Source organism: Novacetimonas hansenii (assembly GCF_014843995.1).
GTDB classification, from domain to species: Bacteria; Pseudomonadota; Alphaproteobacteria; order Acetobacterales; family Acetobacteraceae; genus Novacetimonas; species Novacetimonas hansenii.
In genome coordinates this window covers 777,758-893,100 of the sequence record NZ_CP062147.1, presented here as the reverse complement: position 1 = coordinate 893,100, position 115,343 = coordinate 777,758, and the positions used below count along the sequence as shown (strand labels likewise).

Here is a 115,343-nt window from a genome sequence, read left to right as displayed (position 1 = left end):
TTTATCAATGATTTGTTTTCAAACACTCTCTTAACAAAAACTACCCTGAACTACCGATCTTCGGGTGGGCGGGCATTCGCGTTTGCGACGCGGCGTCCCCATGAAATCAGGTCGCTGGTGCAGTCATCACGATCAATGGTGCATTCAATCAGGGTCGGACCTTCACGATTGGCCAGCCCCTTTTCGATCGCCTGCGCAAGTTCGGCGCCTGTCGTCGCCTTCAGGCCAAGGCCCTTGCCGTCCTCGGCGTTAAAGACCTTCATCAGGCCCGCATAATCCCAGTTCTTGACGTTGTTATACGGACCATCATGGATCTGCACCTCGATGGTATAGCCACGATTATTGACCAAGAAAATCAGAACCGGCAGCTTCAGGCGCACCATCTGCGCCACTTCCTGCGCCGTGAGCTGGAACGACCCGTCACCAACCATCAGCACGATGCGGCGTTCGGGCTCCGCCACGGCATAGCCGAACGTGGCGGGCACAGACCAGCCGATATGGCCCCACTGCATCTCCAGTTCCACACGCGCACCATGCGGCAGCTTCATCTGAATGGCGTTGAACCAGGAATCCCCCGTCTCCGCGATCAGGCTGGTTTGCGGTGTCAGGACGCCGCTGATCTGGCGCGCCATTTCCGCGCGCACCAGCGGGGCGGCAGGATCGGCCGCCACAACCGGGGCTGCGGGCCTGTGGATGCGGCGGAATTCCGTGATCGTCGCATCCTTTTTCGGGCGCGTTCCCCACGCTTTCGTCACACCATCCAGCACATCGCGCAGGTGGATGTCGTCATAGGCCACGCCTTCGACACTTACATGCCGCCCATCCGCCACCACGACATTTTCGCCACGCGGCCATGCGGTCCATCCCACGGTAGAATAATCATTAAAGACCGGGGCCAGCGCGATGATACCATCCGACCAGTCAAAGATCTGCCGCACGCCGGGGCTGCTGACATCGCCCCAGAACGTGCCGACATAGCCGGGATGATCTTCGGGGAAGAAGCTCTTGGCCGCAGCCATCGTCGCCACGGCACAGCCCAGCGCATCGGCAAGGCGGATGGCCGCGGCCTCTGCGCCAGCGGCACGCACGCGACTGCCGATCAGCAGCACGGGCTTCTTGCGGCTGTCGATGAAGCGGGTCAGTGCGTCCACCGCCTGCGCCACGCTGGTGGCGTCGGACGGTACCTCGGCCAGTACCGCACTGGCCGGACCGGGCCGGGCGCAGGGCTGGGCGGCGACATTGCATGCGATTTCGATATAGGCGGGCTTCTTCTCCCGCAGGGCCGTGCGGATCGCATGGTCGATCAGGGCCGGCGCCTCCGTCGCGGAGGTGATGGACACCGCAGCACAGGTCAGGCGTTTTGCAATTTCGATCTGATAGGAATAATCCGGCGTGCCGATCGTATGGTGCAGGATATGCCCGCTGCCATGATCGTTCGAATTGGGTGCCCCCGAAATCAGGATGACCGGCAGGTTTTCGGCATATGCCCCGCCAATCGCATTCAGCGCCGACAATGCACCGACGCTGAAGGTCACGACGGCGGCACCCGCGCCATTCGCACGGGCATAGCCTTCGGCGCTGAACCCGCAATTGAGTTCATTGCAGCAATAAACCTGCCGCAGACCGTCAATTTCCAGAAGCTGGTCAAGCAGGACAAGGTTGTAATCCCCCGCGACCGCGAAATGATCCTTCAACCCGATCTGGGCAAGGCGCTCGCCAAGGTAATGTCCGACAGTATAGGCCATGTTCGTATCCCTCCGTATTTTTATTGCGGATGGCCCCATGATAGGTCATGCGGCCATGAGGAAGAATGTTCCAGGACAAACATTTACCAGAAAACCATAGGATTTTCTGGTGAAGGCTTTTTAAAAATCCACAAAGGACATCATTTTTTTAAAAATGCAATGCCCGGAAACACGCCCCCGACATACCGCTGTGAACGAACCTCTGGCCCGGCGGGGCGCTAGGGCGGATCCTGTTTGAATGCGTGCCTTCAAACAGGTGAAAATGCCCGTAAAAACAGTAAACCGGAGCATTTTCACCGAACCGGTTTTCGGGGGAAATGCTCTAGACGCTTTCGGCGACCCAGTTCCTGCGCTTGGTCGCCTGTCCGATGCCGGGGTTGAAACAGTTGCACGGGTCAAGCTGCTGGTAATGGGCGCGCACGTCGTCGGGTGCGGCATACAGATGACCGAAATTATGTTCCGCCGGGTAACGCGCCCCACGACGGTCCAGCAACGGCAGCATGCGGTGTTCAAGGTCCATGCAGTCATTGCCTTTGCGCACCACGTAATCCTGATGCATCACGTGGCACAGGAAATGCCCGTAATACAGCTTTACGATGATTTCGCGGTCGATCTCCTCAGGCAGGACCTCGAACCATTCGCGGTCGTTACGGCGCAATGCGACGTCAAGGGCGACGATATCCTCTGTCGTGCGGGGATGGACCGCACGATACCGCACGGCCGCACCTGCCGCGGCAAAGCGGTGCAGGAACGCCTTTGCCCCTTCATCAGGGGTGCATTCGAAAAATTCGCCCTCATGCTGCGCGAAATGACTGTTCAGGAAGTCACGGGCCTCCTGCGCGCCGGATGCACTGACCTTGAGCATCAGGTGATGGGCAAAGCGGTCGCGGTAGTCACGCATCCGACGGGGCAGATGGTTGGGGAAAAAATGGCTCATGAACTGCATGAACCGGTCGGTAAAGTGCGACGGCATGAACCCCATGCGGTCAAACAGGCGATCGAACCTGGCCTTCATCGCAAACAGTGCGGGCAGCCGCCGCGTGCCCAGCATGCGAATGACAAGGAACGTGTCCTTGCCGTATTTTTCCGCGATGTTGAACGCATCACGATGCAGGTATTCCCCCGCGATCGGCAGTTCGGAAAACGCACCCAGCACATGGCGGCGCACATCCTCAAGCACGTCGGTCTGGTTCGTGCCGATATAGAAGACGACGGGATTCTTTTCCGCCTCGAACGTATCAAGGCGCACGGCGAACAGGCCCAGATGCCCGGCACAGCCCGACCCTTCGTGCAGGCGACGCAGGTCGGCATTATAACGCGCGGGGGTATCGGCATCGATATCGCGCACATGGCGCGCATAATCATCGTCATGCCCACGCCCGGCGTTCCAGTTGATGCTGGCGTCGGGGAATGCGCCCTGTTCGGCGCGGGCCAGTATGTCTTCCGCATCGGTGCCAAGGTCGATGCCAAGATGGTTGACCAGGTGCAGGTCCCCCGCGGCATCGACCTGCGCATACAGCGCCATGTCGGTATAGGCGGGGCCACGGCGCACCAGCGCGCCACCGGAATTGTTGCTGACCCCGCCAAAGACGGAGGCGCCGATGCATGACGAACCGATCACCGAATGCGGCTCCCGCCCCAATGGCTGGAGCATACCTTCGAGTTGATCGAGGGTCGCACCCGGCAGGCAGACGACCTGCTTTCCCCCACCAATCAGGTGGATGGTGCGCATGCGCATGCTGTTGACGATGACGACGTCACGGTCATATTTGTCGCCATCCGGGGTCGATCCCCCCGTCAGGCCGGTATTGGCGGCCTGCATGATGACGATCACGCCCGCCTTTACACAGGCCTGCAGCACGCGCCATTGTTCCACCAGCGTGCCGGGACGCACCACGGCAAGGGCGCGCCCCTGCCCAAAGCGGAACCCCCGGCGAAAGGCCAGCGTGGCGCCGGGATCGGTCAGGACATGCGCGTCGCCCACAATCGTGCGGAACGTGTCGATCAACTGCCCTGTGGGTGCGGATGTATCATGCGCCATTGTCAGCATTCTTCTTGAAATCTCCCATCCTGTACATGCGCCACGCACACGCCCCCCCCGATATCGAAAGGCCGGTGCGCGAACGCAGGCACATCATGCAGTGTGCCACGTCCGGCACATGCGCGGACAGGTATAAAACACCGGTTTTCCATGTCCATGGAAACCGGCATCAGGCGGCGGCCGATGTTTCGCCCAGGCGCGCCAATGGCTGCATCAGCAGGTGGTTGTGCGAATAATCAACCGGAATGGAAATGACGACCGGCCCTTCGGCCTCCATCGCCGTGCGCAGCGCACCTGCGATTTCATCGGCACTGCGGATCGTAATGCCCCGCGCGCCGCATGAACGCGCGAACATCGCGAAATCGACCGGCCCGAAATCCACGCCCGACCCACGGCCATATTTCTTGCGTTCCTGCATTTCGACCATATTGTACTGCTGATCGACCCAGACCAGATGGACAAGGTTGCATTTCAGCCGCACCGCCGTTTCCAGTTCCATGCACGACATCATGAACCCGCCATCACCGGATACGGAAATGACCTTCTGCGCCGGGTTAAGCAGGCTTGCCGCGATCGCCCATGGCAGGCCGACGCCCATCGTCTGCTGCCCATTGCTGATCAGCATCTGACGCGCACGGAACGACAGCAGGTAACGCGCCAGCCAGATGTGGAACGTCCCCATGTCAAGGCACATCGTCACATCCGGCGTCACGACTTTTTCAAGTTCACGCACGATCTGCAACGGATGGACCGCCGTGTTGCTGGTGCTGCGGGCTTCCAGCAGGTCGCCACGACGCTTGGCATGGTAATCGCCCAGGATTTCCTCAAGCGTGGTCGCGCGCGCCAGCCTGCCCACCTTTGCCGTCAGCGCCGCCACACTGGCTGCGACATTACCGATCAGTTCAACAGCAGGCACGTAATGGGTGTCGAGTTCGGCCGCCACCACATCGACATGGACGATACGGCGCGCGTCATCGACATTCCACAACCATGGGTCATATTCGATCGGGTTGTAACCAATGGAGATGACGACATCGGCCTCATGCAGCAACCGATCGCCCGGCTGGTTGCGAAACAGGCCGACGCGACCGCCGAAACGGTCGGCAAGATCGTGCGAGACCGCGCCCGCCGCCTGATAGGTGCCGATGACCGGCACACCCGCCCGTGCGATCAGGCCCCGCACGGCCTGCGCCACATCGGGACGGCTGGCAAGCAGGCCAAGCAGGATGACCGGGCGCTGGGCCTTTTCAATCAGGGCGGCGGCCTCTGTCACGGCATCGTCGGCGGCGGCCCCCGCATCGGGCAGTGGACGCCCCGCCAGCACCGGGCCGGAAGCCGGCATCGACAGGATGTCCATGGGCGTGCTGACGAACGAGGCCCCGGGGCGCCCCTGCTCTGCAAAGCGCAGGGCGTTGGCCACCACTTCGGACACCGCGTTGGGCGATGTGATTTCCGCGCTGTATTTCGTGATCGGCTGGAACAGGGCGACGGTGTCCATGCTCTGGTGCGTCAGCTTCAGCCGATCCGCCAGCTTTACCGCGCCACCGATCGCCAGCACCGGGTCGCCTTCGGAATTGGCGGTGGCAAGGCCGGTCACGAAATTCGACGCCCCCGGCCCCGATGTCGCGATGGCGACACCCGCACGGCCCGTAATGCGCCCGATGCCCCCCGCGATGAAGGCCGCGTTCTGTTCATGGCGGGTTACAACCGTCTCGATCGGGGAATCCACCAGCGCATCAAACAGGCGGTCAACCTTTGCCCCGGGGATGCCGAATACATGGGTCACGCCATGTTCAACCAGGTTGCGCACAATCATGTCGGCCCCACACTGCGTGGTGGCCGATCCTGCCTTGTCTGTCATATGACCGTTATTCCTGTAACGGGTGCGCCCGGCCCAAACATGGTGGGGCGCAATTTACGGGTAATACAGTAAAAGGTGGGGTAAAACCCTGCCTTAACCGCCTTCTGCCACGCGAATGGCCTCATGGATATTTTCAGGCGTCAGGTTCGCCTTTGCGAACTGTTCGGTACGCGGAAGCTGGATTTCAACGTCGGAAATGATCCCGACCTCCAGCCGCCCCTGACGGACACGGTAATCGGTCACATGGCCACCACGCTTTCCGTCCTCGGTCAGGAAATGCAGGTGATAACCCGCGACATTGACCCCCTGCATATAGGGCGGCGTGCGAAAGCCGAGCATCGTGCCGGATGATGCGCCAAGCTGCATCGTGGGCTGGCGGCTGACCACATCCAGCATCGGGGGATAGGGATGGCACTGGCAGAAGACGGTGCGTGTCTCCACCTTTTCAAACAGGCCGGTAAAGCGCACGGCGGCGAACAGGTTGGGATTGTCCACCAGGCGGTTGACGATCTCCTCGAACGCGTCCTTGTCGCACGGCGTGTCGATCACATATTCCTTTTCCGGTTGGAAAAAGGTGACGCAGGCGAACGGTGTCTTGAGCGAACCCGGCACGCGCCCGGCCTGCCCGTCGGCACGGAACTGGTGGACGACGCTGTCATTGACGATCATCTCGCCATCAAGGGCGTTGAAGGTGCCAAGGCCGAAATTGCCATGCACCAGAAGTTCATCAAGCGTGGTTTCACCGTCATAGACCGCATCAAGCAGCGCCGCCATGGTGGACGTCTGGTACAGCCTGTTGCGACGGGGGCCGAGACCGGCGCCACCACCCAGCGCGCCGGACCGGGACTCGATCTCACCGACCGATTGGCATCTGAATTTCAAACCATGTCTCCCGCATCAGATCACGGCGGCCGCCTGCGGGCCGGACACCGGATAATTCCTTATGTGCGCAGATGGTGAGGCAGCCCGACCCAATCGTCCAATATATATTTATGCCATTTTCCATATATGAAACATATGGCACATCGCCCCCTATCTTTGCCGTCCCGGCATCGGGATATGCACGACGCGCAGGCATAACCCATGTAAAAACAAAATATTCGCGATATTTTTCCCATCATGAATGACGGCATGCGAAATATTCACGCCATGGGCCGTGCGGCCATTCCCGCCGGGGCGGACATCCCGCCTTGCCCGATGGCCGCGCGCCCGCCATTGTTGGGGCATAACGTTATTGGAAACTGGATACCTGATGACAAAGCCACTTCGCATTGCCGCCTCCGCCCTCGTGCTTTCGGGCCTGCTGGCGACCGGGACGCAGGCCCTCGCTGCCCCCGCCGCCGCCACTGCCCCCGCGCCGGAGGCCACGCAGGCGGCCCATCCCGTGGCCGACTTTCTTGGGCCATGGTCATCCCTGGGGCTTGCGCCGCTGACGATCACGGCGGGCAAGGCATCCGGGGGCGTCACGCCGCTGGAACTGAAACTGCCCGCGCCGCTGGAGAAACTGACAGGCCTTGTCGGGCGCACATTCATCCTGCGCCAGGTTGATGGCACGACACTGCATTCCGTCAATGACGACCCGGAAGTCAGCTTCACCCTGACCTCCCAGAACAGCGCGCTCCTCAAGATGAAGGGCAAGAAAGCTGGACAGGTCATGAACCTGCCACTCAGCCGCGCGGACTGAACATCGCGGACATTTCCGCAACCGGGCGGGGGGCGCATATGGGAATGCCCCATGCCACACAGCCCGGCCCCACCATGAAAAAACCCCGGCCATGCATCGCACGGCCGGGGTTTTTCATATATCCGCGCGGCAATATATCCACGCGACCGGGCTTTCGCCTTCAGTCCGGCATCTTCAGCCGGACATCCTCAGTCTGGCATCTTCAGTCTGGCATCATGCCCATAAGGCCACGCAACTTGCTGCGCAGTTCATTTTCACGCGGGATGCTCAATGCCTCACGCAGGCGCAGCATCTGGCGGCGCGAAGCATAAAGCTGATCGAGCAGCGACAGCACGATGGGCACCCCTTCCTCGTTCACGCCAAGGTCATGGCGCAGTTCGCGGATCAGGATGGCCCGGGCCTCGTCAATCTCACGGAACAGGTAATGGCCGGGCGCACCTTCGGGACGCAGCCATTCACTGTCGATCCAGTGCTGGATCTCGTCCGCGGGAACGCCACCCACCCTGATGCACAGGGTTTCAAAATTAATCATGACGCACCATCCCCCTTCCTGTCATCCTGCCCCCCTTCGGGGTTCCATGATTTCAAGAAGGTCTCGAACGCCGTATCGACCTTGCCGATCATGACCTGCAATTTGACATACAGGTTTCCCGCTTCCTGCCCGCCATGCGCCTTTACCCCACGCCCACGCAGGCGCAGCACGCTGCCGGTATCGGAATGGGGGGGGACGTTCATCTTGACCGGGCCTGCGGGGGTGGGCACCGTGATGCTGCCGCCAAGGACGGCGGTTTTCACGTCGATCGGCAAGGTGGAACGGACATCGTTGCCATCGCGGGTATATACGGCATCGGGCATCACCGAAATGGTGATCAGCGCATCGCCCGCAGGACCGCCCTGGAACCCTTCGTCGCCCTTGCCACGCAGGCGCAGGACCTGCCCGTCATTGATACCCGGCGGGATCTTTACATCCAGCGTCGCGCCACCGGGCAACGTCACGCGCGATGTGCCGCCATTGACGGAATCAATAAAACTGACGGTCAGGGCATATTGCCGGTCCTCGCCCTTCATCGGACCTTGCGGGCGACGGCGGAAGCCACCGCGCTGACCGAACATGCCGCCGAATATGTCGCCAAGGTCGTCTTCGGAAAACTGCCCGCCGCCATAGAAATGGCCCTGCCCGCCTTCGGCATGGTTGCGGTATCCACCGCCGCCGAAACCGCGTTCCTGTCCTTCCGCGTCGATTTCACCACGGTCAAAGCGCGCACGCTTTTCCTCGTCAGACAGCAGGTCATTGGCCGCCCCGACCGCCTTGAACTGCTCTTCCGCGGCCTTGTCGCCGGGGTTGAGGTCAGGGTGGTGCTTTCTGGCCAGCTTGCGATAGGCCTTGCGGATTTCGTCCTGGCTGGCGGTACGCGCCACGCCAAGTACCTCGTATGGATCTTTACTCACGGTTGGGTGTCATTCCTCCGGGTCGGGCCGAACATGTCCATTGCGGGCCACATGGCAGGCCGACCCGCGCTGCCTGCCTGATGACCGCTTGTATCATGATAATGGGAAGCCCGCGCGCCATGGTCAATGAAGGGCACAGGCAAAAGCGCATGTCGATGGTGCAGAATATTGCGGGCTGCATATCAGGTAGATCAAAATAACACCTCAGGTCGGGTGGAAAATAAATCTTTTGTTGTTTTACTCCACACAGGTATTATTTTATTGTATCAATAAAAATATCAATACAGAAGATATCCCCCCAATATGCATGTTGTCTTCCTCACGCTGGCATTACTGACGGTCAGTGGCATCAGCAGCCTGATTTCACGCATCGGGCGCATTCCTGTCCCGCTTCCACTGATCCAGATCGCGATCGGGGCGGTTGCGGCCCTTGCAGGACTGAAGATCGGGTTCGATCCCGACATGTTCCTGCTGCTGTTCATCCCGCCGCTGCTCTATGCCGATGCCTATCGCATGCCGATGCGTGAATTCGGGGAACTGCGGAATGTCATCATCATGCTTGCACTCGGGCTGGTGGTGTTCACGACGCTGGGATGTGGGTATTTCATCCACTGGATGATCCCCCCCATCGCCCTGCCCGCCGCCTTTGCGCTGGCGGCGGTGATGTCACCCACCGACGCGGTGTCGGTCGGCAGCATGATCGAGGGCGGGCGCGCCCCGGCGCGCGTGGTCCATATCCTGCATGGTGAGGCGCTGCTTAACGATGCCTCGGGACTTGTATGCTTCAAATTCGCGGTGGCGGCGGCGATGACGGGCATCTTCTCGTTCCAGCAGGCACTGGGCAGTTTCATGTTCATGTCGGCGGGGGGCATCATCATGGGGGTGCTGATCGCATGGGCGGCGTGTCGGGCGGAACATGTGCTGCTGGTGCGCGGATATGACGACCCGCCGACGCACATCACGCTTGCGATGATGCTGCCGTTTGCGATCTATCTGATGGCGGACGCGATGGACTGTTCAGGCATCCTCGCCGCCGTGGCGGGGGGCATGACGGTCAAGTTCACCGGCGTGATGAACGAGGCACGGACCGAAACCCGCCTGAAGGCCACGACCGTGTGGGACATGGTCAACTTCACCTTCAACGCGGTGATTTTCCTGCTGCTGGGGCTACAGCTTCCCGACCTTGTGACCGAGGGCGCGCGCATCGCACGCCAGGGCGGGGTGTCGCCATGGTTCCTGATCCTTGCCATCATTGCGATCCAGCTTTCGATGAGCATGATGCGCTTTGTATGGATCTGGGTTTCCATCACCGCGCGCCGCCTGTTCGCGCATGTGCGCCACCGCCAGACGGTCATTCCCTCTGCCCGCACGGTGTTGATCATGACGGTGGCGGGCACGCGCGGGGCGATCACGCTGGCGGCGATCCTGTCGCTGCCGATCGCGACCGCGACGTCCGCGGGCTTTCCGGGGCGCGACCTGCTTGTGACACTGGCGGCGGGGGTCATCATCTGCTCGCTTGTGCTGGCAAGTGTGACGATGCCACCGCTGATGGCGGGAATGCAGACGGACGAGGACGACCCCGCCCTGCGTGAACTGGACGCCATGCGCATCGAACTGGCGCAGACGGCGGTGCAGACGCTGCATGCCGAACAGGCGGCGCTGGCGCATCATGAAATCGACCATGACGCGGACGAGGAAACGGTGGACCTGAAGCAGGAGGCGATTTCACGCCTGCTGCATGAATATCAGGACAGCCTGAAACGGCTGGACAATACCGCCGCCGCGCAAAGCGGCATCCGCGCGACGGCCATCCGTGAAAAGCGCGCAGAACTTGCCCTGCGCTTCCATGTCATCCGTCACATGCGTGAGCGCCTGCACCTGCGTGTGATGCAACGTCGCATCAATGACGAAACGGAGGCGACCATCAACCAGGAACTTGATTTTATCGAACAGGAACTCCAAATCGAGGCACACTCCCTTCCCCGGCAGGCCGCCGGGGATCATGCGGATACCGCCGCGCACTGACGCGCCCCGATACCAAGGAGACCCGTGGATGACGACCGCCCTGTGCCTGCCCTTCCGCCACCGCGCGCGTGCGCTGGCCGCCGCCATGGCGGTGCTGGTGATGTTCCCCCTGCTTGCCGGTGCGGCGGATGCGCGCGACCACAGTTTCCATATCCCCCACCGTTCGCACGCGCCCTCCCCCTATGGCAACGTGACGGGGTATGAACCCGCGCTGGACAAGAAAAGCCCCGAATATATCAAGACCGCGCAGGTGTGCGAAACCACGTCCGCCATGGGGATGTATGCCACCACCACGGCCAAGCAGATGTCCATGAACCGCACCGATCACCGGCGTTTTTATGCACAATGCATGGTATCGCACGGGGCGTGGCATTCACTTGCGCAATCGGCCGGGGGCGACATGGGCGGGGATGACAGCATCCGGTAGGGCCGCGCCCATCAGGTGGGGAACACCCCAAGGACACCCAAAAATCCCCACCCCAGCAATAACAATCCCAGCCGATAACGCATGAAGGTTTTTGGTGAAGCTTTTTCTAAAAAGCTTCAGAAGACGGCGCCTTTTTGAAAAAAGGCGGCACCCGGAAACCCTTCACGACCCTGAAAGGGGGCGCATTCTGGAAACAGGACGCCCCCCGTGACACTTTTACTTTTTATCAGTGGGTTGGGCTCGGCCCTTGCTCCCGGCTCACCGCCCCGGCGGGGCCATGAATTCCGGCCCCACCGGATCGCGCACCGTGCGCACCAGGATCGCGTCGATATCCTTGCGGTCCTGTTCCGACAGGCTCCAGCCCAGCGCATCGCGGACACCTGCGATCTGTTCCGGCTTGCGCGCGCCCCACAGGGCGATGGTCGGTCCCTGGTCCAGCACCCAGCGGATCGCCAGTGCCAGCAGCGATTTGCCATGGCGTTCGCGCGCGAAATCACGCAACGCCGCCACCGCCGCCAGATATTGCGCAAAACGCGGGGGCTGGAATTTGGGATCGCTGCCACGCAGGTCATCACTGCCGAACTTTGTCTCTGGCGTCATGCGCCCCGACAGCAATCCCCGGCACAGCGGGCCATAGGCCAGCACTGCAAGGCGGTTTTCGATGGCATAGGGCAGGATGTCGCGTTCGATTTCACGTTCGAACAGGTTATAGGGCGGCTGAATGGCCGACAGGGGGGCGAATTTGCGGAATTCCTCGATCTGCGGGATGGAGAAATTGCTGACCCCCAACGCCAGCACCTTGCCCTGCGTCACCAGTTTTTCCAGCGCGCGTGCCGTCTCCTCCATCGGTACGGCGGTATCGGGCCAGTGGACCTGATACAGGTCGATATGGTCCGTGCGCAGCCGGCGCAGGGACTCTTCTATTTCCTTGTTGATGCGGGTGGCCGACGTATTGCGGAACGGTTTGTGATCGTCATGCCAGTCAAGGCCAACCTTGGTCGCGATCGCAACCTTGTCACGCCGACCGCCCGACAGGGCCTCGCCCACCACTTCCTCCGAATGACCAAAGCCATAGACGGGGGCGGTGTCGATAAGGTCGATCCCCACGTCGAGTGCTTCGTGGATTGTGGCGATGGCCTGACGGTCATCAGGGCCACCCCACATCCATCCGCCAATCGCCCATGTGCCCAGCGCGATGCGCGCCACGGGCCGTTTCAGGCCGGGAACGATAAGGGTATCCGCCGTTGTCGATGCCCCTGCTGTTGCGCCTGTCATGCGGTTTTCCTTTGCCATGTGAATGGAATGGGCTGAATGTTCCAAAATAACCCATTGATAAAGATAACAATGGACGGATCACACCAACACCCCCTGATACAGGATTGGGCCTTTTGGGCATGATCGCAAGGCAGGGGGAATGCCACCGGCCGGGGCGCTTTCCCCTTTTCGCATCGGGCGCCGCACCGTATGGATGGAATGGGACTGACGACGCCATCGCGCCGTAACCTGATGGAGGAGACCCCCCGCGTGCTGCGCAAGATTGCCTTTCTGCTGCCCCTCGCGACCCTTGGGGCGTGTGCCCACGGCACGCTGCACCATCCCGCGCGCACGCCGGTGGCGCAATATCCGGCCGGGGCGGGACCGCTGGCGGTGGATACGCATGTCCCCGATTTCGCCACACGGAATTTTGAACCCTTCACACGGCAGAACACGATCGCCATTGCCCTGCGCGAATGGCGCATGTTCGGACAGCCCGTCAGCGATGACGACCCGGAACAGCGTCCCGAACCCACCATCGCCGCCGTCAAGCCCGAACGCACCGCCGGGATGTGGCAACGCGTGGGGGAATATTGGTGGATCGGCCAGGACCCGGGGGAGAAGGAAAGCGCATGGACCGGCAAGCATGATGAAAATGGGCGGGTCACGGACTTTGTCCATGACGGGACATATGCGTGGTCGGCGGCGTTCATTTCCTATGTGATGCGGGTTGCGGGGGCGAATGACCGCTTTGCCTATTCCCCCAACCACGCCACCTATATCAATGCCGCCGCCGCACATACGGAAAAAGGCGTACGGGCCCGCAACCCCGACACCTATGCCCCGCGCCTGGGCGACCTGATCTGTGTCGGGCGCGGGGCCAGCCGGGCCGTGCGCTTTGCCAACCTGCCCACGGCCCAGCCCTTTCCCGCGCATTGCGGGCTTGTGGTGGCGATGGACGACAATGCCCCGCCCTTTGGCCATCAGATCAGCATCATCGGCGGCAATGTGGATGACGCGGTCTCCATGACCCATGTGCCAGTGGACCGGCACGGGCGACTGTCCAGCCATCGCGGCGGCAGTGTTGACCCACGTTATCCATGGTGCGTCGTGCTACAGGTCCTTTATGATGCGGACGCAGCCGCACCCGATACGCAGTGACGCACGCCGCCACCCCCGCGCACATGGCGGGGGGCGGCGGTTTCAGGCCGGAAGATACGCAGGGGCGGCGCGGGCAGGACCCAGCACTGGCTCGCGGCGGGATCATATTCAACGCACACCACGATATCGTGCCCGCGCGTATCCCGCCGCTTTTCCCCTGTCGTGGTGGCGGTATCCTGCATGGGGATGTCGCGCCACAGGTCGCATGGCAGGGACAGCACGCCCTTTGTCCATCGCCATGAGACGCCTTCCCCCCCGGCACCTTCGCCATGCACATCAGGCAGGGGCGGGACGTGAAAGCCTGCGGCGATACGCGGGTCCGAAAGGTCCACCGCCGTCATACGCACACCATCGCCAAGCGTGATGCGCTGCACCGCAAGGCCCAGCGCACGCCGGTCATCGCAGGTGGCCCAATCCGCCGGGACAAAAGTGCGCGACACCATGCGCACATGCCGCGCGGTGGGTGCAAAAGTGAAACGCGCCACACCATCCCTGACCGCCACCCTGTGGCGGCGGCCGTCAATCATCGCATGCACGTCCATGCAGGTGGTGACACGCCACCCCATGTCCTGCGCCCGCCCCACCAGCCCCGCGCGCCGCGCCGCGACAAGCGGGCCGCGCGTCGTCAGGACCGGCGGCAGCCCCTCCGTGGGGGCCTGCGTCATGCCCACACCCACCGGTAACCCGTTGGCAAGCACCACGTCAGCATGATCCAGCACGATCCCCCAACATTCCATCACACCACCGGGAACGGTGGCGATGGTCGCACCATTGGTCAGTTCGCACGCGGGGACCAGTACCTCGTCATGCATGCAGTATCCCACTGCCATATCCGGCAGCACGATCAGGTCGCGTGTGGGCCGTCCGCGCGCGCAGGCATGGGCGGCGATATGGACAAGGTACGCCCCCTCCCGCCCGGCAGGGGGACGATGCGCCGCGATCAGGCCAATCCAGCAGATGCGTCGCACCTGCCCTGACGCCGCCAGTACGCAATCCCCCGGACCAAGGCTTTCCACCGGCACATCGCCCGATGGCGTGCGCAGCAGCGTGCCGGGAATGAACCCGCAGGCCCGCGACGCCATGCGCGCCGCGCCACGCGGCCACGTGGCGGGGGATGGGGAGGGTACGTCCATGCCGCCGGGGATGCCACCGGGGATACCTCTGGACACGTCATCAGGCCCACCCTCGGGCCGGTCGCGGTCCCGACATGGCATGCCGCCGGTGGCCATCTGCACGGACTGGCCCATTGCCGGAACGAAAAGCGTCATGAATTCCCCACATGCCTGCATGCCATCACGGTGGCGGAAATGGCGGCAGGCATGGCGCCCCGACCGTAACATGGCCATGACGCCCCGTACCGCAATGTGACACCGCCCGGATCGGCGCGCAGGATGCAGCCCGCCCGCCGCACAGAATAGTCCATGGATGTGGCTGGACATGAAAATCAAAAGCTGTATTACATATACGTTTATCTTTTTCGTATAAGATCACCCTGCGAAGGTTTCGCCAATGCTGTCCGATGCCGTCAACACGGTCATAGGAGACATCTACCGCTGCGCACTGGATGACAGCCTGTGGCAGCCCACCCTGCTTGCCCTGTCACGCGTGACGGGGGGCGTGGGGGCGGCAATCATGCCGCAGGAAATCCAATCCCCCCTGCGGTTCGGTTCCTCGCGCATTCCCGAGGCGGATCACATATATTACAGCCATATGTGGCAGCATGATCCCTATCGCATCCACCTGTCACGACAACCCTCACCACAGGGGGAGCTTTCGGACACGTCCTTCGTCAGTGACGCGGACATGGCCCACAGCCCGTATTATCAGGACTTCCTGAGGAAATTCGACGCCAGCCGGACCAACCGGTTCTATTTCGACACGCCCGGCCTTCCACGGTTCGCCCTGTCGATTCAACGTCCCCTTGGCCATCCGCATGAAACGCCCGACGAACGCAGGCTGCGCCTGATGCTGGGGCAACATGTCTGCCGTGCCCTTGCGATGTCCGTGGCACAGGGCCGCACCCGTGCCTTCGCCCACGGCTTTCGCGAAATCTGTCATCGCATGCCAACGGCCGCCGCCGTACTCGACCATGACGGGCGCGTCCTATTCATGAACGACGCCATGGAACGCGTGCTGGGCGACGGGGTGTCATATATCGACGGGCACATCATCTGTTCGCATCGCGCAAGCCAGCGCCAGCTTGACAGGTTGCTGCATGACACGCTGCATGCCGCCACCGGCCCCGAACATATCGCTGAACACATCACCGGACATACTGCCGGGCATGCATCTGAATATTTCGTGTCCGTACACTGCCCCTCCGGCCGGCCACTCCTTGCACGGGCAATCCCGCTCATGCCGGAAAATACGGGCCAGCCTGCATACCCGATGGCCCTGCTGGCGTTCCACAGGCCGGGCGCTGACATCGCCGACATGACGCAGGCCCTGCGGCTGCTGGGCCTCAACAGCAGCGAGGCACGACTGGTGCAGCAGATGTCCAACGGCCTTTCGATCAAGGAAGCGGCACGCGCACTGGGCATTTCAGACCATTATGCCCGGTCCATGCTGCGCCATGTCTATGAAAAGCTGGAGGTGAACAGTCAGGGCAAGCTCGCGGCTTTTGTGCGCGACCTGCCCACACAGTAATCCCACACAGTAATATCCACGATAAATACCCTGCCCCGGCATGCCGCGCGCGCCTGACGCCCATGGCGGCACACAGCGTCAGGCGGAGGAGGCCGGAAAAAACCGGGCATCTTGGTTTCAGGCGTGCATTGGGGCACATTGGGGCACTGCACGCGCGCCCCATCCCATGACAGATGGAGATGGCGGGGCGCGCACCCTGTCGCACCCAACAGATCCGAAGGTTCAGTCCCGATGGCCGAAAGTCCCGCCCCCATCCACCCCACCACCAGCGCGGGCATGACCGACGCGATCGGTCACACGCCGCTGATCCGCCTGCATCGCGCGTCCGAGGCCACAGGATGCGAAATCTTTGGCAAGGCGGAGTTCATGAATCCCGGCGGATCGGTCAAGGACCGCGCGGCCCTTGCCATCATCAACGACGCGGAACGGCGCGGTGTCCTGAAACCTGGCGGCACGGTGGTCGAAGGCACGGCGGGCAATACCGGCATCGGCCTGACGCTGGTGGCGAATGCGCGCGGCTACCGCTCCATCATCGTCATGCCAGAGACGCAGAGCCAGGAGAAAATCGACTTCCTGCGCATGATCGGCGCGGACCTGCGCCTTGTCCCGGCCAAGCCGTTTCGTGATCCCGGCAACTATGTCCATGTCTCGCGTCGTCTGGCGGAAGAAACGGGTGCGGTCTGGGCCAACCAGTTCGACAACCTTGCCAACCGCGACGGCCACCGCCACACCACCGGCCCCGAAATCTGGGACCAGATGGGCGGGCATATTAACGCCTTCACCTGTTCATGCGGGACGGGCGGCACGCTGGCGGGCGTCACGCTGGGGCTGGAGGACCGGGCCCGTGCGGCGGGTGTCGCGCGCCCGCGCATCGTGCTGGCTGATCCCGAAGGTTCCGGCCTGTATGGGTGGGTCAAATCGGGGGACCTTTCGATCTCCGGCTCGTCCATCACCGAAGGGATCGGGCAGTCACGCGTGACGGGCAATCTGGAGGGGCTGCATTTCGACGACGCCGAACGCATTCCCGATGCCGAAGCCCTGACGCAGATCTATGAACTGCTGATCCATGAGGGGCTGTCGGTTGGCGGGTCCGCGGGCATCAATGTCGCCGCCGCCATCCGCGTCGCGCGCGCCATGGGGCCGGGCCATCGCATCGCCACCATCCTGTGCGATGGGGGCGCGCGATATCAGTCCAAGCTGTTCAACCCGGAATTCCTGCGCACCAAGCAATTGCCGGTGCCGTCATGGCTTGACAAATAAAAGGCAGGACGAAAACAACATACTGATATATAACAATAAAAATACCATCCCGCCGCATTTTCGGGCTTGTCTGCAAAAACATCGGCAGACATTTCCATGGTTTCAGGCAGCCCCCGCCGGGGCTGCCTTTCTTTATTGCAACGGAGTGAAACAGCAGGTGTGAAAAGGGTCGGTTTCGTCTAGGATACGGTCCCATGGACCTATTGCCGCATATCCTGATTGTCGATGATGATCGCGAGATAAGGGAACTGCTCGCCCGTTTCCTCGAACGCAATGAACTGCGTGTCACCACTGCGCGCGACGGGCAGGAAACGCGCCGCAAATGGACCGGCGGGCATTACCAGCTCGTGATCCTTGATCTTATGCTGCCGGGGGAAAGCGGGCTGGACGTCGCACGCTGGCTGCGTACGCAGGCAGATGTGCCGATCATCATGCTGACCGCGATGAGTGATGATACCGACCGGATCATCGGGCTGGAACTGGGCGCGGATGATTACGTGCCCAAACCCTTCAACCCGCGTGAACTGCTGGCGCGCGTCCGCGCGGTGTTGCGCCGGGTGAACGACAACCCAGACCCACGCAGCGTGCCCGCACGCAGGCTCATGCGCTTTGCGGGATGGGAACTCGACACCGTGCGCCGCCGCCTGCTGAACCCGACAGGGACGGAGGTGCCGTTGACGGGCGGGGAATATGACCTGCTGCTGGCCCTGCTTGAACGCGCCAACCGGGTGCTGACGCGCGACATGCTGTTCGACATGTTGCGTGGGCGGCAGGCGGGGCCGTTCGACCGCGCCATCGACGTGGCCATCAGTCGCCTGCGGCGCAAGCTGGAGGATAACGGCCGTAATGCGCAACTGATCAAGACGGTACGGGGCGGCGGCTATGTCCTGGCGGCGGAAATCGAACGGACCTGACCTGTTGCATGGCGCTGCCCCACCGCCCCTGATCCATCCTGATGACATCGTGCCCGTGCCCGAAACACCACCGGGGCGCATGGGGCGTCTGCGCGCGCTGCTGGGCCGGTTGCGCCCTCCCTCCCTCGCCGCACGAACCAGCCTGCTGCTGATCTGCGGGCTGGGCGTGATCCAGGCGGGTGGCCTTGCGATCCATGCGCTGGACCGGCTGGATTTCGACCGCCGCATGCTGGAGGAGCAATACCATACCGAAGTGATCACCCTGTATCGCGGGATTGTGGAAACCGCGATAGACCATCGTGATGCGGAACTGGCGTCGCTGCACATGCCGCCCAGTTTCCATGCCGAACTGACACCGGGGCCGGAACCGGACATGATCGACGGCCTGATGCTGTCACAACATGGCGAACGCCGCATGGCCCGGATGGACAGCCCATGGGGTGGCGGCCCCCCTGAACAGGCCCCCGGCGGCGGTCCGGCACCGCCGCCGGGCGGCGCGATGGAGGAAGGGGACGACCGCCATGGGGGCGCACCCGCATCGCGATGGCGCGGACACGGTGGCGAAGGGGGGGGCGGTGGCCCACAGGCCTTTGGTGGCGGCCGCAGCCCATGGGGTGGACCGCCATGGGGGATGGGGCCGCAATGGGGCGGGGGACCACCGCTGCCACCGAACCTGCGCCCGCAACAGGTCATGGTCTCCCCCTCCAACCGGGAGGGACGGCAACGCGCGATCGCCTTTCTGCTGCCGGATGAACATCGCTGGCTGACGATCCATTACACCCTGCGCCGGCCCAGCATATTCCGCTCCCCCACATTTCCGATCGCCTTCATCCTGATGACGGTGACGGGTGACATCCTGATCCTGTGGGGGGTGCGCCGCCTGATCGCACCGGTCGGCACGCTGGCGGCGGCGGCAGAGGCGCTGGGCCGTGACGTCAATGCCCCCCCCATGGCAGAAGACGGCCCGCAGGAGGTCGCGCGCGCGGCGATGGCGTTCAACACCATGGCCCGGCGCATCCGCCGGTTCCTGTCGGATCGCACGCTGATGCTGACGGCCATCGGCCATGACCTGCGCACCCCGATCACGCGCCTGAAACTGCGCGCGGAGTTCATCGAGGACGAGGACATGCAGCACCGTTTCCTGGCCGACCTTGACGAGCTGGAAGCCATGGTGTCGGCCACCCTGTCCTTTGGCCGTGATGCGGAACAGCGCGAACCGATGCATGCGCTGAACCTGACGATCCTGTTGCAGACCATCCTTGACGAAGCGGCGGAAACCCATCCCGACCTGGCCGACGGGATCGGTTTCAGCGCCGACCCGCCCGACGTGACGATCCATGCCCGCCCCGTTGCGCTGAAACGTGCGCTCAACAACCTTGTGATAAATGCCATCAAATATGGCGGCAACGTGCGCGTGACCCTGTTCCCGCCCGAACCCGGCGACCGCCATGACCCGGACGAAATGGTGACGCGCCTGTGGATCGAAGATGATGGGCCCGGCCTGCCGCCAGAGGATCTTGAGCGCATGTTCGACCCCTTTGTCCGCGCAGAAGACAGCCGTAACCGCGAAACCGGCGGGACCGGACTGGGCCTGTCGATTTCACGCAACATCATCTGGGGGCTGGGCGGTGACATACGCCTTGGCAACTGCATCCCGCATGGATTGCGTGTGACCGTCACACTTGTCTGCTAGGGTGGTCGGCCACGGCGCGCCATCCCCACTCCCGTCCCGGCGGCCATAAGTTGCGGGCACCTGATCCATGCTTGACCGGCTTTACGCACGCACGCTCCACCTGTCCGCCAGCCGGTATGCGCCGCTGTGGCTGGCGCTTATCGCCTTTGCCGAGGCCAGCGTCTTTCCCCTGCCGCCGGACCTGCTGCTGATCCCCATGGTTCTGGCACGACGCGATCAGGCATGGCGGCTGGCGGCGTTGTGTACCGCCGCCAGCATCTGTGGCGCGGTGGCGGGATGGTATATCGGGGCCTTCCTGCTGGATTATATCGCGATGCCGGTCGTGCGCTTCTATCACGCGCAGGCGACACTTGCGGGGTTGCAGGCGCGGTTTCGCGAATGGGGGGTATGGATCATCCTCATCAAGGGCCTGACCCCGATTCCCTTTAAATTCGTGACCATCGCCAGCGGTGCCTCCCACCTGGCACTTGGGCCGTTCCTTGTGGCGTGTGCAATCACGCGCGGGGTGCGGTTTTTCGCGGTTGCCGCCCTGCTGCGGCGGTTCGGCGCACCGGTGCAGGCCTTTATCGAACACCGCCTGCCGCTGGTGGCCGGTGCGTTCGCGGTGCTGGTCGTGGGGGGATTCATTGCGTTGAAATATGTATGATGCCCCCCACCGTCACGATATCGCAGCCGCCATGCCATCCGCCGGATATGCTTTGGGCGCGCACGCATGATACCATGCCCGCAACGGATACCATCAACCGGACCATCCCGCGCCGCCGCCCCGCCTGATACGGGTCCGGCCACCGGGGGCCATCCACCATCATTACCATTACGGAGCCATTTTTCATGCCGCAACAGGTTGCTGTCATTACCGGAGCCGGGGCCGGCATCGGTCGCGCCACCGCACGCACCCTTGCACGCGCCGGATGCGATATCGCCCTGATCGGGCGCAACCGGGACCGGCTGAGTGATGCGGCGGCGGAATTGCAGGCACTGAACGTGCGCACCCACATCGCCTGTGCCGACGTATCGGACGCAGCCGCACTCGACACCGCGGCGGAGGAGATCGAAAATGCCCTTGGCCCCATCACCATATGGGTCAACTGCGCCGGGGCGGGTGTGCGCGGGCAACTTGCCGAGATCACACCCGATGAAATCCGCCGCGCGACCGAGGTGACATATCTTGGCACCGTCAATGGCACACGTTCGGCCCTGCTGCGGATGCGCAGGCGTTCTTATGGCACGATCGTCAACCTTGTGGCGCTGGCGGGCCTGCGGCCGCCGCCGCTGCAATCCATCGAAAATGGCGCACGCGCCGCGATCCGCACATTTTCCGAAAGCCTGCGCCCCGAACTTCTGCATGATGGGGACCGCATCCACATCGCGCTGGTGCATCTGCCGTCGATCAACACGCCGCATTTTTCATGGACGCGCAACCATACCGGCAAACGGCTGAAACCGATGGGCCCGGTATATGAACCCGAAATCGCGGCAGAGGCGATCTGCCGCGCCGCGTTCGGAAAATATCGCGATATCTGGGTTGGCACATCAGGCGTCAAATCGTGGGTGATTTCCACCTTCCTGCCCGGCCTGTCGGACCGGTGGCTGTCCAAGGGCGGATATGCGAAACAGATGGAAAAGGTCGCGGTGGAAGGCAACGAACCCGATGACCTGTTTGGCACCGTCGCCGGGGCCTATGCCGCGCATGGCCGGTTCGACATGATAACGCGCAAGGGCGTGCCGCCACTGCTGACATCACGCCATGCACAGGTGGGCACGGCCATTGCCGCCGCAGGCTTCGCGCTGATGCTGGCGGTGCGCTGCCGTCGCCGGGGATAAACCCGCAACAACGCCATGGGCCCCTGATAACATGGCCCATAAAATGGCCCCCTGATAAACCGGATCTGGGGCAGGGATCCCCCCCAGCCAGATCCGCCCCCCCCCCGAGCGGTACCAAGGGCCACAGCCGCGTGCATGCAGGCACCTACAGGCCCCATCGCGCGTGTCCCCTGTGGTGGGGGCCGTGACCTTCTGTCAGTGCCTGATTACATCCGGCCACGCGCCCTCATGTACTCATCAAATAAGGTCTGGTGAAGCGGTTTTGGGGAACACGGCGATGGCGCAAGGGAGTGTTGGGCAACACTCCCCTTGGTAAACATGACACGATTCCGGGTGCTACCCTTTTTCAAAAAGGCAGCCCTGCCATGAAGATTGTTGAAAAAAGCCTCACCCAAACACGTTTGTTATTTGGGTTGGGCCATTTCCCCCTGTTCTTTTCAGAGCCTGTTTGAAAAGTCAGGATCGATAACATCATGAAATTATAAAGGTTTTTTGGTGAAGCTTTTTCCAAAAAGCTTCACAAGACGCCGCCTTTTTCGATCAAAAGGCGGCATCCAAAAACTTTTATTTTTATCAATGAGTTATTTCCAAATACTCTTTTAGGGACTGCTTGAAAACAAACCGTTGATGAATAATAGAAAAATATTTTCGGTGTTGCCTTTCGATTAAAAAAGGCGACATCTTTCGAAGCTTTTTGGAAAAAAGCTTCACCAAAAACTTTTATTATTTCACGCTTTTATCGGACCTGGCTTTTCAAACAGTCTTTTAAATACTCCTATTGGATCGGCCTGATTTTCAGGCGGCGCGCCCGCCACGATACAGATCCCCCGCCCAGACCCACCATCCCGGGCGTTCCACCACATCGCGCGCATGTTCGGCGGCCTGTGGCGTATCGAACAGGGCAAAGCAGGTGGCGCCAGATCCGCTCATCCGGGCAAAGCGGCAACCGGGGGCGGCGCGCATGGCCGACAGGACCTCGCGAATCGTGGGACAGACCGCACACGCCGCATCCTCCAGATCATTGCTCAGTTCCGACAATGTCCCCACCATCTGCGACAATGTCTCCCACCGTGCGGGCAGGTCCGGGGCGGGACGGAATCCCCCCTGCCGCGCACGGAACACGGCCGGGGTGGAAACGCTCATCCCGCAATTGACCAGCATCATCCCGCATTGCGGCAATGCAGGCGCGGGACGCAGGATTTCACCAATCCCACTCATACGCGTGGGCACCTGGTCAAGGCAGACCGGAACATCCGCGCCCAGGGCGGTTGCGATCCGCACCAGTTCATCGCGCGGCACCGTCATCCCCCATGCCCGCATCACAGTGCGCAGCGCGGCTGCGGCATCAGCCGACCCACCACCGATTCCCGACGCCACCGGCAGATCCTTGTGCAGCACGGCGTCAAGCGATGGCAGGCCATCCGCCGCAGCCCCTGCGCGCGTGCGCAGCGCGTCGGCGGCGCGGATGACAAGGTTGGTGGCGTCATCGCCGCACAATCCCGCACCGAACATCCCGTCGATCCGCAGCCCGAGCGCACCGCCACGTGCCTGCGCGACCTCCACATCCAGCACATCCGCCGCCCCGGCAAAGACCGCCACACTGTCAAGCAGGTGATATCCGTCCGCGCGGCGTCCGGTCACATGCAGGTAGAGGTTGATTTTCGCATGCGCCGATTCGCTCTGGGTTGCCGTCACTTGTGTGCTCCGTCCTTCTTGTCACCTGCTGGCCCGCTGCCATCAGGGGCCGTGGCCTTGGTATCTGGATTTGGTTGGGGATTGGGGGATGCCGCCTCTCCCACCGCCGGAACAGACCGGGAAGCCGGAGGGGACGCAACGCGCGATGTCGTGGCACTGACACCGGCACTGGCGGCGGGCGATGGCGATGGCGTGATACGCAGGTCCGCTGGCGCCACCGCATGGGCAGGCGGGTGCGCCGCCGCCTGTGACGTGGCATAGGCAAGGGCGGCCGCAATCTTGCGCTGGTCTGGCGGGTCAGGATGGAACTGCGCCGCGTCCTGCCACGCATTCACCGCCTCCAGCCTGCGGCCCGACACCCAGTAGGCCACGCCAAGATGGTAATTGATCGCCGGGTCCTGGGGTAACTGCTCCGCCGCGCGCTCCAGCAACACCAGCCCCTCGCCCACATGGCCAAGGCGCAGTTCGACCCAGCCCACGCTGTCGCGGATCTGCCCGTCATCGGGCGACAGGGCAAGCGCGCGGCGCAGGTAATCTTGCGCCGTCGCCGGGTCGTCGCCATGTTCCACCATGGAATAGCCAAGGTCGTTGAGGAGTTCCGCCTCATTCGGGGCCATGCGCAGCGCCTGCATCAGCCCGGCCTTTGCATGTTTCCAGTCCCCAACGCGGTCATAGGCAATCGACTGTCCGAACAGGACACGCCAGTCATCCCCCTCCAGCGTGCCGGACAGCGCCAGCGCACGGGTATAGGCCGACAGGGCCTCGCGCCATTTACCCTGCCCCAGCAGGATATCCCCCATGTCGCACCACAGGGTCCGGTCAGCAGGCGCATCACGCAGCAGGCCGCGAATGATCCGTTCCGCCTCCGCCCGGTGGCCAAGCGCCATGTCGAGTTCGCCTTCCTCCGCACGGATGACAACGGCCATCGGGTCATTGGGCGAAACCTCCGCCAGGACGTCGATCGCCTGCTGGTTCTCGTCCTCCGCATGGAACAGGGCGGACAGGAGTATCCGCGCCTCCGTATTCGCGGGGTCCAGCATCAGCGACAGGCGCAGCATCATCTGCTCCGTACTGCGCAGGGTGGTGATATCATGGTCATGGGCGGGATGGTCCTCGCCCGGTTTGGGCGGCGGGGTCTCCGCATTGTTCTGCTGGTCCATCAGCAACGCGAGGAGGCCATACGCCTGCGCCATCCCCTGCTGCGGGCTGGTAACGACCGGCCGGCCCAGTGCGGCAACCAGCGCGGGCCGCGCGGGTTCCAGCGCCGCCATGGCCGCGATCTTCGCCGCGATCATGTCACGCGCCTGCGCCGCCTTCCCCTGCCGGTAAAGCCAGTGGGTCAGTACCCGCGTGGTGAACAGATCCCCACCCGACATGTCCAGCGCGCGGCGATACAGCGTATCGGCACGCATGACCTGACCGCCCATTTCCGCAATCAGGGCGGCATGCAGCGTGTAATACCCCCCCAGCAGATGATCCGCCTGCGCAGCCGCCAACGCCACAAGCGCATCGTCCGTGCGGCCCATCCCCTGCAACGCCCATGCCCGCAACAGGGGACGGACGATGCGCATGATGGGGTCGTCGGGGGCCTTTTCATAATGCGACAGCGCCCCGGCCCAGTCCGACGCGACCGCCGCCGCGTTGCCCATCACCAGTTCGGGCACCACGCCGGACGGCTGCTGGCGTGCCAGGCGGGCGGCGTCCGGGCTGCCGGCCAGGATGGAATACAGGAACGCACGTTCGACAAAGGGGCGATAAGATGGGGCAAGCTGCGCCGCGCGGGTAAAGGTGCGCGCGGCCTCTGCATTGTCACCCTCGCTGGCCGCGACGGTGGCGACCAGTACGTTTGTCGCAAGGCTCTGCGTCACGGTGGGGGTGCCTGCCGGGCCGTGGGGTATGCTCACGGGGGCGGCGGCACGCGTTTCCCGGTTGGGAATAATGCCAAGCAGCGGTACAACAGCGCCAAGCAGTGCGAGACGCCAGAAACGGGAGGACAGCATGAAACCAGAATCTAGCGTGTGTGCGGCTCGATGCCAAATCCCGCGCGGCCGCACCGTGCCTGTCACCACTCCTGCCGCCACTTCTGCCGCGATGCCCGTTGCCGTGCCTGTCGCCGCGAATGCCCTGCCTGTCCGGGATGTATCCATCCGATGACCGATTCCCTGTCCCTGTTGCAACTCTATGTGGAATGGGGCGCGGACGAAGCGCTGTCCCCTGTTCCCGTGGACCGGCTGGCCCAGCCCCAGGCCAAGCCACCCCCCCCCATACAGCGTGCGCGGGATGAGGAACATCACTTTTCACGCTCCCCCCCCTCCGCCCCCGCTGTCCGGCCATCACGCCCTGCCCCGCCGCCATCGGCGGCGACCACCGCCGAACTGGCCGCAGCCGACGCGCGCGATCGCGCCGCGCGCGCCACCACGGTGGAGGAACTGCACATCGCCATGGCGACGTTCGGGCAATGCGCCCTGCGTGATACCGCGACCCATACCGTCACCCCACAGGGCAGGCCCGGCGCGCATGTCATGGTGGTGGGCGAGGCCCCCGACGCGGACGAGGACCGCGGCGGCATGGCGTTCTGTGGGGAAACAGGAAAGCTGACAGACCGGATGTTCGGCTCCATCGGGTTGTCGCGCGATGACCTGTTCCTGGCCCCGGTCATCGCATGGCGGCCACCGGGGGGGCGTCCCCCCTCGGCCATGGAGCTGAAGTCATGCCTGCCATTCCTGCAACGCCTGATTGTGCTGGCGCGGCCACGCCGTCTGATCCTGATGGGCAATATCCCCGTCGCGCTGCTGACGGGGGAGCGCATAACGGCGGCGCGGGCACGCGGGCGATGGCGCGATATCACCGTGCCTGAAAACCTGTCCGCCACAGGCAACAATTCGGCGGTTCCCCACGTTATCCCCGCGCTTCCGATGCGCCATGCACAGCAGTTGCGCGCCAGTCCGACAGCACGTCGCGACGCATGGAAAGACATGCTGGAGTTACGCAAAACGTTACAGGAGGACGGTTACAATCATGACGCGTAATCATGATATATTAACAGAACGCAATCCATTAACAGCAGGTATATCAACCTGCATTTCATCGCATGTTTTCAAGGATATATTTCGGGTTCCATAACTGTTGTGAAATCTTATTGATAAGCACCCGACGTAATTGGGTTGCTTTCTTGGGCGCAAGGCCCTAAACCCCGCGGGCCATGCGAGGGATAAATCATACCCCCCCCACCGCGGTAACCGCTTTTCTGGCGGGTGCCGCATTCCTGGCAGGAGCAGCCTTCGCGCCGCTTCGTGCCCAATCGGTGGACCCCAGGGCGCTGGATCCGGATGGATCAGCCCATAGCGGCCACAACGAGGAAACAGCGCTTGCGCTCCCACGCTTCCCAACCAGGGGCGGGGGCAGTGTCAGCCTGCCACGCCTGCTTGCGCCTGATGATGCGGCGCGTATCCGCAAGGTTTTCGCCCTGCAGCGCGAAGGCCGCTTCGACGCCGCCATCAGCCAGACCGCCGGTATCCATGACGACCTGCTGCTTGGCGACCTGCTGGCCGCGCGTTATCTGAACCCTGCCTATCACCCCACCACGGGGCAGTTGCGCATGTGGCTGCGGACGTTTTCCTCCCTGTCGGATTCCCCGGCCATCTATGGCCTGCTGGCGGCACAGACGCCGCGCGGGGCAACACTGCCCCCCGCACCGCCCAACATCGCACTGGGCAGCATGCACACACCCGCGCATGTCCACCTGCCAGAGGAGGACGACCCCTCCTTGCGGGTATTCACGCGCAACAGCCTGCTGGACCATACGGTGCGCGAACGTGCGTCACAGGGCGTCAAGGGTGCGCGCAGCGCCCTGCACCTGATCCAGATCACGCCCGGCCTGAACGACCTGTATGCGGCCCATCTGCGGACCGAGGTCGCGATGACCCTGTTCAGCGCGGGTGAAAACCGCCTGGCGCTGAGCATCGCGCGCGAAGCGTTCGAAACCTCTTCGGGGCGGCTCGGGCTGGCCGGATATGTCGCGGGGCTTGCCGCATGGCGGCAGGGACGCCCTGACGAGGCGGAACCCCTGTTCGAGGCGGCGTCACGCGCACCCCTGACACCGGGCAGCATCCGTGCAGGCGCAGCCTTCTGGGCCGCGCGGTCGCACCGGGCAGTGGGTGATGTCGCGGCATATGAACCGTGGCTGCACCGCGCCGCCGCCGCCCCACACACATTCTATGGCCTGCTCGCCAGTCAGGCGCTGGGCCTGCACCATGCCCCCCCCACCCGCCATGGCGGCCCGATCGGCGATGCGGCGTCCATGACACTGGCCGATGACCGGCAGGCCCTGCATGCAGGCACACCGGTTCTGGGTGAAATCGACGTGGAAGCCGTCGCCGCGACCCCCGCAGGACGCAGGGCCTTCGCCCTTGCACAGGTGGGCGAGAACGCACGCGCCGAAGCCACCCTGCGCCGCCTGTGGCCCGATGTACAGAACGACGCCGCCCTGTGCCGCTCGCTCCAGCTTGTGGCGGACGCCATGGGCATGAAGGAACTGGCCTCACAGATGGCGCTGCTGATCCAGTCGCAGGATGGGGACCAGTCGGCCCACCAGACACGCTTTCCCCTGCCGCCGCTGCATCCAGACCACGGGTTCCGCATGGACCCGGCGCTGGTTTATGCGCTGACGCGGCTGGAATCGAATTTTGACGCCAACGCGGTTTCCGGCTCCGGGGCGCACGGGCTGATGCAGGTGATGCCGGTGACGGCGGGCTTTGTCACCCACAGCACGGGCACGGATAACGCCACACGGGCGGCCGGACTACATGATCCGGGGCATAACCTGGAGATCGGGCAGCTTTACGTCCTGTACCTGGCGCAGCTTTCGACCCAGCATCCGGGACCACATGCCCCGCCGGGGGGGGACCTGATCCGCATGCTTGCCAGTTACAATGCAGGACCATCCGCCATCGCCCGCCGCGCCGCCAATGGCACGGACGAAGCCGATGATCCGCTGCTGTATATCGAGCAGCTTCCCAACAACGAAACCCGCGACTATGTGCGTCGCGCCTTTACCTATCTGTGGATCTATGCCGACCGGCTCGGCCTGCCTTCTCCCTCCCTTGAAACGCTGGCCCGCAATGAATGGCCCGCCTTCAGCGCCGAACAGGGCCTTACCGGCCGGGGATCGCATACGATCCACTAACGCTGCCTGGAACACCCCGCGGCTGGGGACTGATAAAAGCTTCTGGATGGCGCCTGCTTTCGGGTCGGCGCCATCTCTTTGCAAAGCCCTTTGAAAAAGCTGCACCAAAAGCTTTTATTATTCCGCGCCATACCAGCCTATCCAGAGTGTCCTGCCCCCGATCAGGGTGGCGGGATACTCTTTGCAGGAGCGTGTTTGAAAACAACCCATTGATAAAAAACACGAAAAGTTTCTGGGGACCGCCTTTCGATCGAAAAAGGCGGCGTCTTCTGAAGCTTTTGGGGAAAAGCTTCACCAAAAACCTTTATGATTTCAGGGTGCTATCGCGCCTGACTTTTCAAACACTCTCTGAACGGGGCCATCGAATAATGGCATTCCCGATGCGTCGCCTTCTTTTCCAAAGGATGGCGCATTGAGTGGATGCGATGCGGGAAAAGCATCACCCGGATTTTGCGTTGCTGTCGCGACGTTGCGGGATTGGGGTGCCGGGCCTGCCTTAATTTTCCGCCAGCACCTGACGGCTGGCGCGGACACGCACCACGCGCCGCCCCTCCATCTCCAGCACCTCGAACAGCCAGCCTGAAAACACGACCTTGTCCCCCCCGGCGGGCACACGCCGCAACAGGGCAAGGATCAGGCCGCCAAGTGTATGGTAGCTGCCCTCTGCCGGAAGGTCGGACAGGTCCAGCCTGTGCTTGACCTCATCGGCGGGCATCGACCCATCAAGCACCAGCACATTGTCATGGGCAATCCGCTGTGGCGGGGTACTGCCGGGTTCGTGCTGCTCCCCCACGATGGCGCCAAACAGGTCAGAGGATGTCACGATCCCCTCGAACGAACCATATTCATCCAGCACCAGCGCAAGCCCAAGCGGCGATGACCGCATCCGGTCCAGCATGTCGAATGCCGACAGCGTATCCGGCACGGAAATGGGACGTCGCAAGCCAGCCTCGACCGACGGGCTTTTACCATCAAGGAAGCGGTCCAGCATGTCCTTGGCAAGGATGACACCCACCGGGTTGTCCACACCACCATCACAGACAACAATGCGCGAATAGGTGGTGGAGCGCAGGATACGCAGCAGCTCTGCACGTGGGACATGCCGTTCGATCCAGCACAGTTCCGTGCGTGGCGTCATGATCGCACGGACCGGCCGGTCCGCCATGCGCAACAGGCGCTCGATCATGTCGCGCTCCTCCTGCTCCAGCACACCGGCCTGCGCACCTTCGGCGATATAGGCGCGCAGTTCCTCTTCCGTCAGGGCCGTGCCGGCGTTCGCACTGACACGCATCAGACGCAGCACCAGTCCCGATGCCCGCCCCAGCAGCCAGACCACCGGCCGCGATATCCATGCCAGCCCTTCCAGCGGCAGCGCAAGGCGGGTGGCGATCTGTTCCGGCTGGCGCAGGGCGATCTGCTTTGGCACCAGTTCCCCGCCCACCAACATGATGGCGGTGATGCTGCTGACGACCACGGTCATTGAAATTTCGCTGGCGAATGGGGCAAGCCGCGGGAAATGCAGCAGCCAGTGCGTCATCCGTGCCTCGATACTGGTGCCGCCGAACGTGCCCTCCAGAATCGAGACAAGGGTCATCCCGACCTGCACCGTCGGCAGGAACCCCTGCGGGTCATTCGCCAGCTTCAGGGCACGGTCGGCCCCCTTGACCCCGGCCTTTGACATGACCGCAAGGCGTGCGCGCCGTGCGGAAATCAGCGCCAGTTCCCCCATCGCAAAGACACCGTTGAGGAGGACAAGGCAGAATATGATAATCAGGGAGACAAGCATGATGCCGCGATCCTAGAGCATATCGCGCGCGACGATGACACCCGAAATTACGCATATGCCCAACCCGGACCGCAACAGTCCCGATTCGCAGGGCATGCCATCAGGGAGTGGATACAGAAATGGCGGGGACATGCCCCGCCATTTCCGGTACCTTATATCCTGTCCATGCCCGCATGGGGCGTGGAATCAGTCTGCGGCGGCGGCCGTTTCCGGCTGCGCGGATACCTTGTTCACGCGCGGCGGGGCGGCAGGCTTCTTACGGGCCGCCAGCTCTTCCATCTTTGCATCGACATGCTGCGTAAAGACGTATTCCGCCGGACGCTGGTTCGCCAGCGAGATTTCCGGCACCATCGGCTTTTCGGTTTCCGGCCCGAACAGCGCGACCTTGGCGATGTGCCACGGACGACGCACCGCATCCATCACCGCCGTCGATTCGTAGCCCGAATGGACCATGCAGTCGGCGCACTTTTCATAGTTGCCGGTGCCGTACGAATCCCAGTTGGTGTCGGCCATCAGCTCTTCAAAGCTCTTGGCGTAACCTTCACCCAGCAGGTAGCACGGGCGCTGCCAGCCAAAGACGTTGCGCAGCGGCTTGCCCCACGGGGTGCAGTGATACTGCTCGTTCCCGGCAAGGAAGTTCAGGAACAGAGGCGACTGCGTAAAGCGCCACTTCTTGCCCTTGCCCAGGCGGAAGATGTCGCGGAAAAGCTGCTTCGTCTTCTGGCGGTTCAGGAAGTGTTCCTGATCCGGCGCACGCTCATACGCATAACCCGGCGCGGTCATGATGCCGTCCACGCCCATCGCCATCACTTCATCAAAGAAGGTGGCGACGCGCTTGGGATCGGCGCCATCGAACAGAGTGCAGTTGATGGACACCCGGAAACCGCGTGCTTTCGCCTTCTTGATCGCCGCGACGGCACGTTCGTACACGCCTTCCTGACAGACGGAGGCATCATGCATCGCCGGGTCGCCATCAAGATGCACGTCCCATGAGAAGAAGGGGCTGGGCTCGTAATCGTCGAGCTTCTTTTCCAGCAGCAGCGCATTGGTGCAGAGATAGACGTATTTCTTGCGCGCGATCAGTTGCCGGATGATTTCCGGCATTTCCTTGTGCAACAGCGGTTCGCCACCGGCGACGGCGATGACGGGGGCGCCCGCCTCCGTATCCGCATCAAGGCATTCCTGCACGGTCATGCGCTGGTTCAGGATCTGCGCGGGGTAGTCAATCTTGCCGCAGCCCGCGCATGCAAGGTTGCACCGGAACAACGGTTCGAGCATCAGCACAAGCGGATAGCGCTGGCGGCGCGTCAGATGCTGTTTGACGACGTAGGCGCCCACCCGGACGGCCTGCATAATAGGAACGGCCATGAAACCTCTGCTCCTGCACCGGCGGCGTAACGCCGGTCTTGATTCCAAATCATGTAGTCCAGACTATGGACACGTCCGATCGCAAGAAAACAACCCCGATAACTGTCAGCCGTGCATCAAGAACATGGCGAGGTTGCGGAGTTGTTACGACACATGAACACTTTGGCGACTGTATAGGACGAAAAACATCCTGTATTCAATTGCAATCATGTACGGTGTGGCGAATTCACCACACATGCCGATTTAGTATTTATCCACTCTTGCCATAACGTGCGCAAGGCGCGAACACCTTGCGGTCGTCATGAATGACCATGACCATGCCGCAAGATACCCGATCGCCACCACCGCCCCCAGATCCCGGCGGCGCATGGTGCCGGGCATAAGGCGGCCGACCAAGAAACCGGTTCAGGGTCTGACCCGTTTCCCCGGACAGACCCCGACAAAACATAAATGGACGCGACCATCATGGACCAGCCGAAGGCAGCCCCCCAGCACGACGCCCCCCCGTCTGCGGTCTCCCCTGCGGCCTCCCCTACGGCGTCCGTGGGTGCCGCACCAACGTCCCCCGACACCGACCCACAGGTTCCCCCCCAATCGGACACCCGGTCGGGCACCCAGGCGGACACCCGGTCTGACGCATGGGGATCGATCCCGACGCTGGGCCGTTTTGCGCAGCTTGACCGTGTGCGTTACCCGCATGACATGCGCAACCTTTCGGTGGAGCAGCTCAGGGCGCTTGCGGACGAACTGCGTGCGGAGACGATCGACACGGTGTCAACCACCAGCGGGCACCTTGGCGCGTCGCTTGGGGTTGTGGAACTGACGGTTGCGCTGCATGCCGTGTTCGACACGCCCGATGACCGCGTGATCTGGGATGTCGGCCACCAGACCTATCCGCACAAGATCCTGACCGGGCGGCGCGACCGCATCCGCACCCTGCGCCAGCCGGGCGGCCTGTCGGGCTTCACCCGCCGCAGCGAAAGCGAATATGACCCGTTCGGCGCGGCGCATTCCTCCACCTCCATTTCCGCCGGGCTGGGCATGGCGGTGGCGCACCACCTGCGCGCCGAACACGACCCGTCCTATCGCGAACGCAACGTCATCGCGGTGATCGGCGATGGCTCCATCTCCGCAGGCATGGCGTATGAGGCGATGAACAACGCCTCGCACTGCGGGCCTGGCGCGGAACGGCTGATCGTCATCCTCAACGACAACGAAATGTCGATCGCCCCCCCCGTCGGCGCGATGTCGAGCTACCTGTCGCGGCTGATGTCCTCGCGCAAGTTCCTCAGCCTGCGTGACCTTGCCGCCAAGATGGCAAGGCGCCTGCCCGACCGGCTGGAGCGCACGGCGAAGAAGGCCGACGAATATGCGCGCGGCATCATCACCGGCGGCACCCTGTTCGAGGAACTCGGCTTCTACTATGTCGGCCCGGTCGATGGGCATGACATGACGCAGCTGGTCCAGATCCTGCGCAACCTGCGCGACGCGGATGACCTGGGTCCCGTGCTGCTGCATGTCATCACCGAAAAGGGCCGCGGCTATACCCCGGCCGAATCGGCGGGTGACAAATACCATGCCGTCGCCAAGTTCAATGTCGTCACGGGCGAGCAGAAGAAAGGCCCCGCCGGGCCGCCGTCCTATACATCCGTCTTCTCACGCGAGCTGCTGCGGGTTGCGGAAGCGGACGACCGGATCGTGGCGATCACGGCGGCGATGCCCTCGGGCACGGGACTGGACAAGTTCGCCAAGGCCTTCCCGGAGCGGTTCTTTGACGTCGGCATCGCCGAACAGCATGCCGTGACCTTTGCCGCCGGCCTTGCGACCGAGGGGATGCGCCCGTTCTGCGCGATCTATTCCACCTTCCTGCAGCGCGCCTATGACCAGGTGATGCATGACGTGGTGCTGCAGAACCTGCCGGTGCGTTTCGCCATCGACCGCGCGGGCCTGGTCGGCGCCGATGGCGCGACGCATGCGGGCGCGTTCGACCTGAACTATCTCGGCTGCCTGCCGGGCATCACCATCATGGCGCCGAGCGACGAGCTCGAACTGCTCAACATGACCACCACATCGGCGGCGTTCGACGAAGGGCCGATCGCGCTCCGCTACCCGCGTGGCGGGGGGCTTGGCCTCGACCTGCCGGCGGTGGGACAGGTGATGGAAATCGGGCGCGGGCGCATCGTGCGCGAGATGACGCGCCAGTCCGGGCCGGAACGTGGCGGGATCGCGATCCTGTCGCTTGGCCCGCGCCTGGCCGAGGCGCTGAAGGCCGCCGACATGCTGGCCGCCCACGGGCTTGCCCCCACGGTGGCCGATGCGCGCTTCGTCAAGCCGCTCGACACCGCCCTGATCGAGCAGCTTGCCCGCAACCATGCCGTGCTGATCACCGTCGAAGAAGGCGCACCAGGGGGCTTTGGAGCCTTCGTCATGATGCACCTCGCCAGAACCGGGCTGCTCGACCGTGTCCGGTTCCGGCCCATGGCCCTGCCTGACCGCTTCATCGACCATAACACCCAGACCGCCCAATATCACGAGGCCGGCCTCGATGCGCAGGCGATCACCAATACCGCGCTGGAAGCGCTGGGTGTCGGAATCAGCATGACCCAGCCCTTGCTAAAGACGGCAATCGGACCGAAATCATGATCATTATGAAACATGTCCTGAAAACAACGTCCCTGGCGCTGTGCGCCGGGCTGGTGGCAGCGTCGGCGCTCCCGGCCCTGCCCTCCTTCATTCCTTCGGCGCATGCGGCCGCGGCCGCATCCGACCCGCAGGCCCCCATCAAGGCGCTTTATGCCGAGCTGACCCGCATCGAGGCCAAGAACAGCGGCACGTTCGACCAGCGTGCGCAGGAACTCGGCCCGGTCATCGACCGCGTCTATGACCTGGAGGCGATCCTGTCTTCCTCCATCGGTCCGCACTACGCCACGCTGTCGCCTGACCAGAAGCAGGTGCTGCTGTCCACGTTCCGCCAGTTCACGATCGCCCGCAACCTTTCCAGCTTCAAGCCCGGCACTGACGCCCGTTTCACCATCAATCCCGCGATACGTGACGCGCCGGTGGGCGGAAACAAGATTGTCGATACCCAGATCGGGTCATCGGACGACCCGTCGGGCACCGCCGTCAATTACGTCATGCACATGAATGGCGCCAAGGGATATCAGGTGGTTGACGTCCTGCTGAATGGCAATATCAGCCAGGTCGGCATGCAGCATTCCGATTTCCGTTCCGCCCTGTCCGGCGGCAATGTGCAAAACCTGATCGATCTGTTACAGAAGAAGATCAAGGTCTTTTCGGAAGGATGATCCGCCCTTCGGGTTACGGACCGGATTACCGATGTTATATCATGCACGCGCGACCCAGCCGGAAAGATGATGTCTGTTCTTAACGCCCTTGTCTCACCATCCGGTCTGGCTGCGGCTGTCGCGGTGGCCGGGTGCGTACAGGCGACGCTAGGCACTTTTCTGGTCTCACGCTTCCGCGTGCAGGAAAAACGCGCCGACCAGGCCGTACCCTTGCCCCCGGTGACGGTGCTCAAGCCCCTGCATGGCGATGAACCCCTGCTTGAAGAAGCGCTGGAAAGCTTCTGCACGCAGGATTATCCCGCAATGCAGATCATCTTTGGCGTTCAGGCCGAAGATGACGCCGCCATTCCCATCGTGCGGCGCCTGTGCGAACGCCATCCCGCGCTGGATATCGAACTGGTCATCGACCCGACCTTTCACGGGATCAACCGCAAGATCGGGAACCTGATCAACATGATGGCGCGCGCGCGTCACGACGTGCTGGTCATTTCCGATTCGGATATCCATGTGGCGCCCGATTACCTGCGCCACGTGGTTGGCGCGCTGGTTCCCGCCAATGTCGGGCTGGTGACAACGCTTTACGCGGGGCTGCCGGCGTCGCCCACGCTGCCACGGTTGCTGGCGGCGGGGCAGATCAACCATAATTTCCTGCCCGGCGTCATGCTGTCTCGCTATCTCGGGCGGCAGGACTGCCTTGGCGCGACGATGGCGCTGCGGCGGTCGATGCTTCAGGCCATCGGCGGGCTGGAAGCGCTGGTTCCGCATGTCGCCGATGATGCGATGCTGGGCCGGTATGTGCGCGAACAGGGCAAGGACATCGCCATTGCCGCGTGCATGACATGGACCACCGTGGGGGAACGTTCCCTGCGCGAAGTACTGGCCCACGAACTTCGCTGGGGTCGGACGGTCAAGACGCTGGAACCGCTGGGTTATGCCGCGTCGGCCATCCAGCTTCCGCTGTTCTGGGCCACGATGGCGGTCGTGCTGGCACCGCATGCGACATGGACATGGATGTTCTTTATGTCCATATGGGGCGTTCGCGCCGTCTGTGCGTTTGTCATGGACCGCGCATTGGCACAACGCAGCCTTGTTCCGCTGTTCCTGCTGCCGCTGCGCGACTGGCTGTCGGCTGGCATCATGGTCGGCAGCGTGACAGGCACGCGCGTGGCATGGCGCGGACAGACTATGCATATTTCGCCACATTCCGCTATGACACCCCGATCACAACCTGCTTCCCCCGGCGACTGACCACGCCGGGGGCCGGACAGGCCGAACCAAACCAGTCAAGGCAACTGCGGTCGCGCGGGGGAGTGAGCCCCTTTCAGACCCGAGGATTCGCGTAACATGATGAAGACCCTGTTTCTCCAGCCGCCTTCCTTCGACGGATTCGATGGCGGGGCCGGCTCCCGTTATCAGGCAAAGCGGGAAATCAAGTCGTTCTGGTATCCGACATGGCTGGCGCAGCCTGCCGCCATGGTCGAAGGCAGCCGCCTGATCGACGCCCCCCCGGCCCGCATGGGCATGGAACCGATCCTTGAGGATGTGCGTAACCGCGACCTTGTCATCATGCACACCTCCACCCCGTCCTTCGCGTCTGACGTGCGGGTGGCGCAGATGCTCAAGGACGCGAATCCGGCGGTCAAGATCGGCATGGTCGGCGCAAAGGTTGCCGTGCAGCCGGAAGAAAGCCTGCTGAACGCGCCGCCGGTCGATTTCGTGGCACGCAACGAATTCGACTACACCATCAAGGAAATCGCCGAAGGCCGCGACTGGAAGGATGTCGATGGCATCACCTGGCGCGACCCGGATGGCAAGATCATCTCCAACCGCGACCGTGCGATGATCGAGGACATGGACAGCCTGCCGTTCGTGACCGAAGTGTACAAGCGCGACCTGAAGATCGAAGATTACTTCATCGGCTATCTGATGCACCCCTACATCTCGATCTATACCGGTCGTGGGTGCAAGTCGCGCTGCACGTTCTGCCTGTGGCCGCAGACGGTTGGCGGCCATCATTACCGCACCCGCAGCCCCGAACATGTGGCCGCTGAAATCCGCCTGGCGAAGCAGTATTTCCCGCAGGTGAAGGAATTCTTCTTCGACGACGACACCTTCACCGACGACCTGCCCCGTGCAGAGGCGATTGCCAAGGAACTTGGCAAGCTGGGTGTGACGTGGTCGTGCAATGCAAAGGCGAACGTCCCGCGCAAGACGCTTGAAGTGCTCAAGGCCAATGGCCTGCGCCTCCTGCTTGTCGGGTATGAGAGCGGCAACCAGCAGATCCTTCACAACATCAAGAAGGGCATGCGGGTCGAAGTCGCGCGTGAGTTCACCAAGAACTGCCACGAACTTGGCATCAAGATCCATGGCACCTTCATCCTCGGCCTGCCGGGCGAAACGAAGGAAACCATCCAGGAAACCATCAAGTTCGCGACCGAGATCAACCCGCACACATTGCAGGTTTCCCTGGCGGCCCCCTATCCCGGCACGTTCCTGCACAAGCAGGCGACCGAGAATGGCTGGCTTGATGCAAGCAACGCGGAACTGATTGATGAAAACGGCGTGCAGATCGCACCGCTGCATTATCCGCACCTGTCGCACACCGAAATCTTCAACAGTGTCGAGGATTTCTACCGGAAGTTCTATTTCCGCGCGCCCAAGATCGCCTCGATCCTGAACGAGATGGTCCGCAGCCCGCAGATGATGAAGCGTCGCCTGCGCGAAGGCGTCGAATTCTTCCAGTTCCTGCGCGAACGTCGCGCGGCCTGATCGCCATCAGGCCATTCCATGCGCCGGAACCCACAGGTTCCGGCGTTTTTTCTGATATCGTTACATCCGGTTCCCTGCTGTCATGAAACGCGTCATCATATCCGCCGATGATTTCGGCCTGTCGGAAGAGGTGAATGAAGCCATCGAGATCGCGCATCGCGATGGCCTGCTATCCACCGCAAGCCTGATGGTCGCCGGTCCCGCGGCAGAAGATGCGATCCGGCGCGCCAGACGCCTGCCGGACCTGCGCGTGGGGTTGCACCTTGTCGCGATCGAGGGACCGGCCACCCTGCCGCCTGCGGATATTCCGCTGCTGGTGCCACAGGATGGTCAGTTCCCGTCCGATCAGTTGAAGCTGGGTGTGGAATATTTTTTCCGTCCCGCCGTGCGCCGCGAACTCGCCGCCGAGATCGAGGCCCAGTTCCGCGCCTTTGCCCTTACGGGGCTGGCGCTGGACCATGCCAACGCGCACAAGCACATGCACCTGCATCCCACGGTCGGGCGTTACCTGATCGAAAGCGGCCTGCGCCATGGCCTGCGGGCGGTGCGCGTGCCGCTGGAGCCGCCACAGCCGCTGTTCGCGGCGGGTACCTATGCCGATACACTTGGCGATGCGGCGTTGCGGCGCTGGACGCGCCTGTTGCGGCATCAGGCCCACAAGGCGGGGCTGGTGACAAATGACTGGTGCTTTGGCCTGGCATGGAGCGGCCACATGACGACCGAACGTGTCTCCGCGCTGGCTGCGCACCTGCCTGACGGGCTGTCGGAAATCTATTTCCATCCCGCCACGGCAAAAAACAGGCTGCTTGAACGCCTGATGCCGACCTATGAACATGTGGCGGAATTCGAAACGCTGTGCAGTCCCGGCCTGCGTGCGGGGCTGCGCCATGCGGGGGCAACCCCGACCACATGGACCGATATCGCACGCGCGCGATAGGGTCTTCAGAGCGGCCCCACCAAAGGGCGCGGCCCTTTGGAAACCATTATTTTAGTAAGAGACTGTTTGAAAAAGTCAGTCTGGATAACATACTGAAATTATAAAGGTTTTTGGTGAAGCTTTTTTCAAAAAGCTTCGAAAGACGCTGCCTTTTTGAAAAAAGGCAGCACCCAAAAACTTTTCTTGTTTTTTATCAACTGCTTGTTTTCAAACACAGATCAAGGGGCAGGGAGCAGGCCCCCTGCCGGGGATAGGTAATCTCCGGGGCCGCGCAGGGATGGCGCCGCCCCATTCCCCATGTCAGGCCGCTGGCCTTCAGGCGAGGCTGGCCTTCACCCATTCCTTAAGCTGCGTCTTGGGGGCCGCACCGACCTTGTCCGCGACGACCTTGCCATCCTTGAAGATCAGCATGGTCGGAATTCCGCGCACGCCATAGGTGTTGGGGGTATCAGGGTTTTCGTCGATATTGACCTTGACCACCTTGAGCTGCCCCTTGAACTCCGCGCCGATTTCCTCCAGCGCCGGTGCGACCATCTTGCACGGTCCGCACCATTCGGCCCAGAAATCAACCAGCACGGGTTCGCTGGATTCCAGCACCTGTTTCTGGAATTCGGCGTCTTTTACGGCGACGGTGTTCTCGCTCATTATCTCACTCCTTTTCGTCGCGGCATGGGCCACGACATGATCGGTATCACCGACATGGCGACCCTTGGGCGCGGGGTCAAGACATCACTGCGCTGCAATCCGTGCTGGCGCATTGGCCGCAACCAGCGCATCGGGCAGGACACTGACACGCACACCCTCGGTCCAGACAAGGATGCATGTCACGCGCCGCCCCGGATACAACATGCATAACAACGCACGGTACGACGCCATCTGCCGCAGATACAGCACCGGCGTATCCTCAACACGGGCGGGGGGCTGGCGGTTGGTCTTGAAATCACACAGCAGCACTTCATCATCGGTCACGGCCATGCGATCGACCTGCCCCACCACCACCGTATCACCCACCACACCGGCCAATGGCTGCTCCGCACGGCTGTTGGATGCGAACAGGGGCACCATCGCGGGGGTTTCCATCACCGCCATCACCTGATCGGCGATCCGTGCGCAATCGGCCGTGGACAGGCCACTGCCCCGGCGTGACAGCCAGCGCCGCGCCACCTGCGCACGTTCGGCAGGCACACAGTCGGGCAGGTACTGCAACAGCGCATGCACCATCTGCCCGCGTCGCAATGCATTCATCCGGCGCGTCCCCGCACTCTGCCCCCCCATACCAGCGCGCGCGATCTCCAACGGGGAACGCACGGCGGGCTGCGGCCCAAGGGCCACGTCATCGGGGCGACTTGGCGCCAGCGGGCGCGCCAGCGGTCCTTCCACCACAGGCGGGACGGGAATCCAGTCGGGGGCAGTCCCCATCCAGTGGGGCGGGGGAGCATCGGGACGCGACACGGGCGGTGACGGCGGTGCGGCGGAACGCGGGGCATATGCCTCCTCGATCACCAGCACATCACCGGGCCAGCCCAGCGCGAACGGCTCCGCCCGGGCGTCCTGGGCCACGAACGCCTGGCGGCACAAATCGTACCAGCTATTTTCGGGCACTCCACGGCGTGGCTCCCACCCGCAGACCACCAGACGCTCGCTCGCCCGGGTCAGGGCGACATACAGCAGGCGGTTATATTCCTCCGCCGCGGCAAGCTTCAGCCGGTCCTGAAGCGCCTGCGTCACACCGGTGCCCAGTTCGCGCCGTGGCACCCACAGCGGCAGGTCAAGGCCGCTTTGAGCGTCATGCACCCATAAAAGACCGCTGTCGAAACGCGGCGTGCCCACCGTGTCGGGCAGGATGACAAGACGCGCCTGCAACCCCTTGGCCCCATGCGCGGTCATGACGCGCACCATGTCGGCGGCGGCATCGGGCTCGTGTTTGACCGTCTCCTCCGACGCGTGAAGCCAGTGCAGGAACCCCTGCAACGAAACGGCATGCGCCTCCTCGAAACGCAGGGCGGCGGAGAGCAGTTCATCCACCGGTTCCACCGCCTCCGGCCCCAGCCGCGCCAGCAGCCGCGCGCGACCACCCAGCGGGCCGAGCGCCTCCGACAGCAGGGCATAGGGGGAGGCATAGTCCACCTTGCCAAACAGGGTATCGAGCATCCGCCACGCCGCCGCCCATTCGGGACGTTCCCCATGCCGCGCGCGCAGCACCGCCCATAACGGCCGCCCCTGCCGCGCGGTGGACAGGTGCATCAGGCTGTCATCATCCAACCCGCCCAACGGCGATGTCAGGACACAGGCCAGCGTCAGGTCATCCTGCGGCAACAGCAGCGCGGCACACAGCGCCATGAGGTCACGCACCGCAAGCTGGTCCGTCAGCACCGTGCGCACCAGCGTCGCCACCGGCACATCCTGTGTCTTCAACGCGCGGATCAACGCGCGGGCAAAGGCCGACCGGCGCGGCACGAGGATCAGTACGTCACCGGGCGCAAGCGGCGCCTGCCCCGGCGCGGGCGCACGACGCAGTTCCCCTGCGATCCAGGCCGCAAGCGTATCGGCAAGCTGCTGCTGCGCCGTGGATTGTCCCGCGTTGCGGGTGGGCGCATCCCACGGGTCGGCCTGCGTCGCGTCATCGCCCCCAGGCGTAATGGGCCACAATTCGACACGCCCCCCGCCACCGGGACGCGCGGTGACATGGGCGGGGATGCCGCTGTCGGGTTCGGCCACGCCACGCGCGGCGGCGGGAATGGAAAACACCCGGTCCACCAGCGCCAGCACCGGCGTAGTGGACCGAAACGACACCGTCAGCGCCGGTTCACGCCAACGCGCCTGTGCATTGCGCGCCTTGCGACGGAAATGTTCGCGCCAGCGGCGAAAGGCCTCCGGGTCCGCGCCCTGAAAGGAATAGATCGACTGTTTGTAATCCCCCACGGCAAAGACCGTGCGCGGCAGGCCATCATGTTCGCGCGTGCCCTCCCCGGCAAAGAACTCCGCCGTCAGGCCACCGGCGATGGCCCACTGTTCGGGGGAGGTGTCCTGCACCTCGTCCAGCAGCAGATGGTCGATCCCGCCATCGAGCTTGTACAGAACCCACGCCGCCCCCGGATCACGCAGCAGTTCGAGCGTACGCTCGATCAGGTCATCATAATCGACCAGGCCCTGCCCCGTCTTGCGCGTGGCATATCCCTCCAGCACCGGAACCGCGACCGACAGCAACGCGCGGCTGAGGTCACGGACCATGATCGCACGCAACTGCGCCTCCACGTCGAGGACGCGCTGCGCCTCCGCCATCAGGGCATCGCCGATTTCGGGATATTTCTTATCCAGCGTCGCGTTGACCCCGCCACGCTTGCGCGGTTCGCCGTCCTGCTTCACCAACGCCTGGCGCCAGTCGTCCCAGCACGCCACGCGCCCGTTCGTATCCTGCCCCAGCCACGCCAGCATGCCCGCCGCTGTCACGCGCACCTTGGGCGACCCATCCTGTGCAACCCTGCGCAGGCCATCACGCAGGGCGTCCTCGGCAGGAATGTCGGTGCAGGCGTCACGCATGATGGCGGCCGCATCATCCCCCTGCACGCCCAGCACCCGGCGCAACGCCGCGTCCACCCCCGCCGGGTCGGTGCGCCAGCGTTGGGCGACGGCGCGGAACGCACGCAACTGTCCCTGCAACCGCGTGACCAGCGTGGTGAAATCACCGATCCCGACCTGCCCCGCCAGGGCGGCGATGGCGGGACCACCGCGTCCGACCACGTCCTCCACCGCGCCACGCAGCGCAAGGCGCGCGTCGGTTTCCTCCACCAGGGTGAAATGCGGGCTGATCGCCGCCTCCACCGGGAAACGCCGCAGCAACGACTGACAGAAGGCGTGGATGGTGCCGATCCGCATGCCGCCGGGCAGGTCCAGCACACGGGCAAACAGTTCGCGCGCCACCTGCCGGGTCCGGGGTTCTGGCGGGACGAACAGGTCACGCAGTTCCGTGTCGAGTGCCGCATCAGGCAGCGTCACCCACCGGCCAAGCCGGTTCTGCAGGCGGATGGCCATTTCCGCTGCGGCCGCCTTGGTAAAGGTCAGGCACAGGATGCGCGACGGGTCAGACCCCGGCACCAGCACGGCCTGTCCGTGCGCGTCATGGGTCGGGCGCGGCAGCATCAGGCGCAGCAGCCGGTCGATCAGCAGCTTTGTCTTGCCACTCCCGGCGGAGGCGGAGACAAAGACCGAAGCCTGCGGGTCGGATGCCTGCGCCTGACTTTCATTCGCCAGCGCGATGGCGTCGGGCATCGTGGCCCCGGGCATCGTGACATCAGGCATTGTGACATCAGGCGTCGGCGTGGCGGATGGGGGTATCGTCATGCCATGTCCTCCTCACGCGCGGCACTCCATTCCGCAACACGCGCAAGATGGGCGTAATCGGCAAAGCGCGGCTCCTCCCCCGGATGGGGATGCGACAGATAGGGCATGTGCGGATTATCGTAATCCGCCACCCGTTTATACAGCCCGGCACGACATTTCGCGATCAGGTCGGACAGTTCCTCCCCCCGTGCGATATCGAGCACCCGCGCCGGCACATGCCCGCCCGTCAGCCGCCAGTACACCAGTTCCGTCACCCGTCCCGCCACCGTGGGGGCAAAGCCGCCCGCCTCGATCATCGCCGCCTCCAGCACAAGCTGCGACTGCCATCCTGCAAGCACACTTGCACGTGTGGGCAGGGTGCCGGTCTTGTAATCAAACAGGCTCAGCCCCCCTTCGCCGTCACGGTCGATCCGGTCGGCACGGCCACGCAGCACGAACGTGCCAAAGGAAAAGCCCGACAGCTCCATCTTCCCCGACAGTTCGGTCATGACCGAACATGACGCACCACCGGCGCGACGGGCTTCCTCCGTCATGGCGCACCAGCGCGCGATACGGCCAAGGCGTGGCGCCCACCATGCCGCCAGCGCCGGGCGCAGGCGCGCATCATGCAACACCTGTTCGAACACCCGCGCCATCTCCTCCTCCCCATCGCGGGGCCAATGGTCGGGATAGCGCGTGAACCACCGGTCCAGCGCCTCATGCACGATTTCCCCGTAATCGGCGGCGTCGGCCATTTCCTCCAGCCCCGCAAGGGGCTTCAGCCCAAGGATGCGCCGTGCATAGATGGCATACGGGTCGCGCATCCATATCTCGATTTCCGTCACGGACAGGCTGCGCGGACGCAGGGCGACAGGCGGGCATGGGCGTGGGGGGGCCACGGGGGCGGGCGCACCGGACGGACGGTCCAGACGTTCCAGCCATGACAGCGCCGGATGTGTCGCAAGTGCCTGCCCCCGCCCCGAAAGATAGGCGTCAAGCCGCACCAGCCACCGTGCGGCGACGGCGGGCGCGCCCTGCCTGCGGCCCGGCACCGACAGCACGACTTCAGGCGCGGCGCAGGCGCAGGCGATGAAATCGTGCGCCGCCTGCCCGATGGCGCATTCGGGCGACGGCAGGCAGATGCGCGTGCGCATAGGGCGGCTCATCCACGGTCCCGGATCGGTCGCGGGGGGCCAGACGGTTTCGACCAACCCGCCCAGGACGATGGTTCCCGCCGTCTGCAGCCGTGCCTCCAGCAGGCCCCAGATAAAGACACGCGGATGCACCGCCGCCTGTTCGCGCCCACGCAACGCACGGTGGCCATGCACCGTCACCCCCGCCAGCGATGACGCCAAAAGCCCGTCCAGCGCGCCAACCCGCTGCGCGGGCAGCACGTCGCACCATGTCAGCAGTTCCGCCAGATGCGCGCCCAGCGCGTTGCCTTCCTCCCCCGACCACAGGCGCGACGCGCCATCACCGCCGCCCTCGGTATCAGCGTGGGCATCGGTCGTGGCCAGTGCCTGCGCCACCTCCACCAGTGCGGATAGCAGGTCCACCACCTCCGCCATGCCGGACGCGCGCGACAGCAGCGGATCAAGCGCGCGTTCCAGCCGGTCGAGGAAGGCGGACAGTTCCTGCGGCGCGTCCGGCGCATCGGCCAGGGCGCCATGTTCGTCCTGCGTCGCGCGCGACAGGGCGGCGCGCAGGCCCGCAATACCCGGTGGCGGGGCAGGGCCGCGCAGGATCGCACGTTCCAGAAGCCGGGCCGACGCGCGGCAGTTCCCCGGCGAAAGCCCGCACGCCGCCAGCGGATGCTTGAGCAGGGACAACAACGCGACCGGCGACAGCCCGCCATCGACGGCCTGCACGATCAGGCGCAGGAACGTGGCCTGCGGCGTGGTTGCCAGCCCCTCGCCCGCGCTGTCATCGGCCACCACGCCCCAGCGCGCCAGTTCGGTTGCAACCCGTCCCGCCAGCGCGCGGTCCGGCGTAACCAGGGCGGCAGGCCGTCCGGGCTGTTCAATCGCCTGGCGCAGGATCAGGGCGATGGCGGCGGCTTCCTCCTGCTGGTCCGCCGTATGCAGCACCGACAGCCCGTCAAGCTGCGGCGCGGGCGCGGGGTCCAGCCATTGCCCCAGCGCCGATGCGGGCAGCAATGCATGCGACAGCAGCGCCGCGCGCCCCGGTGGCGCCCCGACCATGCCCCCGGCCATGCTCCCGGCCATACTCACGGCGGGCAGTTCGTCCCAGACCTCCAGCCCGTCGCGCCCCACCCCAAGGTCGGCCAACATGCGTGCGGTGCCCGCCTGTGGATGACCGGGCGGCAGGTCGGACCATGTGCGGGCGTCCATATCCATGTCCACCGGTGTCAGCACCAGCCGCCCGCCCGGCAGGTCCAGCACCGTGCGCAATACCGCCACGGTGGAGGGCACGGCATCCGAAAACCCTGCCGCCCATAACCGATGCCCGGCGGGCGGCGGACTTTCGCGCCAATGCGCCGCCTGCGCATGCAACAGCGCGACCTGGCGGGCGACGGGGTTCATCACGCCCTGCTCCTCCAGCCATGCGGGCCACACGCCGGTCACGATCGACAGGAATTTCAGCGTCAGGTGCCAGTGCTGCGCAAAATCGCCATCGGCGGCATCCGGCAGGCGTTCGCGCAGGTCGCATTCCGCCCATTCCGCCTCGTCCATCAGATCGGCAAGCGCGCGCGCCAGCGGCCATGCCTGATCGACCGTGCGCACATCGCCAAATGCTTCGCCCGCCTGCAACACCAGCCGCGTCAGCGTCGCAAGGCGGCGCATCGGTTCGACCGCGGGGGGCAGATCCAACGCCGCCTCCCCCGACAGGGCAAGCGCGGCCTCGTCCAGCGCCGCAATGGGCGCGATCCGTGGCAACAGCAGCGCACGGCCATCGGCCCGGCGCAAGAACGCCTCCGTCAGGGCACGCGCGGCGCGGCGGCTGGGCAACAGGATCAGGCCCGCGCCAGTGCGCTGCGGGTCGTCCCCCACCTCCGCCATCCAGCGCGCCGCAAGCTGATCGAGGAAGGGCACATGATGGGCGACCGTGACAATCCGGGCATTGGGCGCGCCGGGCGGGGCACCGTCGGCCGGAAACATGCAGGGCCGGGGCTCACAAGCCGGGACGGACGCCATCAGCCATGCACCCCGCCATCGTCATGATCGGGATCAAGCATGGTGCGCAGCGTCGTTTCCGCCGCGGCGATGTCCTGCGGGCGCGACAGGTGGAACCACAGCGAATCGTGGACGATCATCCCCAACCGCCCGCGCGCCATCGCCCGGTCCCACAGCAGGTTCAGGCTGAACGCCCCCGTCGGCGCCGCGTCAAACAGGGCGGGCGAGACGATCTGCACCCCGGTATAGACATAGGGCGTCACTTCCCCGTCCTTTGGCCTGCGCGGCCTGCCATGGGCATCAACCGCGAAATCGCCACGCCCCACCTCCCCCACCGCACGCGTCATCGCGCCAAGCAGCAGCATCGCATCCATCGTCGCCGGATCGAATGCCGCCGCCAGCCGCCGCAGGGCCGCCTGCGGGCCGTTAAGCCACATCGCATCGCCATTGAGCAGGAAGAACGGACCCGGCCCGACCTGTCCCGCGCGCAGGGCGGCTGCCGCGCTGCCGCCTGTCTCCAGCAATGCGTCCTCGCGCCGCAACACGGTGCGCGGCCCGTCGCCTGCGCCACGCCGGGCCTCCAGCGCAGCGGCCACCATGTCGGCATGCCAGTGGGCATTGACCACCACACGCGCCACCCCGGCACGGTCCAGCCGGTCAAGCGCATGGCACAGGATCGCCTGCCCCCCCACCTTCAGCAGGGGCTTGGGGGTGGTTTCGCTTAACGGGCGCATCCGCCGCCCCATCCCGGCGGCAAAAATCATCGCCGTTTCGGGCATGTCCACACTCATGCGTGCTCTCCTGCCTGTTTCGTGTCATCACCCAGCATGCACGCCACCGCCCGGCCATCCGCACCCCATCCGCGCAGGATGGCGTCGCGCCCGCCATCGGCACGCACCACCAGGTCGATATGCCGTGCGTGCGGCGGTGTCAGTGCGCCCAGACGTTCGGGCCATTCCACCAGCACGATCCCCTCGCACGCATCATCCCAGCCAAGTTCGACCAGCGCGCCGGGACCATCCAGCCGCCACAGGTCAAAATGCGAGACCTCAACCCCCTGGCCGCGTTCCGCCTGCCCGCCTGCCACCTGCCCGCCTTCGCCCGGCACATCCTTGCCCGGCACGTCATAGGTCTGCACAAGGGTATAGGACGGGCTTGGCACCTCCATCGCCGGGTCATCGCACATTGCCCGCAACAGCGCGCGCGCCAGCGTCGTCTTTCCCGCGCCGAGGTCACCGCGCAGCAGCACCGCATCCCCCACCCGCACGACAGGGGCCAGCGCCCGGCCCAACGCCATGGTTGCGGCGTCATCGGGCAGGCATATGCGCACCACGTCCGGCGCGCGCGAAGGGGTCGTGTCCATCTGCGTCATCAGGGTATTGTGCGCCCATGACGCGTGCGCAGACAAGACGGAGCCGCATGCCCGCGCGCTTGTTCCGCACACGTACCATCCACAAGGCTTATCCACGGGGATCTTCCCCAAAGGCCATCCACAGGGATCATTCACAGAGCCCATCCACGGGAACCATCCGCGAATGGTCATACAGGAGGGCCATATACAGGGGCCATCCCCGCGCGACACATCCCCGCGATGGGGTGTTTACGCAGGGTTTGCGCCATATTTTGTGGGTTGCGCTGCTGCGCCATGCAACGCACAACGCAGCACGAGCCCGAACAGACACGGATTGCAGGACATACAGCAATGACCGACACCGCCAGCCTTTCCACCGATGTCGCCATTATCGGCGCGGGGCCTGCCGGCCTGTTCGCCGCGTTCGAATGCGCGATGCTCAAGCTGGGCTGCGTCATGATTGATGCGCTGGATGAAATCGGCGGCCAATGCACGGCGCTGTATCCCGAAAAGCCGATTTATGACATTCCCGCCCATCCGGCCATCGCGGGGGGCGACCTGATTGCCGCACTCGACCGGCAGATCGCGCCGTTCGATGTCCCGCGCCTGCTTGGCCGCCGGGTGGAGGAACTGTCGGGCACGCGCGGGGCGTTCACCCTGCGCACCAGCACGGGTGACACGATTCGCGCCCACGCCGTCATCATCGCCGCCGGCGCCGGGGCGTTCGGCCCCAACCGCCCGCCTCTCGACGGGCTGGAGGGGTTCGAAAAAAGCGGCGCGGTGCGGTATTATGTCCGTCGCCGCGCCGATTTCGCGGGCCAGCATGTCCTGATCGCCGGGGGTGGGGATTCGGCCGTGGACTGGGCGCTGTCGCTGCGTGACGTGGCGGCGCGCGTTTCCATCGTCCATCGCCGCAACCGCTTCCGCGCCGCCCCCGAAAGCCTGCGCCAGCTGGACGAAGCCGTGGAACGCGGCGAGATCGAGAAACTTGTCGGTTATCAGCTTCACGGCCTGCGCGGCGCTGAGGGCGTGCTTGAGGGGGTTGACCTCATCACCCTTGATGGGGAGATGCTGCATGTCCCGTGCCAGACGCTCCTGCCATTCTTTGGCCTGGCGACAGACCTTGGCCCCATCGCACAATGGGGGCTTGATACCATCCGCGGCACCATCCCGGTCACGCCTTCCACCTGCGAAAGCAGCATGCCCGGCATCTTTGCCGTGGGGGATGTCGCATCCTATCCGGGGAAGCTGAAGCTGATCCTGCAGGGATTCAGCGAATGCGCCATGGCCGCGCACGCCATCCATCCCATCGTCCATCCCGACACGGCGCTGCATTTCGAATATTCCACCAGCAAGGGCGTACCCTCTGCCTGAATTCCGCCCGCATCAGGCGATACATATTCCGACACATAATGTTATGACACCATGTGCCGGATCGGGCGCGCCACGCTTGACCCCATCGGGTCGGGCGATAGCATCGCGCCCGGATTCCATGATGTGACACGAAGGGGCAGCGGGTGAAGGTTATTATTCTGGGCGCGGGCGTGGTGGGCGTGACCACGGCATGGTACCTGGCCCGACAGGGGCACGAGGTCGAGGTGATCGACCGCCAGCCCGCCGCCGCGATGGAAACGTCATTCGCCAATGCGGGGCAGGTTTCCCCCGGATATTCCGCACCATGGGCCGGGCCGGGCCTGCCGTTGCAGGTCCTGAAATGGATGTGCAGCAGCGCCAGCCCCATGATCGTCCGCCCACGCATTGATTTCGCAATGTTCGGCTGGATGATGGAGGTCCTGCGCAACTGCAACGCCCATGCCTATGACATCAACAAGTCACGCATGCTGCGTATCGCAACCTACAGCCGCGACTGCCTTGATGCGCTGCGTGCGGAAACCGGCATCACCTATGACGATGCACAGCGCGGGCTGATCCAGTTGTTCCGTACTGACCGCGATGTTGCAAAAGCGCATAAGGACATGCAGGTGCTGCGCCAGCATGGCGTGGAACACGAACTCCTCAACCCGGACCAGATCGCGGCATACGAACCCGGCCTGTCGGGATCGCGCCACCTGCTGCGCGCGGGGCTGCGCCTGCCGGGGGATGAAACCGGCGATGCGCACATGTTCACACAGCGCCTGGCGCAAAAGGCAGCAGAGCTGGGCGTGACGTTCCGATATGAAACAACGGTGCGGGCGCTTGATGCCTCGGCCGACGAAATCCTGGGCGTGCGGACATCTGCCGGGCGCATCACGGGCGATGCCTATGTCATCGCCCTCGGCAGTTATGCGCCGCGCCTTGTCCGCCCACTGGGGCTGCGGCTGCCGATCTATCCGGTTAAGGGATATTCCCTGACGCTGCCGGTAACGGATGAAACCCGCGCGCCGACCTCCACCGTCAATGATGACAGGTACAAGGTTGCCATCACGCGGCTTGGCGATCGCATCCGCATTGGCGGGACGGCGGAACTGACGGGATATAATACACGGTTGAGCCGGGACCGCCGCGCGGGGCTGGAGGAATGTTTTTCCGAACTGTTTGGCGGCGGCGACCTGTCACAGGCGGTGTACTGGACGGGCCTGCGCCCCAATACGCCCGATGGCACGCCCGTCATTGGCGGATCAAAGCGGTTTGGCAACCTGTGGTTCAATACCGGCCACGGAACGTTGGGATGGACGATGGCGTGCGGGTCAGGAAAACTGGTGGCCGACATGATAAGCCACAAGCCAACCGATATTCCCAGCCTTGACCTGTCGCTTGATCGGTACGCACGCTGAAAGGCCGTGTCAAAACACACTTATTGATCGGAAATGATGGACGTTTCCCGGCATTGCCTTGTTTCAAAAAGGCAATGTCTTTCAAGGTTTCCTGACAACAGCTTTGCAAAAACCTGTATCGTCTCAGAGGCTGCTTGAAAAGTCAGGCCCGATAACATCCTGAAATCATAAAAGTTTTTGGTGAAGCTTTTTCCAAAAAGCTTCAGAAGACCCCGCCCTTTTGAAACAAGGCAGCACCCCAAAACTTTTCTTTTTTATCAATGGGTTGTTTTCAAACACTCTCTCAGGCTGTTTGGCGGTTCCGTCTTTCCAAACTGCCCTCATGGCCGCGACCTGTTACGGCCATGAAGGACGCAGGCCACACTATTCACCACTAATTCGCCATTGGCGCGTGCATTGCGTTGCGGGCAATAAAAAACGGGGCCCGGATGACCCGGACCCCGTTTTCGTGCGTCATGCACGCATGGCACGCCGACCGTCAGGCCGACGCACCCGCGACATTACTGCGCAGCGGCAGGAGCTTCGGCCTCGGCGGCCTTCTTCTTGCCGTGATGCTTGCCACCATGGTGATGGCCATGATGCGTGGCCTTCTTTTCGCCAGTGGCGGCTGCGTCACCCGCGGCGTCAGGCGCATGTTCCGGTGCGGAAACGGCCGGGGCGGTGGGTTCGGCGGGCGTGGTCTGCGCCATCAGGGGGGAAGCAACCCCCATCACGGCAACTGCGGACAGGGCGGCCAGGAAACGACGGGTCGAAACGATCATGAACTCTTATCTCCAACACTCGGGATAAAATCCCAATGCCTCCGCCGGACCGGCAACGACACCAGCCCGATTCGACACACTAACGGTGTAACACGCGTCAGCAGTTCAAGTCTCGGATTAAAAAAATTAAATTTTCCGACCAAGCCTCATAACTGCCGCATTCCCACCGCAATCACAACCGTTAAAACATTACGAATGATTGCGGGGGACCTGGTGGACAGGGGTGGTATCAGTCCACCGTGCCTGAACGCTCACGCTTCTTGCGCTCATGCGGGTCGAGGTAACGCTTGCGGATACGCACGGCCGACGGCGTAACCTCCACCAGTTCGTCATCCTCGATATACGCGATGGCCTGTTCCAGGTTCATCTTGCGCGGCGGAATCAGCAGCAGGGCCTCGTCCTTGCCTGCGGCACGGATGTTGGTCAGCTTCTTTTCACGGATCGGGTTCACCTCAAGGTCATTCTCACGCGAATGCTCCCCGATGATCATGCCGACATAGACCTTTTCACCCGCGTCAACGAACAGCGTGCCGCGATCCTGGAGCGAGAACAGCGAATACTGTGTCGTGGCCCCGTCCTCGGACGAGATCAGCGAACCGTTACGCCGCCCCGCAATCGGCCCGACATAGGGCTGATAGCCGGAGAACAGGCGGTTCATGATACCCGAACCACGCGTATCGGTCAGGAACTCACCGTGATAGCCGATCAGCCCGCGTGACGGTATCTGGAACGTCAGGCGCACCTTGCCGCCGCCCGACGGCTGCATGTCCTGCATCAGCCCCTTGCGCAGCGCCATCTTTTCGACCACGACGCCGGAATACGGCTCGTCCACGTCGATCAGGACTTCTTCGAACGGCTCTTCACGCTCGCCGGTTTCCTCGTTCGTGCGGAACAGCACGCGGGGACGGCCGATCGTCAGTTCGAAGCCTTCGCGGCGCATCTGCTCGATCAGGACGCCAAGCTGCAGTTCGCCACGGCCCGCAACCTCGAAAGCCTCGCTCTCGGGGCTTTCGGATACGCGGATGGCGATGTTGCCTTCGGTTTCCTTGAACAGGCGGTCACGGATCTGGCGTGATGTGACCTTCTTGCCTTCGCGACCGCCAAGCGGGCCGTCATTGAGGCGGAAGGTCATCGACAGCGTCGGCGGGTCAACCGGGGTGGAGGCCAGCGGTTCCTTCACCTCAAGGGCTGCGATGGTTTCGGGAATCGTCGCTTCCGACAGGCCGGCCACGGCCACGATGTCACCAGCCTCGACTTCCTCCACCGGCACGCGGTCCAGCCCACGGAACGACAGCAGCTTTGTCAGGCGACCGGTTTCCACGACCGAACCATCGGGGCGCAGGACATGCACCGGCATGTTCATCTTTGCAGAGCCCTGCTCCACCCGGCCTGTCAGCACGCGGCCAAGGAAGTTGTCGTTTTCCAGGATGGTGGCGACCATCGCGAACGGCGCGTCCTTGTTCACCTTCGGCGCCGGGACATGGCGCAGGATCAGGTCGAACAGCGGGGAAAGGTCCTTGCGCGGGCCGTCGATTTCCAGATCGGCCCAGCCCTGACGGCCAGAGGCATAGAGCATCGGGAAATCAAGCTGCTCGTCATTCGCGCCAAGGGCGGCGAACAGGTCGAAAATCTCGTTATGCACTTCGTCGGGACGGGCATCGCCGCGGTCGATCTTGTTGACCACCACGATCGGGCGCAGGCCACGGGCCAGCGCCTTGCCCACGACGAACTTCGTCTGCGGCAGTGCGCCTTCGGCGGAATCGACCAGCACGACCGCGCCGTCCACCATGCTCAGGATGCGTTCCACCTCACCACCGAAATCCGCATGGCCCGGGGTGTCGATGATGTTGATGCGTGTGTCCTTCCACACGACGGACGTGCATTTCGCCAGGATGGTGATGCCGCGCTCACGCTCCAGGTCATTGCTGTCCATCGCGCGTTCGGCGACGTGCTGGTTGTCACGGAACGAGCCGGACTGTTTCAGAAGCTGGTCAACCAGCGTGGTCTTGCCATGATCGACGTGCGCGATGATGGCGATATTACGGATATCCATAACGGTTGTAACCTGACTTTCCTTGCGGGGGCGCCAAAGAGGGCGCGCCGCCCGTGCGGGCAGTTCAGGCCCGAGCGACATGGCGGCATTGTTTGGTGCTGTGGCGTAGATAGAGGGGACTGGCGCGGATTGCACGTGAAACTTCACGTCATCCGCGCATGTCGGTGATGAATTCTGTCCTGCGCGCGATCAGAACCCCATATCCTGGCGCATATTGATCAGCGGACGCGCGCCATAGTGGGAGATCACTTCGGACGCCGCGACACTGCCAAGGCGACCGCATTCGGACAGTTGCCGCCCCGACGTCCATCCCGCCAGAAAGCCCGCGGCATAGGCATCGCCCGCCCCGGTAGTATCCACGACCTGCGTGCGCACGCTGTCGATGGTGATCTGCTGCTTGTCCTGCACGATCACGCTGCCTTTCTCGCTGCGGGTCAGGACGGCGAAATGCGTATCAGCCGCGACATGGCGCAGGGCATCATCGAATTCCGTGACCTGATAAAGCGAGAGGATCTCCACCTCATTGGCGAACAGGATATCGACATGCCCACGCACGAGGTCAAGGAACGCGTCGCGGTGGCGGTCCACACAGAACGCATCCGACAGCGACAGCGCAACCCGGCGGCCCGCCGCGTGGGCGATTTCGGCCGCACGGCGGAATGCGGCCTGTGCCTCCGGCCGATCAAACAGGTAGCCTTCCATATAAGTCACCTTGGAGGAGGCCACCACATCGGGCAGCACGTCGTCGGGGCCGAACGACACGCAGGCGCCAAGATAGGTGTTCATCGTGCGCTGTCCGTCAGGGGTGACAAGGATCAGGCAGCTTGCGGTTGGCTGCTGCTCCGCCTCATGCCCCTTGAGCGGGGAAGACGGGAAATACACGCCCGCCGCCTGCATGTCGGCGGCAAAGGCCCGGCCCGTCGCATCGTCCGCGACCTTGCCCAGATAGGCGACGCGCGCGCCCATGTTCGACGCCACGACGCAGGTATTGGCGGCCGACCCGCCGCCCATTTCCTTTTCACGGCGGATCGCGCGGCCAAGTTCCTGCGCACGCACGGCATCAACCAGCATCATGCCGCCGGGCGTCATGTCATTGGCGGCCAGGAAGGAAGGCTCCACGGGGGCGAGGATATCAACAATCGCATTGCCGATCCCAAGGATGTCAAACCTGCATTCAGAGGCCTGCCCCGAATTTTCCGTGTTCTTTTCCACCTGTCCGTCCCCTCTTTAGCGCATTGCATGGCGTCATCGTGCGCACATCGCCATGAAATGACCAATATTGCGTATGACTAAGTTGCGCATTCGCTATCACCGGGGCAGGAAAACCGCAATGGCGGCATGCTTTTCACCATTGCCGCGCGACGTATGCCCTTGTCGCAGGGACATGCACGCGTATAACCAAAACAAGAGCAGGAACCTGCCCGAGCGAAGAGTGATCCAGACTATTCCCAGCACCGGATACAGCCAGATGAAGCGGGGTAATATTGTTCAGACGTCGTAAGCCAGAAGAGGCCAAGCCGCCCGCGCAGCCTCAGGCAGCCACTCCGCAAGCCGCGCGCCCAGCGCCTTCTTCCACACCAGCCAACAAGGAAAACGCGCCGATGGCCCGTCCGCCCTTCAACCAGACCCCCAATGCCACGCCCGCCAGCGCCACACGTCCGGGCATGCCCGCGACCGGTGCGAAAAAGGACAATGACCGCCGCACGCTGGTCGTTGGCCGTGGCATCAGCGTCCAGGGCACCATCAAGGACGCCGAACGCCTGGTCGTGGAAGGCATGGTCGAGTCTTCCATGATCAACGCCACCGAACTGCAGATCGCGGATGGCGGCGTGTTCAAGGGCGAGGTCGAGGTTGAGGACGCGGAACTTGCAGGGACCATCGACGGTACGCTGACGGTACGTGGCGGGCTGACGATCCGGTCCACCGGACGCCTGCTGGGCACGGCGAAATGCCGCCGCCTGAAGGTCGAAGATGGTGGCCAGGTTTCGGGACAGTTGGAAATGATCACCGCGCCCGCGGCCCCTGCCGCCCCCGCACCGGCCCCCGCCGCCCCGGTGGAAAAGCCGCCGACCCCCTGATCGACAAGACAGGGCAACTCCCCCGACCATGATGCCCGCTGGCCCGTGCGCCGCACATCACGGGTATCACGGCCGGGTGGGGCGATGCCCCATGCAGGGGCATGGTACAGAAATGTCCCATGAAAAAAGCCGCCGGGAACATGATGTTCCGGCGGCTTTTTCATGCCGTGTCCCGCTTCCACAGGATGTGGCCACATGGGAACGGTCTGGAACGACAGACCCGATCCTATCGGGTGGCAGGATTTATGGTGAAGCCCGCGACCAGAATCTTCTTGTGAACAGCATGTCCGGGCAAAGCTTTTGAAAAAAGCCTTCCCAAAAACATGTGTTGCTTCAGGCGGCACGCTTTAATGCGCCAAGAGACTGCTTGAAAAGTCAGGCTTGATAACATCCTGAAATTATAAAGGTTTTTTGGTGAAGCTTTTTCCAAAAGCTTCAGAAGACACCGCCTTTTTCGATCAAAAGGCGGCACCCAAAAACTTTTCCTGTTTTTTATCAATGATGAAAACGCTCGGGCGCTGTCTTTTTTCAAAGACAGCGTTCTTGCACGACGTTTCACCAAAATATTTATAATTGCAGTGGATTACTGCGCCCGCCGTTTCAAACAGTGCCCCACAGGGGCCTGGGTCACATCAGGCCACGTTGTCACGACGATCACGCAGCTTCACATACGCAAGCTGCGCATGTTCGGCGCAATAGGGCTTACCCGGCAGCGGCGGCGCGCCACAGAAATGGAAGCCCGGCGTGCCCGGATCACCCAGCGGCCAGCAGCAGGACTGGCTGCTGCGGCGGCGCGGCGGGGCCACGGCGGCGCGGGCGGCGGCGGCACGTTCGGCACGCGTGGGTGTGGCCTTGCGCGGGGCCTTGGCCGCGGGCGTCACGGGTTCCTCTGCCGCGACAGCCGGGGCTGCGGCAGGGGCAGGGGCAGGCTTGGGGGCCTGTTCGACGGGTTTGGGCGCGGCAACATCAACACTGGCCGCCGGGGGGGGCGACTGCGGCTGGGGGGGGGCGACCGGGGCTGCGGGGATGACGGCACTCGCCACGGCGGGGGCCTCCTCCACCTTCACCGCAGGGGCAGGCGGTGCGACGGGAACTGCCTTTGCCGTGATGGTGGCGGGGTCTGCCGAAGGTACGGCCACAGCAGGGGCTGGGGCCGGGGTTGGGGGCACGGCGGTCGCCACGGCGGCATCAGGCGCCTTATCCGCGGGCTTGTCCGCCTTCGTCCCCCTGCGGATGGGTGACGGGCGCGGCTTGAGGCCCAGCCGATGCGCCTTTCCAACGACCGCGTTCTTGGTCACTGACAACTGGCGGCCAATTTCCGCCGTTGACAATCCCTGCTGCCACAGGTCGCGAAGACGCGCGATCGTCTCCTCGGTCCATTCCATCGCCATCGCTCACACTCCATTACGCGGAATTGGGGGCAAAATAGGCTTATATTGTAGGTGACTCAACCTGCATGCCACAAAATCTTGTGGACAAGGGTGGAGATAACCTGTTCGCAACCATGGTAAAACCTGCGGACTATGCGCCCTGCCCCTTGGCGCGGATCAGTTGGACCGCCCCATCGGCCACCCCAAGCGTCAGTTCACCCGCCTTCAGCGCCATTGCCTGCGCGCCAAAAACCTCCCGCCGCCAGCCTTGCAGGGCCGGGATTTCGGGCGCGTCCTCCAGCGCAAGGCGGTCGATATCCTCTGCCGAGGCCACAAGCTTTGGCGCGACACGATGGCGTTCGCAGCACGCCGCAAGCAATACCTTGAGCATCGCCACAAGGGCGGCCGACGGACGTGCCGCATCCTTGCCACGTCCCTTTGGCGGGCGCGGCAGGCTGGCGTCAGGTTCGTGCCGTGCTTTTGCGATGACCTCCAGCAGGGCCTGCCCGCTGCGCCCCTCGGCAAAGCCGCGTGAAATGCCGCGCACACGCGCCAGCGCATCGACGTCACCGGGGCTGGTGGCGGCGATTTCCATCAGGCTTTCATCCTTCATCAAGCGCTGGCGCGGGACATTGACGCGCTGCGCCTCGTGCTCGCGCCAGGCCGTGATCGCCCGCAGCATACCCAACATGCGGCGATTATTCGTACGCGGGCGCATACGCTCCCACAATGTCTGCGGATCAGGCCGGAAGGTCGCGGGGGAGTTCAGGACATCCATTTCCGCCGTCATCCAGTCCTTGCGCCCTTCCCTGTCCAGTTGTGCCACCAGCCGCTGATAAACTTCGCGCAGGTAGGTGACGTCAGCGGCGGCATACTCAATCTGCGCCGCCGACAAAGGACGCGCGGCCCAGTCGGAAAAACGGTGTGATTTGTCAATCTGCGCCCCCACAACGGACGCAACCAGACTGTCATACCCGACCTGATCGCCATATCCGGCCACCATCGCCGCAACCTGTGTATCAAACAGCGGCTGTGGCAGGCGATCGAACAGATGCAGGAAAATTTCCAGATCCTGACGGGCCGCATGGAACACCTTGATAACCGCTTCATCCGCAAGGAGTTCACCAAGCGGGGCGAGATCCATGCCGGGGGCCAGTGCATCGACCACCACGACCTCGTCCGCGCTGGCAAGCTGCACCAGGCACAATTCCGGCCAATAGGTGCGTTCGCGCACGAATTCCGTGTCGATGGTAATGAAGGGTTCGCGACGCAGCCGCGCGCTGACCGCGCCCAGCTCTGCCGTTGTGGTCACAAGGACCGGATCAGGGAATTCGGTTCGGGATGCAGGTGCCATGACTGCTGTGTTATCATGACGCGCACAGGTTGCAACAGCAGGCAAAATCGCATGGCCATCCATTGACGGTGCCATATCCCGTCCGGCATCACCCGCCCATCAGGCAAACCGTGGAAAGAAAATGCCCATGACCTCCTCCCCCCCTCCCGCCGGCACGCCGGATGATGGCAGCCAGTTACTGACACAGTTGGGCCGCAACACGACCCAGCCCGCCAGCCCCGAAGACGCCATATTGGAACGTGTGCCCGCCCCCGATGCCGACAGGCGCTATGTCGTGCGCTTCACCGCACCGGAATTCACCTCCCTGTGTCCCGTAACAGGACAACCGGATTTCGCACATATCGTCATCGATTATATCCCGCGCGCATGGATCGTGGAGAGCAAGTCGCTCAAGCTGTTCCTGACCAGCTTTCGCAACCATGGCTCTTTCCATGAAAAATGCTCCATGCAGATCGCGACCACGCTGGTGGACCTGCTTGATCCCGTATGGCTGCGGATCGGGGCATACTGGTATCCGCGCGGCGGCATGCCGATTGATGTGTTCTGGCAGACCGGCGCCCCGCCCGAAGGCACGTGGATACCGGCACAGGACGTACCCGGATATCGTGGACGCGGCTGATACCGGTCATCCATGAAAACGCCCGGAAAGCACATATCGACAAAAAGAAACGTCATAAAGGCTGTTTGAAAATATCCCATCAATGCCGGAATGATGAAATGATCCGGGCATTTCCTTTTCCAAAAAGGAAATGCCTTTCAAAGCTTTGGGAGAAAATGTTCACCAGGAACCTGCATTGTTTCAGTCGGTTTCTGATTTTAAATTCCAAACACTCTCCCAGACACCATTTCTTCAAAAGAACGGCGATATTCTTCGAGTTTTTTGTAATTCACCAAGAACTTCAAGGGATATAAGAGATTATTTTGAAAACAAACCATTGATAAAAATAAGAAAAGTTTTTGGGTGCCGCCTTTTGATCGAAAAAGGCGGCGTCTTCTGAAGCTTTTTGGAAAAAGCTTCACCAAAAAACCTTTATGATTTCAGTATGTGATCAAGCCTGACTTTTCAAACAGTCTCTCACACGCCAAAATCCCGATCCGTTACAAATACCCTTGAAACATAAGGATAGTCCTGAATACTCCCCGGGACTTCCTGCCATAAAAAAACGGCACCTCCTGCGGGATGCCGTTTTTCATGATGGGTCGTGCAAAAACCGCGTCGTCAGATGGACATCTCTGGCGTAGCGCTTTTTGCTGCATCGATTTCCGCACGGGCGGACTGCATCTTGTCCATCAGGATATCCAGAGCCGGGACATTCATTTTGTCCGCCTCGTCATAGGATTTTTCCAGTGCGGTCAGGCGGGACTGCGCATCGGTTGCGGAAAGGTCCGCAACCGGCGTCGCATGGTCCGCCAGAATGGTGCAGTGGTCCGGCGTCATGTCGGCAAAACCACCAGACACGAAGAAACGATGGGCAATGGCGTCGCCCTCGTAAATCTCGACAACGCCACCGCGCAGCATCAGCATCAGCGGCGCATGCTCCGGCATCGCGGCGATATCGCCCTCGGAACCGGGCATGACCACCATGTCAGCCGTGTGGGAGAAGAGGGTCTTCTCCGGGCTGACAATCTCGACCTTAATCGGCATGGTCTGTCTTCCTTGCGTCAGGGGCCAGTAATCAGGCCGATTCCTTCATCTTCTCGGCCTTGGCCACCGCTTCCTCGATCGCGCCAACCATATAGAACGCGCTTTCGGGCAGGTGGTCATATTCGCCCGCGACAATCGCCTTGAACGAACGCACCGTATCAGCCAGCGAAACCAGCTTGCCCGGCGCACCGGTAAAGACTTCGGCCACATGGAACGGCTGCGACAGGAAGCGCTGGATACGACGCGCACGCGCCACCACCAGCTTGTCGTCTTCCGACAGTTCATCCATGCCAAGGATGGCAATGATGTCCTGCAGCGACTTGTAGGTCTGCAAGATACGCTGCACGTCGCGCGCCACCTGGTAATGTTCGTCGCCCACGATCTTGGGGTCGAGCGAGCGGGAGGTGGAATCCAGCGGGTCAACAGCAGGATAGATGCCCATTTCCGCGATGGAACGGTTCAGCACCGTCGTCGCATCAAGATGGGCAAAGGTTGCAGCAGGCGCCGGATCGGTCAGGTCATCGGCGGGAACATACACAGCCTGCACCGAGGTGATCGACCCCTTCTTGGTGGAGGTGATGCGTTCCTGCAGGGCGCCCATTTCCGTCGCCAGCGTCGGCTGATAGCCCACGGCGGACGGGATACGGCCCAGAAGCGCGGACACTTCGGCACCGGCCTGCGTGAAGCGGAAGATGTTGTCCACAAAGAACAGCACGTCCTGACCTTCGACATCGCGGAAATATTCCGCAACCGTGACGCCCGACAGGGCAACACGGGCACGCGCGCCCGGCGGCTCGTTCATCTGGCCATAGACCAATGCGACCTTTGACCCTTCGGTGGAGTCGCCATCAAGCTTGATGACGCCCGCGTCCTGCATTTCGTAATACAGGTCGTTACCTTCACGGGTACGTTCACCCACACCCGCGAACACGGACACGCCGCCATGCGCCTTGGCGATGTTGTTGATCAGTTCCTGGATGATAACCGTCTTGCCGACGCCCGCACCACCGAACAGGCCAACCTTGCCCCCCTTCAGATAGGGGCACAGCAGGTCAACGACCTTGATGCCCGTGGGCAGGATTTCGGTCGCGGCCGCCTGTTCGTCGAATGCGGGGGCGGAACGGTGGATCGGCGAACGACCCTTTGCCAGAACCGGGCCACGGTCATCAATCGGTTCACCGATGACGTTGAGGATACGGCCAAGCGTGCCCGGCCCGACCGGCACCGTGATCTGCGACCCGGTGGCGACGACTTCGGTGCCGCGGCTCAGGCCATCGGTCGTGTCCATCGCGATGCAGCGGACTTCGTGTTCGCCGATTTCCTGCGCGACTTCGAGGACCAGCGTCTGGCCGTTGAGAGAGACATGCAGCGCATCGAGGATATGCGGCAGCGTGCCTTCGAACTGGACATCGACGACGGCGCCGCGGATCTGCGTCACACGGCCGACGACGTTGCTTTTCTGCGACTGCCCCTGTGTGGAGACAGGAGCCTCGTGAGTTGTGGTTTCCGACATGGGACAGCTCCTGGAGCGTGGAGACCGATCTTCAGACTGCCTGGGCGCCCGAAATGATCTCGATCAGTTCATTGGTGATATTGGTCTGGCGGGTGCGGTTATAGGTCAGCGTCAGGCGGTCAATGGCCTTGCCCGCGTTACGCGTGGCACTGTCCATCGCCGTCATCCGCGCACCGTTTTCACCCGCGGCGGTTTCAAGCATGGTCGCATAGATCTGGACCTGCAGGTTGCGCGGCAGCAGGCGCGACAGCAGCGCGCCCTCATCCGGCTCGAACTCATAGGCCGCGGTTTCGCCCGCTGCCTCGTTGTCGTTACCCGCAAGCGCCAGCGGAATCAGCTGCATTTCCGTCGGGACCTGCGACATGACATTCTGGAAGCGGTTATAGACCAGCGTGCAGACATCGAATTCGTCGCGGTCCAGCATGCCGGAAATCTTTTCGCCAAGGTCGGCGGCGACCTTGAACGACACGTCCTTGCCCGACGCCATATGGATATGGCCGACGATCAGGTCCGAAAAGTCGCGCGACAGATATTCGAACGTCTTGCGCCCCACCGGCAGCAGACGCACGGTCTTACCTTCCGCCTGAAGCTTCAGGATCATGTCGCGCGTCTTGCGGTTGATGTTGGAGTTGAAGGCCCCCGCGAGACCGCGGTCACTCGACATTGGCACCAGCAGGTGGGTGGCGCTGCCCCCCGTCCCCACTAGCAGCTTGGGCTGTCCGCCCTCACCGCCCATGCTGCGGGCAACCTCGGCGAGCATGCGGCGCATCGCGTCGGCATAGGGGCGCGCCGCCGCTGCGCGGGTTTCCGCCCGACGCAGCTTGGCCGCAGCGACCATTTTCATCGCGCTGGTGATCTTTCGCGTCGATTTGACGCTACCGATCCGTGCGCGCAGTTCCTTCAGGGAAGCCATGGATGCGCGTTCTTCCTCAGTTGACGAACTGACGGCCGAACGTCGTCAGGAAATCGTTCAGTCGGCTTTCGATATCCTTGGTCAGCTGACGCTGGGTACGGATGGATTCAAGGATGTCCTTGCCTGCCGAACGCGTTTCCTCAAGCAGACGCTTTTCATACGTCGTAACCTGGTTCACCGGCACGGCATCGATATAGCCACGGGTGCCTGCATACAGCACGACCACCTGTTCCTCGACCGAGAGCGGGGAGGTTTCGGGCTGCTTGAGCAGTTCGACAAGGCGTGCGCCACGGGCAAGCTGCTTCTGCGTCGCGGGATCAAGATCCGACGCGAACTGCGAGAACGCAGCCATTTCGCGATACTGCGCCAGTTCCAGCTTGATCTTGCCGGCCACCTGCTTCATCGCCTTGATCTGCGCGGCGGACCCGACGCGCGACACGGAACCACCAACATTCACCGCCGGGCGGATGCCGCGATAGAACAGGTCGGTTTCAAGGAACACCTGACCGTCGGTGATGGAAATCACGTTGGTCGGGATATAGGCGGACACGTCACCTGCCTGCGTCTCGATCACCGGCAGGGCCGTCAGCGAACCGGCGCCGAACTTGTCGGACATCTTCGCCGCGCGTTCCAGCAGGCGCGAATGCAGATAGAACACGTCACCCGGATAGGCTTCGCGTCCCGGCGGACGACGCAGCAGCAGCGACATCTGGCGATAGGCGACGGCCTGCTTCGACAGGTCATCATACACGATCAGGGCATGCATGCCGTTATCGCGGAAATATTCCCCCATGGAGCACGCGGCATACGGCGCCAGATACTGCATCGGGGCCGGGTCGGACGCGGTGGCCGCCACGACGATGGAATATTCCATCGCGCCGGTTTCCTCCAGCGTGCGGACCAGCTGCGCCACGGTGGAACGCTTCTGCCCGATGGCGACATAGATGCAATAGAGCGACTTGGACTCGTCACCCAGAGCATTGACGCCCTTCTGGTTGACGATGGTGTCGATCAGGATTGCGGTCTTGCCGGTCTGGCGATCACCGATAATCAGTTCGCGCTGGCCACGCCCGATGGGCACAAGCGCGTCGATCGCCTTGATGCCGGTCTGCATCGGCTCGCTCACGGACTGGCGGGGCATGATGCCCGGGGCCTTGATTTCCGCGCGCTTGCTGATGACATCACCAACCAGCGGCCCCTTGCCGTCGATCGGGTTGCCAAGGCCATCGACCACACGGCCGAGCAGGGCCTTGCCGGTCGGAACCTCGACCACCTTGCCGGTGCGCGCGACGGTGTCGCCTTCACGCATCGCCGTATCATCACCGAAGATGACGACGCCGACATTGTCGTTTTCAAGGTTCAGCGCCATGCCGTGCTGGCCGGTGGCGGGGAAGACCAGCATTTCGCCGGCTTCCACATTCTGCAGCCCGTAAACACGGGCGATGCCGTCACCAACCGACAGGATGGTGCCGGTTTCGGCAACATCGACGGACTGATCGAACGTGGCGATCTGCTGCTTGAGGATATCCGAAATCTCGGAGGGGCGGATTTCCATCACGCGGCTCCCTTCATGGCATGATGCAGGCGGGTAAGGCGGGATCTGAGGCTGGTATCATACAGGCGGGCGCCTACGCGCACGACCAGACCGCCCAGCAGCGCCGCGTCAACACGCTCCTGGATATTGACTTTGGAATAGCCGGCCTCGGCGAGGCGGCCGCGAAGCTGTGCGCGCTGCACATCGTTGAGGGGGTGGGCGGAGACAACGTCCGCCACCACCTCGCCCCGGCGGGCAGCGGCAATTGCCGCCAGGGCGGCAAGAATTTCACGAAGGTGCGGCAGGCGGCGGTTTGTCGCCACCACGCCGACGAAATCACGGATCAGCGGGTCGAACCCTTCCTTGTCCAGCACGGCGAGCAGCGCACGCGTGGCCTGACGGATATCAAGGGTGCGATCGACCAGCACGGAGGACAGGTCCGCGCTCTGCTCCAGCATGGAGGACAGGGCCTTCGCCTGGTCCAGCACAAGGTCGAGCTTCTGCTTGTCGGAGGCAAGGTCATAGAGCGCCGTCGCGTAACGGCCCGCAAGGCCATTGGCAATGGAGGCGATTGGTATTGAGGTCGTTCCAGTCGAATCCACTGTCCGCTTTTCCAATCCAGAATCGTGGGTCACACAAACAAGCTGCAGGCCCCGGAACACGACAGGCCCCAAGCTCTGCTGGCGCGGCTCTAGCACGCTGTACCGACCCACGCAACCGACACGGCCCTGCCCCGCCGCAGATTGTTTCACCGCGTGCCGTGGCATGGTCGTTCCGGCGGATCAGGCCACCGTCCCATAGCGGGGCGTAGCATACATACCTGCCCCCCGTTCGGGAATAGAGTTCATGAACGATTCGTCATGATATGGCCGACAGGGCGCGCGCACTGCGCATGCCCATCATGCGAAAACCGCATCACCAGGCATGTCACGCCTGCCGCCCACCACCGCCCGAAGCGCGCGCGGCCTCCTCCCCGGCCATCAGCGCCGCCACCGCCTGCGTGCTGGCGCGGGCGCGGGCGCTGGTCACGACGATCCCGATGATCGCGATCAGCACCGCCGCCGCAAACATCCCCCACCACATGCGATGCGTCGCCTGTGCGAACAGCGCCCAGTCGATCCTGCCCGCCTGCCCCGCAGCGCCCCCCGTCAGCGTGCCACACAGCGCAATGCCCAGCAGCACCCCGATCTGGCGGCTGGTGGAGGCCAGGGCCGCGGCGACCCCGGCCTGGCTGCGGGGCATGCCTGCAACGGCCGCGTTGGTGATGGGCGCATTGCACAGCCCGAACCCACACCCGCACAGCCCATAGGCCGCAAGCAGCACCCCAAGTGGCGTTGCGGCGGACAATTGCGTCAGCAGCAGCGCACTGACCGCAAATCCCAACGCAGATAGCAGCAGCGGCACCCGCGCGCCAATCCGCCCGACCAGACGCCCCGACAGCGGTGCGCAGATACTGCTGCATACGGCAAAGGGCAGCGTACACAGCCCCGCATGCAGGGCCGACATCGCACGCGCGCCCTGAAGATAGAGCGTATTGAGGAACAGGAACGCACTGAACACCGCAAAGGCAAGGATGGCGGTCACGATCGCCCCCGAAAACGGCAGGGCATGGAAAAAGCGCAGATCCACCAACGGGGCCGTGCTGCGCTGTTCCACGATCACAAAGCCGACCATCGCCAGCACACCCAGCGACAGGAAACCGGAAATAACCGGGTCACCCCAGCCGAAATCGCGCACTTCGATCAGGGCCGCGGTCAGCATCGCCAGCGTCACCATCACCAGCAATTGCCCCGGCGCATCGAACGGGCGGATATGCGGGGCGCGGGATTCGGGAATAAAACGCAGGCTGAGGAAAATCGCCATGGCCCCGATCGGCACGTTCACCCAGAACACGGCCTGCCAGTTGACCCAATGGACCAGCACGCCGCCCACCACAGGCCCCAGCGCCAACGCCACACCCGACGCACCACCCCAGACCCCGATGGCCTGCGCCCGAGCGCGCGGTTCGGTAAAGACATTGGCAATGATCGACAGCGCCACGGGATTGAGCATCGCGCCACCGATTCCCTGCAACATGCGCGCGCCCACCAGCATCGTGATCGATCCCGACAGCGCACAGAGCATCGACCCGAGGCAGAACACCGAAATCCCGGCGACAAAAACCCGCCGCCGCCCCAGCCGGTCCGCAATCGCGCCCATCAGGACCAGCAGGCTGGCGACCATCAGGGTATAGCCGTCCACCACCCATTGCAGGGTGGAAAAACTGCCATGCAGGGCGGTACGGATGGACGGCAGCGCCACATTGACGATGGTAACATCCATCATCACCAGCAGCAGGCTGAGACAGCATGTGACCAGCACGATGGTCGAATGGACCGGGGCGGGCGGACGTGCGGTCGAACGGGCGGGGGCCACGTCGGGGCCGGATGGCCGGATTGGGGCGGTCATGGCGTTCTGGTTCCCGTCAGTCGGAAGCACCCGCAGCCGCGACGCCCTGATGGCCCGCTGGACATGTCCGGCACGAAAACCAGTCCCGTGCGAAGCGGGGCCACAATCATCATGAAATGGGGGGAATGGAGCGGGCGAAGGGAATCGAACCCTCCTCAGAAGCTTGGAAGGCTACTGCATTACCACTATGCTACGCCCGCCCATTTCGGCGCATGTATAATGCGGGGCGGGGCGGCGTTGCAAGCCCCCATGGCCATGCCTTTGCCACTTTACATCCGGCGGGCATGTTTTTTGTGCCCATGTGCATGAAATCGCACACGCCCCCTTGACTTTCACCTCCAGACGTATTCTTTTCCGCCTCACTGTGCCGGGTACGCATGGGCATGCCACAGGATGGGACATATCGTCGCATCCCCGCTGGCAGGTCGATAGCGGCTTTGCAGGGGTGTAGCTCAATTGGCTAGAGCGCCGGTCTCCAAAACCGGAGGTTGCGGGTTCGAGACCCTCCACCCCTGCCATTCTCCGGTCGGGATAATTTCCTCCCTTCCGGCTTGGCATATTTTGGTCAGGGCGACGCCGTGCTGACCGGATTTCAGGCCCCCGCGCCCGCCGGGCATCCCGGTCAGGCGCGTCGGGTGTTGCAGGAAGGATGTTTCGTGTCGGTCAGTCCCGCGAAATTTGTAGAAGAAGTCCGCGCAGAGGCGAAAAAGGTCACATGGCCCACACGCCGCGCGACACTGATGACGACGGGCGCGGTCCTGGCGATGGCCGGGCTGGCATCGGTATTTTTCTTCCTCGTCGACGAGGTGATCGGCCTTGGCGTGCGTAAATTATTTGGACTGGGAGGCTGAGTTCAGCCATGGCCAAGCGGTGGTATGTCATCCACGTCTATTCGGGCTTTGAAAAGAAGATCGCCCAGCACATCACGGAACAGGCCGCCCAGAAGGGACTGGCCGACCATTTCGGGGAAATCCTGGTCCCGTCCGAGGAAGTGACCGAGGTGCGTCGCGGACAGAAGGTCAATTCCGAACGCAAGTTCTTCCCCGGCTATGTGCTGGTCAACATGGAACTGACGGACGAGGCATGGCACCTTGTCAAGGACACCCCCAAAGTGACCGGGTTCCTGGGAAGCAAGACCAAGCCGTCGCCCATTCCCAAGGCCGAGGCCGAGCGGATCATGAAGCAGGCGCAGGAAGGCGTCGAGCGCGTGCGTCCCTCTGTCACGTTCGAAGTGGGGGAACAGATCCGCGTGGCCGATGGTCCGTTCACGTCCTTCAACGGCACGATCGAGGAAGTGGACGAGGAAAAGGGTCGCCTGACCGTCAGCGTCTCCATCTTTGGCCGCTCCACACCGGTCGATCTCGAATACAATCAGGTCGAGAAAGTCTGATATCGCGCATTTCTGGCGGATCACGGCAAAGGCACCCCGACGGGTGCCTTTTTTCGTTGGTGCGCCATGGGCCGTACAGGCCGTCCCGCGCTAGACTTCCCCATATATCTGGACTGCCCCGGACATATGGAAGGACGCGCAATGAACGAGCGATACAGATTCGCGGATTTTGACGAGATCATGAGGCAGTTCCCCGATCAGGCCGATACGCTGATCGTGGATGCCTATCTGAGCGATTCGGTGGAAGCGAGCATGCGGCTGTTCCGCATCTATCACCCCCTGCCCCGCCATTATCATACGCAGTGTGACGAACACCTGCTGCTGTTACGCGGCAAGCTGGAGTTTTTGATCGAGGACGAACCGCCCCGCACGTTACAGGCGGGCCAGATGGTGTCCTTCCTGCGCAATGTCGTACATGGCGTCAGGCCGATCGGCACGGCCCCTGTCATCTTCTTCGCCGCCGATACCCCACGCCGCGCCCCCGATGACGTCCATTTCATAGACCCCGAAGCCGCAAAGGGTCTGAAATTCGTCAGTCATCTGAAGGACTATGCCAACACGATTGGCTGAATTCAGCGGTGTTGCCCCCCATGACCCTTTGGAAATTGTGGCTTCATCAGACAGATCCGGGGGGTAAGGAATGCGCGGCTGCCGGGGGATGGGCTGCGCGCGCATCGCCCATACAGGCTGCCGCAATGTATGCGGGGGCGTTGCCCCCGAACCCCCACCAAAGGGTATTACCCTTTGGAAACCATAACTTCATCAAACAGATCAGGGGGTAAGGAGTGCGCACTGCCGGGGGCGGGCAGCGCGCGGATGGCATGGCATGCCTTCACCTGGCGTGATGCGGTGCTTCTTCGGGGGGCAATGTCTGAAGACGCTGCGCCGCACTGTCGGCCACCTGCCCCAGAAGCTGGCTTAGCCCCGCAACCATGGCCACCGCCCCGCCGCCCGATGGTGTCGTCAGGGTAAAGGCCTGTGCGGTGCCGCCTTGCGCATCGCCGGCACGGTGGACAGACAGGGTGCCTGACAGGCGCACCTGCCCCGACGCATCGCGGGCGAACTGCGTCACGTCAAGTTCGACAAAAGCCTTTGCCGGCATGCTTGTCGCATTATTCTGCGCAAAAATGCTGCTGCCGGGCAGGCGCTGTTGCAGGTCGGCGGTCAGGGTTTCGCCAATCATCTGCGACAGGGGTTCGCTCCACGCCGCACCGGACAGAGTGGTCAGGCTGTAATTCGCCTGCTGGCCCACGATATGATCGCGGTCCAGCGTGGGCGGCACGCCGGGGGTGCGAACCTCGATCACGGCCGGGGCCTGTCCCACGGTGCTGCCCTGCGTGGGGGCAAGGCTGTAGAGCGTCGGGTCCGACGAACCGCAACCCGCCAGCAGCGGGGTCGCAGCCGCCAGCGCCAGTGCCGCGCGGCGCAGTGCAGGCGCAAAGGGCAGGATGCTCAAGGGCTGGGTCATCGCATTATCGTCCAGTAATCAGCGCCGAGGGATGGCGGGTAAGGAAATCGGACAGGAACCGCAGCGAACGCGCCGCTTCGTTAAGCTGTACGACCATCTGTTGCAGGTTGCGGTGGAAATCCGTATCGCCACCATAGCTCGACAGTAGCGAGTTCGCGTTCTTCAGCGTGGTGTCCAGCCCTGCCAGAAGCTGGGGCATCTGTGCGCGTGCATCGTGGGAAATCACCTGCAGGTTTTCCATGGACGCCCGCAACGACGAAAGCCCCTGTCGCATGTCCGCGCTGTTGATGCGCGCATCCGCGTGGGCCAGCAGGTTGTTCAGGTTTTCGCCCACCTGCGTCAACGGCATCGCCGCGACCTTGTCCGTAATGGTGGACACCGAATCCATGATGCCCGCCATGCCGCCCGCCTGCCCCGGCAGGACCAGCGCGTCGCCTTCCTGTGTCATGGTGGCGGCCCGCGCGTTCTTGACAAAGGTCAGCGCGATTTCGGATTCGCCGGTCAGGAAGCTCGCACTCTGTACCGAGGCACGCAGCCCGTTGGCCACCTGCATATGCAGCAGGCTGCGCAGGGCGTCGGCGGGAACCTCCTGATCGTTCAGCACGCGTTCGGGTTGCAGCTCCATCGCCACGCGCACGCGCGCCTGTCCTGTATGGGGGTCAACCAGCAGCTTCACATCGTCGATCATGCCGACCTGAATGCCGAACATGGTCATCCGCCCGCCCTTCGTCAGGCCCGCGACAGGACTGGTAAGATAGGTGACAAGCGGGATGCGTTCGCGATAACCGGCGGCATCGGCCTCTTCCTGACTGTCATACAGGCGAAAGACGCTGTCCGAACTGGCCTGCACCAGATGTTCGTCCCGCGCATCGGGTGGCGCGAACGCGATGCCACCCGACAGCAGCGCCTGAAGCGACTGGAGCTTCACCTTCAGGCCACCAGCGCCCAATCCGACCTGCACGCCCGATACGTTCCAGAAACGCGTATCGGTCCGCAGATACTGGTCATAGGGGGCATGCACGAAAATCTGCACCTTGATCGGCCCGCGCCCGCCCGGCGGCAGGGTATAGCCCAGCACCTCGCCCGCGACGACATCACGAAAGAAAATCGGTGCGCCCTGCCCGATGGAACCAAGGGTGGGCGTCATCAGGGTATAGGTATGGCCCGGCTGGTCCGACCGCACACCGGGCGGGGATTCCAGCCCCTTGAAGAACGTGGTGTGGCGTCCCCCCGGCTCACCGGGGTCCATGGCGATATAGGCCCCGGACATCACGGTTTCCAGGCCGGTGATGCTGGCGCCATTGATGCGGGGACGCACCACCCAGAACCGCGCGTTACTGGTCATCATGCGCGATGCGGCGGATGTCATGCGCACGCCCACCTCCACATGATGCAGGTCATCACTCAACCGGATCGATTCGACCGTGCCGAGAGAGACAGACTTGCTCTTCACCTCCGTCTGGCCGCTGGTCAGGCCATCGGCGGTGTCGAAGGTGATGGTGATCACCGGGCCGCGCGTCGTCAGCCCCCGCCAGCCAAGATAGCCCGCAATCAGCAGGGCGACGAGGGGCACCAGCCATATGACGGAAAACCGGTATGTGCGCGTATCGGACTGCGCGATGGGGGTGGGCGAGCGCCCGTTGCGGGGATCGTTCGGGGTATCGTTCACGCCTGGTTCGGCTCCATGTTGGCAGCGGGGCGGGGGGCCGCCGCGGATGTTTGTGCGGGACGCGACGGCCCCTGCGCGGTGTCGGTGTCTGTGTCGGTGTCATGCATCTTCAGCACGGCACGGGGAAGGCCATCGACCAGCCTGCCGTTCATGCCGGCCGCGTCCCACATGATGCGGGGGTCAAAGCTCCATGCCGCAAACAGCGTCAGCACCACGACGGCGGCGAATGCGACCATTCCGGCATTGGCGGTCACGGTGGCCATCGCGTTGAAACGGACCACCGCCACAAGGATGGAAATCATGAAAACGTCGATCATCGACCACCGCCCCACCATATCAACCACGCGGAACAGGCGCGTACGCTGCGCCAGCCCGCGCCGTGACCCGCGCCATGTCATGATGACCATGGTGGCCAGGCTGGCGATCTTGAGCATCGGGACCGTGATGCTGGCGAAAAAGACCAGCAGCGACAGGGGGATCATTCCATCGCTCCAGAGTTCGAGCGCCCCTTCGATGATGGTATGCCCGCTCCCGCCGCCCATGCGCATGAAGGTCATGACCGGATACAGGTTGGCCGGGATGTAAAAGACGACCGCCGCGATCAGATAGGCCGTCGTGCGCGTCAGCGATTCAGGTGCGCGCCGCCAGACACTGTGGCCACAGCGCGGGCACGCCCCGACACAGCGCAGGTTGCTGACGGGGTGTTCCATCTCCCCCACCAGCCCGCATGACGGGCACGCGACAAGGCGTTCGACAGGTGGCATGCCGACATCATCCACATGGACATGCGCGATTTCCACCACCACCCCGTCATCCATGCGCGTCAGTGAATCCACCGGGCGATGTTTCCAGATCCGTTCGGTATCCAGTGTCGAATCGCTGACCGCCATCGTCAGCATCAGGCCACCGATCAGGTACACCGCCGGGCCGACATCGACATGCGCCATATCCGTCAGCTTGGTATAGGCGACGAAGATGCCAAGGATATAAACCTCCACCATCGACCATGGCCGCAGCTTTTCATACCAGATCAGGATGCCCGGCGCCCAGTTCGGCAGGGTCGGGCGTGTGCCCGCATACAGGATGGCGAACATCAGGCCGATGGCCACGGCGGGCGCCATGATCGTCACCGCCCCCACCAGCAACCCGGCCTCCCCCCACCCTTCGTGCATCAGCTCCATCGGTCCTGTCAGAAGGTCCACCGTGCGTTCGCGCCCATAGACATTGAGTGTCATGAGCGAGGACGCCAGCGCTGCAAGGTAGAACGCGGCCGAGCTGATGCAGAACGCCAGCGGCGCCGCCAGGGGGGCGGTGCGCCTGCGCCGTTGCAGGTGCTGCCCACAGCGCGGGCAGGTTGCAAGCTGCCCCGGCTGTAATTCGGGCACATGCTGGTACAGTCCGCAACCGGGGCATTCCGCCAGGCCGCCAATGACACGCAGGTGCCGCACCACAGGATTATGGGCGGTCCCGGACGAATGACAGCCCAGCCGGGCGGGAAGGGTCTTGATGAATGTTCTCATGCCGGACACAGCATACAACGCGAATTAAATTGAGGAATGGCGCATTTGGCATATTGCATCCGCGTTAAACGTCGGATATCAAGCGCTCAACTTTCGCCGACATAGCTCAGGGGTAGAGCAACTGATTCGTAATCAGTAGGCCCTCGGTTCAATTCCGAGTGTCGGCACCATTTTTCCCATATAATTTCAAGCGGTTAGGGTTTATGCCCTAAATTGCACAATAGCTGTGGCAGCATCGTGGAACTGTTGTTTCCCGGTATCTGTGCCTGTGCCGCAGGCTGTGCGCCACCGGGATTTATCCCGTGGAATCAAGATTATATGCGACATGCCGCCACTGCCCCCGCCCCCCGGCGGGGTACTGGTCACGATGATGCGACATCTTTCGCACCCGCTGGCATGTCGTCCTGTGCTGAAACATTGCAGCCATGACACGGGTGCGGGGGCGGCACCGCCAGAATGGGCCGAGCGCAATCTTATGTCATCAATTTTGAAGACGGGTCCACACCGGGACTCCGCCAATATGGGTGACGCACGCAGCCCCGACGCACGCAGCCCCCATGCCCCGTGGGCCGTCCGGGATGTGCAGGTCAGATGCCCGAATGCCTGCGCAGGAGCGCTATGGCATGCGGCCCGTCCTCAATCGCGGCGCCCAGCAGGTCACGCCCAAGCGCCGTCAGCGTCAGCGGGTGCATCGAATCCAGTGCGGCATGCAGGTCGCGCCGCTTTTCTTCCGACAAAGCGGGATCATTCAGGATGCGTTGCCGCAGGGCCGCAACCATGTCAGGCCCCTTCATCGTAATCTGCACATTTTCCGGTCGGGCCAGAAACTGGCGTCCTGCATCGGTGATGGTGCTTTCGCCCATGATGCGAAATCCCTGTGCCGTTGCGGACACGCCACCAGTACAGAATCCCTGCAATTCAAGGTCGAGCAGGTTGCGCGCGCATTTCTGTTCATCCGCCCCGGGCGGGGTCTGTACCGCAACCGTCCCGCCTGCCGCCTGCATGGACATCAGCATTTCAACCTGCAGATCACGATCAATCACATTCCCGCCCCCCATGCGCACCTGTTTTTTAAATAACTGATTGACAGAAATAACAAGATTTCCTGACGCGGGCATTTTTTACCAACAACGCCCCTGTGACGCCTGCTGAAAAACGTTCCCACACACCTTCTGATGACGTGGCGGATATGGGGTGGGGGGATGCATATTACAATCCGGCCAGCAGGGGCATGACGGTCCTGTCATGCCGGATTTCCGTCCTTTACGCCCAGGCCCAGTGACGGTCCTGTTCGCGCAAAATCACCTCCACACACCGGCGCAACATACGCATGCCGCCGGTAAGAGACTGTTTGAAAACACCTCATTGATAAAAAACAGGAAAAGTTTTTGGGTGCCGCCTTTCGATCGAAAAAGGCGGCGTCTTTCGAAGCTTTCTGGAAAAAGCTTCACCAAAAACCTTTATCATTTCAGTATATTATAACGCCTGACGTTTCAAACGGTCTCTAAGCACCTGCTGCAACTTGCACATTTCATAACCCGACAGGTCGAACCGGCCGGGTTACAGGTTCCGTTCAACCTCGATATCGCGAATGATGGTCCACGACAGGGCAGGCACATGATCGGCCGTTGGCGCGGGCACATGCCGGGATAGCGGGATACCGGGCGGCACTGCGGCGATATTATGTGGTCATGTTGGGAAAGGACGGACAAACCAGTGGCGCACTGGTCACCTGATGGCAAAAGTGACCAGAAGAATCTGTCCGGGGGAATATTCTGTGCGCGCCCCCTGCCCACAATCACAACGGACAGGTCTTTATTTCAAGGCAGATCAGGCCGCCGGAACAGTAAAGACATGCCCGGCACCACAGAAGGCGACACCCCCGAAGGAGTGCCGCCAACCTGAGAACAGTCACAACCGTTTGGGAAAACAGCGGTTACTGTTCGTTATTAATGACACATCTGAATAACCATACAACACGGATGTGGTAACAACGTGATGAAGTCACATCAATGTAATCCGCGCACGTGACACAATGCACGTGACACAATGACGACGGGCATAAGGGTATTTTTTTCAAAACCCCTTTGGATCATCATCCATTTTCTGGAAACAACCCCACGATACATCCGTCGTCTTCCACCACGAAAAAACCGGGAACCGCGCGTCATGCCTGATCTAGCGGATCTTCATCACCGTCATTTTCGCGCACACTCCACCATCCCGCCGACCATTGTGCGAATTCGGGGGTGTCTTCCTTGAACGGATTTTCAATCAACGGCTCCCCCCGCACGGCGGCGGCCTTCCCCTGTGCGGTGGGGTCTTCTGCGGTGGCGGGGGGCGGGATCTGCTGGGTCATTGCCTGCTTCCTTGCAATCTGGTCGGTCCTGCGCGTGATACCGCATGCCCCCGCCAGCGTCAGCCCCATCCATATGCCCGTGCGCCCCGTGTCCCGTGCATGCCACGCCCCTGCACCGATTTTGCACGAAACGCCGCCCTGAAACCCGTCTGTTCCAGAATCCGGCTGGATATTGCACAATTCCGGCCAAGCTTTCCCTCCCCCTTTCTGACACGCCCTGCATGCGCCCGGCGGGGGGAAGTCCGCCTTTATCGGGGATGGCACCCTGTCAACCACGCAAAGACCATCCACCCCGGGCCTGTGGCGCCAGGACGCGTGATCCCCCACCCTGTCACGGCTGCTCTTTTATGCAACTGCTCTTTCATCATGTTTCATTTATTGAAAATACGGAAAACAATTAATTTATAACATATTGTTATATATAGTTTTTTACAGGTCGCATTATGACATTCGGTGTCTTGATCACGAATACGTGATATTTGTCGCGCTTGCGGATCACAATTTATCTATATACGGATGGATATAGACATTCCGCTGTATCCGGCGGTTTTGTTCTTTCCTCGCCGATCCCTGATACCGGCAGACCGGGGTGGAAAATGCGCGAATATTTCATCCCGGTACAGAAGTCCAAGCAACCAATGCCATAACAGAAATAAAACAGGGTTCCGCACATGAATGCCCCCATCGCGTTCCCTTGTCGCGATACGGGTTCGGGATACGGGTATCAGGTGCCCCTGCGCCGGGATCGGCAACGCCGGACGATTGGTTCGCCACGGAACTGTATTTCATACTCCCATGGAATACATGCCGGGCGACAATAAAACCACAAGGGAACATGACAAATGTCTTCCGATTACACGACCGAGAAGCCGCCGTTCAAGGCTCGTTATGAAAACTATATCGGTGGCAAGTGGCTGCCGCCGATCGAAGGCCATTACCTGACGAACACCTCGCCGGTCGATGGTCGCGTGCTTTGCGAAGTTCCCGCCTCCACCGCCGCTGACGTGGAACTCGCCCTTGATGCCGCACACAAGGCAAAGACTGCGTGGGCCCATACCTCCCCCGCCGATCGTGCGCTGATCCTGCTCAAGGCTGCTGATCGCATGGAGCAGAACCTCGACCTGCTCGCCCGGGCCGAGACATGGGACAATGGCAAGCCCATCCGTGAAACGCTGACCGCCGACATCCCGCTGGCGATCGACCATTTCCGTTACTTTGCAGGCTGCATCCGCGCGCAGGAAGGCACCCTGAGCGAGATCACGGAAACGACCATTGCCTACCACTTCCACGAACCGCTGGGCGTTGTTGCGCAGATCATCCCGTGGAACTTCCCGCTGCTGATGGGGTCGTGGAAGCTCGCCCCCGCGCTGGTGGCCGGCAACTGCGTCGTGATGAAGCCCGCCGAAAGCACCCCCGCCAGCATACTCGTGCTGATGGAACTGATCGGGGACCTGTTCCCGCCCGGCACGCTGAACATCGTCAACGGCCTGGGCAAGGACGTGGGCGCCGCCCTGTCCAACAGCGACCGCATCGCCAAGATCGCGTTCACCGGTTCCACCCCCACGGGCAAGATGATCGCCCATGCGGCGGCCGAACACCTGATCCCCGCGACGCTGGAACTGGGTGGCAAGTCACCGAACATCTTCTTTGCCGACGTCATGGATCATGACGATGATTACCTGGACAAGGCGATCGAGGGCTTTACGATGTTCGCCCTGAACCAGGGCCAGATCTGTTCATGCCCCAGCCGTGCGCTGGTCCATGAATCGATCTATGAGAAGTTCATCGAACGCGCCCTGCCGCGCATCAAGGCGATCCGCCAGGGCAACCCGCTTGATCCGAACACCATGATGGGCGCGCAGAATTCGCACGGCCACCAGGAAAAGATCCTGTCCTACATCGACATCGGCAAGGACGAAGGCGCAGAACTGCTGACCGGTGGCGCGCGTCCCGACCTGGGCGGCGACCTGAACAAGGGGTGCTATGTGCAGCCGACCGTGTTCAAGGGCAACAACAAGATGCGCATCTTCCAGGAGGAAATCTTTGGCCCGGTTCTGGCCGTGACGACCTTCAAGACGGAAGAAGAAGCACTGGCCATCGCCAACGACACCCCGTTCGGCCTGGGTTCAGGCGTATGGAGCCGTGACGCCAACACCTGCTATCGCGTGGGTCGTGGGCTGGAGGCCGGTCGCGTGTGGGTCAACTGCTATCACGTCTATCCCGCGCATGCGGCGTTCGGCGGTTACAAGAAGTCCGGCATCGGACGCGAGACCCACAAGATGGTGCTCGAACATTACCAGCAGACCAAGAACCTTCTGGTCAGCTACAGCGAAAAGAAGCTCGGCTTCTTCTGATCGCGGGTCGTGGCGGTGAAGGCCGCCACGGCATGATGCGCAGGCGGTGCGGCCGGGCCGGTTGTTTTTCCGGGTCGGCCGTTGCCGTCTTGTGCCCCCCTGCACCGGCATGGAGGGCGCATGACATGAACAGTTTTGATATATCAGGAATGCGACAGGGTTTTTCCCACGGGGCCGGGACACTGTGCGGCAGGGGTGAAAGAGGCAGAGGATGGCACAAAAGTTTCGGGTGGTGATTGTCGGCGGTGGTATCGCGGGCCTGGCGCTGGCAACGCGTCTGGGCGATTCCATCGGCAGGTCGGGGCGCGCGGAAATCACGCTGGTCGACAAGAGCTTTGCCCATGTGTGGAAGCCGATGCTGCATTGTTTTGCCGCAGGCACGGCCGCCAACGAAAATGACCGCATCAGTTTCCTGTCGCAGGCCAGCCGCCATCATTTCGATTTCTGGCCGGGCGAGATTTCTGACCTGGACCGCACGGCCAAATCCATCACGCTTGCCCCCGTGGTCGAACCCTCGGGCGAGGTCATCCTGGAGGAACGCACGCTCGAATACGACGCGCTGGTGCTGTCGATCGGCAGCCGCGCCAATGATTTCGGCACCCCCGGCGTGGCGCAGCACTGCCTGTTCATCGACAACCTTGTCGAGGCCAACGGCTTTAACGAACGCTTCCGCATGGAACTGCTCAAGGCGTTTGGCAATAACGAGGAACTCGACATCGCCATCGTCGGCGGCGGGGCGACCGGCACGCAGTTGGCGGCCGAACTGCACAAGGCGCTGGACCTCGCCTCGCTCTACAGCTTTGGCAAGAAGCCGCCCACACTGAAGATCACGCTGCTGGAGGCGGGGCCACGCATCCTGCCTGCTTTCCCTGAATCCGTATCCGCCGCCGCGCAAAAGCAGCTTGAGGCGATCGGTGTGACGGTCCAGACCTCTGCCATGGTCAGCGGCGCGGATGAAAAGGGCTTCCTGCTCAAGGACGGCACGCGCATTCCCGCCACCCTGCGTGTATGGGCGGCAGGTGTGAAGGCACCGGACGTGACGCGCAGGTTCGCCGGGCTGAAACTGTCGCGCTCTGGACAGTTGGAGGTGCGGCCCACGTTGCAGCTTCTCGAAGATGACAACATCTTCGCCATGGGCGACTGCGCCTTCATCGCGGAAAAGCCGGTGGCCCCGACCGCACAGGTCGCCCGCCAGCAGGCGCACCACCTTGCGCGCTACATGCCGCGCTGGATCAATGGCGGGCAGTTGCAGCCCTTTGCCTTCAATAACAAGGGCGCGGTCGTCGCCCTGGGCGATTACAATGGCTGGGGCACCTTCCCCGGTGGCAAGGTGTTCGGTGGCGGATGGCTCAAGGGCATCAGCGCACGCATGGTTCACCTGATGCTGTATCGCCAGCACCAGTTCGAACTTTACGGCACATTCCGGGGCCTCGTTTCGTGCCTTGTGGACTGGCTGGATGTATTCGTGCGCCCCTCGATCCGGCTGGATTAAGGGCAGATGCCGCGGCACTCTGCGCCACGCAAGATGCGCAGAGTGCCTGCCCTGCCGTTCAGGAAACATCCTGTGCGGGTTTCTGAAAGACTATTTGAAAAGTCAGTCTTGATAACATCCTGAAATCATAAAAGTTTTTGGTGAAGATTTTTCCAGGGCGTGTTGGGAATTATCGTGAATTGATGATAGCGGCTGTGAGATAGATCATGGCAGCAAAGGATTTATCTGTCTTTTCGCTCCGTATGGCGATGCGCTTGAACTCCTTGAGCTTGCAGAAGAAGTTCTCGATGAGATGGCGCGCCTTGAACAGGACGGCATCGAACGTGCGCCTGTCGAGGCGGTTCTTGCGCTGGGGAATGACTACACAGGCGCCTTGCGCGTGTAGGGCGTCCACGATCCAGTGGGCATCAAACGCCTTGTCGGCAAGAAGCGCCTTGAAATCCGCCGGTTCCAGAAGGGGCGCAACCCCGACCGTGTCGTAATGCTGGCCGGGGATCAGCGTAAAGCGGACCAGATTGCCCAAGGCGTCGGTCATGGCGATGATCTTGGTCGACCATCCCGTCACACTGCGTCCTATCGCCTGGCTTCGGGTCCCCCTTTTGCGCCCTGGCCGTGGCGATGAACCCGAACCACCGTGCCGTCAATCATCGCATATTCCATGTCGGCATCGTCAGAGACGGCCTCAAAAATTTTCTGGAAAACTCCGGCTTTCGTCCAGTCGCTGTAGCGCGAGTAAACCGAGTTCCAATGCCCGAAATATGTCGGAAGGTCCCGCCATGGACTGCCCGTCCGCGCAATCCATAAGACCGCCTCGATAAAGAGGCGGTTATCCTTCCCGCTGCGCCCGCGATCCGTCTTCTTGCCAAGGCACAGCGGTTCCATCTTCGCCCATTGGGCATCCGTCAGTATGAAGCGATCCATAGGATCTTTGAAACACATCTGGATCCTTTAGAAAACTTAATTCCAAACAGGCCCCAAAAAGCTTCAGAAGACGCCGCCTTTTTCGATCAAGAGGCAGCACCCAAAAACTTTCCTTGTTTTTTTATCAACAAGTTATTTTCAAACACTCTCTGAAAAAATCCTTACCCGGCATTTTGCATGTTCCAGAACAGTGCCGGGACAATAAGGGGCGGGCTCCCAGAGGCATAGGAAAGGGTTTTGGTGAATGTGTTTCCCGTAATTTTCTAAATACATCGGATTTTCAAAACACATTAAAAAACCTGAAGATTTTTTTCATTCCCTGCAAATGGGGTGATTCAAGAGGCTGTTTGAACACCCCTCCCCGATAGGGAATGGGAAATATTGATTGATTGTTTTTCCATTTGAAATGCGATGTCTTTCAAAGCTTTTTGAAAAAAGCTTTACCAAAAACTTTTATTATTTCAGTTCGGTGATATTGCGAATTTTTTAAAAAATTACTTTAATTTTTACCATATATTCTAGAACATGGATTTCATCCACGCCAGATCGCCGGGTTCCCATTTCCCATGGGCCCGGCGATTTTTTTTGGGCGCACAGCCCATCGGGAACCCGCCACAGGGGGCTTCGTTGCCACCCTTGTCCCCCCAAGGGAGAACAGACATGTGCCCTGCCCGTGCCCCACACCGCCTGAAACGGCTTGAACAGCCCCCATGCCCCGCGCCGGTGCCACCGATGCCGCCCGGCGTCCCCATGCCCCCGACATCCCCACCGGGACCGGACGAAGACCCGCCGCCAATAGATGACCCGCACCCCACGCCGCTGCCGCTGCAAATCTGTTGAACGATGCCATCTGCCCGGAACTCCGGCGCGGACGCATTGTTGAGGGAGTCCGCATTAGGAAAAGGAAACATCCCCATGCCGGACACGAAATACGATTCCGAAAAACCCGTCCCCAAACCGGACAGCGAAAAAGACCATGACCGGGACGAGGCGCTGGAAGACAGCTTTCCCGCCAGCGACCCACCCTCCAAGGGGGAGACAACCGGACCGGACGAATGAATACGACCGCATGAAGGCAACCACATGAACATATCCCTGCCCCGGCATGACCGCCTGCATGCCGGGGCCTGTGACCTTCAGGCAGGGCGTTCAGGTTGCCCCCTGTTCACCATGCCCCATGGGATGCGGTGGTTCTGCCCGTGGGGGTTTGTACCGAACGGTCAAACCGGCGCATCCTGTTCCCGCCCCGCCATGACACGTGACATCGTGTGGCGCAGACAGACAGGCACGCAACCTTTTTGCACGCGGCCTGTTGGAATTGATACCGATCGGCATTACGCAAAAAAGGAAACATCATGAAAATCCACTTCCGTTCCATCTGCGTGCTGGCCACCCTGGCTGGTGTTCCCGCACTGGCCCTTGCGCAACCCGCCACCCCACCCGCGCCCACGGCGAATTCGGCGGCATCGGAAGTCGGACGGAACCCGCCCTCCGCCACGGACAGCAGTGGCAACCACGTCAATCCATCGGACAAGCTGTGGAATAACCCACGCACCGTGACCGAACAGCCCGGGACACAGCCACCACCCAATTCAGGCAACGCGGAAACAGGGGCCACGCCATCATCGGGCAAGATCCATAACGGTCAGACATGGCATGGCCATACACGCCAGAAATACCATTCCGCGACGCCCGGCACGACGCAGCAGCAATAACCACAAGGCCGATCCGGCTGCGACCTGATGGGGACGACGACCCCACGCAGCACGAACGCCAGTAAGTGGCGCATGACAGGGCGCATGACAGGGGCATGACTGGGGCATGACCGGGCGGAGTGGCGGAAAACGCCCCCGCCCCCATGACACGCCCTGCGGATCACATCCCTGCCGTCAGGACACGGACATCCCCAACCCGCGCGGGTCAGAATTCGTCGAGGATGAAATCCTCATCAAACACACGATATGCCGCATCGGTCGGGCGGGTGTAGCCGCGCCTGTTCTTCCATGCGTGGATCAGGGCAAGTCGCCATTCTTCATGGGGATCGCAGGCAGGTTTCGGGGGGCAATCGGATTTCGTTTTCATGATCCGGACACCTCTGACTATGGCCTGCAACAGTGCGGGCACCGGTTCCATAGCAGTCCCCCCATGGGGGTGGTGTGACGATTGCATGAAGCTTTTTATGCACATGCTCCTATGCGCACGGCCATGATGCCTGCACCGCACAGGCATGGCACTGATCGTGCCCCACGACACGACGCGGGGCAAAAACACATCCCCTCCCCAATCCCATATCTTGTTCCAATCCCCGCCATGGCAAAACGGAGGGGGCGTCAGCCCCCATCATCCGCGCAGTTCACGCCGGGCGCAGGATGCAGAACGGGTCATGGCGTCTGTGCGGCTTTATAACGTTGGTATCCATGAGAGAGTATTTGAAAACAAATCAGTGATAAAAAAGAAAAGTTTTTCGGTGACGCCTTTTTTCAAAAAAGTGGCGTCTTCTGAAGCTTTTTGAAAAAAGCTTCACCAAAAACTTTTATGATTTCAGTGCGTTATTGGTCCTTACTTTTCAAACCGCCTCTTAACCATAATATCCGTATACCCCTGTCAGGACGCGCCAATGATCCATCTGCGTGTTCCCCGGCCTGACAAAGCATGAGGCCTGACCCGCAATCGATCCACACAGGTCAGGATCGTGGGACGTCTTGCTAAATTCGAGGAGTGGACGCAGCATCCGATGACCACCAGCACTCCGACAGGCCCCGGACCGCACGCACGCGCCCCTGAAAAAATTGGCCAGGAACAACCATGTGTCCACAATTATGGAACGCCCTGTTATGGAATGCGCTGTGATTCGAAACGGCTGTCAGGAACAGACTCGGGAAGGGACAGCAAGCAGCCTCCCCGATGACCCATCACCAAGGACATAAAATGAAAAAGCTTGCCCTGCTCACCACCGTCATTGCCCTTGGCGCGTGCGCCCACGACCCGCATCAAACACCACCGGACAGTGTCACTGCGCGTCAGGGCATTGAGCCGCAGCCCGTCCATACGGCACAATTTGGCGCAATGTCACGAACGGCATCCTATGCGGCGCACCATGCCAATCAGGTTGCCGCCTCAACAGATGAGAAGAAATAACAAAGGCCGCCAAGGGGGATAGTCATGAAGCGCCCATGATTATCCCCCCTCTTTCGACGCAATCCATTGATATGGAATGATAAAAATCGCCAGTTCGGCATCCCGTTCCCAAAATGCGACGTCTTTCAGGGCGTGTATGGTGTAGCGCGATGCCACACAAGTCACCCGTCGTGCTGACGCACCAAGCGGCGGGACGATGTGATGAGGCGATGCGGGTAAATGTGTGGGGGGCAGAAGTCGCGATCGCTCCCCATCGCTGGCGCGCCACGAATGGCGGGCGCAGCGACCCGCGAAGGGGCCGCCTGTCTGACTGATCCATATGTCGGGATGGCGATCAGGCTGCTACAGCCATGTTTTTTCCCAGACATTTCGCCGGGAACGGTGCGGCTGTGCCAATGCGCTCACTGCCGTTTTCCGCCTTGCCCCCGCATCATTTGGGGGATCGATATCACGATACCGGACGGCAGTATGGCGGCCAGATAAAATCAGGCTGGTCCGGCGCATGTCATCGCGCTGGACTACCGGGTCATGTGCGGGAATGGGTTCCGCGCGGGCAGAAAACCGCACGCCGTTTTTTCGTGCCTGACCATACGCCGCACAGCCTTCGCCACACATGGGCGACCTGGCATTACTGCGCTCACAGGGATCTATTAAAACTGCAACTGGACGGAGACTGGAGCGAGATCAGGACCGGTCACCGGCTATGCCAAACTGACGCCTATAGGGATGAGATCATAGGTGGTGGACATATGCCCTACCCTACCCGGCATGGCCTGAAACCGCTCTATCGACTTTGCCATGGCAATCAGGGAACTGGCATCGAATCAGGCGGCACGCACGCAAACGCCCGGACCGGCACCTGAGATACAAGAAACCGGAAACACACCAGAAATGGCTGTTTTTATTATTTTTACTGGGAAATTCGTGGTGCTGCTGGACAGGATTGAACTGTCGACCTCTCCCTTACCAAGGGAGTGCTCTACCACTGAGCTACAGCAGCAACGCCGTGGGCGGTTGGTAGCTTTTCCCGCCCTACGTTGCAACCCCTTTCATGGGATTTTGTGCATCTTGTGCCAACGCAGGGTGGGAAAAGGTATCGTCAGTCGTCGCGATGGATCTTTTCCATACGTTCGTGACGCTCCTGCGCCTCGATCGACAGGGTGGCGATGGGGCGCGCTTCCAACCGCTTCAGGCCAATCGGCTCGCCTGTTTCCTCGCAATAGCCATAGGTCCCCGCCTCGATCCGCTGCAACGCCTGATTGATCTTGGTAATCAGCTTGCGCGCGCGGTCACGGGTGCGCAGCTCCAGCGCACGGTCGGTTTCCACGCTGGCGCGGTCGGTGATGTCGGCTTCGTGAATGCCGCCTTCAGACAGGCTGGCCAATGTCTCGTCCGCTTCCTTCAGGAGTTCCCCGCGCCACCGCAACAGCTTGTGGCGAAAATATTCCACCTGGAGGGGATTCATGAATTCCTCGGATTCCGAGGGATGATAGTCGGGTGGCAATGTAAGCATATCAACTGGTCCCTGCACCTCGGTTCCGGCATGCGGCCCCCGCGTCGGGACCGGCAGGGCGGAACCGCGCGGCTTATATCAGGCACGGTCAGACCACGCCAAGCATTTCCGCACGATCATGGTCTTTTTGCCGCTATGCCGGTGTGCGGCCCGACGTCGGCGCACCCGGTATTGGGGGGGTGGATGTCGGGGCACCGCCGGGTGTGGAGGAGGCGGCGACGGGCGTTGTCGCAGGAGTGGTCACAGGGGTTTTCGTCGTCGCGCCGTGCTTTGGCGTGGGCAGGGGATATGTCGTCTCCCACCCGCCGCCAAGGGCGTTGTACAACCGCACGAGGTTGGCGGAAATCGCCGCCGTACTGGTCGTCAGTTCGGATTGTGACGACAGGAGCTGACGTTGCGCGTCAAGCACCGAAAGATAGGTCACAAGCCCCTGCGCATACTGGTCCTGCGCCAGACGCAGGGAAGCCCGGGTCGCCTCCACCTGTGCCGCGAGGAAGTCATGATGGCGCTGCTCATCCGTATAGGCGGTCAGCGCGTTATCCACATCATGCCAGGCCTGTAGCACCGTCTGCTGATAGGCAAGTGCTGCCTCTTTCTGTTCGGACTTGCGCAATTCAAGCTGCCCGCGCAGGCGTCCGCCCTGGAACAGCGGCAGCGTGATCGACGGGCCGACATTCCATGCCTTTGCATTCCAGAACCCCATATCGCGGAATGACAGCGATTCGAAACCGAACCCGGCATTGATCGTCACACGGGGATAAAACTCGGCCACGGCCTCGCCCACCTGTGCGGTGGCGGCGTGCAGGTTGGCTTCGGCGCGACGGATGTCGGGCCTGCGGCGGGCCAGTTCGGACGGCACGCCAATCGGCACGGCAGGCGGGACGGGCGGGATGGCCGACGCCACCAGCAACCTGTCGGACAGCGCGCGCGGCGGTTCCCCCATCAGCATGCTCAGCGCATTGACCTGGGAGGCAAGCTGCTGCTCAAGCTGGGGCATGCGCGCCACCGTCGCCTCAAGCTGGGCGCGGGCACGTTCGACATTCAGGTCGCTGCTCATCCCGTGGGCATAACGCTGCTGGTTCAGGTCCAGCATACGTTGCGCCACATCGCGGTTTTCCATCACGATGCGCAACTGTTCCTGCGTCGCGCGCAGGTCCATGTAATCGCGTGCAACCTCCGCCTGACGCGAAATCAGCATGCCGCGCCGTGCTTCTTGCGTCACCTGCGCCGATGCGGCCGCGGCTTCGTACTGGCGACGCACACGCCCCCACAGGTCCACTTCCCACGTGGCGTCGATACTGTCGCGCCACTGGTTGAACAGCGGGATTTTCGCCTGCCCGGGCGACGGCGCAAGCCCCTGCAGTTCGGGATGCTCCTGTTCGATGTCGGTCACGATCCGCTGCAGCATCTTGGTGCTGTACTGCTGGCGGGCATATGACCCCGAAGCCGACATGGCGGGAAAGCGTTCGGCACCCGCAATCCGCAGTTCCGCGCGGCTTTCAGCCATGCGATAGGCAAAGCGGCGGACATCAAGGTTGTCCGTCGCGACCCGGCGTTCCAGATCCGACAGGATAGGGTCGTGAAAACAGTCCCACCATGCCGGATCGGGCATGTCGGACGTCACCTGGCTGGCGACGGGTTTTTCCCCGGCCTTTGTTTCCGTGTGCATGTTGGTCGGGCCGCCATATTTTTTTGGCGTCCACGGGGTTGGTTTATGGAAATTGGGGCCAACGGCACAGCCTGCCGTCACCACCGACAACCCGACCACGGCGGTGCGCCATGAAAATCCCCTAACCACCAACGCGGCCCCCTGTTTTACATGTCGCCAATACGATAAACCTGTTCGTACGCAACGGTTGCGCGATATCATCTTCGATTGACCGATCAGTTCGGTCAGGTCCATAACCTATCCGCTTTATGCATCGGGTCAATCGAAACTAACGGACAAAAAGGTCAGGACACGTCTGATGGCTGCAACGCCCCCCTTCCCCGGCAAGGACACGGCGCAGGTTCCCCCCACCGCGACCGGCACCTCCCCGGCCAAGCGTGCGCAGATCCTTGAAGGGGCGGCGCGCATCTTTGCCGAACATGGGTATGAAGGTGCCAGCATGTCGTGCATCGCGCGCAACGCGGGCGTGTCGAAGGGGACACTCTATAACTATTTCGACAGCAAGGCCGTCCTGTTCTGCGCCTTTATCGAACAATGCACCCGTGAAAAGCTGCCGCTGATGTTCCGCCGCATCGACGAAGGCGCGAACATGGCGGAATCGCTGGAACATGTGGCCCGCGCGCTGATCCAGTTGATTACGTCGCCACTATCGCTGATGCTCAACCGCATCATCATATCAGAGGCGGGGAATTTCCCCGAACTGGCCAAGACCTTCTGGACGAACGGCCCGCAAAAGGCCACCAGCATCCTGGCCGCATGGCTGGCGCGCGCACCGCAAAGCAGCCTGCTTGACGTGCCCGACCCGACCTTCGCGGCGGAGCAGTTCTATGCCCTGTGCCAGACGCATATCGCGGGGCGCGCGCGCATGCAGCTTCCGGTTGATACCAGCCCTGAACATATCGACTTCATCGCACATTCGGCCGTGCGCGTCTTCCTCAACACCTATCAGCGCACCGGCGCGCGCCAGCCGCCGCAGGCCTATACCGGCAAGGCCGCCGCCGAACCCGCCACGGACACTGCCACGGACACTGCCACTGGCATTTCCACTGACACCTCCACTGGCACCTCCACAAGCACTTCCACTGAAACCACGACCGGAACCGCCACCCGCCCCTGACCGGGCCAACAGCCACAAGGGCAAGGACACACGCACAAAGCCACCATCACGCGCGCGCCGTCACGCGCCCGGCATCATGGGGTCACCGTCACGCAACGGCCCCATGAGACAGTGGCCGCGGAACCGCCAGAAAATACACGCCATGGTAGCTTTTGATGACAAACCATTGCCCACCCGCCCATTCACGCAAGCGTGTTCCGATGCGACGCGCACGGGGCTTGCACCCACAGGCCCCGGACGCAGACTCTGCCCCCCGGTGCAGGAAGGGGACAGTATCGTGGGACGCATATACATAATCGGCACATGCGACACCAAGGCCGTGGAACTGCGTTATGTACACGACCTCATCACCGGGCAGGGCGTGCCCGCCGTGATCGTGGATGTCAGCACAGCCCTGCGCGCCCCTGGACCCGACAGCGCCGATACGATCCCCCCCACCGCCATCGCCGCCGCGCACCCTGACGGGACAGAGGCCGTCTTTACCCGCCGGCGCGGGTCCTCCATCGCCGCGATGGCGACCGCGCTGCGCCATTTCCTGTGTGCGCGCAACGATATCTCCGGCGTGCTGGGAATCGGCGGGTCGGGGGGGACTGCACTGATCGCCCCCGCCCTGCAGGCCCTGCCGCTTGGCCTGCCGAAAATGATGGTGTCCACTGTCGCATCCGGCAATGTCGCCGCGTATGTCGGTGGCTCGGACATCGCCATGGTCTATTCCGTGACGGATATGGAGGGGCTGAACCGCCTGTCGCGCCGCATCCTGGCCAACGCCGCCAACGCAATGGCGGGCATGGCCAGCCATCTGCCCCCGGCACAGCACGACCCCCGCCCGGCGGTCGGCCTGACGATGTTCGGCGTCACCACGCCATGTGTGGAACGTATCGTCAGCAACCTTGACGACACCTTCGACTGCATGGTGTTCCACGCCACCGGCACCGGGGGGCGGGCCATGGAACGCATGGCCGATTCCGGGCAGCTTGCAGGCATCATCGACGTCACTACCACGGAAATCTGCGATTATCTGTCTGGCGGGATATTCCCGTGCGATGGGGACCGGCTGGGTGCCGCAATCCGCACCGGCGTCCCCTATGTCGGCAGTTGCGGTGCGCTGGACATGGTCAATTTCGGCGCGCCTGACACCGTGCCTGCGCATTACCGCAACCGCCGCCTGCTTGAACATAATCCGCAGATCACGTTGATGCGTACGTCCGTCGACGAATGCCAGGCCATTGGGGAATGGATTGGCGACCGGCTGAACCAATGCCGGGGGGAGGTGCGGTTTTTCCTGCCCGAAGGTGGTTTTTCCATGCTGGACCGCATGGGGGAACCATTTTACGACCCACAGGCGGACCAGGCCCTGTTCGAGGCCCTGGAACGCACGGTGGAACAGACGCCCCGCCGCCGGTTGATCCCGCTGCCTTATGGGGTGAATGACGCGGCGTTTGCCGATACACTCGCGGTTACGTTCCGCAGCCTCTTTAACGGAGAAAACACCTGATGCCTTCGATTCCACGCGCAGAAATACTGGCGAAATTCCGCAAGATGATCGCCGATAAACATCCTATCATCGGTGGTGGCGCCGGCACCGGCCTGTCCGCCAAGTGCGAGGCGGCGGGCGGGATCGACCTGATCGTGATCTATAATTCCGGCCGTTACCGCATGGCGGGTCGCGGGTCGCTGGCGGGGGTGCTGGCCTATGGCAATGCGAACCAGATCGTCATGGACATGGCGCGCGAGGTCCTGCCGGTGGTGCCGCACACCCCGGTGCTGGCGGGTGTGTGCGGCACCGACCCGTTTGTCGATTTCGACGTGTTCCTTGATGATGTGAAACGGGTTGGATTTTCCGGCATCCAGAACTTTCCCACCGTGGGGCTGATTGATGGGAATTTCCGCCGCAACCTCGAAGAAACCGGCATGAGCTATGCGCTGGAGGTCGATGTCGTCGCCCGCGCGCACAAAAAGGACCTGCTGACGACCCCCTATGTCTTTGACGCCGAACAGGCGCGCGACATGACAAAGGCCGGGGCCGACGTTCTGGTTGCCCATATGGGCCTGACTTCTGGCGGGGCCATCGGCGCGGGCACGACCATGACGCTGGAACAGTCGATCACCCTGATTAACGAGATTTCAGAGGCCGCGCGTTCCATCCGTCCCGACGTCATGCTGCTGTGTCATGGCGGCCCGATCGCAATGCCCGACGATGCGCAAAAGGTGCTGGACAACTGCCCCGACTGCCACGGTTTTTATGGCGCATCGAGCATGGAGCGCCTGCCGGTGGAGGTCGCATTGACCGAACAGACACGCCGCTTCAAGGCGATGAAACGCTAAACCCGCACCCAGCATAAGAGGCTGCCTGAAACATCAGGATCAATAACGTCCTGAAACCATAAAGGTTTTTGGTGAAGCTTTTTCCAAAAAGCTTCGAAAGACGCTGCCTTTAAAAAAAAGGCAGCACCCAAAAACTTTTCTTTTTTATCACTGATGTGTTTTCAAACACCCTGCTACGCAACACCCCGCCGGGGACGATGTAACCGGCAGGGCCTGCAACCGGGTGGCACACGAAACCCCTGTGGGGATGCTTTTTTCAAAAAGCGTCCTGCCCCTTTCGCGCGCCATCCGGCCTATGCCGGTCAATCAGGGTGTTTTCAGACCGTCCCCCACCACATCGCGCGGGGCAAACATGCGGCGATAGGCACGCGGCGTCATGCCCCGCAGAGCCCTGAACTGCCGGTTGAAATTGGCAAGCGAAGGATAGCCCACAGCCTCTGCGATCAGGCCGATGGGCTGCATTGTGGTGGACAGGCGCGAACAGGCCTCCCCGATCCGCAATCCCGCGACATAACGGGTGATGCTGGTCTGTGTGTGGCGTGCAAACATGCGGTGCAGGCCAGAGACGCTGAGCGCCGCAATCCCGGCAAGTTCGGCCATACGGAGCGGTTCGGCATAATGCCGGTGCAGGTGGGCCAGCACACGGTCCAGCCGCGAACGCCCTCCTTGCACCACCTGCGGCACGGCGCGCGACAGGGGGCGGGCGGTTGCATCCCCCGCCAGCCGCATCAGGATGGAAAGCAGCCCATGCAGCCGTTGCAGTGGCGGCAGGCCGAACATGTCCTGAAAATCCGCCATAAGGGCCAGTCCCGTTTCCGGCGCGAAGGCAAGCCCCGCCTGCGCACGTTCCAGCAGGTCACGCACCGGGCGCAGTTCGACCGTCCCATCGGTCATGCCCGCGATCCACGCCCCACGGAACCAGAAGACAAGGGCGACATGCGGCGCATCGGCCAGCAGTTTCGCGCGTGATGCCCATGTATGGGGCAGGTTCGGCCCAATCAGGACAAGGTCCGCATGCCCGTACGTGCCAACATGGTCGCCCACGAAACGCTGCCCGCGTGAATTCAGCGTCAGGGTCAGTTCATATTCCGGGTGATGGTGCCACTGAAAGGGAATGGCGTCATCCAGCCGCCGGTCACGCAGGCTCCATGACGCGGTATCCGATACCGGCAGATGTTCCAGATAGGCGCGCATCCAGCCCCCTTCAGGCAACAGACGCCATAATAGTATCAAAATACGCCCATGCGGCACAACATGAACCGGCACGGCGGGATAACCTACCGCTTCTCCCCCGGTAACATTGGGTCATATGGGGGCACGCAGATGGGGACAATGGATGCCGCAGAGACCGCCAGACAGACGCCACAGCCATCCCACGGCCACCGCGACGACGCAGTTGCGGGATATTCGCAAGACCCTGCCGTTACGTGTCCTGTCACAGGCCGATTGGGAACACTGGACATGCCGGGGATATGTCATCGTCCGACAGGCCGTGCCTGCCGCCAATGTGGAACGGCTGGTCGATCTGCTGTGGCGGTTTGATGACAAGGATCCTGATGACCCGTCAACATGGTACGCGCCACAACGGCGTGCGCATAAAATGCGCGAACTCGACAATACCGGGATGCTTGAACTCTATAACCATCAGTTCCTGTGGGACAACCGGATGGAACGCCGCATCCATGACACGTTCGTGGATATCTGGGACCGCGAGGATTTGTGGGTGACAATCGACCGCGCCAACCTCAACCCACCCGTGCGCGACCGGGGCAATGGCAATCGTGACGGGTTCATCCACTGGGACGTCGATACGTCGCTGCGTCCGTTGCCCATTGGCGTACAGGGGGTGCTGAGCCTTGGGACACAGGGCGGCGACACCGGCGGGTTCCAGTGCGTGCCCTCCCTGTTCGAACATTTCGCGGACTGGGTCAGGACACAACCCGCGGACCGCGACCCGATGCACCCGGACATGACGGGACTCAATGTGGTCAATATCGACATGGACGCGGGCGACCTGCTGGTCTTCAACTCCCTGCTGGCCCATGGCGTGCGGCCCAACCATTCGGAACGCCGCGTGCGCATGGCGCAATATATCTCCATGCATCCGGCACAATGGGATAACGAAGCCGAACGGCGCGAACGTATCCGGCTGTGGCGCGAACGCGACCATCCCCGGCGCGACGCCTTCCCCGGCGACCCGCGTGAATGGGAACGGCATAATGCCACGACCGCCCGCCTGACGCCGCTGGGTGAAAAACTGCTGGGCCTGACGCCCTGGTGACAGGCGATACGCATATCATGCGCATATGCGCCCTGAACGGGCCGCCGGGCTTCAGAACCCGATCACCGCGTCACCGCCAAAGGTGAACATGCCGTTGTTGCGCCCGCCATTAAACGGTGTCGTGCCATTGAGCGAGCGGTCGAAACGGATTTCGGGGCGCAGCATGAACACCCGCACATGGTGGCCAAGATCGGGTTTGTACGTCACACCCAGCGTCATTTCACCATAGGTCGTGCCATGTCCCGTCGGGCCGGGCATCAGCGCATCGGCAGGCGTCGTGCGGCCGGAAATCCCATCCATATAGGCATTGTTGCCAATGAAGGTCGAAACCATAAGGTTGTTATTGTCGCGATAGATTTCACCACGATAGTTGAAGGTCAGGACCTTGTTGATCCTGTAGCTGAGGAAGCTGACGAAGCTTTCGGCATCGGCGGCCTTGAAATTGCCATTCGCACGGATGCCATTCAGCCCCTGATCATGGATATAATTGAACTCCGCCGTCAGGGTCAGGCGGTCATTCACGGCATAGACGGCGTTTATGTCGTTCCAGAAACGTTCGGCATGATTGGCCTCATACGCCCCGCCGGCAGAAGAATAGCGCGAGTTCTCCGGCCCCACACGGCTGAGTTCAATAATATTGAGCTTCCCATGCGCAAGGTTGTTCAGGTTGAACCCGAAATACCCTGCGGGGGCGTTATTGTTGTCGGATCGGCCAAACGATGTCTGGTTGCCGGTATCGATCCCGAACGTCACATCCAGCATGTCAGTGACATGCCAGTTGAACATCGCGCCGATATGCTGAAAGGGAACGGAATATTCAGACGTATAGGCAATCGTGTAAAAGGGCCGCGTCGTGGGGTCCAGCGTCTCCACCCCCATCGGGGCCTGCAGGATGCCGGCATGCATGTCCAACCCGCCCTTCGTCGCCCATGGCAGGTGAACATCGGCATGGGCCTGGGCCGGGATCAACTGGTACCGCGCGTTCCATTCATGCGCGCTGACGCCAAGGAGCTGGTAATAACGCGCATCCGAACCATACATCCCCTCCAGCGTGAATCCGACCTGATAACCACCACGCGACGGGTCGATGGCTTTTTGCAAGGTGAACTCCGCCTGATTAAGCTGCACCTGATTGGCATGGTCGGCAAAAAAGTCGCCAAAGTTGTAGCCGGGCTGCGGACGGGCGGGATTGGCCATGATGCCGCCTTCGACCTGCCCCGTCAGGGTCACGCCCGACAGCCAGCGCGCGAACGGGGAATCGCTTTTTTCCATGCTCTTGAACACGGACACCTGCGCATGGGCATGATGCGCATCAAGCAACAGCCCCATGCCCAGCGCCACGATACATCCGATGCCCGTGCGCAACGCCCGCGCGCCCATCCCCGCCTTTTGCATAAGCTGCCCCCGCCGCTTTCTTAGTTATAGATCCTGATTAGCAGTTTCGGTTTTATCCACACACCGTAACACTCCGACATCCGTAACATTCGGCAAGGTGTGTGTCAAAATCATCACATACCACATTGCGAATGTGCAACATTCCGGAGCCGGAATCAGAACAGGGGCAAAGACACAAAAAAGGCGGGGACATGCCCCGCCTTCCGTACTCCCATGTCACACGACATGCACCGGGTCAGGAATTGATGCGCTCCCCATGCAGCGCCATATCCAGCCCTTCCATTTCCTCATCCGGGCTGACACGCAGGCCGATCGTCAGGTCCACCAGCTTGAGGATCACGAACGTCACGACCGCACACCATACGATGGTAACACCCACGGATTCCGCCTGTGCCAGGAACTGTGCAAACGAACCGCTGACGCCGTCGGGGCTGGCATCCGTGGCCGACAGCGGGCCATAGGCGAACACACCCGTCAGCAACGCGCCGACGATACCGCCGATGCCATGCACGCCAAACGCATCAAGGCTGTCGTCATATCCCATCATGTGCTTCAGGCCGGTTGCCCCCCAGAAGCACACGACACCGGCGATCAGCCCGATGGCCAGCGCACCGCCCGGCAGGACAAAGCCCGCGGCAGGGGTAATCGCCACCAGGCCACCCACCGCACCGGAAATGATGCCCAGCACCGTCGGCTTGCCGGTCTTAACCCATTCGGCGCACATCCACGCCACCCCCGCGGCGGCGGCGGCGATCTGGGTCGTGGCCATTGCCATGCCCGCACGCCCGTTCGCCCCACCGGCGGACCCGGCATTGAACCCGAACCAGCCCACCCACAGCAGGGACGCGCCGATGATGGCATAGGTCAGGTTGTACGGTGACATGTCATCATGGCCGTACCCCTTGCGCCGCCCGATCACCAGAGCCGCGACCAGACCCGCGATACCGGCATTGATATGCACGACCGTACCACCGGCAAAGTCGATGGCCCCGATTTTCGCCGCGACCCAGCCATCCGGCCCCCAGACCCAGTGCGCGACCGGCACATAGACCAGCAGTGACCACACGATGGTAAAGACACACAGCGCGCTGAACTTCATGCGTTCGGCGAAGGCCCCCGCGATCAGGGCGGGCGTGATGATGGCGAACGTCATCTGGAACGTCATCCACACGCTTTCGGGGATGGTCATGGTCGTGGCGGCGGACGTGCCCGCCGCCATGGTGAACGCCACGTCGGACCCCTTGGAAATCCCGGCCCCCATGCCATTCAGCATCACGCGCGACAGGCCACCGATGAACGCATTACCCGACGTAAAGGTCAGGCTGTACCCCACGACCATCCATACCACCGTCATGATGCAGCAGATGGCGAATGACTGCATCAACGTGGCCAGCACGTTCTTCTTGCGCACCATGCCGGCATAAAACAGGCCAAGGCCCGGAATGGTCATCATCAGCACCAGCGCCGTGCTGATCAGCATCCATGCCGTATCACCGGTATCGATGGCGGGGGGTGGGGGGGGCGCTGCATCGGCGGCCAGGGCGGACGCACCGCCCATCGCCACGGCAAAGGCCGCAACCGGGGCACACCCGCGCAGCCAGACGTTCATCTTGTTCACAGCGCGTTTTCTCCCGTTTCCTGGGTCCTGATCCGCATGGCATTTTCCAGATCGAGGACAAAAATCTTCCCATCGCCAATCTTGCCGGTATTGGCGGCCGCCTGAATCACCTCCATCACGCGGTCGGCCATGTCATCGGGTACGGCGATCTCCAGCTTGATCTTGGGCAGGAACTGGATGTTGTATTCCGCCCCGCGATAGATCTCGGTCTGGCCCTTCTGGCGGCCATATCCCTTGACCTCGGTCGCGGTCAGGGCATCAACGCCGATCGAGGAAAGCGCCTCCCTGACCTCATCAAGCTTGAACGGCTTGATGACCGCAATGACGAATTTCATGTCTATTTCCTTCCCCAACCTGCGTACGCGACAACGCCCGTGGCACGGCCGGGCCTGTACGGCGGCACGTCGCAACGCCCCAATCACATTCCCTGAACGAAATAATCGGTCACTGCGACAGCCCGCATCCCGCCCACGGACCAGCACGAACGCCCTGTACTGCCATATTCCTGACAAGGCCGATCCATGCAAGTAATCATTGCGATTCTGCAAGACCACACGTGTCTTTTCAATCACGCCCCGGAACATGATTGCCACAAAGGACGGCCACAGAGGACGGCCACTGTGGACGGCCATAGTGGGAACATGCCACCCGGCCCCTGCGGGACAGGGTTTTTTCATATCGTCTTTTGCATCCCGCGCGGACATCCTGCATAGAATTGGGCCGCCATGACCCTGCCCCCTTCCCCGTCCGGCGCATCCGCCGCGTCCCACCCCGCCACACCTTCCGCCCCGCCCATACCCACGCCCACGCCCACGCCCACGCCCACGCCCGGCGCGCGCATGGTCCTTGCGGTCATCGCAACCGGCATCATGTCGGGGCTGGGCGGGACGGCGCTGGCGCTGGTGCTGCACACGATCCAGCATCTGGCCTATGGCTATGGGCAGGCAGGGGGGCCACAGAATTTCCTGCAGGGCATCAGCGCCGCGCCACACTGGCGACGGGTTGCGGCACTGTTTGCATGCGGGATGGTCGCGGGCCTTGGCTGGTGGGGGCTGCAACGCGGCGGACGGCCATTGGTCAGCGTAACGGCCGCCGTGGGGCGGGGCGATGTCCCAGGCAGGACCATGCCCGCATTGTCCACCCTTATCCATGTTTTACTACAGATCGTGACCGTCGCCCTTGGCTCCCCCCTGGGGCGGGAGGTCGCGCCACGTGAACTCGGCGCGCTGCTGGCGGCACGCGGGGGGCGGATACTTGGCCTGACGCCGGAGGATGCACGCATCATCATCGCCTGTGGCGCGGGCGCGGGGCTTGCGGCGGTCTATAACGTGCCGCTGGCGGGGACGCTTTTCATCCTCGAAGTATTGCTCAAGGCATTTTCCACCCGCGCGGCGATGGCCGCACTGGGTGCGTGCGGCATTGCCGCCATGATGCCGTGGACCGTACTGGGCGATGTGCAGCAATATGATATCGGCCCCATGCCCCTGACGCCCGCCATCCTGCTATGGGCCATCTGTGCGGCACCGGTCATCGGCATATGCGCCCATGCGATCAAGAGCCTTTGCACACTGGTGCAGAACCGGGCGGCATCCGGGGCGGCGCGCATTGCCTGGTGCGTTGCGGTCTTTACGGGTATCGGCCTGCTGTCCTGCCTGTTTCCACAACTGCCGGGCAATGGGCGCGGGCCGACGCAACTTGCCCTGGCGGGACATGTGGGCATGATGCTGGGGCTCGAACTGCTCGGGCTGAAAATCCTTGTCGTCATGGGGGCGTTGCGCGCGGGCGCGGCGGGCGGCCTGCTGACGCCAAGCCTGACCATGGGCGCATTGCTGTCCACCGTACTGGTCGCGGGATGGAACCTTGCCGCCCCCGCCGTGCCGGTGGACGCTGCCGCCCTGATCGGCGGAATGGCCTTCCTTGGCACATTCATGGCCATGCCCATGACGGCACTGGCCCTGGGGATCGAATTCACCCGCGTCGGCCATGACATGTGGTTTCCCATGGCTCTGGCCATGACGTTGTGCGTGGCTGTCGCACATGCCTGCGCGCACCTGACACACCTGCCGGGGCCATTGGTGCGGCCCACCGCACCGGGAAGCGTATCCGCGCGGTCGTGAAGGGGAGGGTTTTCAGGAGGCGGTTTGAAAACAAGAAAAGTTTTTGGGTGCCTTTTTCGATCGAAAAAGGCGGCGTCTTCTGAAGCTTTTTGGAAAAAGCTTCACCAAAAACCTTTATAATTTCAGGATGTTATCGAGTCTGACTTTTCAAACAGTCCCTCAGAAGACGCAGCTTTATTTGAAACAAGGCGCCCCCAAAAACTTTTCTTATTTTCTATCAATGGTTTGGTTTCAAACCGTCCCGAAAAGTTTCTGGCAACGGTTTTTCCCAAATGCTTCGTAAAACGTCACCATTCAGATACTCGCAACACCAGAAACCTTCCTGACCTAAGGTGCCCGGCCTGTACCCTTCACTCCACCAGCGGCGGCAGGTCCAGCGGCGCCAGATCATCCGGCAGGCCCACGATCACGCAGGCCACTGCGGTATCACGGTCAACAACCAGCCGCAGATGCACCGCCCCGCCCGCCGGGTCGAACAGGTCGGAATGCACGATATACCCCGCCCCCAGCGCACGGCCCGCACGTACGTCATCGCCTGCCGCTGCTTCCATCAGGCGCGCGATCGCACGGTCCAGACCCAACATCACCCGTGTGGGCGACAGGCGGCCATCCGGCCCATCCACCGGCCCCGCACCGGTGCAATACCGTTCCAGCAGGCGCACCCATCCCGCCGTGGGGACAAAGGCAGGCAGCACCGCATCATCCCCGTCATGGCGAACATGCATGATGCGTCGCGTATTGGCCCATCCCGCCACATCCACGCGCACAACGGCATCGGTCAACCGCATCGCCCCCACGGGAACATCACCCTGCGTCATGGTGCCTAGGCCGCGATTTCAAAACGCGACGGCAGCTTCAGCAGCGCCTGCGACGACAGGGCGGGGGAAATGAAGAACCCCTGCACCCGGTCGGGCTTCATCATATGCACGATCTCGAACTGGGCGCGCGTCTCCACACCCTCGACCGTCACTTCCAGCCCATAGACCTGCCCCAGCCCGATCAGGCTGGCGAGGACCTCGCGATCGCCGGCATTGTCCACGATGCCCGTAACAAGCGACTGATCGATCTTGAGCTGGTTGAACGGCAGGTCGCGCAGGTGGCGCAACATCGTCTCGCCCTTGCCGAAATTATCCATCGCGATCTGAAAGCCCGCGGCCCCGAGTTCGCGGATATTGTGCATGCTCTGCTCTGCCCGGCGGCCCTGCAACATCGGCTCCGTCACCTCCAGCACGAAATTGGCGGGCGAGAGGCCAAAATCACGCAGCGACTGTTCCAGTTCCATGCGATATTCCGCACGGCCCAGGTCCATGCGCGACATGTTGATCGCAAGCTGGCGCGGGGGCTGGCCCGTGCGGTTCCACATCTCCACATCGCGCTGGAAGGAGGCGATCATCGACGGCCCCATCGCCTGCGTCAGGGTGGAGTCGGTGAAAACATCGGCAAAATCCTCCGCCGCCAGCAGGCCGCGTTCGGGATGGTGCCAGCGCAACAGCGCCTCGATCTGGTCCAACTGACAGGTGTGGCAGTTCAGGATCGGCTGGTAATAAACCTCGAACTGCCCGTTCTTCACACCGCTGCGCGCCTCGATCAGGATCTGGGTGCGCACCTGCGCGCGGTGACGCAGGGCGGATGTGAACATCTGCGCCTGCTTGCCCCCCGCCCGCTTGGCCGCATACAGCGCCATGTCGGCATTTTTCTGCATGTCCTCCACGCTTTCGCGCGCATCGAGGAAGACGGCGCCAATACTGCCGGAAATGCTGACGGTGACGGTTTCGATGTCGATCGGCCGTTCCAGCGCCGCCTGCAGCCGGTCCATGTATTTTTCCAGCGGAACACTGCGCAGCGTCTTGTTCAGCACGATGGCGAATTCATCCCCGCCCAGGCGGCTGATCGGGTCATCGGGGTCCGTCAGTTCCACCAGGCGCGAGGCCACGACACGCAGGACGATATCCCCCGCATGGTGGCCATGGATGTCATTGATCTGCTTGAACCCGTCAAGGTCGAACATCACCAGCGCGCGCGATTGCGGCGGCTCCTTGCTTGACAGGCCCAGAGCCGCGGACAGCGCGGTGTTAAACCCCCCACGATTAAGCAGCGCCGTCAGCGTATCGGTCTCCGCCAGTTCGGACAGCCGCTCTTTCGTCTTCATCAGTTCGGTGATCTCAAAGCGGCTGGCGACATAGCCCTCCACCTCGCCCGTGGGGCTGCATTTGGGGATGATGGTGGTCGCAACCCAATAGATCGTGCCGTCCTTCGCACGGTTACAGATATTGCCCCGCCACGGCTGCCCCGCCTGGATGGTGCGGTACATCTCCTGGAAAAACGCCGCGTCATGATACCCTGAATTCAGCAGGCGATGGGTCGATCCCAGCAATTCCTTCGCAGAATATTTGCTGACCTTGCAGAACTTGTCGTTGACATAGGTAATCACGCCATCACGATCTGTAATGGCGACAATCAGGACATCATCAACCAGATCGGCCCAGAAATCCGCATCCTGGTGAGTAAGGGCGCGCAGCCGATCATCGTGTTGCAATGACATGTTTCCCTCAGACCTGAAAACGGGGGATCAAAAAATTCAAACAACAATCTTCATTCAAAAAATGCACGATCGCCGCCTGCCACGACAGTACGACGACCGGTATCATCATTTCGCGGCCTTGTCCCCGGCGGTGGCGGACGCCACGGTGGGGGCGGCCTTACCCTTGATTGCGGCGGCTTCCTTTGCCGCCTTCTGCATTTCCAGCGCGCCGGGACGGTCGGCGATCGGCGGGACAAAGGTGCCCCGCGCCTTACCTGCGCGATACCATTTCTCCAGCTCATGGGCGGGAAGCGGCTTGGCGAACAGGTAGCCCTGCATCACGTCGCACTTCAGCTCCTCAAGCAAAAGGCGCTGCTGCTCGGTCTCCACCCCTTCGGTCACGACGGTCATGCCAAGGCGCGACCCGATGCCGATCACCGCCATGGTCACGGCCTGTGCGTTGGTATCATGCTCGAAATCATTGATGAAGCTGCGGTCGATCTTGATCTCGCTCAGCGGCAGGCGCGTCAGGCGCGACAGCGAGGAATAGCCCGTGCCGAAATCATCCATCGACAGGCCACAGCCCATGTCGCGGATGGCGTGCAGCACGTCGATCGTGTCGCTGCTGCTGTCCATCATCACGCTTTCGGTGATTTCCACCGTCAGGCGATCAGGCTTCAGGTTGAACTGCCGCAACAGGTTGGAGATATATTCCGGCAAAGCGCGGTTGCGGAAATGCACCGCCGACAGGTTCACCGCAACGGTGGGGACATGCACATCCGCATCGTCCCAATGGCGCATCTGCCGGCAGGCTTCATGCAGGGACCACCGGCCAATGGCCTCGATCTGTCCCGTTTCCTCCGCCACCGCGATAAAGCGCGAGGGGAAGATATTGCCAAGGTGGGGATGATGCCACCGCGACAGGGCCTCCACCCCATACAGGCCGCCGCTCGCGGCTTCGACCTGTGGCTGGTAATGCAGGTTGAGCATCCCCTTGGCCAGCGAGTCCCGCAGCGCGGAGCCAAGGACCAGCCGGTCCTGCGCCACCTGGTTCTTTTCCTGTCCGGCAAAGCGGTAGACGCCACGCCCGTCCGCCTTGGCCTGGCGCATGGCGGAATCCGCGTTGCTAAGCAGGGATTCGCTGTCGGGGCCATTGTCGGGGAAGCTGCTGATACCGACACTGCACGAGATGCTGAGTGTGTTTTCACCCACCTGCATCGGCTTGGCGATGGTGGAAATCAGCAGTTCGGCAAACTTGACGGCCTTGGCCTGCGTGCAGTCGGGCACGATGACGATATATTCGTCCCCGCCCGAACGGCTGATGATATAATCATCTTGCACCAGATCGCGGATGCGCTGTCCGATTTCGACAAGGAACTGGTCCGCATAGACATGGCCCAGCGCATCGTTGATGTCGCGGAAACGGTCGATATCCACCATGAACAGGTAGAACCGGCTGTCGCCTTCGCGCATGATCAGCGCGTCGATGATCTTGTGCAGCGACGAACGGTTGAGCAGGCCGGTCAGGGAATCAAAGTTCGACAGTTGGGAGATATGCTGGCGCGTCGCGTTCTGTTCCACCGCAAGGGCACAGAACGGGATGCAGGCGTCAACGATCCGTTCGGGCCAGCTCTGCGGGGCGTTGGGGTCGCGCGAATACAGCGCAAACAGGCCCGACACCTGGTTGTTATGCGTGCGGATCGGCGCGGAACGGCAATGTTCCAGCCCCAGCGACATCGCGATCGACTGGTAATTATGCCACAGGATATGATTGCTGTAGGACGGTTCGCGCTGGAGGCGGGCAAGGTCGGCGGGTTCGAGCTTCAGCCCCTCCAGCGCGTTGAAATAGCGCTTGGGCAGGCCGGGGGCCGAAAGGATCTGCAGGCGGTTGTCGGAATCAACAAGGATCAGGCACGCGACCGAATTGGGGACGAAACTGTCCACCCGGCGGCACAGCAGGTCCGCCACGTCCTGGATCAGCAGGTCCGCGGCAAGCGCCTGAAGCACGTCATTCTGGAGGATGAGGATCTTGCGCCGCTGGCTTTCCTCCGTCGCGTCCTTCATCACCGCGATGTAATAGGTCTTGTCCGTACCGGGAAGCTGCACCTTGGAGATCGAAAGCTCGCCGCACACATATTCACCATCGGCGCGCGTGAACTCCACCTCGCGCGAGGTGCCGACGATCTTGTTCAGCCCGGTCTTGCGGTTATGGGTGATGAAGCTGTCATGGTCCTTGCGATAATCGAGCGGGACAAGGCAGCTTACATTACGGCCAATCACGTCGGCGCGCGCCAGACCCCACATACGTTCCGCCGCAGGGTTGAAGAAAATGACGCTATTGTGCTCATCAATGATGACGATGGGGTCAATCGCCTGTTCCATGGCAGGCAACAGAATCTCGGCGTTAATCTTGGGCTGACTCACCACGCTCTCCAGCTCGCCCGTGCGGGCGGCCCCACACGTTTCAGGTTTCACATCATCTCGCACGGCCCGAAGGGATGGCCCCATGCCCGCACAGCCAGACGGCTGCGTTTTCAGACCGATATTTCCCGCCATGCGCCATGCATGAACGGACCCACATCATGCCCCACGATATCCGCTGCGCGAATGACGACACATGATATGCCTCAATGTTTACGATGTTTACAATATTTACGCGGTATTATTTTACACTGCGCGGCATGCATGCCGCACATTCAGGGGGTATGAAGATCCTGTGGCAGCAGGCCGCCAAGCGGGCGGCAGGCATATTCGCACGCCGCGGGGTCCTGTTCCGCGTTCTGCCGCAATTCGGCCGCACCCTGTGATACGGCGCGCCAGGCCGCCTGCGCCAGGGCCTTGCGGCTGGGGAAATCATCGGGGTCGAGCGCCGGGTGCAGCATGACAGTCGCCCGCATGGACCGCCATTTCACCAGCTGCCACACATGGGGGCCAAGTTCCATATCCCCATACCATGCAAAGACCGGGCGACGGGCACGGTTGACGGGCACCCCCTCCAGCCGGTCATACACCACGGAAACCGGCTGGATCAGTGGCGTCATCCCCGGCGGGTGCTGGCGCATGGCCTCGGCCTCCGGCGTGTTTTCACGCCCGCGCGGAATGCGGGGCAGCTTTGCAATCGCAAAGAAGGCCGACATGAACGGCAGCACGCGCGACCCGTCCGACGACGTTCCCTCGGGGAACAGTACAAGGTTGTCGCCACCAATCAGGCGATCCATCATTTCATCACGTTCGCGGCCGGTCGTGCTGCGCTGGCGACTGACGAAGATGGTCCGTCCAATGCGCGAGACGAGGCCCATAATGGGCCATTTCTCGATATCGCCCTTGGCCACGAAGTTCGAGGGCAGCACGGTGCCAAGCACCGGCACGTCAAGCCACGATGAATGGTTGGAGACATAGATCACAGGCCGTTCGCCGCGCGCACGGGCACGCGCGCCGCCCACGGACCCGGCCCTGCGCCCGATGACGCGGATATTCATGGACAGCAGGAAGCACAGCCCCCCCCAGACAAAGCGCGTCCAGCGGATTTTCGCCGTGCCGGGCACCAGCAGCAACACCGCCTCGAACCCGACCGACAGCGGCACCCACACCGTAATGGCGGCAAGGCGACCGATCCCGCGCGCGGTGCGTGCGCGTTCACGCCATGGCCCCTGCGGATGGATGCGCAGCGCCGCGATATCCGCGACATCGCGCGACGTCACGGGCGCAAGGGCACGACGCTCCCGCGTGGGGTGCGGCTGGGGCGTGGGTGTGGTGGAGGTATCGCGACGTCGCAGGATGCGGCGCTTAATGAAATCGGCAATCATGCCCTATCCATAGATCGGTGGGACAGACCGCGCCGACTGGCGTCGCGATCACTGTGGCAGGACCGACCCGCGCGGCCTGCACCGCAGTGCGGGTGCGCGCCGGCCTTGTATCGTCCGGCCCTTCGTCGGACGTAGCCCCCACCTCCCGGCGCGTCAAGTACGCCCACCCCCGACCGGGGGCCATGGGACGGGGATGATACTTTGCGTAACGATAAGAGCAGGGCGCAACGAGAAGGGCAGGCAGCGATGGTTCCGTAAAATATTTTTTTGTCACATCCTCCAGATCCCGCATTATCAGGCTGGCATTATCAGGTATGAATGACACGGTTACGCGATCACGCATCGCGGCCCCACACCCTCTTTGGCACGCCCTGCCATGCCGCGGGGCCTCTCGTGCTCCCCTCTTGCCATGTGTGCCCTTTACCCTGCGTGCCCTGCGCCCCCAACCAGCCCAAGGAGTGCCCCTGATGTCCGGATGGTCCGGTTACGGCCTGTTATCCGCCGCCACGGCTGTTCTGCTTGCCACCACGCCCCTTGCCTGCCACACGGCCCGGGCGCGCGATGATGTGCTTAACATCCTGACAAGCTGCGACCACGAGGACCCGGAACTGCTGCGCCCGTTTGAACAGGCAAACGCCGTGCAGGTGCATTTCCGCGACATCGACACCGTCGCGGTCGAATCCGTGATGTCGGTCATCCAGCAGGCGCAGCCCGGTGACTGGGACCTTGTCGCCACGGACGAGGCAGAGTTGATGCCCATGGCGCGCAACGGCATGCTGATGCCACTGGATGCGGCGGATTTCCCCACCACCGGCATTCCCGCCGCCGTGGCCGACCCACAGGCGGGATCGTTCGACGGGCACCTGTATGCCGTGCCGGAAAAATTCGGGTATTTCGCCCTTGCCTTCGATCAGGCGAAGGTATCGGCACAGGCATTGTCCGATATCAACGAAATCTGGAAGCCAGAGTATCAGGGCCGCATCGCGATCTATGATTCCTACCTGCCTGTGATCTCCTACGTCGCGCTGGCGCTGGGCAGGGACCCCGCGCAGCTTGGCGCGGAAGACATCCCCGCATTGCAGGCAAAGCTTGTTGCCCTCAGGGCGAATGCCGCCATCGTGGGCGACATGGCCACGACACAGCAGGCGCTGGCCGATGGGCAGGTGGATATCGTCGTGGGGGGCGGCGCATGGACCACGGCAGGCATCGGCCATGACGGCGCGGTGCAGAAGGGACAGCCCGCCGCCGTACAGGGCGCCAACAGCGATGGCGATGATGCCGATGCCCCGCCCCTGCCGCCCGGCGCGCATCCCCCCGCGCAGGCAGACGCCGCGCCTGTTCCTGCCGCGGCCGCGGCTTCTGTCCCTGCGCAGCAGGCGACGACGCCGGTGCTGTCGGCGCACCCGACCCTGACCTACCTCATTCCCCGGCAGGGCGCGTTGCGGTGGCAGCAGGCGGTGGCGGTGCTTTCATCCTCCCAACGCAAGGACATGGCGCTGCGGTTTGCAAAATACCTGCGCACGCCGCAGGCACAGGCGCACCTTGCCACCTCCTCATGTTACTGGGGGATGCCGGCGGACATGCGCACGCCGCTCGACCCCGCGATCAAAAATGCCCTGCATTGGGAAGACCAGCCGGCACAGATCGCGGCGACACGCATGCTGCCGCAGCTTTCACCCGACATGCGCCACAGGTTGCAGGCCCTGTGGACCAGCGTGATGCAGGCCCCGTAAGACCAGACGCACGGATCATGACGGACAGATCATGGTGGGCGGCAGATCCCCTCCCCCACGATGATCGTCCGCAGCCCTCAGGCGGGATGGCCCTGATACCCAGTACACCTGACACCCTATATAGAGGCTGCCTGAAAAGGCAGGCTTGATAACATACTGAAATTATAAAAGTTTTTGGTGAAGCTTTTTCCAAAAAGCTTCAGAAGACGCCGCCTTATTTCGATCAAAAGGCGGCACCCAAAAACTTTTCTTTTTCATCCATGAGTTGTTTTCAAACACTCTCGTAAAAAAGGCGTCGCATTTTCCAAAAATGCGACGCCAGCAACATCCCCGGCAACCTGTCCGGTCGCCTCAGCCGCGCACGACCCCATGGTGGCCGTGCAGTTCGGGCATACGGTCCACCAGCAGGCCGAATACAAGGCCCAGCGCCCCCCACAACACGACCTGCATGCCAAGGGCGGCCTCGCGGAAATGCCACAGCAGGGCGGCGGGGAAATCTGCCGGGACCTCGTTGATCGTGGGCAGCGCCAGTTGCAGCACCGTCACCAGCACGACAAACAGCGCACAGCCACACAGCCATGCGGACCATGCCCCCAGACGCGCCAGCAGCGCCCGTCCTGCCAACACCGACAGGATCATCGCACAGAGCGAGAAGACGACCATTTCAAAATAGGTCGCGGTGCGTTGCCCGATTGTTTCGGGGTTCCCCACGGCGGGCGGGTTGGCGGGATATTTCAGGTCGGGCACCAGCACGACCGCCACGAACCCCGCCGCCGCCAGCAACAGCGCCAGCATCCGTGGCGATACCTGTCCCACACGGCCAAACGCCACCGCAAACGCCAGCGCGAATACCCCCCCATACGCCGCGCCATACATGACGGACGCCGTCAGCAACCCGATGGAGGACTGCACCTTGCGGCTGACCAGTTCTTCTTCTGGCGGTTCACCTTCGGCCGCGTCATGCGCGGCCTCGAACGCGATGGCGCGATCGACCTGGGGTTCGCCGACAATCCGCGCGAAGCCAAAGGCGAGGAACGCCGCGAGAATCCCCGCAAGCATACCGCGCAGCAGGACACGCCCGGCCATCAGGCCCGCACCGGCAAAGGGAAAAGGAAGGGAATATGCATATTCATGACTCCTGCGGGGAAATCGCGTCCCCGATGGATGGAAGAAAGGATATCATGCAAAGTATCTGGCTTGGCAGGGTGCGCGCATCGACATGATGCCATGCATGCCCGCATTACAGTGGCGCGACCGCACCGGATTTTCACCGGCTTCCTTTGCATGAAAGGCCCGTTTTCATCGCAGGGCGCACCGCACAAGTCAATGCGGGGCAAAGCCGCCCCGTCGCGCCCTGCACAGCGCATCCCCAACGGGACATCCCAAAGCCTGCATTCAGGACAGCGCATCTTGGGGCAGCGCATTCGGAACAATGCATCTTGGGCAACGCATTCTGGGCAACGCATCCCGAACAGCCATCCGGGATGACCCGCCGGTCAGATGACAGGCAGGCGCGTGAACAGGCGCACCCTCCGCGCCCGCACATCACGGCATGCCGCGTTTACGGAAAAAGCGCCGCAGGATTCTTAGAAGCTGTTTGAAATGGTCATTCTTGATAACATACTGAAATTATAAAAGTTTTTGGTGAAGCTTTTTCCAAAAAGCTTCAGAAGACACCGCCTTATTTCGATCAAAAGGCGGCACCCAAAAACTTTTCTTTTTCATCAATGCTTTGTTTTCAAACACTCTTCTATTCATGAATCTACTGGAACTGTTTGAAAACATCCCCTTAGATAATGGAAGGGGAAATTCCAGATTTTACTTTAACATTTTGAAAATGCGACGATTTTCAGGACATCCTGGAAAATCTTTACCAAGAACTTTCAGGATCCCAGTGGGATATGGGGACAGTTTTTACAAACAGCCTGCTCGGGAATGATCGAAATGTCCGGGCGCTGCCTGTTTATAAAAAAGCAGCGCCTTTACACGGGGCCGTAAAAAACTTCAAAAAACCATTGCCGTTTCAATCGGTTGCTGGTCCTGACGTTTCAAACGATTTCCTGTATTCAGGGGGCCGGGGCATGTCCCGCGCGCCATGCCCTGATCGCCTCGAGTGTGCGACGGACATGTTCGTCAGGCGAAAGCGCGCTGTAGGTAAAGATGATTTTGCCATCGGGGGCGATGACATAGGACGTGCGGCTGGCGTAATGGACCACCGGCATGCGTGAATCATACAGCCGCGCAATCGACCCCGACGGATCGGACGCGACGGGGAAACGGCCATGGCATTCGCTGACGGAAAAACGGTCCAGTGTCTTGAGATCATCCATCGACACGCCGATCACGCTGGCGCCAAGTGCGTGGTAACTGTCCATCGCATCCGCGAATTCATGTGCCTCTATGGTGCAGCCACGCGTAAAGGCGGCGGGGTAGAAATATACCACCACCGGCCCGTTACGCAGCGCATCGGCCAGATGAAAGCTGAACTCCTTGCCTGCCTGCGCGGCGGGGGCGACGAACATCGGCGCATTGCTGCCCGCGGGCAGGGCGGCGCGCGCGGTGGACCATGCGACAATCCCGGCAAAGGACAAAACCCCCACCAGTGGCACGATAATACCTGTCCACGACCATCGCGGACGCCTGTAGAAATATTTCATTCACTTCATCCCGTCATGTATCGTGCGTCATGCGTCATGCGTCGTGCCCTCATGACCCGGAAATCGGTCCCATGACCTGACAGGCATGACTGCCCAGTTTCTGGCACGCCTGCAACGCGCTGGCATGCGACAGGCCCAGCAGGCGGGCGCGATAGACACGTCCCCGCCCCGCCGTGACCGAATCAACCTGTTCACGCGCGCCATGCAGCGCGGCGTTGGCGCGGGCATGCTGCAATGCCTGCAACGCCTGTCCGCGCGATCCGTAGGCCCCGACCTGCACCGCCCAGTTGGCGGCATCCATGACGATGGTGGGATGCGCGCCCACCGCCGACATCGGCAACTGCCCTGCTCTGGCGCGCGCGCTCCATGCCGCACGGACGGCCGCGCTTTCAGCCGACGGGGCCTCGGCCACCTGCAATGGCTGGTCCGCGCCGATCACCTGCCGCCCGCCACGCCCATGCCGGGTGCTACCCTGCGCGCGGGCCTGCGCGCGGGCCTGTGCCCTGGCCTCGATCATCAGGTCGGCCTGTGAACGGTTGACCGGCGACACACCGGCGATGCGCGGGCCGATAAAGGCCACATATTCGCGTGTTTCACGCGGCAGCGTATGGCTGCGGTCAAGGAAATCATCCAGACGCCCCGGCCCGCTGTTATAGGCCGCAAGGAACCCCGGCGAGCCATAGATGTCATACATCTGGCGCAGGTACGAAGTACCGGCGATGATGTTGTCATGCGGTTCATAGGCATCCGGCCCAAGGTTGTAACGCCGGCGCATCTCGTCATAGGTGGGGGGCATGAGCTGCATCAGCCCCATTGCACCGGGCTGCGACGTCACGAACTGCCCATTATGGAAAAGCTGCCCGCCGGATTCACGCTGCATCACCGCACGTATCCACAGTTCGGGCACATCGAAACGCTGCGCCGCCTCGGTAATATACGGTCCCCACGGATCTTCTGGCGGACCGGGCGGGGTATAGTTCTGGCGCGCGCGGGCGCGATAGGCATCGGCTTCCTGCATCATCTGCGCATCCGACATCGCGGCCTCGTGCGGTTTACCCGCGCAGGCCGCCAGCGCCACCAGCAGCGCCAGCGAAAGCCACCGCCCCGCCCGCGAACATGACCGCGAAAGGGGCCAGGCAGGATTTTCCGCCAGAAGCGAAGATGACATGGGCCGCTGTTATCCTGTTGCGATGGTCCGGCACGCCGGAAAGGGTCCACCATCGCGATGAAATGGCGGCGCCCCCTTGTACACCACCCCACAGGACCGATGCAACGCCGTCAGCCCTGCCCTGCGTGCCCCATGACCGGGGGCGCGGTGCAAGAGCGCCCCTGCGCAAGCCCCCTCTGTGCAAGATCGCCCTGCGCAAAGCGCCCTTTGCAAACTGCCCTGTGCAAACCGCCCTGTGCAAGCGGACCCGGATGGGCCGCCCCGGTACGCGCCCTATAGCAGCTTCATCAATTTGAGCAGCAGCCACGTAATGACCATGAACAGAAAGCAGATGCACCCTGCCTCCACCGTGCCGGCGCGCCCTTCGGCCAGGAACATGCCACCGGTATTCATGCCAAAGAAACCGGTCACGAACGTCGCGGGCAGCATCAGCGTCGTCACGATGGACACAGTATACAGCCGCCGGTTCGTCTCTTCCGCCTGCCCCGACGCCAGTTCATCCTGCAACGAGCGCGCACGGTCCTGAAGGGCGAGCAGGTCATCAAGGGCCGCGTGAATCTGGCGCTGCGAACGGTCACGCAGGTCGTCTTCCGCCCATTCGGGCAGTTCGAGGTCCTCGCTACGGAACATGCGGTCGACGGGGGACATGACACGACGCAGTTCGGTCGAACGTCGCCGCACCCGCCCGATCAGGCCGCTGATGCGCCCGAAATCCGTATGCTGGTCCAGCGTCAGCAGCAGGTCTTCCGCCCGGTCAAGGTGATCGTCAAGCAGCGCGATGTTACGCCGCACCGTATCCGCGAATTCCAGCAGCGTGCGGTCCACCACCTCCGCAGGGGAGGCAAACGGCTCGCCCCGCTGCATATAACGGTACACCAGCCCCAGCGCCGGCACCGGCTGGCGGCGGGTGGTGATCAGCAGCCCCGGCAGCACCGCAAACCGCCATGCCGACAGGTTTTTGTCATCTTCGGACATGCTGTCGTCAAAACCGGGCAGCGCGCCGTACACGATGTCGCCTTCCACCTCCAGCCGGGTGCCACGGTCGATATTGCCCAACGCCTCGCGCGCCTCTTCCGGCAGGCAGGGGATCTCCTGCACGCGGGCGCGCGTGGCGCTGTGGACGATATCGTAATGCAGCCATACCCACGCATCAGGCAGCGGGGGCGCACCCCCGGCCAGCGCATGCGCGACCTGTCCTGCATCCAGCTTCTCCGGCTTGTGACCGGGACGGCACGCGATGGCCCATACCAGGCCGTCCGCCTCGGGAAACGCCTCGGGGAACGGGGCGGCGGCCTCGTGCAGGGGGGCGTTCGGGACAGGGGAAAACATGTCGGACATGGGCGCTGTATCCGGAAGGCCGCAGGCAGGCGTCCCCATCTTGCACGATGGCCCCAACGGCGCAACAGCACGCGACGGGGGCGCGACCGGACATACGGGACAGGGCACGCGGCATAAGGCGGGGTACGTAAAAAAGGCGGAACCGGGATGGCCAGCGCGGGCCGCCCGGTTCCGCCCCAAAGCCGGGCGTGAAGATTACTTCATCAGGTCAGGAGAGACCTTGCCGCCATTTTCCGCCAGCTTGCGCAGCACCTGCGCCTGCAGCCAGATGTTCATCGCGGCCGAGTCGTTCGTGTCACCGGTATAATGCAGTTCCGCCGCCAGTTCCTTGCGCGCGGCAAAGGAGCTGTCGAGGCCCAGCAGCTTGAGCAGATCGACGATGGAGGTCTGCCAGTTCAGCTTTTCCGGGTTCTTCGCGGCCATCGCACTCAGCACCGCGTTGACGTCAACCGGGGCGGCGGGGGCAGCAGCCGGGGCGGCCGGGGTCGCGGCAGCAGGGGCCGCAGCGCCCGCGGCGGGGGCGGCAGCGGCGGGCGTTGCCGCCTTTGCTTCGGACGAGCCAAAGATCTTGGACAGGATGGTGCCAAAAATACTCATGCAATCGTTCCTTGTTTCCTGATGAACCCCGGCAGGGCTGCCGGGGCTCTCGGGTTTGTTATAGCAGGGAAACCGGCCTCAGTAACGATACAGATCATTCTTGAACGGCCCGGCGACGGGCACGTCGATATATTCGGCCTGCTTGGGCGTCAGCTTCGACAGGTGGGCACCCACCTTGGCAAGGTGAAGGAACGCCACCTTCTCATCGAGATGCTTGGGCAGGGTATAGACCTTGTTTTCATACTTGCCCGCAGGTGCGGTCCACAGGTCGATCTGCGCCAGCGTCTGGTTGGTGAACGACGCGGACATGACAAAGGACGGGTGGCCCGTGGCGTTGCCCAGGTTCACAAGGCGGCCTTCGGACAGGACGATCAGGCGCTTGCCATCGGGGAAGACGACCTCGTCCACCTGCGGCTTGATGTTTTCCCACGTGAAGTTGCGCAGCGCGTTGATCTGGATTTCGGAATCGAAATGTCCGATGTTGCACACGATGGCGCGGTTCTTCATCGCCCGCATATGGTCGATGGTAATGACGTCCTCGTTGCCGGTGGCGGTGACGAAGATATCGCCGCGCGGCGCACCTTCTTCCATCGTCACGACCTCATAACCTTCCATCGCGGCCTGCAGCGCGCAGATGGGGTCGATTTCCGTCACCAGCACGCGGCAGCCCGCATTGCGCAGGGATGCGGCCGACCCCTTGCCCACGTCGCCGTAACCCGCGACGACCGCGACCTTGCCCGCCATCATGACGTCGGTGCCACGGCGGATTGCGTCCACCAGGCTTTCACGGCACCCATACAGGTTGTCGAACTTCGACTTCGTCACGCTGTCATTGACATTGATGGCCGGCACCTTCAGCAGGCCCTTCTTGGCCATGTCCCACAGGCGATGCACACCGGTCGTGGTCTCTTCGGAGATGCCACGCACGTCATTGAGCATCTCGGGATACTTCTCGTGCATCAGGGTCGTCAGGTCCCCGCCATCATCGAGGATCATGTTCGGCGTCCAGCCGTCCGGCCCCTTGATGGTCTGTTCGATGCACCACCAGAATTCGTCCTCGCTCAGGCCCTTCCATGCGAACACGGGCACGCCGGTCGCCGCGATCGCCGCCGCGGCCTGGTCCTGCGTGGAGAAGATGTTGCACGAAGACCAGCGCACCGTCGCACCCAGCGCCGTCAGTGTCTCGATCAAGACAGCGGTCTGGATGGTCATGTGCAGGCAGCCCGCGATGCGCGCGCCCTTGAGCGGCTGCGACTTGCCATATTCATCGCGCAGGGCCATCAGGCCGGGCATTTCCCCTTCCGCGATGGCGATTTCCTTGCGTCCCCACCCCGCGAGGGAGATGTCCTTGACCTTGTAATCTGTTGTCATGACCTGTCCTGATTTCCTGTTTGACGGTTGCGGGTATAGCCCCTTGCCCTCTGCAAATCCAGAGTGCGATAGCCGGTGCGCGCGCGGCCGATGCGCATCAACGCGCGGGCGGCATGGACGTTTGCAGGGGGTACGTTACCGGGTCGGTTACGGGAGGCCGTTATGCGGCCACCTCCTCCGCACGGCGCAGGATGCGCACGAAATTACCACCCCACAGCGCGGCGATCTGCGTCGCGTCATAACCACGGCGCATCAGTTCCGCCGTCACGTTGGGGGCCTGCGCCGCGCTGGCCCATCCGTCGATCCCGCCGCCGCCGTCAAAATCGGACGAAATGCCGACATGCGCGATACCGATGCGCCTGACGGCGTAATCAATATGGTCCACAAAATCCGCAACCCCCACACGATGGGTCTGGCGCACATCGCGCGGGCACAGGAAGGCGTCCATGGCGGTGATATGGATCACCCCGTCGCACGCACGCAGGGCGTCAAGCTGCCCATCATCAAGGTTGCGCGGGTGATCGCACAGGGCGCGCACGCACGAATGGCTGGCGAAAACCGGTGCGCGTGACAGTTCCACGGCCTGCATCATCGTCTTGCGCGACGTGTGCGACACGTCCACCAGCATGCCCAGGCGGTTCATTTCCGCCACCGCCGCGCGCCCCAGCGCCGACAGGCCGCCATGAGGTTCCGCCGCATCGCCAAGGTGCGTCATCGGCCGCGCGGAATCGGCAAGCGCGTTGTGCCCGTTATGCGTCAGCGTCATGTAACGCACGCCACGTTCGCGAAACCGCGCCAGCAGGCCGATATCCTGCCCGATGGTATAGCCATTTTCGACCGCGGGGATGATCGCGATGTCCCCCGCGCGGTGCGCCGCCATCAGGGCGTCGGCGCTGTCGCACACCCGTACGCCGGGCACGTCGTCCGTGCCCGCGATGACGTCGAGCATCGCCAGCGCCTTGGCCGAGGCGGCGGCATGGCCCGCATCCCCAACCGCGCCCTGCCCCACATAGGCGACAAGGCAGGCGGCCCCCATGCCGCCTTCGCGCAATTTCGGCAGGTCCACACAGCGCGAGTCCGCGCCCGTGGCGAAATCACCGCGATCAGGCCATGGGATGTCCACATGGGTATCGAGTGTCAGGACCGAACGGTGCATCGCCTGCACCGCATCGGGAGTCGGGGTGTTCGTCTGTTCATTCATGGCAGTCATCCTTTTGCCACAATGAAGCATACGCAGGGCTGTCCTGAAAACCGGGCATTAAACCGATCCACCCTCAAGGCGTTACGTTGGGGACAGGCTACTCCATCCCTCCGGTCGCTCCACGCGTCGGGGCGCAGCATGTCGCCCCCGCAGGCCGGACACTTAGCGAGGCGAAGGAACCGAGCATGCACAACATCCCCCTGCTGCCCCTTAATGACGGGCATAAGATCCCCGCGATCGGATACGGCACATACCCGCTGGACAACCCGCAGGCCGAAACGGCGGTGCGTGAGGCCCTGTCATGCGGATACCGCCTGTTTGACACCGCCGCCAATTATGGCAACGAATCCGGCGTCGGCACCGGCCTGCTCAGCTTTGACGTGGGTCGCCCCGACATCTTCGTCACAACCAAGCTGCGGGGCCGCGACCAGGGGTACGACAGCACCCTGCGCGCGTTCGACACCAGCCTGCAACGGCTGAAGATGGACTATATCGACCTTTACCTGATCCACTGGCCCCTGCCGATGAAGGACCAGTATGTCGAAAGCTGGAAGGCCCTGATACAGTTGCAAAAGGACGGGCGCGTACGCTCCATCGGGGTGTCGAACTTCTTGCCCGAACACCTGACACGCATCATCGACGCCACCGGCGTGACACCGGCGGTCAACCAGATCGAAATGCATGTCGATTTTGCACAGGCCGAATCCGTGGCCCTGCACAAAAAGCTGGGCATCCTGACCGCGGCGTGGAGCCCGCTTGGCCGTGGCGCCATATTGGAAAACCCCGTCGTCGGACGCGTGGCGCAACGCCACAACCGCAGCCCGGCACAGGTCCTGTTGCGATGGGTGGTGCAGATGGGCGCGGTTCCCCTGCCCAAAAGCGCGCATCCCGCCCGCATGAAAGCCAATATCGAGGTTTTCGATTTCGAACTGTCGGATGCGGACATGCGCGACCTCGCCACACTCGACGGCAATCACCGCACCGGCCCCGACCCGGCCACCTGTACCGAACAGTAAACGACATCCGGGGGGGGGGATGCATACCCTCCCCCCGGCCACAGGTCATGGCCCTTTGGGAACCATGGCGTCATCCCCCAGGGATGGGCGGCCATGGCCCCATATCATCAGGGCAGGCGGCTTTGCACCAGTTCCGCCCTGTCGCGGCTGATGGTCCAGATGGTGCCGGGGCGCGTGGCGTCCCAGTCAAAGGCCTGCCCGCCCGTGGGCAGGGTGATCGTGCGGACATGCACCAGCCGCCCCCCCGCATCGGGCAGGCGCAGCACATACATTTCAGGGCGCGTATGCCCCGTCACATACAGCATCCCGTCACGGCCCCACCGGCCACCCGATGCGCTGAAATCCCCAAAACGTTTCAGGACATCCAGCGGGAACAGCCATGATTCGCGTTCCACGAAATCCGGCGAATATTTCACAAGGCGTGTCGATTCCGTGCCCCGGCCGACCTCTCCCCCGCTGGCGGTGTAATTGGCAAAGCACGCCCACCAGAACCCGTCATGCCAGTCGATCCATGTCAGCGACCCATGGCCGGGGCCAAAGCTGTGGCTGCGGACATGGCGCATCGTCACGGGATTGAACCATTCAACCGAACTGGTCATCGGGACGTTGGGAAAGTTCGACATGGCGCAGACCATCTGCCCTGCCACCATTTCACAACTGTTGATATGGATGAACACCTGCGGGTCGCCCGACCATGATGCAACATGCCGGCCACTGGCGCGGTCATATTTGCCAATGGTGCTGTTGGAAATGGCATAGACATATTTTGCGTCATTGGTGACGCCCTGATGCGCCTCCTGCGCCTCCATGCGGGTCAGGACCGTGGCGGCGGGCGCGGCCTCCGCCGGGGCGTCTGCCGGGGCGCCAATCGCGGTGCCCACCGGAGCGCCCACTCCGGCGACAACCGGGGCGGCAACCGGGGCGGCAACCGGGGCACCAGTCTGGGCGGCATCACCGGCCCATGCCACCTCTGCCATGACCAGAAGGGCGATGAAAATTGCTGACAGGCGCAGGATGAATGCAAACATCGTCTTAAAACCCTGTTGAAACACTGGCCACGACCGCGAATGGCGCCCCGGCGAAATAACTTGGTGTCGATGCGCTGACGGCGGTTCCGTTCATGCCCTTCATCGCCTTTGCCGTGCCGCCATATCCCGACACCGCCGACAGGTAATGATTGTCGCCCACATTCATGATGTTGACCTGGATCTGTGGCGAACGAAAGCGCGAGAAGCTGTGGAAGCGATAACCCAGCGTCAGGTTGGCGGTGATGTAGGACGGCATCGCGGCATTATCCATCAGCGCCGAATAT

General features: G+C 62.4%; 95 protein-coding genes, 4 tRNA genes, 1 pseudogene and 1 riboswitch (1 of these 101 cut by a window edge). Of the genes and pseudogenes, 41 read left to right on the top strand and 59 right to left on the bottom strand.

The annotated features are described in order from the left end of the window. Nucleotides 1-50: 50 nt before the first annotated feature. From IFJ82_RS03810 to budA, 4 genes are all read right to left on the bottom strand, one after another. Nucleotides 51-1,745 carry an alpha-keto acid decarboxylase family protein gene (locus IFJ82_RS03810; RefSeq protein WP_062809429.1) on the bottom strand — a complete coding sequence of 565 codons (1,695 nt, stop codon included), beginning with the start codon at nucleotides 1,743-1,745 and terminating at the stop codon, nucleotides 51-53. 322 nt (nucleotides 1,746-2,067) lie between these two features. Continuing rightward, nucleotides 2,068-3,795: a D-lactate dehydrogenase gene (dld, locus tag IFJ82_RS03805; RefSeq protein WP_048858972.1), complete on the bottom strand. Its 1,728-nt coding sequence runs from the start codon at nucleotides 3,793-3,795 to the stop codon at nucleotides 2,068-2,070. A gap of 160 nt (nucleotides 3,796-3,955) precedes the next feature. Then, nucleotides 3,956-5,647 (bottom strand): acetolactate synthase AlsS, encoded by a 1,692-nt coding sequence (gene alsS, locus IFJ82_RS03800; RefSeq protein WP_062809430.1) that lies wholly within the window; start codon nucleotides 5,645-5,647, stop codon nucleotides 3,956-3,958. A gap of 93 nt (nucleotides 5,648-5,740) precedes the next feature. Further along, on the bottom strand, nucleotides 5,741-6,529 hold the full coding sequence (gene budA / locus IFJ82_RS03795; RefSeq protein WP_062809431.1) for an acetolactate decarboxylase: 789 nt from the start codon (nucleotides 6,527-6,529) through the stop codon (nucleotides 5,741-5,743). 370 nt (nucleotides 6,530-6,899) lie between these two features. Between budA and IFJ82_RS03790 the strand changes: the two genes are divergently transcribed. Then, entirely contained in the window at nucleotides 6,900-7,331 is a 432-nt protein-coding gene (locus IFJ82_RS03790; RefSeq protein ID WP_040512916.1) for a hypothetical protein, read from the top strand. A 202-nt stretch (nucleotides 7,332-7,533) separates the two neighbouring features. Here the strand turns inward: IFJ82_RS03790 and IFJ82_RS03785 are convergent, their stop codons facing one another. Beyond that, nucleotides 7,534-7,863, bottom strand: a complete 330-nt coding sequence (locus IFJ82_RS03785) for a chaperone modulator CbpM (RefSeq protein WP_003622040.1) — start codon at nucleotides 7,861-7,863, stop codon at nucleotides 7,534-7,536. Continuing rightward, nucleotides 7,860-8,780 (bottom strand): DnaJ C-terminal domain-containing protein, encoded by a 921-nt coding sequence (locus IFJ82_RS03780; protein ID WP_003622039.1) that lies wholly within the window; start codon nucleotides 8,778-8,780, stop codon nucleotides 7,860-7,862. The genes IFJ82_RS03785 and IFJ82_RS03780 overlap by 4 nt, the downstream gene beginning before the upstream one ends. 303 nt (nucleotides 8,781-9,083) lie before the next feature. Between IFJ82_RS03780 and IFJ82_RS03775 the strand changes: the two genes are divergently transcribed. Further along, on the top strand, nucleotides 9,084-10,805 hold the full coding sequence (locus IFJ82_RS03775) for a Na+/H+ antiporter (RefSeq protein ID WP_062809433.1): 1,722 nt from the start codon (nucleotides 9,084-9,086) through the stop codon (nucleotides 10,803-10,805). Between the two features lie 28 nt (nucleotides 10,806-10,833). After that, nucleotides 10,834-11,232, top strand: a complete 399-nt coding sequence (locus IFJ82_RS03770; RefSeq protein ID WP_003622036.1) for a hypothetical protein — start codon at nucleotides 10,834-10,836, stop codon at nucleotides 11,230-11,232. Nucleotides 11,233-11,490: 258 nt separating this feature from the next. Here IFJ82_RS03770 and IFJ82_RS03765 read toward each other — a convergent pair whose 3' ends face one another. After that, on the bottom strand, nucleotides 11,491-12,507 hold the full coding sequence (locus IFJ82_RS03765; protein ID WP_075625299.1) for an aldo/keto reductase: 1,017 nt from the start codon (nucleotides 12,505-12,507) through the stop codon (nucleotides 11,491-11,493). A 198-nt stretch (nucleotides 12,508-12,705) separates the two neighbouring features. Between IFJ82_RS03765 and IFJ82_RS03760 the strand changes: the two genes are divergently transcribed. Beyond that, nucleotides 12,706-13,647, top strand: coding sequence for a DUF2272 domain-containing protein (locus IFJ82_RS03760; RefSeq protein ID WP_003622031.1), 942 nt, complete (start codon nucleotides 12,706-12,708; stop codon nucleotides 13,645-13,647). Here IFJ82_RS03760 and IFJ82_RS03755 read toward each other — a convergent pair. Next, nucleotides 13,611-14,915, bottom strand: coding sequence for a Hint domain-containing protein (locus IFJ82_RS03755; RefSeq protein ID WP_192265651.1), 1,305 nt, complete (start codon nucleotides 14,913-14,915; stop codon nucleotides 13,611-13,613). The two genes, IFJ82_RS03760 and IFJ82_RS03755, sit on opposite strands and share 37 nt — an antisense overlap. Next, the gene (locus IFJ82_RS03750; protein ID WP_159107948.1) at nucleotides 14,912-15,070 is read right to left on the bottom strand and encodes a hypothetical protein; all 159 of its coding nucleotides are present in this window, start codon (nucleotides 15,068-15,070) and stop codon (nucleotides 14,912-14,914) included. The genes IFJ82_RS03755 and IFJ82_RS03750 overlap by 4 nt, the downstream gene beginning before the upstream one ends. A gap of 86 nt (nucleotides 15,071-15,156) precedes the next feature. Between IFJ82_RS03750 and IFJ82_RS03745 the strand changes: the two genes are divergently transcribed. From IFJ82_RS03745 to IFJ82_RS03720, 6 genes are all read left to right on the top strand, one after another. Continuing rightward, entirely contained in the window at nucleotides 15,157-16,293 is a 1,137-nt protein-coding gene (locus IFJ82_RS03745) for a helix-turn-helix transcriptional regulator (RefSeq protein WP_075631923.1), read from the top strand. A 231-nt stretch (nucleotides 16,294-16,524) separates the two neighbouring features. Then, nucleotides 16,525-17,553, top strand: a complete 1,029-nt coding sequence (locus tag IFJ82_RS03740; protein ID WP_192265650.1) for a cysteine synthase A — start codon at nucleotides 16,525-16,527, stop codon at nucleotides 17,551-17,553. 194 nt (nucleotides 17,554-17,747) lie between these two features. Continuing rightward, nucleotides 17,748-18,467: a response regulator gene (locus tag IFJ82_RS03735; RefSeq protein ID WP_003622023.1), complete on the top strand. Its 720-nt coding sequence runs from the start codon at nucleotides 17,748-17,750 to the stop codon at nucleotides 18,465-18,467. Continuing rightward, nucleotides 18,436-20,160, top strand: coding sequence for an ATP-binding protein (locus IFJ82_RS03730; RefSeq protein ID WP_081385226.1), 1,725 nt, complete (start codon nucleotides 18,436-18,438; stop codon nucleotides 20,158-20,160). The genes IFJ82_RS03735 and IFJ82_RS03730 overlap by 32 nt, the downstream gene beginning before the upstream one ends. Before the next feature lie 67 nt (nucleotides 20,161-20,227). Next, the gene (locus tag IFJ82_RS03725; RefSeq protein ID WP_192265648.1) at nucleotides 20,228-20,806 is read left to right on the top strand and encodes a YqaA family protein; all 579 of its coding nucleotides are present in this window, start codon (nucleotides 20,228-20,230) and stop codon (nucleotides 20,804-20,806) included. 185 nt (nucleotides 20,807-20,991) lie between these two features. After that, a complete protein-coding gene (locus IFJ82_RS03720; RefSeq protein ID WP_003622019.1) occupies nucleotides 20,992-21,984 on the top strand; it encodes an SDR family oxidoreductase in 993 nt (330 codons plus the stop codon). A gap of 795 nt (nucleotides 21,985-22,779) precedes the next feature. Here IFJ82_RS03720 and IFJ82_RS03715 read toward each other — a convergent pair. Further along, nucleotides 22,780-23,679, bottom strand: a complete 900-nt coding sequence (locus IFJ82_RS03715) for a 4-(cytidine 5'-diphospho)-2-C-methyl-D-erythritol kinase (RefSeq protein WP_192265646.1) — start codon at nucleotides 23,677-23,679, stop codon at nucleotides 22,780-22,782. Continuing rightward, complete coding sequence (locus tag IFJ82_RS03710) at nucleotides 23,676-25,826, bottom strand: tetratricopeptide repeat protein (RefSeq protein WP_192265644.1); 2,151 nt, start codon at nucleotides 25,824-25,826, stop codon at nucleotides 23,676-23,678. Before IFJ82_RS03710 ends, IFJ82_RS03715 begins: the two co-directional genes overlap by 4 nt. A gap of 3 nt (nucleotides 25,827-25,829) precedes the next feature. Here IFJ82_RS03710 and IFJ82_RS03705 point away from each other — a divergent pair, with 3 nt between their 5' ends. Both IFJ82_RS03705 and IFJ82_RS03700 read left to right on the top strand, forming a co-directional pair. Continuing rightward, nucleotides 25,830-26,708 carry a uracil-DNA glycosylase gene (locus IFJ82_RS03705; RefSeq protein ID WP_003622016.1) on the top strand — a complete coding sequence of 293 codons (879 nt, stop codon included), beginning with the start codon at nucleotides 25,830-25,832 and terminating at the stop codon, nucleotides 26,706-26,708. 173 nt (nucleotides 26,709-26,881) lie between these two features. After that, a complete protein-coding gene (locus IFJ82_RS03700) occupies nucleotides 26,882-28,864 on the top strand; it encodes a lytic transglycosylase domain-containing protein (protein ID WP_003622015.1) in 1,983 nt (660 codons plus the stop codon). 496 nt (nucleotides 28,865-29,360) lie between these two features. Here the strand turns inward: IFJ82_RS03700 and IFJ82_RS03695 are convergent, their stop codons facing one another. The 3 genes from IFJ82_RS03695 to IFJ82_RS03685 form a co-directional block, all read right to left on the bottom strand. Further along, entirely contained in the window at nucleotides 29,361-30,650 is a 1,290-nt protein-coding gene (locus tag IFJ82_RS03695; protein ID WP_003622014.1) for a hemolysin family protein, read from the bottom strand. A gap of 186 nt (nucleotides 30,651-30,836) precedes the next feature. Beyond that, nucleotides 30,837-32,018: an adenosyl-hopene transferase HpnH gene (hpnH, locus tag IFJ82_RS03690; RefSeq protein ID WP_048858969.1), complete on the bottom strand. Its 1,182-nt coding sequence runs from the start codon at nucleotides 32,016-32,018 to the stop codon at nucleotides 30,837-30,839. Between the two features lie 243 nt (nucleotides 32,019-32,261). After that, nucleotides 32,262-32,414, bottom strand: coding sequence for a hypothetical protein (locus IFJ82_RS03685; protein ID WP_192265643.1), 153 nt, complete (start codon nucleotides 32,412-32,414; stop codon nucleotides 32,262-32,264). Nucleotides 32,415-32,720: 306 nt separating this feature from the next. On the opposite strand from IFJ82_RS03685, the gene dxs reads away from it, so the two are divergent. The 5 genes from dxs to hpnK all read left to right on the top strand — a co-directional run bounded on the left by dxs (nucleotide 32,721) and on the right by hpnK (nucleotide 39,029). Then, a complete protein-coding gene (gene dxs, locus IFJ82_RS03680) occupies nucleotides 32,721-34,661 on the top strand; it encodes a 1-deoxy-D-xylulose-5-phosphate synthase (RefSeq protein ID WP_239026126.1) in 1,941 nt (646 codons plus the stop codon). After that, nucleotides 34,658-35,323 carry an ABC transporter substrate-binding protein gene (locus IFJ82_RS03675; RefSeq protein ID WP_003622008.1) on the top strand — a complete coding sequence of 222 codons (666 nt, stop codon included), beginning with the start codon at nucleotides 34,658-34,660 and terminating at the stop codon, nucleotides 35,321-35,323. Before dxs ends, IFJ82_RS03675 begins: the two co-directional genes overlap by 4 nt. Before the next feature lie 69 nt (nucleotides 35,324-35,392). Then, a complete protein-coding gene (hpnI, locus tag IFJ82_RS03670; protein ID WP_040512900.1) occupies nucleotides 35,393-36,571 on the top strand; it encodes a bacteriohopanetetrol glucosamine biosynthesis glycosyltransferase HpnI in 1,179 nt (392 codons plus the stop codon). Between the two features lie 96 nt (nucleotides 36,572-36,667). Next, nucleotides 36,668-38,092 carry a hopanoid biosynthesis associated radical SAM protein HpnJ gene (gene hpnJ, locus IFJ82_RS03665; protein ID WP_003622006.1) on the top strand — a complete coding sequence of 475 codons (1,425 nt, stop codon included), beginning with the start codon at nucleotides 36,668-36,670 and terminating at the stop codon, nucleotides 38,090-38,092. 82 nt (nucleotides 38,093-38,174) lie between these two features. Further along, complete coding sequence (gene hpnK / locus IFJ82_RS03660) at nucleotides 38,175-39,029, top strand: hopanoid biosynthesis-associated protein HpnK (protein ID WP_003622005.1); 855 nt, start codon at nucleotides 38,175-38,177, stop codon at nucleotides 39,027-39,029. A gap of 315 nt (nucleotides 39,030-39,344) precedes the next feature. Here the strand turns inward: hpnK and trxA are convergent, their stop codons facing one another. The 5 genes from trxA to tsaE form a co-directional block, all read right to left on the bottom strand. Then, a complete protein-coding gene (gene trxA, locus IFJ82_RS03655) occupies nucleotides 39,345-39,674 on the bottom strand; it encodes a thioredoxin TrxA (RefSeq protein WP_003622004.1) in 330 nt (109 codons plus the stop codon). Nucleotides 39,675-39,758: 84 nt separating this feature from the next. Then, entirely contained in the window at nucleotides 39,759-43,328 is a 3,570-nt protein-coding gene (gene addA / locus IFJ82_RS03650; protein ID WP_075625108.1) for a double-strand break repair helicase AddA, read from the bottom strand. 38 nt (nucleotides 43,329-43,366) lie between these two features. Then, nucleotides 43,367-46,468, bottom strand: coding sequence for a double-strand break repair protein AddB (gene addB / locus IFJ82_RS03645; RefSeq protein ID WP_192265639.1), 3,102 nt, complete (start codon nucleotides 46,466-46,468; stop codon nucleotides 43,367-43,369). A gap of 35 nt (nucleotides 46,469-46,503) precedes the next feature. After that, complete coding sequence (locus IFJ82_RS03640) at nucleotides 46,504-47,274, bottom strand: nucleotidyltransferase family protein (protein WP_003622000.1); 771 nt, start codon at nucleotides 47,272-47,274, stop codon at nucleotides 46,504-46,506. Further along, the gene (gene tsaE / locus IFJ82_RS03635) at nucleotides 47,271-47,846 is read right to left on the bottom strand and encodes a tRNA (adenosine(37)-N6)-threonylcarbamoyltransferase complex ATPase subunit type 1 TsaE (protein WP_192265637.1); all 576 of its coding nucleotides are present in this window, start codon (nucleotides 47,844-47,846) and stop codon (nucleotides 47,271-47,273) included. Before tsaE ends, IFJ82_RS03640 begins: the two co-directional genes overlap by 4 nt. Nucleotides 47,847-48,185: 339 nt before the next feature. Between tsaE and IFJ82_RS03630 the strand changes: the two genes are divergently transcribed. Both IFJ82_RS03630 and IFJ82_RS03625 read left to right on the top strand, forming a co-directional pair. Continuing rightward, nucleotides 48,186-49,208, top strand: a complete 1,023-nt coding sequence (locus IFJ82_RS03630) for an NAD(P)/FAD-dependent oxidoreductase (protein WP_075632741.1) — start codon at nucleotides 48,186-48,188, stop codon at nucleotides 49,206-49,208. Between the two features lie 143 nt (nucleotides 49,209-49,351). Beyond that, nucleotides 49,352-50,608, top strand: a complete 1,257-nt coding sequence (locus tag IFJ82_RS03625; protein ID WP_062809439.1) for a D-amino acid dehydrogenase — start codon at nucleotides 49,352-49,354, stop codon at nucleotides 50,606-50,608. Nucleotides 50,609-51,108: 500 nt separating this feature from the next. Here the strand turns inward: IFJ82_RS03625 and IFJ82_RS03620 are convergent, their stop codons facing one another. The 3 genes from IFJ82_RS03620 to IFJ82_RS03610 all read right to left on the bottom strand — a co-directional run bounded on the left by IFJ82_RS03620 (nucleotide 51,109) and on the right by IFJ82_RS03610 (nucleotide 54,634). Continuing rightward, a complete protein-coding gene (locus tag IFJ82_RS03620; RefSeq protein ID WP_003621995.1) occupies nucleotides 51,109-51,369 on the bottom strand; it encodes a hypothetical protein in 261 nt (86 codons plus the stop codon). Nucleotides 51,370-51,598: 229 nt separating this feature from the next. Then, complete coding sequence (gene typA, locus IFJ82_RS03615; RefSeq protein WP_003621994.1) at nucleotides 51,599-53,422, bottom strand: translational GTPase TypA; 1,824 nt, start codon at nucleotides 53,420-53,422, stop codon at nucleotides 51,599-51,601. Between the two features lie 189 nt (nucleotides 53,423-53,611). Next, the gene (locus tag IFJ82_RS03610; protein WP_003621993.1) at nucleotides 53,612-54,634 is read right to left on the bottom strand and encodes an adenosine kinase; all 1,023 of its coding nucleotides are present in this window, start codon (nucleotides 54,632-54,634) and stop codon (nucleotides 53,612-53,614) included. A 389-nt stretch (nucleotides 54,635-55,023) separates the two neighbouring features. Between IFJ82_RS03610 and IFJ82_RS03605 the strand changes: the two genes are divergently transcribed. After that, nucleotides 55,024-55,500, top strand: a complete 477-nt coding sequence (locus IFJ82_RS03605) for a bactofilin family protein (RefSeq protein WP_003621992.1) — start codon at nucleotides 55,024-55,026, stop codon at nucleotides 55,498-55,500. Nucleotides 55,501-55,726: 226 nt separating this feature from the next. On the opposite strand, the gene IFJ82_RS03600 is transcribed toward IFJ82_RS03605, so the two are convergent. The 3 genes from IFJ82_RS03600 to rnd form a co-directional block, all read right to left on the bottom strand. Continuing rightward, a complete protein-coding gene (locus IFJ82_RS03600) occupies nucleotides 55,727-56,059 on the bottom strand; it encodes a hypothetical protein (RefSeq protein ID WP_192265635.1) in 333 nt (110 codons plus the stop codon). A 73-nt stretch (nucleotides 56,060-56,132) separates the two neighbouring features. Continuing rightward, nucleotides 56,133-56,891: a GcrA family cell cycle regulator gene (locus tag IFJ82_RS03595; protein WP_192265633.1), complete on the bottom strand. Its 759-nt coding sequence runs from the start codon at nucleotides 56,889-56,891 to the stop codon at nucleotides 56,133-56,135. A 130-nt stretch (nucleotides 56,892-57,021) separates the two neighbouring features. Then, nucleotides 57,022-58,224: a ribonuclease D gene (rnd, locus tag IFJ82_RS03590; RefSeq protein ID WP_192265631.1), complete on the bottom strand. Its 1,203-nt coding sequence runs from the start codon at nucleotides 58,222-58,224 to the stop codon at nucleotides 57,022-57,024. A gap of 121 nt (nucleotides 58,225-58,345) precedes the next feature. Here rnd and queF point away from each other — a divergent pair, with 121 nt between their 5' ends. Beyond that, nucleotides 58,346-58,843, top strand: coding sequence for a preQ(1) synthase (gene queF, locus IFJ82_RS03585; protein ID WP_003621988.1), 498 nt, complete (start codon nucleotides 58,346-58,348; stop codon nucleotides 58,841-58,843). 600 nt (nucleotides 58,844-59,443) lie between these two features. Here queF and atpC read toward each other — a convergent pair. The 7 genes from atpC to IFJ82_RS03550 form a co-directional block, all read right to left on the bottom strand. Then, entirely contained in the window at nucleotides 59,444-59,869 is a 426-nt protein-coding gene (gene atpC / locus IFJ82_RS03580) for an ATP synthase F1 subunit epsilon (protein WP_003621987.1), read from the bottom strand. A 31-nt stretch (nucleotides 59,870-59,900) separates the two neighbouring features. After that, a complete protein-coding gene (atpD, locus tag IFJ82_RS03575; RefSeq protein ID WP_003621986.1) occupies nucleotides 59,901-61,382 on the bottom strand; it encodes a F0F1 ATP synthase subunit beta in 1,482 nt (493 codons plus the stop codon). Between the two features lie 31 nt (nucleotides 61,383-61,413). After that, nucleotides 61,414-62,295, bottom strand: a complete 882-nt coding sequence (locus tag IFJ82_RS03570; RefSeq protein ID WP_003621985.1) for a F0F1 ATP synthase subunit gamma — start codon at nucleotides 62,293-62,295, stop codon at nucleotides 61,414-61,416. Between the two features lie 16 nt (nucleotides 62,296-62,311). Beyond that, nucleotides 62,312-63,850, bottom strand: coding sequence for a F0F1 ATP synthase subunit alpha (atpA, locus tag IFJ82_RS03565; protein ID WP_048859079.1), 1,539 nt, complete (start codon nucleotides 63,848-63,850; stop codon nucleotides 62,312-62,314). Next, complete coding sequence (locus tag IFJ82_RS03560; protein WP_003621980.1) at nucleotides 63,850-64,446, bottom strand: F0F1 ATP synthase subunit delta; 597 nt, start codon at nucleotides 64,444-64,446, stop codon at nucleotides 63,850-63,852. Before IFJ82_RS03560 ends, atpA begins: the two co-directional genes overlap by 1 nt. A gap of 310 nt (nucleotides 64,447-64,756) precedes the next feature. Further along, on the bottom strand, nucleotides 64,757-66,277 hold the full coding sequence (locus IFJ82_RS03555) for an MFS transporter (protein ID WP_003621978.1): 1,521 nt from the start codon (nucleotides 66,275-66,277) through the stop codon (nucleotides 64,757-64,759). Nucleotides 66,278-66,403: 126 nt separating this feature from the next. Beyond that, nucleotides 66,404-66,477 (bottom strand) — tRNA-Gly (locus tag IFJ82_RS03550). Between the two features lie 241 nt (nucleotides 66,478-66,718). Between IFJ82_RS03550 and IFJ82_RS03545 the strand changes: the two genes are divergently transcribed. From IFJ82_RS03545 to IFJ82_RS03530, 4 genes are all read left to right on the top strand, one after another. Then, a tRNA-Trp gene (locus IFJ82_RS03545) sits at nucleotides 66,719-66,795 on the top strand. A 138-nt stretch (nucleotides 66,796-66,933) separates the two neighbouring features. After that, nucleotides 66,934-67,128, top strand: coding sequence for a preprotein translocase subunit SecE (gene secE / locus IFJ82_RS03540; RefSeq protein ID WP_040512887.1), 195 nt, complete (start codon nucleotides 66,934-66,936; stop codon nucleotides 67,126-67,128). Nucleotides 67,129-67,136: 8 nt separating this feature from the next. Next, nucleotides 67,137-67,667 carry a transcription termination/antitermination protein NusG gene (nusG, locus tag IFJ82_RS03535; protein WP_003621974.1) on the top strand — a complete coding sequence of 177 codons (531 nt, stop codon included), beginning with the start codon at nucleotides 67,137-67,139 and terminating at the stop codon, nucleotides 67,665-67,667. Nucleotides 67,668-67,808: 141 nt separating this feature from the next. Continuing rightward, nucleotides 67,809-68,237 carry a cupin domain-containing protein gene (locus tag IFJ82_RS03530; protein WP_192265630.1) on the top strand — a complete coding sequence of 143 codons (429 nt, stop codon included), beginning with the start codon at nucleotides 67,809-67,811 and terminating at the stop codon, nucleotides 68,235-68,237. Nucleotides 68,238-68,499: 262 nt separating this feature from the next. On the opposite strand, the gene IFJ82_RS03525 is transcribed toward IFJ82_RS03530, so the two are convergent. Genes IFJ82_RS03525 through IFJ82_RS03515 form a run of 3 tightly spaced genes read right to left on the bottom strand, consistent with a single transcriptional unit; the run spans nucleotide 68,500 to nucleotide 72,324 of the window. Further along, nucleotides 68,500-69,135 (bottom strand): PqiC family protein, encoded by a 636-nt coding sequence (locus tag IFJ82_RS03525; protein WP_062809445.1) that lies wholly within the window; start codon nucleotides 69,133-69,135, stop codon nucleotides 68,500-68,502. A 4-nt stretch (nucleotides 69,136-69,139) separates the two neighbouring features. After that, nucleotides 69,140-70,756, bottom strand: coding sequence for a PqiB family protein (locus tag IFJ82_RS03520; protein WP_225578822.1), 1,617 nt, complete (start codon nucleotides 70,754-70,756; stop codon nucleotides 69,140-69,142). A gap of 44 nt (nucleotides 70,757-70,800) precedes the next feature. After that, on the bottom strand, nucleotides 70,801-72,324 hold the full coding sequence (locus IFJ82_RS03515; RefSeq protein WP_192265628.1) for a paraquat-inducible protein A: 1,524 nt from the start codon (nucleotides 72,322-72,324) through the stop codon (nucleotides 70,801-70,803). Nucleotides 72,325-72,419: 95 nt separating this feature from the next. Here IFJ82_RS03515 and IFJ82_RS03510 point away from each other — a divergent pair. Then, nucleotides 72,420-72,494 (top strand) — tRNA-Thr (locus tag IFJ82_RS03510). Between the two features lie 417 nt (nucleotides 72,495-72,911). Here the strand turns inward: IFJ82_RS03510 and IFJ82_RS03505 are convergent. Then, entirely contained in the window at nucleotides 72,912-73,367 is a 456-nt protein-coding gene (locus IFJ82_RS03505) for a hypothetical protein (protein ID WP_040512882.1), read from the bottom strand. Between the two features lie 1,124 nt (nucleotides 73,368-74,491). Then, nucleotides 74,492-74,683 carry a hypothetical protein gene (locus IFJ82_RS03500; RefSeq protein ID WP_192265626.1) on the bottom strand — a complete coding sequence of 64 codons (192 nt, stop codon included), beginning with the start codon at nucleotides 74,681-74,683 and terminating at the stop codon, nucleotides 74,492-74,494. Between the two features lie 842 nt (nucleotides 74,684-75,525). Here IFJ82_RS03500 and IFJ82_RS03495 point away from each other — a divergent pair. Further along, nucleotides 75,526-77,037: an aldehyde dehydrogenase family protein gene (locus IFJ82_RS03495; RefSeq protein WP_003621955.1), complete on the top strand. Its 1,512-nt coding sequence runs from the start codon at nucleotides 75,526-75,528 to the stop codon at nucleotides 77,035-77,037. A 211-nt stretch (nucleotides 77,038-77,248) separates the two neighbouring features. Then, the gene (locus IFJ82_RS03490) at nucleotides 77,249-78,529 is read left to right on the top strand and encodes an NAD(P)/FAD-dependent oxidoreductase (protein ID WP_192265625.1); all 1,281 of its coding nucleotides are present in this window, start codon (nucleotides 77,249-77,251) and stop codon (nucleotides 78,527-78,529) included. 169 nt (nucleotides 78,530-78,698) lie between these two features. Here the strand turns inward: IFJ82_RS03490 and IFJ82_RS03485 are convergent. After that, nucleotides 78,699-79,450 (bottom strand): IS5 family transposase gene (locus IFJ82_RS03485; RefSeq protein ID WP_192265623.1). Its coding sequence is split into 2 segments (ribosomal slippage): nucleotides 78,699-79,120 and nucleotides 79,120-79,450, totalling 753 coding nucleotides; the frame shifts between segments, so codons are not numbered across the junction. Between the two features lie 660 nt (nucleotides 79,451-80,110). Between IFJ82_RS03485 and IFJ82_RS03480 the strand changes: the two genes are divergently transcribed. From IFJ82_RS03480 to IFJ82_RS03470, 3 genes are all read left to right on the top strand, one after another. Next, nucleotides 80,111-80,290, top strand: coding sequence for a hypothetical protein (locus IFJ82_RS03480; protein WP_192265621.1), 180 nt, complete (start codon nucleotides 80,111-80,113; stop codon nucleotides 80,288-80,290). A 75-nt stretch (nucleotides 80,291-80,365) separates the two neighbouring features. Next, complete coding sequence (locus tag IFJ82_RS03475; protein ID WP_003621949.1) at nucleotides 80,366-80,509, top strand: hypothetical protein; 144 nt, start codon at nucleotides 80,366-80,368, stop codon at nucleotides 80,507-80,509. A 296-nt stretch (nucleotides 80,510-80,805) separates the two neighbouring features. Further along, nucleotides 80,806-81,165 carry a hypothetical protein gene (locus IFJ82_RS03470; RefSeq protein WP_225578762.1) on the top strand — a complete coding sequence of 120 codons (360 nt, stop codon included), beginning with the start codon at nucleotides 80,806-80,808 and terminating at the stop codon, nucleotides 81,163-81,165. Between the two features lie 205 nt (nucleotides 81,166-81,370). Here IFJ82_RS03470 and IFJ82_RS03465 read toward each other — a convergent pair whose 3' ends face one another. Continuing rightward, on the bottom strand, nucleotides 81,371-81,532 hold the full coding sequence (locus tag IFJ82_RS03465) for a hypothetical protein (protein ID WP_175575179.1): 162 nt from the start codon (nucleotides 81,530-81,532) through the stop codon (nucleotides 81,371-81,373). A gap of 145 nt (nucleotides 81,533-81,677) precedes the next feature. Here IFJ82_RS03465 and IFJ82_RS03460 point away from each other — a divergent pair, with 145 nt between their 5' ends. The 3 genes from IFJ82_RS03460 (at nucleotide 81,678) to IFJ82_RS03450 (ending at nucleotide 82,902) form a co-directional block, all read left to right on the top strand. After that, the gene (locus IFJ82_RS03460; protein ID WP_192265619.1) at nucleotides 81,678-81,962 is read left to right on the top strand and encodes a hypothetical protein; all 285 of its coding nucleotides are present in this window, start codon (nucleotides 81,678-81,680) and stop codon (nucleotides 81,960-81,962) included. Between the two features lie 416 nt (nucleotides 81,963-82,378). Continuing rightward, entirely contained in the window at nucleotides 82,379-82,588 is a 210-nt protein-coding gene (locus IFJ82_RS03455) for a hypothetical protein (protein WP_064305516.1), read from the top strand. Between the two features lie 149 nt (nucleotides 82,589-82,737). Next, the gene (locus tag IFJ82_RS03450) at nucleotides 82,738-82,902 is read left to right on the top strand and encodes a hypothetical protein (RefSeq protein WP_155734129.1); all 165 of its coding nucleotides are present in this window, start codon (nucleotides 82,738-82,740) and stop codon (nucleotides 82,900-82,902) included. Nucleotides 82,903-83,513: 611 nt separating this feature from the next. On the opposite strand, the gene IFJ82_RS03445 is transcribed toward IFJ82_RS03450, so the two are convergent. The 3 genes from IFJ82_RS03445 to IFJ82_RS03435 form a co-directional block, all read right to left on the bottom strand. Continuing rightward, a tRNA-Thr gene (locus tag IFJ82_RS03445) sits at nucleotides 83,514-83,588 on the bottom strand. Nucleotides 83,589-83,687: 99 nt separating this feature from the next. Continuing rightward, nucleotides 83,688-84,101, bottom strand: a complete 414-nt coding sequence (dksA, locus tag IFJ82_RS03440; RefSeq protein ID WP_003621930.1) for an RNA polymerase-binding protein DksA — start codon at nucleotides 84,099-84,101, stop codon at nucleotides 83,688-83,690. Between the two features lie 133 nt (nucleotides 84,102-84,234). Next, on the bottom strand, nucleotides 84,235-85,971 hold the full coding sequence (locus IFJ82_RS03435) for an efflux transporter outer membrane subunit (RefSeq protein ID WP_192266311.1): 1,737 nt from the start codon (nucleotides 85,969-85,971) through the stop codon (nucleotides 84,235-84,237). Between the two features lie 97 nt (nucleotides 85,972-86,068). Here IFJ82_RS03435 and IFJ82_RS03430 point away from each other — a divergent pair. The 3 genes and pseudogenes from IFJ82_RS03430 to IFJ82_RS03420 form a co-directional block, all read left to right on the top strand. Beyond that, nucleotides 86,069-86,740: pseudogene (locus IFJ82_RS03430) on the top strand (TetR/AcrR family transcriptional regulator C-terminal domain-containing protein); the annotation flags it as partial. A 421-nt stretch (nucleotides 86,741-87,161) separates the two neighbouring features. Next, on the top strand, nucleotides 87,162-88,382 hold the full coding sequence (locus tag IFJ82_RS03425; RefSeq protein ID WP_040512865.1) for a Tm-1-like ATP-binding domain-containing protein: 1,221 nt from the start codon (nucleotides 87,162-87,164) through the stop codon (nucleotides 88,380-88,382). Continuing rightward, nucleotides 88,382-89,212, top strand: coding sequence for a phosphoenolpyruvate hydrolase family protein (locus tag IFJ82_RS03420; protein WP_062809457.1), 831 nt, complete (start codon nucleotides 88,382-88,384; stop codon nucleotides 89,210-89,212). Before IFJ82_RS03425 ends, IFJ82_RS03420 begins: the two co-directional genes overlap by 1 nt. Before the next feature lie 306 nt (nucleotides 89,213-89,518). Here the strand turns inward: IFJ82_RS03420 and IFJ82_RS03415 are convergent, their stop codons facing one another. After that, nucleotides 89,519-90,406 carry a helix-turn-helix domain-containing protein gene (locus IFJ82_RS03415; protein WP_075596379.1) on the bottom strand — a complete coding sequence of 296 codons (888 nt, stop codon included), beginning with the start codon at nucleotides 90,404-90,406 and terminating at the stop codon, nucleotides 89,519-89,521. A gap of 142 nt (nucleotides 90,407-90,548) precedes the next feature. Here IFJ82_RS03415 and IFJ82_RS03410 point away from each other — a divergent pair, with 142 nt between their 5' ends. Further along, nucleotides 90,549-91,493: a phytanoyl-CoA dioxygenase family protein gene (locus IFJ82_RS03410; protein ID WP_003621916.1), complete on the top strand. Its 945-nt coding sequence runs from the start codon at nucleotides 90,549-90,551 to the stop codon at nucleotides 91,491-91,493. Nucleotides 91,494-91,544: 51 nt separating this feature from the next. On the opposite strand, the gene IFJ82_RS03405 is transcribed toward IFJ82_RS03410, so the two are convergent. The 3 genes from IFJ82_RS03405 to IFJ82_RS03395 form a co-directional block, all read right to left on the bottom strand. Continuing rightward, the gene (locus IFJ82_RS03405) at nucleotides 91,545-92,822 is read right to left on the bottom strand and encodes an outer membrane beta-barrel protein (protein ID WP_048858802.1); all 1,278 of its coding nucleotides are present in this window, start codon (nucleotides 92,820-92,822) and stop codon (nucleotides 91,545-91,547) included. A gap of 301 nt (nucleotides 92,823-93,123) precedes the next feature. Further along, nucleotides 93,124-94,446 carry an ammonium transporter gene (locus IFJ82_RS03400; protein ID WP_275394566.1) on the bottom strand — a complete coding sequence of 441 codons (1,323 nt, stop codon included), beginning with the start codon at nucleotides 94,444-94,446 and terminating at the stop codon, nucleotides 93,124-93,126. 56 nt (nucleotides 94,447-94,502) lie between these two features. Next, nucleotides 94,503-94,841: a P-II family nitrogen regulator gene (locus tag IFJ82_RS03395; protein ID WP_003621910.1), complete on the bottom strand. Its 339-nt coding sequence runs from the start codon at nucleotides 94,839-94,841 to the stop codon at nucleotides 94,503-94,505. 390 nt (nucleotides 94,842-95,231) lie between these two features. On the opposite strand from IFJ82_RS03395, the gene IFJ82_RS03390 reads away from it, so the two are divergent. Beyond that, entirely contained in the window at nucleotides 95,232-96,623 is a 1,392-nt protein-coding gene (locus IFJ82_RS03390; RefSeq protein WP_225578761.1) for a chloride channel protein, read from the top strand. 350 nt (nucleotides 96,624-96,973) lie between these two features. On the opposite strand, the gene IFJ82_RS03385 is transcribed toward IFJ82_RS03390, so the two are convergent. The 4 genes from IFJ82_RS03385 to IFJ82_RS03370 all read right to left on the bottom strand — a co-directional run bounded on the left by IFJ82_RS03385 (nucleotide 96,974) and on the right by IFJ82_RS03370 (nucleotide 102,950). Next, nucleotides 96,974-97,441, bottom strand: a complete 468-nt coding sequence (locus tag IFJ82_RS03385) for a hypothetical protein (protein ID WP_040511072.1) — start codon at nucleotides 97,439-97,441, stop codon at nucleotides 96,974-96,976. 5 nt (nucleotides 97,442-97,446) lie between these two features. Next, entirely contained in the window at nucleotides 97,447-99,165 is a 1,719-nt protein-coding gene (locus IFJ82_RS03380) for a putative bifunctional diguanylate cyclase/phosphodiesterase (protein ID WP_075632725.1), read from the bottom strand. 105 nt (nucleotides 99,166-99,270) lie between these two features. Beyond that, complete coding sequence (locus IFJ82_RS03375; RefSeq protein WP_371861402.1) at nucleotides 99,271-101,568, bottom strand: EAL domain-containing protein; 2,298 nt, start codon at nucleotides 101,566-101,568, stop codon at nucleotides 99,271-99,273. A 272-nt stretch (nucleotides 101,569-101,840) separates the two neighbouring features. Beyond that, nucleotides 101,841-102,950, bottom strand: coding sequence for a lysophospholipid acyltransferase family protein (locus tag IFJ82_RS03370; RefSeq protein WP_062809461.1), 1,110 nt, complete (start codon nucleotides 102,948-102,950; stop codon nucleotides 101,841-101,843). Between the two features lie 467 nt (nucleotides 102,951-103,417). Between IFJ82_RS03370 and IFJ82_RS03365 the strand changes: the two genes are divergently transcribed. Continuing rightward, entirely contained in the window at nucleotides 103,418-104,683 is a 1,266-nt protein-coding gene (locus IFJ82_RS03365) for an ABC transporter substrate-binding protein (protein WP_192265615.1), read from the top strand. Nucleotides 104,684-105,034: 351 nt separating this feature from the next. Here the strand turns inward: IFJ82_RS03365 and IFJ82_RS03360 are convergent, their stop codons facing one another. The 7 genes from IFJ82_RS03360 to IFJ82_RS03330 form a co-directional block, all read right to left on the bottom strand. Next, entirely contained in the window at nucleotides 105,035-105,769 is a 735-nt protein-coding gene (locus IFJ82_RS03360) for a CbtA family protein (RefSeq protein ID WP_003621890.1), read from the bottom strand. Nucleotides 105,770-105,814: 45 nt separating this feature from the next. Further along, nucleotides 105,815-105,991: riboswitch (adenosylcobalamin (AdoCbl) riboswitch) on the bottom strand. A gap of 758 nt (nucleotides 105,992-106,749) precedes the next feature. After that, entirely contained in the window at nucleotides 106,750-107,340 is a 591-nt protein-coding gene (locus IFJ82_RS03355; protein WP_003621884.1) for a peroxiredoxin, read from the bottom strand. A gap of 49 nt (nucleotides 107,341-107,389) precedes the next feature. Then, a complete protein-coding gene (locus tag IFJ82_RS03350) occupies nucleotides 107,390-108,508 on the bottom strand; it encodes a lytic transglycosylase domain-containing protein (protein WP_003621882.1) in 1,119 nt (372 codons plus the stop codon). 273 nt (nucleotides 108,509-108,781) lie between these two features. Next, nucleotides 108,782-109,846, bottom strand: coding sequence for a CorA family divalent cation transporter (locus IFJ82_RS03345; RefSeq protein ID WP_003621879.1), 1,065 nt, complete (start codon nucleotides 109,844-109,846; stop codon nucleotides 108,782-108,784). A 195-nt stretch (nucleotides 109,847-110,041) separates the two neighbouring features. Further along, nucleotides 110,042-110,443, bottom strand: a complete 402-nt coding sequence (locus IFJ82_RS03340) for a DUF3597 domain-containing protein (RefSeq protein ID WP_062809464.1) — start codon at nucleotides 110,441-110,443, stop codon at nucleotides 110,042-110,044. Between the two features lie 78 nt (nucleotides 110,444-110,521). Beyond that, nucleotides 110,522-111,814: an adenosylhomocysteinase gene (ahcY, locus tag IFJ82_RS03335; RefSeq protein WP_062809465.1), complete on the bottom strand. Its 1,293-nt coding sequence runs from the start codon at nucleotides 111,812-111,814 to the stop codon at nucleotides 110,522-110,524. Between the two features lie 160 nt (nucleotides 111,815-111,974). Continuing rightward, a complete protein-coding gene (locus tag IFJ82_RS03330) occupies nucleotides 111,975-113,015 on the bottom strand; it encodes a dipeptidase (RefSeq protein WP_003621873.1) in 1,041 nt (346 codons plus the stop codon). 185 nt (nucleotides 113,016-113,200) lie between these two features. Here IFJ82_RS03330 and IFJ82_RS03325 point away from each other — a divergent pair, with 185 nt between their 5' ends. Continuing rightward, nucleotides 113,201-114,031 carry an aldo/keto reductase gene (locus IFJ82_RS03325; protein ID WP_003621871.1) on the top strand — a complete coding sequence of 277 codons (831 nt, stop codon included), beginning with the start codon at nucleotides 113,201-113,203 and terminating at the stop codon, nucleotides 114,029-114,031. A 107-nt stretch (nucleotides 114,032-114,138) separates the two neighbouring features. Here the strand turns inward: IFJ82_RS03325 and IFJ82_RS03320 are convergent, their stop codons facing one another. Together IFJ82_RS03320 and IFJ82_RS03315 are read right to left on the bottom strand one after the other, a co-directional pair. Next, nucleotides 114,139-115,059 carry a hypothetical protein gene (locus IFJ82_RS03320; protein ID WP_192265613.1) on the bottom strand — a complete coding sequence of 307 codons (921 nt, stop codon included), beginning with the start codon at nucleotides 115,057-115,059 and terminating at the stop codon, nucleotides 114,139-114,141. 4 nt (nucleotides 115,060-115,063) lie between these two features. After that, nucleotides 115,064-115,343: the 3' end of a TonB-dependent receptor gene (locus IFJ82_RS03315; protein ID WP_175575177.1), read on the bottom strand. It continues 2,129 nt past the right edge of the window; only the last 280 of its 2,409 coding nucleotides appear in the window; the start codon falls outside the window, past its right edge; the stop codon is at nucleotides 115,064-115,066.

What these genes read in the sequence shown, in the direction of transcription:
- IFJ82_RS03810 (WP_062809429.1), bottom strand. Translation starts at nt 1,745, where the DNA reads ATGGCCTATACTGTCGGACATTACCTTGGCGAGCGCCTTGCCCAGATC.
- dld (WP_048858972.1), bottom strand. Translation starts at nt 3,795, where the DNA reads ATGCTGACAATGGCGCATGATACATCCGCACCCACAGGGCAGTTGATC.
- alsS (WP_062809430.1), bottom strand. Translation starts at nt 5,647, where the DNA reads ATGACAGACAAGGCAGGATCGGCCACCACGCAGTGTGGGGCCGACATG.
- IFJ82_RS03790 (WP_040512916.1), top strand. Translation starts at nt 6,900, where the DNA reads ATGACAAAGCCACTTCGCATTGCCGCCTCCGCCCTCGTGCTTTCGGGC.
- IFJ82_RS03785 (WP_003622040.1), bottom strand. Translation starts at nt 7,863, where the DNA reads ATGATTAATTTTGAAACCCTGTGCATCAGGGTGGGTGGCGTTCCCGCG.
- IFJ82_RS03775 (WP_062809433.1), top strand. Translation starts at nt 9,084, where the DNA reads ATGCATGTTGTCTTCCTCACGCTGGCATTACTGACGGTCAGTGGCATC.
- IFJ82_RS03770 (WP_003622036.1), top strand. Translation starts at nt 10,834, where the DNA reads ATGACGACCGCCCTGTGCCTGCCCTTCCGCCACCGCGCGCGTGCGCTG.
- IFJ82_RS03765 (WP_075625299.1), bottom strand. Translation starts at nt 12,507, where the DNA reads ATGACAGGCGCAACAGCAGGGGCATCGACAACGGCGGATACCCTTATC.
- IFJ82_RS03760 (WP_003622031.1), top strand. Translation starts at nt 12,706, where the DNA reads ATGGGACTGACGACGCCATCGCGCCGTAACCTGATGGAGGAGACCCCC.
- IFJ82_RS03755 (WP_192265651.1), bottom strand. Translation starts at nt 14,915, where the DNA reads ATGACGCTTTTCGTTCCGGCAATGGGCCAGTCCGTGCAGATGGCCACC.
- IFJ82_RS03750 (WP_159107948.1), bottom strand. Translation starts at nt 15,070, where the DNA reads ATGGACTATTCTGTGCGGCGGGCGGGCTGCATCCTGCGCGCCGATCCG.
- IFJ82_RS03745 (WP_075631923.1), top strand. Translation starts at nt 15,157, where the DNA reads ATGCTGTCCGATGCCGTCAACACGGTCATAGGAGACATCTACCGCTGC.
- IFJ82_RS03740 (WP_192265650.1), top strand. Translation starts at nt 16,525, where the DNA reads ATGGCCGAAAGTCCCGCCCCCATCCACCCCACCACCAGCGCGGGCATG.
- IFJ82_RS03735 (WP_003622023.1), top strand. Translation starts at nt 17,748, where the DNA reads ATGGACCTATTGCCGCATATCCTGATTGTCGATGATGATCGCGAGATA.
- IFJ82_RS03730 (WP_081385226.1), top strand. Translation starts at nt 18,436, where the DNA reads ATGTCCTGGCGGCGGAAATCGAACGGACCTGACCTGTTGCATGGCGCT.
- IFJ82_RS03725 (WP_192265648.1), top strand. Translation starts at nt 20,228, where the DNA reads ATGCTTGACCGGCTTTACGCACGCACGCTCCACCTGTCCGCCAGCCGG.
- IFJ82_RS03720 (WP_003622019.1), top strand. Translation starts at nt 20,992, where the DNA reads ATGCCGCAACAGGTTGCTGTCATTACCGGAGCCGGGGCCGGCATCGGT.
- IFJ82_RS03710 (WP_192265644.1), bottom strand. Translation starts at nt 25,826, where the DNA reads ATGGATACATCCCGGACAGGCAGGGCATTCGCGGCGACAGGCACGGCA.
- IFJ82_RS03705 (WP_003622016.1), top strand. Translation starts at nt 25,830, where the DNA reads ATGACCGATTCCCTGTCCCTGTTGCAACTCTATGTGGAATGGGGCGCG.
- IFJ82_RS03700 (WP_003622015.1), top strand. Translation starts at nt 26,882, where the DNA reads ATGCGAGGGATAAATCATACCCCCCCCACCGCGGTAACCGCTTTTCTG.
- IFJ82_RS03695 (WP_003622014.1), bottom strand. Translation starts at nt 30,650, where the DNA reads ATGCTTGTCTCCCTGATTATCATATTCTGCCTTGTCCTCCTCAACGGT.
- hpnH (WP_048858969.1), bottom strand. Translation starts at nt 32,018, where the DNA reads ATGGCCGTTCCTATTATGCAGGCCGTCCGGGTGGGCGCCTACGTCGTC.
- dxs (WP_239026126.1), top strand. Translation starts at nt 32,721, where the DNA reads ATGCGCAACCTTTCGGTGGAGCAGCTCAGGGCGCTTGCGGACGAACTG.
- IFJ82_RS03675 (WP_003622008.1), top strand. Translation starts at nt 34,658, where the DNA reads ATGATCATTATGAAACATGTCCTGAAAACAACGTCCCTGGCGCTGTGC.
- hpnI (WP_040512900.1), top strand. Translation starts at nt 35,393, where the DNA reads ATGTCTGTTCTTAACGCCCTTGTCTCACCATCCGGTCTGGCTGCGGCT.
- hpnJ (WP_003622006.1), top strand. Translation starts at nt 36,668, where the DNA reads ATGATGAAGACCCTGTTTCTCCAGCCGCCTTCCTTCGACGGATTCGAT.
- hpnK (WP_003622005.1), top strand. Translation starts at nt 38,175, where the DNA reads ATGAAACGCGTCATCATATCCGCCGATGATTTCGGCCTGTCGGAAGAG.
- trxA (WP_003622004.1), bottom strand. Translation starts at nt 39,674, where the DNA reads ATGAGCGAGAACACCGTCGCCGTAAAAGACGCCGAATTCCAGAAACAG.
- addA (WP_075625108.1), bottom strand. Translation starts at nt 43,328, where the DNA reads ATGCCTGATGTCACGATGCCCGGGGCCACGATGCCCGACGCCATCGCG.
- addB (WP_192265639.1), bottom strand. Translation starts at nt 46,468, where the DNA reads ATGTTTCCGGCCGACGGTGCCCCGCCCGGCGCGCCCAATGCCCGGATT.
- IFJ82_RS03640 (WP_003622000.1), bottom strand. Translation starts at nt 47,274, where the DNA reads ATGAGTGTGGACATGCCCGAAACGGCGATGATTTTTGCCGCCGGGATG.
- tsaE (WP_192265637.1), bottom strand. Translation starts at nt 47,846, where the DNA reads ATGGACACGACCCCTTCGCGCGCGCCGGACGTGGTGCGCATATGCCTG.
- IFJ82_RS03630 (WP_075632741.1), top strand. Translation starts at nt 48,186, where the DNA reads ATGACCGACACCGCCAGCCTTTCCACCGATGTCGCCATTATCGGCGCG.
- IFJ82_RS03620 (WP_003621995.1), bottom strand. Translation starts at nt 51,369, where the DNA reads ATGATCGTTTCGACCCGTCGTTTCCTGGCCGCCCTGTCCGCAGTTGCC.
- typA (WP_003621994.1), bottom strand. Translation starts at nt 53,422, where the DNA reads ATGGATATCCGTAATATCGCCATCATCGCGCACGTCGATCATGGCAAG.
- IFJ82_RS03605 (WP_003621992.1), top strand. Translation starts at nt 55,024, where the DNA reads ATGGCCCGTCCGCCCTTCAACCAGACCCCCAATGCCACGCCCGCCAGC.
- IFJ82_RS03595 (WP_192265633.1), bottom strand. Translation starts at nt 56,891, where the DNA reads ATGGCGATGGAATGGACCGAGGAGACGATCGCGCGTCTTCGCGACCTG.
- rnd (WP_192265631.1), bottom strand. Translation starts at nt 58,224, where the DNA reads ATGGCACCTGCATCCCGAACCGAATTCCCTGATCCGGTCCTTGTGACC.
- queF (WP_003621988.1), top strand. Translation starts at nt 58,346, where the DNA reads ATGCCCATGACCTCCTCCCCCCCTCCCGCCGGCACGCCGGATGATGGC.
- atpC (WP_003621987.1), bottom strand. Translation starts at nt 59,869, where the DNA reads ATGCCGATTAAGGTCGAGATTGTCAGCCCGGAGAAGACCCTCTTCTCC.
- atpD (WP_003621986.1), bottom strand. Translation starts at nt 61,382, where the DNA reads ATGTCGGAAACCACAACTCACGAGGCTCCTGTCTCCACACAGGGGCAG.
- IFJ82_RS03570 (WP_003621985.1), bottom strand. Translation starts at nt 62,295, where the DNA reads ATGGCTTCCCTGAAGGAACTGCGCGCACGGATCGGTAGCGTCAAATCG.
- atpA (WP_048859079.1), bottom strand. Translation starts at nt 63,850, where the DNA reads ATGGAAATCCGCCCCTCCGAGATTTCGGATATCCTCAAGCAGCAGATC.
- IFJ82_RS03555 (WP_003621978.1), bottom strand. Translation starts at nt 66,277, where the DNA reads ATGACCGCCCCAATCCGGCCATCCGGCCCCGACGTGGCCCCCGCCCGT.
- nusG (WP_003621974.1), top strand. Translation starts at nt 67,137, where the DNA reads ATGGCCAAGCGGTGGTATGTCATCCACGTCTATTCGGGCTTTGAAAAG.
- IFJ82_RS03530 (WP_192265630.1), top strand. Translation starts at nt 67,809, where the DNA reads ATGAACGAGCGATACAGATTCGCGGATTTTGACGAGATCATGAGGCAG.
- IFJ82_RS03525 (WP_062809445.1), bottom strand. Translation starts at nt 69,135, where the DNA reads ATGACCCAGCCCTTGAGCATCCTGCCCTTTGCGCCTGCACTGCGCCGC.
- IFJ82_RS03515 (WP_192265628.1), bottom strand. Translation starts at nt 72,324, where the DNA reads ATGAGAACATTCATCAAGACCCTTCCCGCCCGGCTGGGCTGTCATTCG.
- IFJ82_RS03500 (WP_192265626.1), bottom strand. Translation starts at nt 74,683, where the DNA reads ATGACCCAGCAGATCCCGCCCCCCGCCACCGCAGAAGACCCCACCGCA.
- IFJ82_RS03495 (WP_003621955.1), top strand. Translation starts at nt 75,526, where the DNA reads ATGTCTTCCGATTACACGACCGAGAAGCCGCCGTTCAAGGCTCGTTAT.
- IFJ82_RS03490 (WP_192265625.1), top strand. Translation starts at nt 77,249, where the DNA reads ATGGCACAAAAGTTTCGGGTGGTGATTGTCGGCGGTGGTATCGCGGGC.
- IFJ82_RS03480 (WP_192265621.1), top strand. Translation starts at nt 80,111, where the DNA reads ATGTGCCCTGCCCGTGCCCCACACCGCCTGAAACGGCTTGAACAGCCC.
- IFJ82_RS03475 (WP_003621949.1), top strand. Translation starts at nt 80,366, where the DNA reads ATGCCGGACACGAAATACGATTCCGAAAAACCCGTCCCCAAACCGGAC.
- IFJ82_RS03470 (WP_225578762.1), top strand. Translation starts at nt 80,806, where the DNA reads ATGAAAATCCACTTCCGTTCCATCTGCGTGCTGGCCACCCTGGCTGGT.
- IFJ82_RS03465 (WP_175575179.1), bottom strand. Translation starts at nt 81,532, where the DNA reads ATGAAAACGAAATCCGATTGCCCCCCGAAACCTGCCTGCGATCCCCAT.
- IFJ82_RS03460 (WP_192265619.1), top strand. Translation starts at nt 81,678, where the DNA reads ATGGCACTGATCGTGCCCCACGACACGACGCGGGGCAAAAACACATCC.
- IFJ82_RS03455 (WP_064305516.1), top strand. Translation starts at nt 82,379, where the DNA reads ATGAAAAAGCTTGCCCTGCTCACCACCGTCATTGCCCTTGGCGCGTGC.
- IFJ82_RS03450 (WP_155734129.1), top strand. Translation starts at nt 82,738, where the DNA reads ATGCCACACAAGTCACCCGTCGTGCTGACGCACCAAGCGGCGGGACGA.
- dksA (WP_003621930.1), bottom strand. Translation starts at nt 84,101, where the DNA reads ATGCTTACATTGCCACCCGACTATCATCCCTCGGAATCCGAGGAATTC.
- IFJ82_RS03435 (WP_192266311.1), bottom strand. Translation starts at nt 85,971, where the DNA reads ATGATATCGCGCAACCGTTGCGTACGAACAGGTTTATCGTATTGGCGA.
- IFJ82_RS03420 (WP_062809457.1), top strand. Translation starts at nt 88,382, where the DNA reads ATGCCTTCGATTCCACGCGCAGAAATACTGGCGAAATTCCGCAAGATG.
- IFJ82_RS03415 (WP_075596379.1), bottom strand. Translation starts at nt 90,406, where the DNA reads ATGCGCGCCTATCTGGAACATCTGCCGGTATCGGATACCGCGTCATGG.
- IFJ82_RS03410 (WP_003621916.1), top strand. Translation starts at nt 90,549, where the DNA reads ATGCCGCAGAGACCGCCAGACAGACGCCACAGCCATCCCACGGCCACC.
- IFJ82_RS03405 (WP_048858802.1), bottom strand. Translation starts at nt 92,822, where the DNA reads ATGGGGCTGTTGCTTGATGCGCATCATGCCCATGCGCAGGTGTCCGTG.
- IFJ82_RS03400 (WP_275394566.1), bottom strand. Translation starts at nt 94,446, where the DNA reads ATGGGCGGTGCGTCCGCCCTGGCCGCCGATGCAGCGCCCCCCCCACCC.
- IFJ82_RS03395 (WP_003621910.1), bottom strand. Translation starts at nt 94,841, where the DNA reads ATGAAATTCGTCATTGCGGTCATCAAGCCGTTCAAGCTTGATGAGGTC.
- IFJ82_RS03390 (WP_225578761.1), top strand. Translation starts at nt 95,232, where the DNA reads ATGACCCTGCCCCCTTCCCCGTCCGGCGCATCCGCCGCGTCCCACCCC.
- IFJ82_RS03385 (WP_040511072.1), bottom strand. Translation starts at nt 97,441, where the DNA reads ATGACGCAGGGTGATGTTCCCGTGGGGGCGATGCGGTTGACCGATGCC.
- IFJ82_RS03380 (WP_075632725.1), bottom strand. Translation starts at nt 99,165, where the DNA reads ATGTCATTGCAACACGATGATCGGCTGCGCGCCCTTACTCACCAGGAT.
- IFJ82_RS03370 (WP_062809461.1), bottom strand. Translation starts at nt 102,950, where the DNA reads ATGATTGCCGATTTCATTAAGCGCCGCATCCTGCGACGTCGCGATACC.
- IFJ82_RS03365 (WP_192265615.1), top strand. Translation starts at nt 103,418, where the DNA reads ATGTCCGGATGGTCCGGTTACGGCCTGTTATCCGCCGCCACGGCTGTT.
- IFJ82_RS03360 (WP_003621890.1), bottom strand. Translation starts at nt 105,769, where the DNA reads ATGGCCGGGCGTGTCCTGCTGCGCGGTATGCTTGCGGGGATTCTCGCG.
- IFJ82_RS03355 (WP_003621884.1), bottom strand. Translation starts at nt 107,340, where the DNA reads ATGAAATATTTCTACAGGCGTCCGCGATGGTCGTGGACAGGTATTATC.
- IFJ82_RS03350 (WP_003621882.1), bottom strand. Translation starts at nt 108,508, where the DNA reads ATGTCATCTTCGCTTCTGGCGGAAAATCCTGCCTGGCCCCTTTCGCGG.
- IFJ82_RS03345 (WP_003621879.1), bottom strand. Translation starts at nt 109,846, where the DNA reads ATGTCCGACATGTTTTCCCCTGTCCCGAACGCCCCCCTGCACGAGGCC.
- IFJ82_RS03340 (WP_062809464.1), bottom strand. Translation starts at nt 110,443, where the DNA reads ATGAGTATTTTTGGCACCATCCTGTCCAAGATCTTTGGCTCGTCCGAA.
- ahcY (WP_062809465.1), bottom strand. Translation starts at nt 111,814, where the DNA reads ATGACAACAGATTACAAGGTCAAGGACATCTCCCTCGCGGGGTGGGGA.
- IFJ82_RS03330 (WP_003621873.1), bottom strand. Translation starts at nt 113,015, where the DNA reads ATGAATGAACAGACGAACACCCCGACTCCCGATGCGGTGCAGGCGATG.
- IFJ82_RS03325 (WP_003621871.1), top strand. Translation starts at nt 113,201, where the DNA reads ATGCACAACATCCCCCTGCTGCCCCTTAATGACGGGCATAAGATCCCC.
- IFJ82_RS03320 (WP_192265613.1), bottom strand. Translation starts at nt 115,059, where the DNA reads ATGTTTGCATTCATCCTGCGCCTGTCAGCAATTTTCATCGCCCTTCTG.